The 115,343-nt window shown below is 36.1% G+C and carries 133 protein-coding genes, 1 tRNA gene, 1 pseudogene and 1 riboswitch (2 of these 136 running past the window's edge); of the genes and pseudogenes, 32 read left to right on the top strand and 103 right to left on the bottom strand.

Annotation, left to right across the window (positions count from 1 at the left end; all coding sequences use genetic code 11):
• The 9 genes from SJW71_RS07685 to SJW71_RS07645 all read right to left on the bottom strand — a co-directional run.
• A protein-coding gene (locus SJW71_RS07685) for an S-layer homology domain-containing protein (RefSeq protein ID WP_431811980.1) crosses the window boundary here: on the bottom strand, nt 1-1,554 show its 5' portion. It extends 318 nt beyond the left edge of the window; the window shows 1,554 of its 1,872 coding nt (coding positions 1-1,554); its start codon is at nt 1,552-1,554; the stop codon falls past the left edge of the window.
• Between the two features lie 18 nt (nt 1,555-1,572).
• Nucleotides 1,573-3,021, bottom strand: a complete 1,449-nt coding sequence (locus SJW71_RS07680; RefSeq protein WP_431811979.1) for an S-layer homology domain-containing protein — start codon at nt 3,019-3,021, stop codon at nt 1,573-1,575.
• A gap of 185 nt (nt 3,022-3,206) precedes the next feature.
• Nucleotides 3,207-4,871 (bottom strand): hypothetical protein, encoded by a 1,665-nt coding sequence (locus SJW71_RS07675; protein WP_431811978.1) that lies wholly within the window; start codon nt 4,869-4,871, stop codon nt 3,207-3,209.
• Nucleotides 4,872-5,017: 146 nt separating this feature from the next.
• Nucleotides 5,018-5,191 carry a YjfB family protein gene (locus SJW71_RS07670; protein ID WP_081011007.1) on the bottom strand — a complete coding sequence of 58 codons (174 nt, stop codon included), beginning with the start codon at nt 5,189-5,191 and terminating at the stop codon, nt 5,018-5,020.
• Nucleotides 5,192-5,328: 137 nt separating this feature from the next.
• Nucleotides 5,329-5,910 carry a ribosome biogenesis GTP-binding protein YihA/YsxC gene (gene yihA / locus SJW71_RS07665; RefSeq protein WP_274793959.1) on the bottom strand — a complete coding sequence of 194 codons (582 nt, stop codon included), beginning with the start codon at nt 5,908-5,910 and terminating at the stop codon, nt 5,329-5,331.
• Nucleotides 5,911-5,914: 4 nt separating this feature from the next.
• Entirely contained in the window at nt 5,915-8,239 is a 2,325-nt protein-coding gene (lon, locus tag SJW71_RS07660) for an endopeptidase La (RefSeq protein WP_312506783.1), read from the bottom strand.
• 230 nt (nt 8,240-8,469) lie between these two features.
• Nucleotides 8,470-9,741 carry an ATP-dependent protease ATP-binding subunit ClpX gene (gene clpX / locus SJW71_RS07655; RefSeq protein ID WP_274793960.1) on the bottom strand — a complete coding sequence of 424 codons (1,272 nt, stop codon included), beginning with the start codon at nt 9,739-9,741 and terminating at the stop codon, nt 8,470-8,472.
• A 665-nt stretch (nt 9,742-10,406) separates the two neighbouring features.
• The gene (tig, locus tag SJW71_RS07650; protein ID WP_431811977.1) at nt 10,407-11,696 is read right to left on the bottom strand and encodes a trigger factor; all 1,290 of its coding nucleotides are present in this window, start codon (nt 11,694-11,696) and stop codon (nt 10,407-10,409) included.
• Nucleotides 11,697-11,815: 119 nt separating this feature from the next.
• Complete coding sequence (locus SJW71_RS07645; RefSeq protein ID WP_431811976.1) at nt 11,816-12,799, bottom strand: hypothetical protein; 984 nt, start codon at nt 12,797-12,799, stop codon at nt 11,816-11,818.
• 212 nt (nt 12,800-13,011) lie between these two features.
• On the opposite strand from SJW71_RS07645, the gene SJW71_RS07640 reads away from it, so the two are divergent.
• The 7 genes from SJW71_RS07640 to SJW71_RS07610 all read left to right on the top strand — a co-directional run bounded on the left by SJW71_RS07640 (nt 13,012) and on the right by SJW71_RS07610 (nt 20,289).
• Nucleotides 13,012-13,476 (top strand): hypothetical protein, encoded by a 465-nt coding sequence (locus tag SJW71_RS07640; RefSeq protein WP_274793963.1) that lies wholly within the window; start codon nt 13,012-13,014, stop codon nt 13,474-13,476.
• A gap of 243 nt (nt 13,477-13,719) precedes the next feature.
• Complete coding sequence (locus SJW71_RS07635) at nt 13,720-14,562, top strand: DUF2785 domain-containing protein (protein ID WP_274793964.1); 843 nt, start codon at nt 13,720-13,722, stop codon at nt 14,560-14,562.
• 827 nt (nt 14,563-15,389) lie between these two features.
• Nucleotides 15,390-16,295, top strand: coding sequence for a cytochrome aa3 quinol oxidase subunit II (qoxA, locus tag SJW71_RS07630; protein ID WP_274793965.1), 906 nt, complete (start codon nt 15,390-15,392; stop codon nt 16,293-16,295).
• A gap of 61 nt (nt 16,296-16,356) precedes the next feature.
• On the top strand, nt 16,357-18,300 hold the full coding sequence (qoxB, locus tag SJW71_RS07625; RefSeq protein WP_312506772.1) for a cytochrome aa3 quinol oxidase subunit I: 1,944 nt from the start codon (nt 16,357-16,359) through the stop codon (nt 18,298-18,300).
• Nucleotide 18,301: 1 nt separating this feature from the next.
• Nucleotides 18,302-18,901 (top strand): cytochrome aa3 quinol oxidase subunit III, encoded by a 600-nt coding sequence (qoxC, locus tag SJW71_RS07620; protein ID WP_274793967.1) that lies wholly within the window; start codon nt 18,302-18,304, stop codon nt 18,899-18,901.
• The gene (gene qoxD / locus SJW71_RS07615) at nt 18,901-19,185 is read left to right on the top strand and encodes a cytochrome aa3 quinol oxidase subunit IV (protein ID WP_274793968.1); all 285 of its coding nucleotides are present in this window, start codon (nt 18,901-18,903) and stop codon (nt 19,183-19,185) included. Before qoxC ends, qoxD begins: the two co-directional genes overlap by 1 nt.
• Before the next feature lie 246 nt (nt 19,186-19,431).
• Nucleotides 19,432-20,289 (top strand): DUF6612 family protein, encoded by an 858-nt coding sequence (locus SJW71_RS07610; RefSeq protein WP_274793969.1) that lies wholly within the window; start codon nt 19,432-19,434, stop codon nt 20,287-20,289.
• A gap of 74 nt (nt 20,290-20,363) precedes the next feature.
• Here the strand turns inward: SJW71_RS07610 and SJW71_RS07605 are convergent, their stop codons facing one another.
• The 7 genes from SJW71_RS07605 to SJW71_RS07575 all read right to left on the bottom strand — a co-directional run bounded on the left by SJW71_RS07605 (nt 20,364) and on the right by SJW71_RS07575 (nt 26,217).
• Nucleotides 20,364-20,783: a universal stress protein gene (locus SJW71_RS07605; RefSeq protein WP_322611651.1), complete on the bottom strand. Its 420-nt coding sequence runs from the start codon at nt 20,781-20,783 to the stop codon at nt 20,364-20,366.
• A 47-nt stretch (nt 20,784-20,830) separates the two neighbouring features.
• Nucleotides 20,831-21,907, bottom strand: coding sequence for a PQQ-dependent sugar dehydrogenase (locus SJW71_RS07600; protein ID WP_431811975.1), 1,077 nt, complete (start codon nt 21,905-21,907; stop codon nt 20,831-20,833).
• A gap of 61 nt (nt 21,908-21,968) precedes the next feature.
• Nucleotides 21,969-22,133 carry a hypothetical protein gene (locus tag SJW71_RS07595; RefSeq protein ID WP_274793973.1) on the bottom strand — a complete coding sequence of 55 codons (165 nt, stop codon included), beginning with the start codon at nt 22,131-22,133 and terminating at the stop codon, nt 21,969-21,971.
• 152 nt (nt 22,134-22,285) lie between these two features.
• Nucleotides 22,286-22,702, bottom strand: a complete 417-nt coding sequence (locus tag SJW71_RS07590; protein WP_274793974.1) for a YugN family protein — start codon at nt 22,700-22,702, stop codon at nt 22,286-22,288.
• Nucleotides 22,703-22,851: 149 nt separating this feature from the next.
• Nucleotides 22,852-23,808, bottom strand: a complete 957-nt coding sequence (locus SJW71_RS07585; RefSeq protein ID WP_274793975.1) for an alpha/beta hydrolase — start codon at nt 23,806-23,808, stop codon at nt 22,852-22,854.
• Nucleotides 23,809-23,839: 31 nt separating this feature from the next.
• A complete protein-coding gene (locus SJW71_RS07580; RefSeq protein ID WP_274797360.1) occupies nt 23,840-24,571 on the bottom strand; it encodes an SDR family NAD(P)-dependent oxidoreductase in 732 nt (243 codons plus the stop codon).
• Between the two features lie 20 nt (nt 24,572-24,591).
• The gene (locus SJW71_RS07575) at nt 24,592-26,217 is read right to left on the bottom strand and encodes a flavin-containing monooxygenase (protein ID WP_431811974.1); all 1,626 of its coding nucleotides are present in this window, start codon (nt 26,215-26,217) and stop codon (nt 24,592-24,594) included.
• Nucleotides 26,218-26,361: 144 nt separating this feature from the next.
• Here SJW71_RS07575 and SJW71_RS07570 point away from each other — a divergent pair, with 144 nt between their 5' ends.
• Nucleotides 26,362-27,057 carry a response regulator transcription factor gene (locus SJW71_RS07570; protein WP_274793977.1) on the top strand — a complete coding sequence of 232 codons (696 nt, stop codon included), beginning with the start codon at nt 26,362-26,364 and terminating at the stop codon, nt 27,055-27,057.
• Between the two features lie 195 nt (nt 27,058-27,252).
• On the opposite strand, the gene SJW71_RS07565 is transcribed toward SJW71_RS07570, so the two are convergent.
• From SJW71_RS07565 to SJW71_RS07550, 4 genes are all read right to left on the bottom strand, one after another.
• On the bottom strand, nt 27,253-28,443 hold the full coding sequence (locus SJW71_RS07565; protein WP_274793978.1) for a Ger(x)C family spore germination protein: 1,191 nt from the start codon (nt 28,441-28,443) through the stop codon (nt 27,253-27,255).
• Nucleotides 28,440-29,537, bottom strand: coding sequence for a spore germination protein (locus SJW71_RS07560; protein ID WP_431811973.1), 1,098 nt, complete (start codon nt 29,535-29,537; stop codon nt 28,440-28,442). Before SJW71_RS07560 ends, SJW71_RS07565 begins: the two co-directional genes overlap by 4 nt.
• 21 nt (nt 29,538-29,558) lie before the next feature.
• Entirely contained in the window at nt 29,559-31,088 is a 1,530-nt protein-coding gene (locus SJW71_RS07555; protein ID WP_431812196.1) for a spore germination protein, read from the bottom strand.
• Nucleotides 31,089-31,379: 291 nt separating this feature from the next.
• Nucleotides 31,380-31,892 carry a GNAT family N-acetyltransferase gene (locus tag SJW71_RS07550; protein ID WP_429978684.1) on the bottom strand — a complete coding sequence of 171 codons (513 nt, stop codon included), beginning with the start codon at nt 31,890-31,892 and terminating at the stop codon, nt 31,380-31,382.
• Between the two features lie 93 nt (nt 31,893-31,985).
• Here SJW71_RS07550 and SJW71_RS07545 point away from each other — a divergent pair, with 93 nt between their 5' ends.
• On the top strand, nt 31,986-32,990 hold the full coding sequence (locus SJW71_RS07545; RefSeq protein ID WP_274793981.1) for a nucleoid-associated protein: 1,005 nt from the start codon (nt 31,986-31,988) through the stop codon (nt 32,988-32,990).
• Between the two features lie 32 nt (nt 32,991-33,022).
• On the opposite strand, the gene SJW71_RS07540 is transcribed toward SJW71_RS07545, so the two are convergent.
• Nucleotides 33,023-35,035, bottom strand: a complete 2,013-nt coding sequence (locus SJW71_RS07540) for a helix-turn-helix domain-containing protein (protein ID WP_431811972.1) — start codon at nt 35,033-35,035, stop codon at nt 33,023-33,025.
• 137 nt (nt 35,036-35,172) lie between these two features.
• Between SJW71_RS07540 and SJW71_RS07535 the strand changes: the two genes are divergently transcribed.
• From SJW71_RS07535 to SJW71_RS07515, 5 genes are all read left to right on the top strand, one after another.
• A complete protein-coding gene (locus tag SJW71_RS07535) occupies nt 35,173-36,417 on the top strand; it encodes an MFS transporter (protein ID WP_274793983.1) in 1,245 nt (414 codons plus the stop codon).
• A 13-nt stretch (nt 36,418-36,430) separates the two neighbouring features.
• A complete protein-coding gene (locus SJW71_RS07530) occupies nt 36,431-37,876 on the top strand; it encodes a M20 family metallopeptidase (protein ID WP_431811971.1) in 1,446 nt (481 codons plus the stop codon).
• A gap of 284 nt (nt 37,877-38,160) precedes the next feature.
• Nucleotides 38,161-39,294: a hypothetical protein gene (locus tag SJW71_RS07525; RefSeq protein WP_274793985.1), complete on the top strand. Its 1,134-nt coding sequence runs from the start codon at nt 38,161-38,163 to the stop codon at nt 39,292-39,294.
• Between the two features lie 165 nt (nt 39,295-39,459).
• Nucleotides 39,460-40,944: a serine hydrolase domain-containing protein gene (locus tag SJW71_RS07520; RefSeq protein WP_431811970.1), complete on the top strand. Its 1,485-nt coding sequence runs from the start codon at nt 39,460-39,462 to the stop codon at nt 40,942-40,944.
• Nucleotides 40,945-41,131: 187 nt separating this feature from the next.
• A complete protein-coding gene (locus SJW71_RS07515; protein WP_396631778.1) occupies nt 41,132-41,347 on the top strand; it encodes a YjcZ family sporulation protein in 216 nt (71 codons plus the stop codon).
• 774 nt (nt 41,348-42,121) lie between these two features.
• Here SJW71_RS07515 and SJW71_RS07510 read toward each other — a convergent pair.
• From SJW71_RS07510 to SJW71_RS07490, 5 genes are all read right to left on the bottom strand, one after another.
• A complete protein-coding gene (locus SJW71_RS07510) occupies nt 42,122-44,083 on the bottom strand; it encodes an LTA synthase family protein (RefSeq protein ID WP_313469768.1) in 1,962 nt (653 codons plus the stop codon).
• 575 nt (nt 44,084-44,658) lie between these two features.
• A complete protein-coding gene (locus SJW71_RS07505; protein ID WP_431811969.1) occupies nt 44,659-44,832 on the bottom strand; it encodes a LytTR family DNA-binding domain-containing protein in 174 nt (57 codons plus the stop codon).
• Nucleotides 44,804-44,929, bottom strand: a complete 126-nt coding sequence (locus SJW71_RS07500) for a hypothetical protein (protein WP_431811968.1) — start codon at nt 44,927-44,929, stop codon at nt 44,804-44,806. The genes SJW71_RS07505 and SJW71_RS07500 overlap by 29 nt, the downstream gene beginning before the upstream one ends.
• Before the next feature lie 580 nt (nt 44,930-45,509).
• Entirely contained in the window at nt 45,510-45,791 is a 282-nt protein-coding gene (locus SJW71_RS07495) for a hypothetical protein (protein WP_431811967.1), read from the bottom strand.
• A gap of 108 nt (nt 45,792-45,899) precedes the next feature.
• Nucleotides 45,900-46,049: a hypothetical protein gene (locus SJW71_RS07490; protein ID WP_431811966.1), complete on the bottom strand. Its 150-nt coding sequence runs from the start codon at nt 46,047-46,049 to the stop codon at nt 45,900-45,902.
• Between the two features lie 305 nt (nt 46,050-46,354).
• Here SJW71_RS07490 and SJW71_RS07485 point away from each other — a divergent pair, with 305 nt between their 5' ends.
• Nucleotides 46,355-46,960 (top strand): exosporium glycoprotein BclB-related protein, encoded by a 606-nt coding sequence (locus SJW71_RS07485; protein WP_431811965.1) that lies wholly within the window; start codon nt 46,355-46,357, stop codon nt 46,958-46,960.
• Nucleotide 46,961: 1 nt separating this feature from the next.
• Here the strand turns inward: SJW71_RS07485 and SJW71_RS07480 are convergent, their stop codons facing one another.
• Nucleotides 46,962-47,420 (bottom strand): hypothetical protein, encoded by a 459-nt coding sequence (locus SJW71_RS07480; protein ID WP_431811964.1) that lies wholly within the window; start codon nt 47,418-47,420, stop codon nt 46,962-46,964.
• 339 nt (nt 47,421-47,759) lie between these two features.
• Between SJW71_RS07480 and SJW71_RS07475 the strand changes: the two genes are divergently transcribed.
• From SJW71_RS07475 to SJW71_RS07465, 3 genes are all read left to right on the top strand, one after another.
• Complete coding sequence (locus SJW71_RS07475) at nt 47,760-48,098, top strand: helix-turn-helix domain-containing protein (protein WP_431811963.1); 339 nt, start codon at nt 47,760-47,762, stop codon at nt 48,096-48,098.
• 3 nt (nt 48,099-48,101) lie between these two features.
• Nucleotides 48,102-48,242 carry a hypothetical protein gene (locus SJW71_RS07470; RefSeq protein ID WP_431811962.1) on the top strand — a complete coding sequence of 47 codons (141 nt, stop codon included), beginning with the start codon at nt 48,102-48,104 and terminating at the stop codon, nt 48,240-48,242.
• A gap of 126 nt (nt 48,243-48,368) precedes the next feature.
• Nucleotides 48,369-48,602, top strand: a complete 234-nt coding sequence (locus tag SJW71_RS07465; RefSeq protein ID WP_431811961.1) for a tyrosine-type recombinase/integrase — start codon at nt 48,369-48,371, stop codon at nt 48,600-48,602.
• Between the two features lie 650 nt (nt 48,603-49,252).
• Here the strand turns inward: SJW71_RS07465 and SJW71_RS07460 are convergent.
• Complete coding sequence (locus tag SJW71_RS07460; RefSeq protein ID WP_431811960.1) at nt 49,253-49,864, bottom strand: hypothetical protein; 612 nt, start codon at nt 49,862-49,864, stop codon at nt 49,253-49,255.
• A gap of 159 nt (nt 49,865-50,023) precedes the next feature.
• Entirely contained in the window at nt 50,024-50,638 is a 615-nt protein-coding gene (locus SJW71_RS07455) for a hypothetical protein (RefSeq protein ID WP_431811959.1), read from the bottom strand.
• Nucleotides 50,639-50,908: 270 nt separating this feature from the next.
• Here SJW71_RS07455 and SJW71_RS07450 point away from each other — a divergent pair, with 270 nt between their 5' ends.
• A complete protein-coding gene (locus SJW71_RS07450) occupies nt 50,909-51,961 on the top strand; it encodes an Ig-like domain-containing protein (protein ID WP_431811958.1) in 1,053 nt (350 codons plus the stop codon).
• Between the two features lie 246 nt (nt 51,962-52,207).
• On the opposite strand, the gene SJW71_RS07445 is transcribed toward SJW71_RS07450, so the two are convergent.
• Together SJW71_RS07445 and SJW71_RS07440 are read right to left on the bottom strand one after the other, a co-directional pair.
• Nucleotides 52,208-52,420 (bottom strand): hypothetical protein, encoded by a 213-nt coding sequence (locus SJW71_RS07445; protein ID WP_431811957.1) that lies wholly within the window; start codon nt 52,418-52,420, stop codon nt 52,208-52,210.
• 12 nt (nt 52,421-52,432) lie between these two features.
• Nucleotides 52,433-52,933 carry a sigma-70 family RNA polymerase sigma factor gene (locus SJW71_RS07440; RefSeq protein WP_431811956.1) on the bottom strand — a complete coding sequence of 167 codons (501 nt, stop codon included), beginning with the start codon at nt 52,931-52,933 and terminating at the stop codon, nt 52,433-52,435.
• Between the two features lie 159 nt (nt 52,934-53,092).
• Here SJW71_RS07440 and SJW71_RS07435 point away from each other — a divergent pair, with 159 nt between their 5' ends.
• The 3 genes from SJW71_RS07435 (at nt 53,093) to SJW71_RS07425 (ending at nt 55,151) form a co-directional block, all read left to right on the top strand.
• A complete protein-coding gene (locus tag SJW71_RS07435) occupies nt 53,093-53,695 on the top strand; it encodes a DUF3238 domain-containing protein (protein WP_431811955.1) in 603 nt (200 codons plus the stop codon).
• Nucleotides 53,696-54,570: 875 nt separating this feature from the next.
• A complete protein-coding gene (locus SJW71_RS07430) occupies nt 54,571-54,717 on the top strand; it encodes a hypothetical protein (protein WP_431811954.1) in 147 nt (48 codons plus the stop codon).
• 230 nt (nt 54,718-54,947) lie between these two features.
• Nucleotides 54,948-55,151, top strand: a complete 204-nt coding sequence (locus SJW71_RS07425) for a hypothetical protein (protein WP_431811953.1) — start codon at nt 54,948-54,950, stop codon at nt 55,149-55,151.
• A gap of 242 nt (nt 55,152-55,393) precedes the next feature.
• Here the strand turns inward: SJW71_RS07425 and SJW71_RS07420 are convergent, their stop codons facing one another.
• A complete protein-coding gene (locus tag SJW71_RS07420) occupies nt 55,394-55,702 on the bottom strand; it encodes a sigma factor-like helix-turn-helix DNA-binding protein (protein WP_431811952.1) in 309 nt (102 codons plus the stop codon).
• Between the two features lie 160 nt (nt 55,703-55,862).
• On the opposite strand from SJW71_RS07420, the gene SJW71_RS07415 reads away from it, so the two are divergent.
• Complete coding sequence (locus SJW71_RS07415) at nt 55,863-56,150, top strand: hypothetical protein (RefSeq protein ID WP_431811951.1); 288 nt, start codon at nt 55,863-55,865, stop codon at nt 56,148-56,150.
• Nucleotides 56,151-56,172: 22 nt separating this feature from the next.
• Here the strand turns inward: SJW71_RS07415 and SJW71_RS07410 are convergent, their stop codons facing one another.
• Together SJW71_RS07410 and SJW71_RS07405 are read right to left on the bottom strand one after the other, a co-directional pair.
• Nucleotides 56,173-56,808: a hypothetical protein gene (locus tag SJW71_RS07410; RefSeq protein ID WP_431811950.1), complete on the bottom strand. Its 636-nt coding sequence runs from the start codon at nt 56,806-56,808 to the stop codon at nt 56,173-56,175.
• A 408-nt stretch (nt 56,809-57,216) separates the two neighbouring features.
• Nucleotides 57,217-57,438 (bottom strand): hypothetical protein, encoded by a 222-nt coding sequence (locus tag SJW71_RS07405; RefSeq protein ID WP_431811949.1) that lies wholly within the window; start codon nt 57,436-57,438, stop codon nt 57,217-57,219.
• 165 nt (nt 57,439-57,603) lie between these two features.
• Between SJW71_RS07405 and SJW71_RS07400 the strand changes: the two genes are divergently transcribed.
• Entirely contained in the window at nt 57,604-59,250 is a 1,647-nt protein-coding gene (locus tag SJW71_RS07400) for a hypothetical protein (RefSeq protein WP_431811948.1), read from the top strand.
• Between the two features lie 45 nt (nt 59,251-59,295).
• Here the strand turns inward: SJW71_RS07400 and SJW71_RS07395 are convergent, their stop codons facing one another.
• The 13 genes from SJW71_RS07395 to SJW71_RS07335 form a co-directional block, all read right to left on the bottom strand.
• The gene (locus tag SJW71_RS07395) at nt 59,296-59,967 is read right to left on the bottom strand and encodes a M15 family metallopeptidase (RefSeq protein ID WP_431811947.1); all 672 of its coding nucleotides are present in this window, start codon (nt 59,965-59,967) and stop codon (nt 59,296-59,298) included.
• The gene (locus SJW71_RS07390; RefSeq protein ID WP_431811946.1) at nt 59,967-60,233 is read right to left on the bottom strand and encodes a hypothetical protein; all 267 of its coding nucleotides are present in this window, start codon (nt 60,231-60,233) and stop codon (nt 59,967-59,969) included. The genes SJW71_RS07395 and SJW71_RS07390 overlap by 1 nt, the downstream gene beginning before the upstream one ends.
• The gene (locus SJW71_RS07385) at nt 60,233-60,589 is read right to left on the bottom strand and encodes a hypothetical protein (protein ID WP_431811945.1); all 357 of its coding nucleotides are present in this window, start codon (nt 60,587-60,589) and stop codon (nt 60,233-60,235) included. The genes SJW71_RS07390 and SJW71_RS07385 overlap by 1 nt, the downstream gene beginning before the upstream one ends.
• A 105-nt stretch (nt 60,590-60,694) precedes the next feature.
• Nucleotides 60,695-61,204, bottom strand: a complete 510-nt coding sequence (locus SJW71_RS07380) for a ClbS/DfsB family four-helix bundle protein (RefSeq protein WP_431811944.1) — start codon at nt 61,202-61,204, stop codon at nt 60,695-60,697.
• Nucleotides 61,205-61,285: 81 nt separating this feature from the next.
• Entirely contained in the window at nt 61,286-61,480 is a 195-nt protein-coding gene (locus SJW71_RS07375) for a hypothetical protein (RefSeq protein ID WP_431811943.1), read from the bottom strand.
• Nucleotides 61,481-61,495: 15 nt separating this feature from the next.
• Complete coding sequence (locus SJW71_RS07370; protein ID WP_431811942.1) at nt 61,496-63,322, bottom strand: phage tail protein; 1,827 nt, start codon at nt 63,320-63,322, stop codon at nt 61,496-61,498.
• Nucleotides 63,323-63,373: 51 nt separating this feature from the next.
• Entirely contained in the window at nt 63,374-63,754 is a 381-nt protein-coding gene (locus tag SJW71_RS07365) for a hypothetical protein (RefSeq protein ID WP_431811941.1), read from the bottom strand.
• Nucleotides 63,744-64,313 (bottom strand): hypothetical protein, encoded by a 570-nt coding sequence (locus tag SJW71_RS07360; protein ID WP_431811940.1) that lies wholly within the window; start codon nt 64,311-64,313, stop codon nt 63,744-63,746. Before SJW71_RS07360 ends, SJW71_RS07365 begins: the two co-directional genes overlap by 11 nt.
• Nucleotides 64,313-64,987 (bottom strand): hypothetical protein, encoded by a 675-nt coding sequence (locus SJW71_RS07355; RefSeq protein ID WP_431811939.1) that lies wholly within the window; start codon nt 64,985-64,987, stop codon nt 64,313-64,315. Before SJW71_RS07355 ends, SJW71_RS07360 begins: the two co-directional genes overlap by 1 nt.
• 133 nt (nt 64,988-65,120) lie before the next feature.
• The gene (locus tag SJW71_RS07350) at nt 65,121-65,267 is read right to left on the bottom strand and encodes a hypothetical protein (protein ID WP_431811938.1); all 147 of its coding nucleotides are present in this window, start codon (nt 65,265-65,267) and stop codon (nt 65,121-65,123) included.
• 60 nt (nt 65,268-65,327) lie between these two features.
• Nucleotides 65,328-67,229 carry a hypothetical protein gene (locus SJW71_RS07345; protein ID WP_431811937.1) on the bottom strand — a complete coding sequence of 634 codons (1,902 nt, stop codon included), beginning with the start codon at nt 67,227-67,229 and terminating at the stop codon, nt 65,328-65,330.
• Between the two features lie 11 nt (nt 67,230-67,240).
• Nucleotides 67,241-68,161, bottom strand: a complete 921-nt coding sequence (locus SJW71_RS07340; protein ID WP_431811936.1) for a phage tail domain-containing protein — start codon at nt 68,159-68,161, stop codon at nt 67,241-67,243.
• A 3-nt stretch (nt 68,162-68,164) separates the two neighbouring features.
• The gene (locus SJW71_RS07335) at nt 68,165-70,381 is read right to left on the bottom strand and encodes a hypothetical protein (RefSeq protein ID WP_431811935.1); all 2,217 of its coding nucleotides are present in this window, start codon (nt 70,379-70,381) and stop codon (nt 68,165-68,167) included.
• Between SJW71_RS07335 and SJW71_RS07330 the strand changes: the two genes are divergently transcribed.
• Nucleotides 70,356-70,703, top strand: coding sequence for a hypothetical protein (locus SJW71_RS07330; RefSeq protein ID WP_431811934.1), 348 nt, complete (start codon nt 70,356-70,358; stop codon nt 70,701-70,703). The genes SJW71_RS07335 and SJW71_RS07330 overlap by 26 nt on opposite strands.
• On the opposite strand, the gene SJW71_RS07325 is transcribed toward SJW71_RS07330, so the two are convergent.
• The 18 genes from SJW71_RS07325 to SJW71_RS07240 form a co-directional block, all read right to left on the bottom strand.
• A complete protein-coding gene (locus SJW71_RS07325; RefSeq protein WP_431811933.1) occupies nt 70,700-72,730 on the bottom strand; it encodes a phage tail protein in 2,031 nt (676 codons plus the stop codon). The two genes, SJW71_RS07330 and SJW71_RS07325, sit on opposite strands and share 4 nt — an antisense overlap.
• A 13-nt stretch (nt 72,731-72,743) precedes the next feature.
• Complete coding sequence (locus SJW71_RS07320) at nt 72,744-72,908, bottom strand: hypothetical protein (RefSeq protein ID WP_431811932.1); 165 nt, start codon at nt 72,906-72,908, stop codon at nt 72,744-72,746.
• Nucleotides 72,909-73,021: 113 nt separating this feature from the next.
• Entirely contained in the window at nt 73,022-73,525 is a 504-nt protein-coding gene (locus SJW71_RS07315; protein ID WP_431811931.1) for a tail assembly chaperone, read from the bottom strand.
• 65 nt (nt 73,526-73,590) lie between these two features.
• Nucleotides 73,591-74,367 (bottom strand): phage major tail protein, TP901-1 family, encoded by a 777-nt coding sequence (locus SJW71_RS07310; protein ID WP_431811930.1) that lies wholly within the window; start codon nt 74,365-74,367, stop codon nt 73,591-73,593.
• A gap of 41 nt (nt 74,368-74,408) precedes the next feature.
• Entirely contained in the window at nt 74,409-74,852 is a 444-nt protein-coding gene (locus SJW71_RS07305; protein WP_431811929.1) for a DUF3168 domain-containing protein, read from the bottom strand.
• Nucleotides 74,849-75,265, bottom strand: coding sequence for an HK97-gp10 family putative phage morphogenesis protein (locus SJW71_RS07300; RefSeq protein WP_431811928.1), 417 nt, complete (start codon nt 75,263-75,265; stop codon nt 74,849-74,851). The genes SJW71_RS07305 and SJW71_RS07300 overlap by 4 nt, the downstream gene beginning before the upstream one ends.
• Entirely contained in the window at nt 75,265-75,588 is a 324-nt protein-coding gene (locus SJW71_RS07295; RefSeq protein WP_431811927.1) for a phage head closure protein, read from the bottom strand. Before SJW71_RS07295 ends, SJW71_RS07300 begins: the two co-directional genes overlap by 1 nt.
• The gene (locus tag SJW71_RS07290) at nt 75,575-75,901 is read right to left on the bottom strand and encodes a hypothetical protein (RefSeq protein WP_312507581.1); all 327 of its coding nucleotides are present in this window, start codon (nt 75,899-75,901) and stop codon (nt 75,575-75,577) included. The genes SJW71_RS07295 and SJW71_RS07290 overlap by 14 nt, the downstream gene beginning before the upstream one ends.
• Nucleotides 75,902-75,909: 8 nt before the next feature.
• The gene (locus tag SJW71_RS07285) at nt 75,910-76,068 is read right to left on the bottom strand and encodes a DUF7302 family protein (protein ID WP_312130164.1); all 159 of its coding nucleotides are present in this window, start codon (nt 76,066-76,068) and stop codon (nt 75,910-75,912) included.
• Nucleotides 76,069-76,080: 12 nt separating this feature from the next.
• Nucleotides 76,081-76,836: a P22 coat protein - protein 5 domain protein gene (locus SJW71_RS07280; protein WP_431811926.1), complete on the bottom strand. Its 756-nt coding sequence runs from the start codon at nt 76,834-76,836 to the stop codon at nt 76,081-76,083.
• Nucleotides 76,837-76,906: 70 nt separating this feature from the next.
• A complete protein-coding gene (locus tag SJW71_RS07275) occupies nt 76,907-77,596 on the bottom strand; it encodes an HNH endonuclease (protein ID WP_431811925.1) in 690 nt (229 codons plus the stop codon).
• 341 nt (nt 77,597-77,937) lie between these two features.
• Nucleotides 77,938-78,639, bottom strand: coding sequence for a DUF4355 domain-containing protein (locus SJW71_RS07270; RefSeq protein WP_431811924.1), 702 nt, complete (start codon nt 78,637-78,639; stop codon nt 77,938-77,940).
• Between the two features lie 373 nt (nt 78,640-79,012).
• Nucleotides 79,013-79,618 carry a hypothetical protein gene (locus SJW71_RS07265; RefSeq protein WP_431811923.1) on the bottom strand — a complete coding sequence of 202 codons (606 nt, stop codon included), beginning with the start codon at nt 79,616-79,618 and terminating at the stop codon, nt 79,013-79,015.
• Between the two features lie 2 nt (nt 79,619-79,620).
• Nucleotides 79,621-80,640 carry a phage minor head protein gene (locus SJW71_RS07260; protein ID WP_431811922.1) on the bottom strand — a complete coding sequence of 340 codons (1,020 nt, stop codon included), beginning with the start codon at nt 80,638-80,640 and terminating at the stop codon, nt 79,621-79,623.
• A complete protein-coding gene (locus tag SJW71_RS07255) occupies nt 80,637-82,055 on the bottom strand; it encodes a phage portal protein (protein ID WP_431811921.1) in 1,419 nt (472 codons plus the stop codon). The genes SJW71_RS07260 and SJW71_RS07255 overlap by 4 nt, the downstream gene beginning before the upstream one ends.
• Nucleotides 82,056-82,067: 12 nt before the next feature.
• Nucleotides 82,068-83,333 carry a PBSX family phage terminase large subunit gene (locus tag SJW71_RS07250; protein WP_431811920.1) on the bottom strand — a complete coding sequence of 422 codons (1,266 nt, stop codon included), beginning with the start codon at nt 83,331-83,333 and terminating at the stop codon, nt 82,068-82,070.
• Entirely contained in the window at nt 83,330-84,121 is a 792-nt protein-coding gene (terS, locus tag SJW71_RS07245; protein ID WP_431811919.1) for a phage terminase small subunit, read from the bottom strand. Before terS ends, SJW71_RS07250 begins: the two co-directional genes overlap by 4 nt.
• A 63-nt stretch (nt 84,122-84,184) precedes the next feature.
• A complete protein-coding gene (locus SJW71_RS07240) occupies nt 84,185-84,817 on the bottom strand; it encodes a hypothetical protein (RefSeq protein WP_431811918.1) in 633 nt (210 codons plus the stop codon).
• Nucleotides 84,818-85,430: 613 nt separating this feature from the next.
• Between SJW71_RS07240 and SJW71_RS07235 the strand changes: the two genes are divergently transcribed.
• Nucleotides 85,431-86,102 carry a hypothetical protein gene (locus SJW71_RS07235; protein WP_431811917.1) on the top strand — a complete coding sequence of 224 codons (672 nt, stop codon included), beginning with the start codon at nt 85,431-85,433 and terminating at the stop codon, nt 86,100-86,102.
• Between the two features lie 29 nt (nt 86,103-86,131).
• Here the strand turns inward: SJW71_RS07235 and SJW71_RS07230 are convergent, their stop codons facing one another.
• The 22 genes and pseudogenes from SJW71_RS07230 to SJW71_RS07125 form a co-directional block, all read right to left on the bottom strand.
• Entirely contained in the window at nt 86,132-86,545 is a 414-nt protein-coding gene (locus SJW71_RS07230) for a hypothetical protein (protein ID WP_431811916.1), read from the bottom strand.
• 268 nt (nt 86,546-86,813) lie between these two features.
• Entirely contained in the window at nt 86,814-87,365 is a 552-nt protein-coding gene (locus tag SJW71_RS07225; protein ID WP_340814277.1) for a hypothetical protein, read from the bottom strand.
• Nucleotides 87,366-87,459: 94 nt separating this feature from the next.
• Entirely contained in the window at nt 87,460-87,990 is a 531-nt protein-coding gene (locus tag SJW71_RS07220; protein ID WP_431811915.1) for a hypothetical protein, read from the bottom strand.
• A gap of 224 nt (nt 87,991-88,214) precedes the next feature.
• Nucleotides 88,215-88,469 carry a helix-turn-helix domain-containing protein gene (locus SJW71_RS07215; protein ID WP_431811914.1) on the bottom strand — a complete coding sequence of 85 codons (255 nt, stop codon included), beginning with the start codon at nt 88,467-88,469 and terminating at the stop codon, nt 88,215-88,217.
• Nucleotides 88,454-88,854: pseudogene (locus SJW71_RS07210) on the bottom strand (RusA family crossover junction endodeoxyribonuclease). Before SJW71_RS07210 ends, SJW71_RS07215 begins: the two are co-directional and overlap by 16 nt.
• A gap of 75 nt (nt 88,855-88,929) precedes the next feature.
• Nucleotides 88,930-89,109: a hypothetical protein gene (locus SJW71_RS07205; protein ID WP_431811913.1), complete on the bottom strand. Its 180-nt coding sequence runs from the start codon at nt 89,107-89,109 to the stop codon at nt 88,930-88,932.
• 22 nt (nt 89,110-89,131) lie between these two features.
• Nucleotides 89,132-89,635: a single-stranded DNA-binding protein gene (ssb, locus tag SJW71_RS07200; protein WP_431811912.1), complete on the bottom strand. Its 504-nt coding sequence runs from the start codon at nt 89,633-89,635 to the stop codon at nt 89,132-89,134.
• Nucleotides 89,632-90,030 carry a hypothetical protein gene (locus SJW71_RS07195; protein ID WP_431811911.1) on the bottom strand — a complete coding sequence of 133 codons (399 nt, stop codon included), beginning with the start codon at nt 90,028-90,030 and terminating at the stop codon, nt 89,632-89,634. Before SJW71_RS07195 ends, ssb begins: the two co-directional genes overlap by 4 nt.
• Nucleotides 90,027-90,266 (bottom strand): hypothetical protein, encoded by a 240-nt coding sequence (locus SJW71_RS07190; protein WP_431811910.1) that lies wholly within the window; start codon nt 90,264-90,266, stop codon nt 90,027-90,029. Before SJW71_RS07190 ends, SJW71_RS07195 begins: the two co-directional genes overlap by 4 nt.
• On the bottom strand, nt 90,263-90,451 hold the full coding sequence (locus SJW71_RS07185; RefSeq protein WP_431811909.1) for a hypothetical protein: 189 nt from the start codon (nt 90,449-90,451) through the stop codon (nt 90,263-90,265). The genes SJW71_RS07190 and SJW71_RS07185 overlap by 4 nt, the downstream gene beginning before the upstream one ends.
• Nucleotides 90,444-90,635, bottom strand: coding sequence for a hypothetical protein (locus SJW71_RS07180; RefSeq protein ID WP_431811908.1), 192 nt, complete (start codon nt 90,633-90,635; stop codon nt 90,444-90,446). Before SJW71_RS07180 ends, SJW71_RS07185 begins: the two co-directional genes overlap by 8 nt.
• A gap of 33 nt (nt 90,636-90,668) precedes the next feature.
• A complete protein-coding gene (locus tag SJW71_RS07175) occupies nt 90,669-91,508 on the bottom strand; it encodes a DnaA ATPase domain-containing protein (protein WP_431811907.1) in 840 nt (279 codons plus the stop codon).
• A complete protein-coding gene (locus SJW71_RS07170; RefSeq protein ID WP_431811906.1) occupies nt 91,444-92,355 on the bottom strand; it encodes a DnaD domain protein in 912 nt (303 codons plus the stop codon). The genes SJW71_RS07175 and SJW71_RS07170 overlap by 65 nt, the downstream gene beginning before the upstream one ends.
• 465 nt (nt 92,356-92,820) lie before the next feature.
• A complete protein-coding gene (gene recT, locus SJW71_RS07165; protein WP_431811905.1) occupies nt 92,821-93,624 on the bottom strand; it encodes a recombination protein RecT in 804 nt (267 codons plus the stop codon).
• 2 nt (nt 93,625-93,626) lie between these two features.
• Nucleotides 93,627-94,556, bottom strand: a complete 930-nt coding sequence (locus SJW71_RS07160; protein ID WP_431811904.1) for a YqaJ viral recombinase family protein — start codon at nt 94,554-94,556, stop codon at nt 93,627-93,629.
• A 64-nt stretch (nt 94,557-94,620) separates the two neighbouring features.
• Complete coding sequence (locus SJW71_RS07155) at nt 94,621-94,851, bottom strand: YqaI family protein (protein WP_431811903.1); 231 nt, start codon at nt 94,849-94,851, stop codon at nt 94,621-94,623.
• A gap of 203 nt (nt 94,852-95,054) precedes the next feature.
• The gene (locus SJW71_RS07150) at nt 95,055-95,186 is read right to left on the bottom strand and encodes a hypothetical protein (protein WP_431811902.1); all 132 of its coding nucleotides are present in this window, start codon (nt 95,184-95,186) and stop codon (nt 95,055-95,057) included.
• Nucleotides 95,170-95,415, bottom strand: a complete 246-nt coding sequence (locus SJW71_RS07145; RefSeq protein WP_431811901.1) for a hypothetical protein — start codon at nt 95,413-95,415, stop codon at nt 95,170-95,172. The genes SJW71_RS07150 and SJW71_RS07145 overlap by 17 nt, the downstream gene beginning before the upstream one ends.
• On the bottom strand, nt 95,412-95,897 hold the full coding sequence (locus SJW71_RS07140; RefSeq protein ID WP_431811900.1) for a helix-turn-helix domain-containing protein: 486 nt from the start codon (nt 95,895-95,897) through the stop codon (nt 95,412-95,414). Before SJW71_RS07140 ends, SJW71_RS07145 begins: the two co-directional genes overlap by 4 nt.
• A 212-nt stretch (nt 95,898-96,109) precedes the next feature.
• A complete protein-coding gene (locus tag SJW71_RS07135; protein ID WP_431811899.1) occupies nt 96,110-96,466 on the bottom strand; it encodes a hypothetical protein in 357 nt (118 codons plus the stop codon).
• Nucleotides 96,467-96,484: 18 nt separating this feature from the next.
• Entirely contained in the window at nt 96,485-97,186 is a 702-nt protein-coding gene (locus tag SJW71_RS07130; protein ID WP_431811898.1) for an ORF6N domain-containing protein, read from the bottom strand.
• A 34-nt stretch (nt 97,187-97,220) separates the two neighbouring features.
• Complete coding sequence (locus tag SJW71_RS07125; RefSeq protein ID WP_431811897.1) at nt 97,221-97,469, bottom strand: helix-turn-helix transcriptional regulator; 249 nt, start codon at nt 97,467-97,469, stop codon at nt 97,221-97,223.
• Between the two features lie 160 nt (nt 97,470-97,629).
• On the opposite strand from SJW71_RS07125, the gene SJW71_RS07120 reads away from it, so the two are divergent.
• The 3 genes from SJW71_RS07120 (at nt 97,630) to SJW71_RS07110 (ending at nt 99,802) form a co-directional block, all read left to right on the top strand.
• Nucleotides 97,630-98,028: a helix-turn-helix domain-containing protein gene (locus SJW71_RS07120; RefSeq protein ID WP_431811896.1), complete on the top strand. Its 399-nt coding sequence runs from the start codon at nt 97,630-97,632 to the stop codon at nt 98,026-98,028.
• A gap of 107 nt (nt 98,029-98,135) precedes the next feature.
• Nucleotides 98,136-98,624, top strand: a complete 489-nt coding sequence (locus SJW71_RS07115; protein ID WP_431811895.1) for an ImmA/IrrE family metallo-endopeptidase — start codon at nt 98,136-98,138, stop codon at nt 98,622-98,624.
• Nucleotides 98,625-98,626: 2 nt separating this feature from the next.
• Nucleotides 98,627-99,802 (top strand): tyrosine-type recombinase/integrase, encoded by a 1,176-nt coding sequence (locus SJW71_RS07110; protein ID WP_431811894.1) that lies wholly within the window; start codon nt 98,627-98,629, stop codon nt 99,800-99,802.
• A 94-nt stretch (nt 99,803-99,896) separates the two neighbouring features.
• Here the strand turns inward: SJW71_RS07110 and SJW71_RS07105 are convergent.
• Nucleotides 99,897-99,970: transfer RNA gene (locus tag SJW71_RS07105), tRNA-Arg, on the bottom strand.
• A 220-nt stretch (nt 99,971-100,190) separates the two neighbouring features.
• Between SJW71_RS07105 and SJW71_RS07100 the strand changes: the two genes are divergently transcribed.
• Together SJW71_RS07100 and SJW71_RS07095 are read left to right on the top strand one after the other, a co-directional pair.
• Nucleotides 100,191-100,937: an SDR family NAD(P)-dependent oxidoreductase gene (locus SJW71_RS07100; RefSeq protein ID WP_431811893.1), complete on the top strand. Its 747-nt coding sequence runs from the start codon at nt 100,191-100,193 to the stop codon at nt 100,935-100,937.
• An 89-nt stretch (nt 100,938-101,026) separates the two neighbouring features.
• A complete protein-coding gene (locus SJW71_RS07095) occupies nt 101,027-101,677 on the top strand; it encodes a hypothetical protein (RefSeq protein WP_322606064.1) in 651 nt (216 codons plus the stop codon).
• Here SJW71_RS07095 and SJW71_RS07090 read toward each other — a convergent pair whose 3' ends face one another.
• From SJW71_RS07090 to SJW71_RS07030, 13 genes are all read right to left on the bottom strand, one after another.
• A complete protein-coding gene (locus SJW71_RS07090; RefSeq protein WP_431811892.1) occupies nt 101,678-102,355 on the bottom strand; it encodes a YqjF family protein in 678 nt (225 codons plus the stop codon). It abuts the gene before it with no gap.
• 59 nt (nt 102,356-102,414) lie between these two features.
• Nucleotides 102,415-102,585, bottom strand: a complete 171-nt coding sequence (locus SJW71_RS07085) for a DUF2639 domain-containing protein (protein WP_407134024.1) — start codon at nt 102,583-102,585, stop codon at nt 102,415-102,417.
• A 93-nt stretch (nt 102,586-102,678) separates the two neighbouring features.
• Entirely contained in the window at nt 102,679-104,139 is a 1,461-nt protein-coding gene (locus SJW71_RS07080) for a protein adenylyltransferase SelO (RefSeq protein WP_274794008.1), read from the bottom strand.
• A gap of 133 nt (nt 104,140-104,272) precedes the next feature.
• A complete protein-coding gene (locus SJW71_RS07075) occupies nt 104,273-104,776 on the bottom strand; it encodes a metallophosphoesterase (RefSeq protein WP_274794009.1) in 504 nt (167 codons plus the stop codon).
• 12 nt (nt 104,777-104,788) lie between these two features.
• Nucleotides 104,789-105,382, bottom strand: a complete 594-nt coding sequence (locus SJW71_RS07070; protein WP_274794010.1) for an XTP/dITP diphosphatase — start codon at nt 105,380-105,382, stop codon at nt 104,789-104,791.
• Between the two features lies 1 nt (nt 105,383).
• Nucleotides 105,384-106,133, bottom strand: coding sequence for a ribonuclease PH (gene rph, locus SJW71_RS07065; protein WP_274794011.1), 750 nt, complete (start codon nt 106,131-106,133; stop codon nt 105,384-105,386).
• Nucleotides 106,134-106,265: 132 nt separating this feature from the next.
• Nucleotides 106,266-107,063 carry a glutamate racemase gene (gene racE / locus SJW71_RS07060; RefSeq protein WP_274794012.1) on the bottom strand — a complete coding sequence of 266 codons (798 nt, stop codon included), beginning with the start codon at nt 107,061-107,063 and terminating at the stop codon, nt 106,266-106,268.
• Nucleotides 107,064-107,073: 10 nt separating this feature from the next.
• Nucleotides 107,074-107,526 carry a MarR family winged helix-turn-helix transcriptional regulator gene (locus SJW71_RS07055; RefSeq protein WP_016991542.1) on the bottom strand — a complete coding sequence of 151 codons (453 nt, stop codon included), beginning with the start codon at nt 107,524-107,526 and terminating at the stop codon, nt 107,074-107,076.
• Between the two features lie 74 nt (nt 107,527-107,600).
• On the bottom strand, nt 107,601-107,822 hold the full coding sequence (locus SJW71_RS07050; protein ID WP_004226437.1) for a helix-turn-helix domain-containing protein: 222 nt from the start codon (nt 107,820-107,822) through the stop codon (nt 107,601-107,603).
• A gap of 253 nt (nt 107,823-108,075) precedes the next feature.
• Nucleotides 108,076-108,540 (bottom strand): acyl-CoA thioesterase, encoded by a 465-nt coding sequence (locus SJW71_RS07045; protein WP_431811891.1) that lies wholly within the window; start codon nt 108,538-108,540, stop codon nt 108,076-108,078.
• 260 nt (nt 108,541-108,800) lie between these two features.
• Entirely contained in the window at nt 108,801-109,580 is a 780-nt protein-coding gene (gene sdhB / locus SJW71_RS07040) for a succinate dehydrogenase iron-sulfur subunit (protein ID WP_016991544.1), read from the bottom strand.
• A gap of 5 nt (nt 109,581-109,585) precedes the next feature.
• Entirely contained in the window at nt 109,586-111,340 is a 1,755-nt protein-coding gene (gene sdhA, locus SJW71_RS07035; RefSeq protein WP_274794014.1) for a succinate dehydrogenase flavoprotein subunit, read from the bottom strand.
• A gap of 65 nt (nt 111,341-111,405) precedes the next feature.
• The gene (locus SJW71_RS07030; RefSeq protein WP_274794015.1) at nt 111,406-112,014 is read right to left on the bottom strand and encodes a succinate dehydrogenase cytochrome b558 subunit; all 609 of its coding nucleotides are present in this window, start codon (nt 112,012-112,014) and stop codon (nt 111,406-111,408) included.
• A gap of 272 nt (nt 112,015-112,286) precedes the next feature.
• On the opposite strand from SJW71_RS07030, the gene SJW71_RS07025 reads away from it, so the two are divergent.
• Entirely contained in the window at nt 112,287-112,721 is a 435-nt protein-coding gene (locus tag SJW71_RS07025; RefSeq protein WP_274794016.1) for a YslB family protein, read from the top strand.
• A 90-nt stretch (nt 112,722-112,811) separates the two neighbouring features.
• On the opposite strand, the gene SJW71_RS07020 is transcribed toward SJW71_RS07025, so the two are convergent.
• Entirely contained in the window at nt 112,812-114,038 is a 1,227-nt protein-coding gene (locus tag SJW71_RS07020) for an aspartate kinase (RefSeq protein ID WP_431811890.1), read from the bottom strand.
• Nucleotides 114,039-114,172: 134 nt separating this feature from the next.
• Nucleotides 114,173-114,351: riboswitch (Lysine riboswitch) on the bottom strand.
• A 105-nt stretch (nt 114,352-114,456) separates the two neighbouring features.
• On the bottom strand, nt 114,457-115,343 hold the final stretch of the coding sequence (uvrC, locus tag SJW71_RS07015; RefSeq protein ID WP_312507433.1) for an excinuclease ABC subunit UvrC. It continues 904 nt past the right edge of the window; 887 of the gene's 1,791 nt are visible here — the last part of the coding sequence; its start codon lies off the right edge, out of view; it ends in the stop codon at nt 114,457-114,459.

The raw sequence follows: 115,343 nt of genomic DNA, 5'->3' as shown, positions 1-115,343 counted from the left end.
CATATGATTCATAAGCTGAATGATAGCTCCGACCGGATTAATATTTTCTACCTGAGAAGCAATATCATCATCAATCCCTTGAACACGATAAATTGGTCGTCCATCATCAGAAATCATATACATAATTTCAGTTTTGGCAGGCGTTGTTACTGAGTTATCAAAACGGCGATTTAAGAGCTCTTCAAATAAGTATACTGAGATATCATAGTTTTCAAATTGTAATATTGCATGTTCATATCCTAACGCTGGGTACCTAGGATCAGATCCACCGTAGCGCAAATAAACATTTTGTACGTTCCCTAAAGCATCCGTTACATTTGTTTGCTGACCAATACTAAATAACTTTTCATCAGAGTCAGGATCTAAAGGTACTGGAGCATACACATCAATTAAGTTTTGAGTAAAGAACTCTGGCAATTTTTCATATGGAACATAAGGAGGTGTTACACTACCATTATCATCTGTATTTGTTGGATCATATACTTGGTAATCAATACGTAGTTCTGGCTGTGGTGCATAACGCACTTCTGCATTTAACTTCTCCCCCACTAAACACTTCATAGCAGGGTCTGTATTATTAACTAGCTCAAAAGAAATCGTATCACGGACAGATTTTGTTAGTGATGGTGCGATTACGATAGCAGATACAGTGGAGCCATCAGATTGAACCGTTTTAACCGCTTCACCGGATGTATCCACAATTGTCCCATAGGATGACGTCACTTTGAATGTATACGATTTATCATCCGCAATTGGGTCACCATTACAAGCCTTTAACGATACCGTCACAAGTGTAGAATCCACATCATTTGCGATTAAATCCGGTTTTTCAACTACAATACTTTGCAATGCATTATTTACATATTCTGGTCCAGTAAAGTCATTTGAGTTATCTTTTGGTTCTTCAAAATCAGCACTGTTAGATCCCATGAAACCTGGTGGTAACGTGATGCTATCATTATCACGGCCAGCAGCACTTCGCTTTAATCCTTGTACAGCAAAATTGCCATTTTGAACAGCTCTATATAAAAATGTAGCAACATCCGCACGTGTTAATTTAGTAGATGGATTAAAGCTAGCAAAAGTCTTTTTACCTGTACCACTGGTAGAAAGATCATTCGAATATAAATATTGTACAGCCTGTGGTTCATCTAAATCTAAACCTTTGAATGCAGCGTAGATCTGGGCAAATTGGCCTCGTGTCACCGCTTTTGAACGATTAGCATTCACATGTGTGCCGTTAAATGGTAAATAAAATTCACTGTAGAAATTATAGGCAACACTATCAATATAAGATAACGCATAATTACGATCTAGCTTGGCAAACATTAGCACAAGCTCTCGATCAGTTACTTGTTCATCTGGTAAAAAGTTATTAGCACTGTTCAAGGACATGAGGTCATTGTCCACTGCCCAGGAAATAGCCTTATAATTATTACTATTTGAAGGAACATCTCTTATTGTGGTAGCTGCTTGCGTGACAACAGGTGTTGCCGTCATCAGTAGTAACATGAAGCAAAGCAAAGAGAGCAATGCTTTTTTTACATATGTCATTAATGTTCAGTCCTTTCTTTAGTTAAAGAACAAGATATCATCACGATAGTTTTGTTTTAGATCATCTTCTAAATATTTTAAGAATCGCTCAAGGACAAGAGAAGCCTCTGCACGAGTTAGCGGCTTATTTGGATTAAAACGGCCAGCGGAATCACCAATCATTAACCCAAGTTCATTTGCAATATAGATGCCGTCTCTAGCATAGTTTGGAATTTGATTGTTGTCTGTAAATTTCGTTAGATAGCCAGGATCAGGCGCTCTATTTTCAAGTCCTAAAGCACGCACAAAAATAGTAGCTGCTTGTGCTCTTGTAATGGCATTATCTGGTTTAAAGTAGTCAGCTGAAACGCCTTTTATTATGCCTTTATTTAATGCCGATTCAATATAGCCATAATCTTTAACCGTACGCTTTAAGTCTTTAAACACACTTGTAGTAGGAGTCTTTTTCGATTTCTTTTCTTCAAATACACGTAAGTCTACGGCTTTACCGATTGCCGTAGTAAAATCTATACGTTTCATTGGTGTATTTGGAGAGAAGAAATTACTTGCATCTGAATAGATACCTAGTGAATACATTTTTTCTATCGCTTCTTTAGCAAAATGGTTTGTTAAATCACGGAATTTAGGGATAATAAGACGTTCAATAGTTGGCATGTATTCTGTATCTAAATCAAGCGTCCCTTTTTGTCCTGAAGATAAGTCGTACGTGTACTCAGAAATAACATCTTTTTCACTTACAACTGCATAGCCACCCTCAAAACTACCCAAGCTTCCAAGATTCTCCTCATAATTTAAAACACGAGATTTACTTGTAGATAAGCGGTTTTTTACATGGCTTGTTTTGCCATCACTGTAGGAATAAACAGACTCTGTGATTTGAGTTTCTGTTGCTCCCCAGAAGTTTTCATAGCCCGCATGGCGACTATCGGTTTCAATCGTTACTGTGTTTTGGACAGCGTTTTTCCCTTTTCCTGTTTCAAAAGCATAGGTTTTTCTAGAGATTACATTCCCCGAATAATAATCAGAGGCAGCTCGATTATCTGTCACCGTTCCTTGAGAAAATTGATAATCAACTAACGTATAAGTAATCGCTCCAATTGTAATTTTTTCAGTGTATTTCTTTACCTCACCATTAGACGTTTTTTGACCAAGAACTGCATAGTCAACAACATCAGATTCATAGGCGATATTTCTTGTCAATGTGGCTCCATTATTACCTGTCAACTTCATGTTATAAGTTTCAGTTAATCTGCCTTTAGATTCCTTTTGTGTAATTTTAATATCTTTACTAGTGCCCTTAAAAATAACAGGTGCCCCTGATAGGAAGACAGCTTCTTCATATGTATACTCATTTTTTACTGCACCAGTTGTTTCTAATGAAGCAGCCGATGCATTGAACGAAATAGTAGTTCCCATTAAACAAATAACAAGAACGACTACCATTAGTTTGGCTAAATATTTTTGCATTCGCTTGTCCTTTCTTTCACTGTGCACTGTTATGCATAATGAAGCATGTTTTAATGACTAAAAATCTGCTCGTCTTTCGAACATTTTGCCTATGCGAAGTAGCCTTCTCATCAAATGTGAATACATCGCCCTTTTGCAAATATTATTCGCCTGAGACTAAGCAGATTTTCAGTCTATATTTACTTTTAATCTACTAGAATAAAATGAGCTTTTACAAATCGATCTGATAATACAACTAAACGGTCGGATGCTTGTAGATCGGAAGGCTGTATCACTTTACCTGCTTTAATGATTGTTGCTTGGTCAATATTCATATCCACCATTTCACCAGCCTCATACCAACGGCCATTCTGCCATTGGCTTACACTTTTTACGTTAATTACAGCTGGATACTTCGATTTTACAGACTGTAGTTTCCCAGTCAGCATTAATGGGGCTACTGGTTTAGCATTATCTAAAATATGAAGTGCTTGTACATGGCCATCCTTCACATAGAAGTATCCATAATCACCTTCGGATAAATAAAGCTCAATATCTGGCATGACGCTGTATGTTTTATTGCCATCATCGACCATTGCCTTTGTTGAATTACTAACTGATAAGACAGTATCATCTGTTTTCTTGAAAACATTTGATTCAATTTTCATCGCATCATCAATTTCAATTAAATACCCATCAGCTTGAGATAAGCGTCCATAATATAATTCATGTCCAGCTAAGTTAGGTGACATAAAGCTATCACTTGTCACTTGTACAACCTGCGCATAATGGTCACGTGCAGCACCATCTGCAATGACAAATGCCGTACCATACGCTAAAAGACCAGTTGGTTCAATTAAACGTCCATTACGAATTAAAATAGTTCCATTATGGAAGTACAATGTGCCTGCAGATTTCAGCTTCAATAATTGGTAATCTGTATCTACAGACAACATGGGTTCGTAATATGTTCGTTCATTGTTTTTCAATACTACAATTTTCTCAATGACTTCTTTACCGAATTGTTTAACCGTCGCATAGTATGCTTCACTACCGATATAATTTTTCAGTTGACCTTTTTCGACTTTCGTATTGCCAACATATATTGGTACCTTGGATGTAAAAGACATTGTCGATAGATCATTGGTTATTTGAGAGCCAAATTGCCAGTTAATAAAGGCATGTTGATTTTTCACCGTTAATTTATTGGCATTAGGATTGACTGCTTGTATTTCGCCTTTATATAAGTTTTCAACTAATGTGCCTGTCTCACTAATGGCTACTTTTGTTACGACAGAAGTGTTTTTATTTTTAAAGTTTAGTTTAACTCGATCCCCAACGTATAACGCACTAATATCAGTGGCTGAAGAGCCTTTTTGATAATTAGTCTCTTTGTTAATATAATAAGTCGTTTCTTCACCTACATCTGGCTTCACTATAATAAATAACCCATTTGGATCGATACTCGTTACTACACCAGCTGTTGTTTTACTGCTACTTCCTGATCCTGCGGATGATCCATTCGGTTCTGTTGCTGTTGTAGATGTACCTCGCAGTTCAACAACACTTCTTAGAGAAATTTCAGCTTCAACTTCCATTCCCATCTTAAAGCCCTCGATAGTCGTTGCCGTGTTGTTAATATATAATCGAGTATTTTTATTAATATTAAAAGTCACTGTTCGGCCACGATCATTTTGCAAAGTTACTTTACTAAGTTGTTGTTCTATCGTGCCATCTGGCTTTGTGTATTCTGAAAATGTTACATCCACAAAGGTTCCAGTAACTAATTGGGCAGCTTTAGCCGGTTGGTTAAAGGCTAAACTGACAACCAGAAGTAACATGATCATGATTATGTATGAATATTTCTTCAAAAATCCTGCCTCCTTACTAAATATTAGTAATCATTATATCGTATTATTGGTAGCTTTTCTTATTTAAAAAGTTACAATTTAGACTATTAATCTTTTCAAGCGATAAAAATAGAGGTAGCTTCCTACTTTCAAGCTACCTGCCTGTTTCATACTTGAATATCAATTGTATGTCCAGCTGTCGGATGTGGAGCATCTAACATTTCAACTAACTGCTCTGTGTTTTGTTGTTGCATCTCCATTGCCTGTTTCGTAACAGCTAAAGAAACGTTTTGCATAAGTGTTGCTTGATTCATTGCCATCGATAAAGCTGCAATATCCATCTAGTCCACCTCCTATCTAATTTATCGGACAAATATTTTAATCATCAAGCATTTTCTACAACTTTCTACATTACCTTCTGTAAAAATGAAAAAAACATCTACTGTCCTAACGACTAGACACAATAGATGTTTTTACATTACATTTTATTTTCAATTGTTCTCCAAGCTTCTTCAAAGCCAAGACCCGTTTCTGAAGAGAAGACAATTAGAGTATCGCCTTTTTCCATTTCCAATGTTTCTTTGACAATCTTTTTATGCTTATCCCATTTACCTTTTGGAATTTTATCTGCCTTTGTTGCAATCACAATACAAGGAATATTATAGTGCTTTAGGAAATCATACATCATGCGATCATCAGCCGTTGGAGGATGACGCAAGTCTATAATTTGTACAACTGCTTTTAATTCCTGACGCCCAGTAAAGTAGCGCTCTATCATTTTCCCCCAAGCTTCACGCTCAGACTTTGAAACCTTTGCATAACCATAACCCGGTACATCCACAAAAAACAATTGCTCTTCAATTTTATAAAAGTTAAGGGTTTGTGTTTTACCAGGCTTAGAAGAAATACGTGCTAAAGCTTTACGGCCGATCATTCGATTAATGAAGGAAGACTTTCCTACATTCGAACGACCAGCTAATGCAAATTCTGGCAGTCCATCTTCTGGATATTGGTCTGGCCGTACCGCACTAATGACCATTTCGACGTTATGGACTTTCATTTTTCTAAAAACCTCCGTCCAGTGCATAGGCTAAAACTTCATCAGCCGATGACACTAGTTTAAATGTTAGTTGCTCACGTACACTGTCAGGAATATCCTCTAAATCACGTTCATTATCTTTTGGACATATGATTGTTGTTAAGCCTGCACGATGAGCACTTAATGTTTTTTCTTTTAGACCTCCGATTGGCAATACACGGCCCCGTAATGTAATCTCGCCTGTCATACCAACTTCACGGCGAATTGGGCGATGTAAAATAGCGGAGACAATAGCAGTTGCCATAGTAATACCTGCAGAAGGTCCATCTTTAGGTACAGCGCCTTCAGGTACATGGATGTGAATATCATGTGTATCGAAATATTCCGCATCCACATCAAGATCTTCCATTTTCGTGCGAACATAGGATAATGCTGTTTGAGCAGATTCCTTCATGACTTCCCCAAGCTTACCAGTAAGCTGTAACTTTCCTTTACCAGGTGTCAAGGATACTTCGATTTGTAACGTATCTCCGCCTACAGTTGTATAAGCAAGCCCAGTAGCGACACCGACTTGGTTTTCCTTTTCAGCCTGCCCATAACGGAATCGATGTTTACCGATTAACTCTTGTAGTGATTTTGAGCTAACAGTTACCCGTTTTTTCTCACCAGATACAATGATTTTGGCAATTTTTCTGCAAAGGGTTGCGATTTGTCGTTCTAAACCACGAACACCTGCCTCGCGCGTATAATAGCGTATAATATCGATGACTGCTTCATCTTTAATCACTACTTGCGTTTTTTTCAATCCATGTTCTTTCAATTGCTTAGGGATTAGGTGATTTTTCGTAATTTGAGTTTTTTCAATTTCAGTATAACCTGCAATAGAAATAACTTCCATACGGTCTAATAATGGACCAGGAATACTACTCAAATCATTAGCTGTTGCAATAAATAACACATTCGATAAATCATATGGCTCTTCAATATAATGATCACTAAATGTATTATTTTGCGCAGGATCTAATACTTCTAGCATCGCTGCTGCAGGGTCGCCTCTAAAATCATTAGACATTTTATCAATTTCATCTAATAAAAATACGGGATTAATGGTACCTGCTTTTTTCATTCCTTGAATAATACGACCAGGCATTGCGCCAACATACGTACGTCTATGTCCACGAATTTCAGATTCGTCACGAACGCCGCCTAACGAAATTCGAATAAATTTGCGATCTAAGCTTTCTGCGATGGAACGAGCTAAAGATGTTTTACCTACCCCAGGAGGTCCAGCTAAGCATAAAATAGGTCCTCTCAGCGAATTTTTCAGCTGACGTACGGCTAAATATTCTAGAACACGTTCTTTCACTTTTTCTAACCCATCATGATCACGATTTAAAATATTCTCGGCATGTGTAATATTCATGCGATCTTCTGTTGCTTTTGTCCATGGTAGTGAGATCAGCCAATCAATATAATTGCGAATAACGCCGCTTTCTGCACTAGCGCTTGGCACTTTTTCATAGCGATCTAATTCTTTGAGTACAGCTTCTTTTGTTGAATCTGGCATACCTGCTTCATCGATACGCTTACGCAATTCTGCAACTTCTCCAGTTTTCCCTTCGCGATCGCCCAGCTCAGTTTGAATAGCCTTCATTTGTTCACGTAAATAATATTCCTTTTGCGTACGCTCCATGGACTGCTTTACTTTGGAATTAATCTTCTTTTCCAAATCCAATACTTCTTGTTCATCGTGCAAACGGATAATTAAGTGATCAAGACGTTTTTTAACACTTAGCATTTCCAATACTTCTTGCTTATCCGCAATCTTAAACGGTAAATGAGAAGCGATAATATCTGCTAGACGTCCAGGTTCTTCGATATCCGTTACAGTATTGATTGTTTCAGTTGTGATTTTATTGGAGGATTTTGCATATTTTTCGAAATACGTCAATAATGTACGCATCAATGCTAGCGTTTCTACATCTTTATCTACCGATTCCTCTTTAATGTCAATATCCACAACTGTATACTTGTCTAACGCCCGATAATTTTCCCAGGTAGCACGAGCAACCCCTTCTACTAAAATTCGCAGCGTACCATTTGGTAATTTTAGCATTTGTTTGACATATGCAATTGTACCAACGGAATATAAATCTTGCTCCTCAGGCTGTTCATCGTGCATTTCCTTTTGTGTCACCAATAAAATCATTTGGTCCTCTAACATCGCCTGCTCTAGCGCCGCTACAGAACGATTTCTACCCACATCAATATGTAACACCATCGATGGGTATACTAAAAGTCCACGTAAAGGCAATAATGGTACATTTGTTGTTTTTTGTATTGTCACCATGCGGGCATTCACCTCCGTCAAAATTTTCATGTTCACATCCCGCGCTACTAGTATGTGTTTAAAAAATTGATTCACACTAGTTATTGAAGCGAGCCAAAAATTTCTTCAAGTTACAATTAGCTTTATGTAGAAATGAATAAAAAGCTGACTGTCGATATGTGCGAATATTGCACAATCGAAGTCAGCTAATTACTCTCTATCTCACAACGGTAGACAGCCATATCTATTCGTTATGCTGAAGTTTTTGTATCGCTACCTTCATCGAGTTCAGTGCCATCTTCAAGAAGCAATTTCGGTTTTTCTTTATCCGTAATTGTTTTTGCTGTAATGATACATTTTTTTACGTCCTCACGTGAAGGCAATTCGTACATTACATCAAGCATTGTTGACTCAATAATTGAACGAAGACCACGCGCACCTGTTTTACGCTCAATTGCTTCTTTTGCAATTTCAACAAGAGCACCTTCATCAAATTCAAGTTCAACGCCATCTAGTTCAAGCATTTTTTGATACTGCTTGGCTAGTGCATTTTTTGGCTCCGTTAAAATTTGTACAAGAGCAGCTTCATTTAATTGCTCTAGACTCGCAAGTACAGGTAATCGACCAATGAACTCTGGTATTAGACCAAATTTCAGTAAATCCTCAGGAATCAGCTTTGACATGATAGAACCTTCATCTACGTCTACTTTATTCGGATCTGAACCAAATCCAATTACTTTTTCACCCTGACGGCGTTTAATGATCGTTTCAATACCATCAAATGCACCACCAACGATGAAAAGAATATTAGTTGTATCGATTTGTAAAAACTCTTGATGAGGATGTTTACGTCCTCCTTGTGGCGGAACACTTGCAACCGTTCCTTCTAAAATTTTAAGGAGTGCCTGTTGAACACCTTCGCCAGAAACATCACGTGTAATAGATGGATTCTCCGACTTACGTGCTACTTTATCGATTTCATCAATATAGATAATCCCTTTTTCAGCACGCTCAATATCATAATCTGCTGATTGGATTAACTTTAATAAAATATTTTCAACGTCCTCACCTACATAACCTGCTTCAGTTAGGGAGGTAGCATCCGCAATTGCGAATGGAACATTTAGTATACGTGCTAACGTTTGAGCTAATAAAGTTTTACCGCTACCAGTTGGGCCGATTAACACAATGTTCGATTTTGCTAATTCAACATCATCAATTTTACTATTCGTATTGATGCGTTTATAGTGATTGTAAACTGCGACTGCCAATGCCTTTTTAGCACGTTCTTGTCCAATTACATACTCATCTAGAATCGTTAGGATCTCTTTTGGTTTTGGAATATCTTGAAATTCGATTTCCTCTTCTACACCTAGTTCCTCTACAACGATTTCGGAACAAAGCTCGATACATTCATCACAAATATAAACACCTGGACCTGCAACTAATTTACGTACTTGTTCTTGTGGTTTTCCACAAAATGAGCATTTTAAATTGCCTTTTTCATCATTAAATTTGAACAATATGTTTCACCCCTATTCAAGCAACAATCTTACAAGATTATTGAACCTTTATCAAATAAATTGTCTGCATCATTTACGCCAAGGCATTCATGCATGTATAGATTATAACGCATCATCATGTTCTTTTCTTCATTTGCTTACCAAAGTATCCTCTAGGAACGTGTTTACTTCGTGACTTTACATGATTCTTTCGTATGGCACTTCACTTAGATTACACCAAAACCAACTATCCATCGTTATGAATCTACTACATTCATCTACCTAGGGTTTATTCATTCAAAATTAGTAATTTTATTATATATGACTTTTCTGAATGAAGTTTTTAGCATCGTATCAATTTCGCCTTAAATTGTACAGTGTCTAGGTTTTGAATTCCTTGACTCTGGCCATTGGCTTTATCTTCATTCAGTCGTCGTTTAACATACTAAAAAGCTTCTGTGCATACAGTTTACCATCTATTTAGATGGACATGTTTTGTACTTAACATTTTACATTCCGTACAAAACATCTGTTGAATGAAGATAAAAATTAAAACAATACTATGTATAAGTGAAGTATAAAGTGAAAAAAACTATAAGGGGACCATTTTTTAGAGTTTATGTGATAAAACAAGGCACGGTTTAATGCCGTACCTTGTTTTTTTTAGCTATCTAGTTACACAAATCTTATTCAGTAATTTTAGCGTTTTCTACTAAAAATTCAACTGTTTTTTGGATTTTGATGTCGTTTTCAAGTACTGCAGTACCACCTAAAGCACCTGTAATTTGATCTTTAGTCATATTGAATTGAGCAGCCATTTTTTCTAATTCTGCTTCAATATCTGCTTCAGTTGCTTCAATTTTTTCAGCTTCAGCAATCGCTTCAAGTGTTAAAGATACACGTACACGGCTTTCTGCTTCTTCTTTCATTTGACCACGTAAGTCTTCTTCTGATTGACCAGAGAATTGATAGTAAAGGTCTAAGTTCATGCCTTGCATTTGTAAACGTTGACCAAATTCTTGTAACATACGATCAGTTTCAGAGTTAATCATACCTGCTGGCACTTCGAACTCAGCGTTTTCAGCAGCTTTTTCTACTAGCTCATCACGAAGAGCTGCATCTGATTCTGCTACTTTTTGAGCTGCAGTTTGGTCTTTAATTTTAGCACGTAAAGCTTCTACGCCTTCAACTTCTGGGTCAAGTTCTTTTGCAAATTCATCATTTAACTCAGGAAGAACTTTTGTTTTAACTTCTTTTACTGTTACTTTGAAAGTTGCTTCTTTACCAGCTAATTCTGCAGCATGATATTCTTCTGGGAATGTAACAACCACATCTTTAGATTCGCCAGCTTTCACGCCAACAAGTTGCTCTTCAAAACCAGGAATGAAAGAACCCGAACCGATTTCTAGTGGATAGTCTTCACCTTTACCACCTTCGAAAGCTTCTTCACCTACGAAACCTTCGAAATCGATAACAGCTGTATCACCTTCTACGATTGCTTCGTCTTCTTTAATTTCAAGCTCAGCTTTACGAGCTAATTGGTCTTGAATTTGAGCATCCACTTCTTCATCAGTTACTTCTACAGGAAGTTTAGATACTTCTAGACCTTTGTAGTCACCAAGCTTTGGTTCTGGTTTTACTGTTACTTGTGCAGTAAATGTGAAATCTTGACCATGTACAAAGTTTTCTGTACCAGAAATCTCTGGGTAATCAACTGGCATAATTCCAGCTTCATCAATTGCTTTTGCATAAGAATCAGGAACGATAATTTCTAATGCATCTTGGTATAGTGATTCGATACCAAAGCGTTGTTCAAACATTTTACGAGGCATTTTACCTTTACGGAAACCTGGTACGTTAATTTGTTTTACAACTTTTTTAAATGCTTGATCCATCGCTGCATCTACTTCTACAGCAGGTACTTCGATTGTAAGAGTACCGATATTACCTTCTTGTTTTTCCCATTTTGCTGACATGTATAAATACCTCCAAAATAAATAATCAAGTTTAGATGTTAGACAATTCATTCGTAACTACGATTTTGACAACCATTTTAGTATAACATAGATGTGTATAGTTTCAACTTATTTCATACCTAATGTAGTTCTGTTAGCTTTTCTAACATTTGTAAAAAGTCCATGATTTCATAGTCCATTTCTTGCACATTTCCTAGCATTGTTAAGACAAAATCAATATAACTATAAGCAACATCATCAGCTTGGAATGGATGCCACTCAAACGGATACGTTACAATGGCATGTTTCGCCATTAAATATTGTACCATTTCCAATGTCGTAGGGTCTTGCTCTAACTTCATTTCAATAATATTTTTTATTTCTCCATATTGCGGTAATTGATTAGGCAATACTAGATTGGCTGGATTCACGACTTTTGTTTGTTCAAATTTAGAAACTGTTATGTCTATGGCTACTTCCTGTTCCACTAACAATATTAATGCTAAGCTTTGTACAAAAGGATGAATCGTTGAGCATTCAATAATAGCCTTTAATGCCGTTTTTAATTGTCTTACATTGCTATCCATAAGGCGGTGTAAGCGAATGGATTGTTCATTTGGTGAAAGTGCACTAAATTTCGCAAGCTCATATTCTTGTTCCTCTATTAAATGTTGTGCATTTTCTCTCTTTTCTAGATTTCTAGACACTTCTCTATTCAAACTTTTTAATCGTTCAAATTTTTCAACTTGATCATGCGGCAATACATTTTCTTCAAGTAAAGTCGTTATTAACGTCTCCACTTGATGGTAATCTTTTAACTGCATGCATATGGTAATGTACAATTCCATCACTTCTACATACATTGACGTACCCATCGTAAATAGCTGCTCACATACATTTTTCGCTTTGTCATAGTCCTTTATTTCATATAAAGCAAAGGCATAGGCACTCAGCGCAAATTCATCTCCAGTTTCATATACAAATGCCTTTTCAAAACTCGCCACTGCCTTTTCATATTGATAATTCTCTGCAAACATATGTCCTTCACGTATTAAAGTTTGGACAGCGCCTGGAAAAACAACAATATTGTCATGTTTAATGACATGACGCTTTCGTTTTGTCATTTTTCTCACCTCTTTATTTCTATTTTTTAATTTGGTTATTTACTAAAAAAATCCACAAGTTTCTTATTTTTAACAAAAAATCATTGCTTTTGGATTCATATTTTGTAATAAATTGTATTATAATTAGAATAATCTAAAATTTATTACAATGACAGACATCCCCTTTATTGTCTGTTTGAATAAAACCAAGTTCTTAACAAGGAGTGGAATCCATGCAATTACTAGATACAATTACTGAATTTAATCATTGTATCTCACCTGCATTCGAGGCATTATCGATTAAAGTCATTTCTTTTTCTACCACAAACGGACCGTTTCAAGATAAGCCGATAGAATTTGATTTTTTAACACGTACTAAAATTGATGTCTATACACAAGAAGCAAGTACCTATATTTTACGTATTCAAGGTTATATTCCAGGTTCTATTGCACTTGGTCACCAAAATGAATCACTCTGCATTATTCCTCAAAAAGTAAACATTGAATGTAACTACAAACTATTACATGTTGATAAAAAAGATATGCAGCAAATTTTACAGCATCCAGAACCAAATCGTCATTACAGTGAATGGCTCATTGATGCTATAAAAAACACCCATATTCTTGTCGAGTTACAGACAAATCAGGACTCCCTTATTGAATGGCCAATTGGCATAAAATCAGCTGTCGTCCTCTAACGAGCCAAAGAGACATACTTAAATAGGTATGTCTTTTTTTTGCGCTTAATTTAAGCTTTACCATTTTGTTGCGTTTCTATCATAACAACTTTCTATAGGTTCAGGAAATAATATTGTAAAAAATTCCGTTCAAGAGGGACGTTATGTTGCCGTTCTTTCTTTCCGAAGTTTCAAATTTGTCAATTCGAAATGAAAAGCGGCTATAATAATAGAAGAAAAATTATTATGGGGGCTTTTTCAAACATGACTATTAAAGAAACATTACAGTCTTTTTCTACAATGACACTTTCTGAACGCCAAACTTTTATGTCACAACACAGTGATTGGCTATTACAAGAAATGCTAACTCATATAGGCACAGTCGATGCAGAATTACGGGATCAGTACATATATCGTACATTCATCGATTTACTGAGCGATAATTTAGTAAACCCGCAACAATTACAGATTTTATTTGATACAGCAACTAGTGATGATTTCTTGTACTTACAGATAGGTGAAAAATCAACAGATAGCGTCTTTACTCGTTCATTTTCCGCTCTACTAGTTGCAGGTATTCTTGCAAAGGATGCAGAGTTATTGATTTTAAACAATGATCGTTTGCAAATTTTCTTTAAAAAAATCGGACGCTATTTATTATTAGAACAAGATACTAGAGGTTTCGTCCCAGATAAAGGATGGGCGCACAGCATTGCCCATGGTGCTGATTTAGCCTCAACGACCATTAAACACCCAAAATTCGATTTACAATATGCCCCTTCCATCTTACATGCTTTAAAGCTTGTCACTTGGAAAGACACCGTCTATGTCAATGATGAAGAGGAACGTTTAATTAACATAGTAGATGCATTATTAAATCAAAATTACTCCGAGGAAGCACTAATTGAATTTGTTGAACAAGCTTTTGATAAATTTGAAATGCACCTAATGATGCAAGGCTATAATGAAAGCTTTTTTAGCGGACGTACTTGCACATTAAACTTTATGAAAACATTGTATTTTTTCTTAAAAATGAATAATAAAGCTCCTCAATTACAAAACACAATTTATGGAAAGGTAGCCAAATGGCTGAAGCTTGGAGATTGACTGTCAATTTAAAAATTGCTGATTTACTACACATCCTTCTCCATAACATAAAAATTTTCTAAAACACCAGCAAACTAGGACTGCTCTTAGTTTGCTTTTTTACTTTTCGAGTAGAATATATCAAGTAAATATATGGATATTAAAGAAAGCAAATTATTATATTAACATAATCAATATGATAAGACAGTTATTCCCTTTCCTCTCATTCCTTTGATTGAAAATTCATCCTAATGTTTCCACACACCGTCATTGCGACTACTCCTTTTTTTTAAAAAAGGCAACCCAAAAGTATTGAAAAGACCGATATTACGTTGATTTTATTACAAAACAGCGTCCAAAATGTGAAATGCAATTTTTCATAAAAAAAATTATTTACTTAGTTAAACATGAGGAATGCAGTATTTTCAACGTTTTCACAGTGTTTAATAATTAAAACCTTTAAATACCAATACTAAAATAACGATTTTTGTTCAAAAAATGTTCAAATTCAACACCTCTTTACTATCTTTTTCATAACAAAATTATGTTTTTTCTTAAAAACAGGGCGTATAATCCAATGTGCAAACAACGACACATTGTGACAATCGTCATTAGGCAAGTACGTATTTAAAACGATTGCACAATCATTAGTTTTGCTAACGCTTGCATCAGATCAATCAACACAAGATTTTATGTTTCATATTGAACCATGCCATTGTAAATTCTTATGTTGTTGATTGATACGCCAAGATAAAAGAGGTGACCTCAGTACCAACTATTTGTAAATGTGAGACTGACAAAAAACACATGAATTTTATGAATAGCCGTTCTATAGAAAGGAGTCAAACATGAAGAAAAAATTAAGTTTAATGTTTGTAGCTTTGAGTGCTCTTGCACTTCTTGCTGGATGTGAACCATTAACAGTGTTCAATCCAAAAGGACCAAATGCCGAAACATTATCAAACACAATTATTTTATCCATTATTACAATGGCCTTTATATTACTAGTCGTGTATGTGCTTTTAGCCTTTATGCTAACAAAATACCGTGCATCAAAAGCATCTGCAGATTATGAGCCTCCTCATGAAGAAGGAAGCCATCTTCTAGAAATTACATGGACAGTAATTCCAATTATTATCGTAGCATTCTTAGCTGTTGTGACAGTTAGAACAACTTCTACAGTAGAAGCTCAACCAGCAGGTTATGACGATAAGGAACCATTAGTTATTTATGCATCATCATCAAACTGGAAATGGCACTTTAGTTATCCAGAACAAGGTGTTGAAACAGTTAACTATGTAAACATTCCGGTGGATCGTCCAATCGAGTTCAAACTTTACTCATTTGGTCCAATTACAAGTTTCTGGATTCCTCAATTAGCAGGTCAAAAATATGCCATGAGTGATATGTTAACAACTATTCACCTTGCGGCAGATGAAGTTGGTTCATTTATGGGACGTAACTCTAACTTTAATGGACGTGGCTTTGCCGAAATGGAATTTGAAGCACAATCTATGACACAAGAAGACTTCGATAAATGGGTTGCTGATGTAAAAGCTAAAGAGGCACCATTAACTGAAGAAAAATTTGATGAGCTATTAAAAGCAGAGCACGTTGGTCGTCAAAGCTTCTCATCTACACACTTAGACTTCAGTCCAGCTCCAATGGAACATGGTAAAAACATGGATATGGATAACATGGATCATGGTGATATGTCTGAAGAAGACATGAATAGCGAACATTCAGGTCACTAATTTAACGTTAACTTCGAACGAATATTTACATTAATTTTTATTTCTGAAAGGAGCGCATCCAATGAGTATGGAAGAATTATTCCATCCAATGCAAGAACCGATGATTTTAGCGGCAGCTATTAGTATCGTAGTTGGTGCAGTGGTTATCGTAGCAGGCCTTACTTATTTTAAAAAATGGGGCTTTTTCTACAAAAACTGGCTATCAACTGTTGACCATAAAAAAATCGGGATTATGTATATCGCAGTAGCATTATTAATGCTATTCCGTGGTGGTATTGATGCACTATTAATGCGTGCACAAACAGCCGTTCCAGATAACGGACTTCTTGATGCACAACATTACAACGAGATTTTCACAACACATGGTTTATTAATGATTCTATTTATGGCGATGCCATTTGTTATCGGTTTAATGAACATTGTAATCCCACTACAAATTGGTGCACGTGACGTTGCTTTCCCACGTCTAAATGCTGTTAGCTTTTGGCTATTTGCAGCAGGTGCTGGTTTATTAAACTTATCTTTCATTATCGGTGGTTCACCAGACGCTGGTTGGACAGCCTACTTCCCTCTTGCAAGTACGGATTTTAGTCCTACTGTAGGGAATAACTATTATTCTTTAGCACTTCAATTATCAGGTATTGGTACATTAATGACGGGTGTTAACTTCATCACGACAATTATTAAAATGCGTGCACCTGGTATGACATTAATGAAAATGCCAATGTTTACTTGGTCAATTTTAATTACAAACGTTATTATCGTATTCGCGTTCCCAGTATTAACTGTAGCGCTTGCCCTAATGATGTTTGACCGTCAATTCGGCACAAAATTCTTTGCGATGCAAGACGGTGGTATGGATATGCTCTGGGCCAACCTATTCTGGGTTTGGGGACATCCTGAGGTTTATATCGTTATCCTACCTGCTTTCGGTATCTTCTCAGAAATCATTGCAACATTTGCACGTAAAAACTTATACGGCTACAAATCAATGGTTATGAGTATGGTTGTCATTTCTTTACTATCATTCTTAGTATGGGCCCACCACTTCTATACAATGGGTCATGGCGTAATGGTAAACAGTGTTTTCTCTATTACAACAATGGCAATCGCAGTTCCGACTGGTGTAAAAATATTTAACTGGTTACTCACAATGCGGCACGGGAAAATTCAATTTACAACCCCGATGCTTTATGCATTAGGCTTTATTCCTATCTTCACTATTGGTGGGGTTACAGGGGTTATGTTAGCAATGGCAAGTGCCGACTACCAATATCATAATACGATGTTCTTAGTTGCCCACTTCCACTATGTATTAATTCCAGGTACAGTGTTTGGTGTACTTGCAGGTTACCACTACTGGTGGCCAAAAATGTTCGGTTTCCGTTTAAACGAAAAATTAGGGAAAGCTGGTTTCTGGTTTATTGCTATCAGCTTCAACGTAACGTTCTTCCCATTATTCATTTTAGGTTTAGATGGTTATGCTCGTCGTATGTACACTTATTCAGAGTCTACTGGTTACGGCCCATTGAATATGCTTTCGTTCGTTGGTGCTCTAGGACTTGCAGTTGGCTTTGCATTGATCGTTTATAACATTTACTACAGCTGGAAACACATGCCTCGCAATGAAAAGGCAGATGTTTGGGATGGTCGTACACTTGAATGGGCTACTCATTCTCCAGTACCAGAATACAACTTTGCTGTAGTACCAACAGTTACTCGCTTAGATGAGTTTTGGTTCGCGAAAAAAGAAGGTCGCGATATTACAGCAGGTACAATTGAAAAAATTCACATGCCAAATAATACAGGCACACCATTCTGGATGAGTGGATTCTTCTTCCTTGCAGCATTCTTCGCTGTATTTAATCTATGGATTCCAGCCATCATCAGTATGCTTGGTGTATTTGGTTTCATGATCCATCGTTCATTCGAAAAAGATCATGGTCGTTACATTTCAGTTGAGGAAGTTATGGCAACTGAGAAAAGCTTGAGAGGTGATAAATAATATGAAAATCGATTCTTCACTTCCATTAGAATATAGTACAGAGGAAAACCGCCTAAAAATCTTTGGTTTCTGGGTTTTCCTTGGCGCCGAGATCGTGTTATTTGCCACACTATTTACAGTGTATTTCACACTTCATACACGTACAGGTAGTGGCCCAGATGGCGCTGAAATTTTCGAATTAACTCCAGTTCTGTGGGAAACATTCTTATTATTAACAAGTAGTTTCACAATTGGTCTTGGTGTTCATGCAATGCGTATTGGTCATAAAAAAGCAATGATGACATTCTTCATCATTACCCTTTTACTAGGCCTAGGCTTCTTAGCTATTGAGATTGATGAGTTTGTCACATATGTACACGAAGGCGCAACGATTCAAACGAGCGCATTCTTATCGTCATTAATGACTTTACTTGGAACGCACGGTGCCCACGTAACATTTGGTTTCTTCTGGGGCTTAGCTATTTTAATCCAAGTAGCTAAACGTGGTTTAAATCCACAAACAGCGAACAAAGCGTTTATCTTCTCATTGTACTGGCATTTCCTAGACGTTGTTTGGATTTTCATCTTCAGCTTCGTCTACTTGAAAGGACTGATTAGCTGATGAAGGAATTATTCCCAAAACAACATGTCATGGGCTTCGGCTTCTCATTATTATTGACAATTGTCGCTTTAGCCGTTGTAACCTTTGATATGAGTTATAAAATGGCATTCGCTATTTTACTAGTAACTGCCCTTGCACAAGCAACTGTACAATTAGTTTTATTCATGCACATTGGTGAATCTGAAGATAAGAAAACGTTATATACAACGATTTTATACTCAGTATTCGTAGGTGTTGTAACAATCATTGGTACATTATTCGCTATGATCTGGGGTTATAATTGATCCATTACGCCTTGGCGAAAAAAGAAGCTGTCCCAACTATCGTCCTTATGCGATAAGTTGGTGACAGCTTTTTTGTTTTTCCCTTTATTCATTTATTAATTATAACGTTTACTACTAATATCAGTAGGAAAAATGTTGTTTTTTTAATAAAAATCTAGTACTTTTTTAACAATTTACGAAACTTTTCCTTTTCTAGCGCGTATAGTAGTAGATAGTGTTTTTTACCAAGAATAGGAGATGAAAGAAATGAAGAAAGTTTTTAAAGTATTAGCAGTTGGAACACTAGCATTGACACTTGCGGCTTGTAACTCAAGCGCTACCCCTACGAAAGACACAACGAAAACAAGCAAGCTTACTTTAGAGCAAGTGTATGACAAAGCGGTGGACCGCCAGGCTGACATTAAAAGTGCGAGTGCCAAAATGGACATGACACAGGTGACAAAGGTTGGATCTGGAGAAGAGGCAATGGAGTTTTCTATCGACTCTAATATGGAAATGGACATCATTGTTGACCCACTTGCAATGCATTTATCAGGGTCTATGTCGATGCCAGATATGATGAGTGAAGGTGAAGAAACAACGGACATGCCAATGGAAATGTATATGAAAAAAGATACTGGCCTGTTTATGAAAGATACGACAACTGATAGCTGGATGAAGCTTCCTGATGAAAACTTTGAAGCAATTTTAGATCAAACAGCTGCTTCTGCAGATGCGAAAGAACAACTAGAACAACTAAAAAAATTCATTGGTGATTTTTCATTTGAGCAAACAGATGATGAATATGTTCTTACATTAGAAGCAAAAGGTGATAAATTTAAAGAGCTAATTGATTCTGAAATTAATAAATCGATGCAAGGTATGGGGTTAGAAGAAAACCCACTGGATCAATTAACAATTGAAAAAATCAACTATGTACTTCATATCGATAAAGAGACTTTCGATACAAACAAAATGGATATGAATTTTGATTTAAAAATGGCAGTAGAAGGTGACGAATTAGTAATGAATACAAAATCAGTCGTTACTTATACTGAATTTAATCATCTAAAAACTATCGATATTCCTCAGAGCATTATTGATAACGCTCAAACAAGACAATAAAATAAAGCACCTGCTTGTTTTCGAATACAAGCAGGTGCTTTTTATGCCATCTATTTAACAGTAAGTTCCCTATACTAGCGAACTAGTAAGACATCACATAGAGCATGGCGTACAATCTTTTCGGCAACGGATCCTAGCATCATCTTTTCCATACGGTTTAATCCAGTCGCGCCACAGACGATTAAATCAACATTCGGTAATTGTGTTAAAATACCCTTCGGTGAACCTGTTTCTACTATTGATTCCACCTCGTTGACACCTAATTGTAACGCCTCTTTTTCTAGTTTTTCCATTTTAAGCATATTTTCTTTCTTTAATTCCTCTGCATATTTTAAATCATAAGCAGATACCGCTCCAAACGATTTCGTATCAATTACGTTCACCAATTGCAAAATAGCCTGATGCTGTATTGCTAAATGACTTGCTCTGTCGAATGCTTTGAGTGATTGCTCTGAGAAATCAATTGCGACAGCGATTTTAAGATAGTTAGCCATGTTAGTCCTCCCATTCACTTATCTTCCATGTTTTCACAACTATTATATCACAACGGTGTTCGATAGAGCTTATCGTCACGAGATTGTGGATTTCCACGACCATCCGTATTATTGCTTATAAAATAAAGATATCCTTCCTCCACAAAAACATCCCGAATTCTACCAAATTCAGTAAAAAGCTCATCTTGTTTATTGTTTGTCACATCGAACTGTAACACAGCTGAGCCTCTTAGTGCTGCAACATATAATTGATTATTGACGATGGCCATACCCGATGGTGCCCATGTTTTAGAAGCACCCGATGTATAGAGTGGTGTTATCATACCTTGCTGTTGGTCAATTCCTTCAATGATTGGCCAACCGTAATTTTTTCCTTTTTCAATCAAATTAATTTCATCATTTGCTGAATTGCCATGTTCACTTGCATACATTGTCCCATCCGCTGCCCATGCCATGCCTTGTGGATTTCGATGTCCATAACTATATACATACGATTTTGGAAAAGGATTATCGTTTGGTACGGAGCCATCCAAATTGATACGTAAAATCTTCCCTTCTAGGGCATCCAAATTCTGTGCTAAGGATGGTTGTGTCGCATCTCCAACCGTAGCATACAGCTTACCATCAGGACCTATTTGCAAACGACCACCATGATGATAGGTACCACTTCTAATACGATCAATAATGAGATCCGTCTCTTGCCACTTATTATCGCTCAACGTTAATGTCACAATGCGATTAAACTGTTCCGATCCCTCGACATACGTATAATAGGCATAGGCAACCTGTGCTGTAGAAAAATTAGGTGCTAGTACAAATCCCAACAATCCGGCCTCTGGCGCTGTTGAGAGCTCTTTCTTTAGCATGACCTGTTGCCTATCCACAGCCCCTTCCTCAATCTTCACAATATTTCCCGGCCTTTCAGCTATATAAAAAGCAGTTCCACTTTTTTGAATAGACCATGGTGTTTGCAATTGATCTGCTACTATCTCAGCAGTTGAATTGGTTGTGAGTGTAGAACGCGCGTCTTCTTTATCAGGCTTTTTATGCTCCTTATCTTTGTTTGAAGTACAAGCAACACATAAAACTATTAGTAGCAGGAAAAATGGCATGAGTCGTTTCATTGTTTATCATCCTTTCCTTGATATTCTAGCGATACGTTATGAAAATAGAAAAAGACGTCATCTAGACGCCTCTTTTATTACCTTTTATACTATCAAACATAATTATTTCACCATATGCTTTTGTTTTTTCTAATACTTCAAGATACGCTTCTTTCCGATGGATGAGTCGTTCTTGTTGCAATTTTTGATGGGAATGTTGAAAATCATCAATAGCTACTTTGTCCATAAACTCACCTCTTATAGTAGTATAGAATATCACTATTATAATATTGGAAAATTCTTACGACAATTCTATTTCTATTTTTGATTACAAGTTCCCAATCAGAAAAAGGCTAAAGGACATAAAAATGTTGTTAATAGCTATTCAAATTTATCTAGCTAATGCAGGAAATAAGGCAGCACTTTCTCTTCTACTGCTTGTTCTCCTGCCTGAATCCATCTACTTTTATCATGAATGTGTCCATCTGTATCAAGTGGTGTTTGGAATTGGCTAGCACCAGTTGCGTCTAGTAAAGATCCCTCGTCATAATCTAAGCCAATATTGGCAACATGCTTAATGACAAACGGCTTTTGAAAACGAATTTGGCAATCTTCATTATCAAGTTCTCCAGATGTTACGATGAAGGGGACGCGTAAATATATAGTTTCGCCCGCTTCTTTCCATAATACCGAATCGAAACTGCCTTTATAATACTCCCAATTACCTCCGATTGTAAAACCACGATCGGCAATTTTATCTCGTAAATAACCAAAACCAATCTCTTTCCCAACAATTTTTGAATCAAACTGTAACAATTTGCACTCTCCTCCTTTCACTCAATAAAAGTCTAACCTAAAAGGTGGCATTACAAACTTGCTATGTACTAATTAAAAATTGGTGAATGAACACTATCAAAAAATCTCGAAACCTTGATATATCAAAGCTTCGAGACATTCTAAAATTTTTATAGAGGAACCGAAATATTGCGGTTTAAAACATATTTAGCTGCTTCTACATACTCCGTAACAGCTCTTTGACTTATATCAGCAGTTGGAACAATGCTTTCAAAGCCATGATAGCATCCAGGATATAAGTGGAATTCTACATCTACTCCTGCCTGGCATAACTTTGTGACATATTGTAAAGTCTCATCACGGAATGGATCTAATTGACCAACACATGTATACGTAAACGGTAAACCTGATAGATCTTCTGCTCTAGCTGGAGCGGCATATTGAGACACATTAGCACTGCCGTTTTCTCCATTCAAATACATTTCCCATCCCTTTTGGTTAAGATCATGGTTCCAAATCATATGCCCTGTAATTTCTAATGAGGATGGTGTATTATTACGATCATCTATCATTGGATATAGAGGCATTTGGAAGCTAAGCTTTGGATAGTTACGATCACGAGTAAGTAATGCAAGGGCAGCTGTTAGCCCTCCACCAGCACTTGCGCCTGCAATGCCTAGACGATTAGGATCGATTCCTAGTTCATCTGCATGATCCGCTACCCATTTTAATGCGGAATAACAATCTTCCAGCGGTGCAGGATATGGGTGTTCAGGTGCAAGTCTGTAGTCTACAGATACAACGACACATTTTGCTTCATTGACAAAGCGCTGACATAGTAAATCATCCCCCTCCGGAGCACCTAACACATACCCACCACCATGAATCCATAGCAGCCCTGGGTAAATCTCATTTTGCTCTTTTGGCTTATAAATTCTAACGCGCAGTGAATCATGATGATCAGCAGGCCCCTGAATCATTTTATTCTCAACTGCAATATGTTCATCTATTGGTGCTGGTACGGCAACTGCCGCCATTCCCTCTCGTGTAGCCTGTACATTGTCTAAATCTAAAGGGGGAAATAAAGCTAATGTTTCTTTTAGTTCTGGATTAATTCGATGTTCCATTCTGATCCATCCTCTCTTATTTAGCTATTTTTCAAGAAGTTAATCCGCCATCAATAGTTATGACAGCGCCGTTTACATAGGAAGCTTCTGGTGAAATTAAGAAAGCGATTACATTTGCAACTTCAATAGGGTCCGCTAATCTTCGCAATGGCCCATTTTCTTCTGGGCTTGATGCTAATCCCTTTGTCATGTTTGTCATCACACCACCAGGACAAATTGCATTAACCCGAATACCACTTGGTCCATATTCAATAGCAGCTGTTTTCGTTAGCCCAACAACACCGTGCTTACTAGCTGCATAGCCACCTAAATAGGGTTGTCCTTGTATACCTGCTGCTGATGCGGTATTGACAATAACACCTGACTGTTGTTGCTCCATTTCTTTCAACACATACTTTAAACCTAAAAAAGCCCCTTTAAGATTGACCGAAATTACTCGATCAAACGTCTCTTCATCTAAATCTCCAAGAAGTGCTGGAGGGCTTAAAACACCTGCATTATTAATAAAGGCATCAATCCTGCCAAATGTTTCTTTTGCAGCGTCCACATACTTTTTGACATCTTGGCTTTTTGCCACATCAGCTTGGACAAAAATTGCGTGTTGTTGATGTTTCTTCACTACGCTTAATGTATCTTGACCATTTTTTTCATCAAAATCTACTAATACTAAAGCCTTGTCCTTTTTTGCAAGTAGTTTAGCAGCCTCTCTGCCTATACCACTTCCGGCACCTGTAATAATGACTACTTGTTGCTCCATATTTATATATGCTCCTCTCTCTCAAACTATGATATCGATTTTAATTTCATTAGCTTAAAGCCCTCATAATGGTTTTGAGCAACTTCATTGCACCGTTTTGTATAATAATCAAATCCTCCAAGATAGATTAAAAAACTTCGAGGTTTCCCTTCAATATTAGCTCCTGTATACCAGGAATCACCTTTGACGTATAGTGTTTCATTAGCAATCTCTCTACAATGCTTGCTCCATGCTATTTCTGCTTCCTCAAAGGGTTCCATTATTTCAATGTCGTGTTCACGTAAGTAGTTAATGCATTGTGCAATCCATTCTACATGCTGTTCAATAGCGACTGGCATATTCACAAGTACAGAAGGGCTTTCTGGTCCCGTTATCATAAATAAATTTGGAAAACCAGCTGTTGTAAGTCCGAGGTAGGTTTGAACAGATGCACCATTCTCCCATTTTTCTTTCAGTGTCACGCCACCCCTTCCCCGAATATCAATTTTAAATAACGGCCCCGTCATACCATCATAGCCAGTAGCAAAAATGATGATATCTAAATCGTACTGATCGTCGGATGTCTGAATACCTGTTTCGGTTATTCGTTGAATAGGTGATGCTTTCACATCCACAAGTAAAACATTATCTCTGTTATAGGTTTCAAAATAATCGCTATCTAAAACTTGTCTTTTTGTCCCATACATATATGTAGGACATAATCTTTCAGCTACAATTGGATCTTTGACAGTTTGACGTATTTTGGAGCGAATAAATTCCGCTGCTTGTTCATTGGATTGTTCATTCGTTAACAAATCATGATAAGTCACTGAGAAGGCAAAGCCACCTTGTGCCCAAGCCTCTTCAAAAACCTCTAGCCTTCTATCATCACTATCCTCCATGGCAGACTGCTGATTTTGTGCAAAGGGTGTACCCGAAACAGAATTTCTCATCGCATGCTTTAACGTTTCGAAGTTTTGCTTTGTTTCTTTTATAAAGTCGTTATCATATGGATGATTACGGGCTGGGATCGTGTACTGTGGCGTCCGTTGGAATACGGTTAAATGTGCTGCTTCTTTTGCTATAACAGGTATTGCTTGAATGCCACTTGAGCCTGTCCCAATAATCCCTACTCGTTTTCCCTTAAAGTTAACTTTTTCATGTGGCCAATGCCCAGTATGATACCATTTTCCGTGAAATTGTTGTAACCCTTGAATGTTAGGAATATTAGCAGCAGATAAACAACCTATTCCTGTTATAAAGTACTTTGTTAAAATCCGCTGTCCATCATTTAAATGAATGAGCCATTTATTCTGTTCCTCATCAAAATGTGCTGCATGGACACGTGTGTTGAATTGGATACTTTCTCGTAACTGAAAACGATCTGTCACATAATTTAAATAGCGCAATATTTCTTCTTGTTCTGGGAATCTAGATGTCCATGTCCATTCTTCATATAATTCCTTTGAGAAAGTATAATTGTAATAGATGCTTTCGATATCACACCTAGCACCAGGATAACGATTCCAATACCATACCCCTCCTACACCATCTCCAGCCTCATATACAATGGTAGAAAAACCATTACTCCTTAGCTGATGTAACATATACAAGCCCGCAAACCCTGCACCTAAAACAACTGCGTCCACCTCGTTGACTGTTTGACTCCCCAAATTTTGTGCCCCCTCATCTTCATAATTTACTTAATACGAACTAAGAAAATAATGGATTTTCTTAACTTAAATACTACAACTTACAGAATATATTGAAAATTCCTTATTTTAAGGGTAGTATATACCTAAAAAAGGGGATAAATCATGTCCAATCTTTATACCATTCAAAAACGTTTCGACACGATCCAAAGTTTTGCTAATCATGAAGAGTTGTTGATACACATTTTGCAGGTATATTTAGATTCTTTTCCTCTCAAGGATGCCTATTTATTAAGGTATTCTCCAATAGGCTTTGTAGCTGAAGGCATAATTTTTTTGAATGAATCTGGTGGTAGTCATATCGGTGAAATTCGAGAAGAAATTCGTAGTTTTCCTATTATTTACTCTGCTATCGAAGATAAGAAAGCTAAATTTTGTACAGGTATCGATTATTTAAAGAATATTAGTATTAAATATTCTATTCACTCGCAAAATAATTCGTTTTTAATTGTCCCCATTTTTATAGGTCAATATGTTTTTGGATATATTTGTAGTACACAAATGGAGGAAGGGACTACTATAACGGAAAAGATCTTAGAAGACTTAACGACCTTTGGGAACATTATTGGCCAGCTTTTCATTCAAGCAAGAAACGGTAAAAAAGAAGTCTCACTTAGCAAAAGAGAGCTTGAGGTAATGCGACAGGTAGCAATAGGAGAAAGTACGAAGGAAATTGCAGGTTTTATGAATCTTAGTGAATTAACTATTACTCAATATGTTAAATCTGCTATCAAAAAATTGCATGCTAAAAATCGCTCTCACGCCATTAGCATTCTTTATCAGGAAGGCATCCTTCTATAAAAATAAGGGGAGCTAGTTACTCCCCTTATTTTTATTAACTTTTATATTCAAATTGAGTGTCAGGAACTCTATCAAAATAAATAATTTCTAATGAGAAAAAAATCTTCCTTTTAAAGTGGTTCATGCATATGGTCAATGAGTTCAATCGATCTCCGTTTCCATCATATTCCGACTCAAAAAAGGTGATTAAACAAGTTAATCACCAGACGTGCCGTAATCCTTGATGGATATAGTAACATCACATGTAATTGGAACTTCACTAAAAATTTGATCCCAATCTTTTTTTACTTTTTTCCATACCTTTGGATACTCAATTCTCAATTTATTGCCAAACCCTGCAACATCCGTCTGATATTCTTGTTGCAATTTATCCAATGTTTTCATCACTAAACGTTCAATTTCTTTCTCGATTATTTTCTCTGCTTTTTTCAAAAATTGATTATTAAATGTTTTGTCTGCTAGTACCCAATGCTCTGCTATTCTGCCTTCGGAATTTATTTTGATTGTAAAAGAAATACGATCCCCTTCAACATGCGGGATAATCTTAGTTTTCAAAGACAATATTTCATATACGATAGGGGAATTCGACGCTTCATCAAAACCCTTTACTAAGCCTCCCTTTCCTTCACCCGTAATCCATGCAATACCCTCTAAGTCACTTTCATTTAAAAAACCTTTTAGTTTTTTGGATTTCCCTTCAATGACCGCAGCTCCTGAAAATTTTACTTCCTCATCTTCTACCACCACATTTTGTAATAAGAAGCTAGAATGTGAATACAGTTTCCCTTCTAATTTAGCTATCGTCATAGGAGGCAAAATCTTTGTCGTTCGTTCGTGTCCACGCATCATTTCTACCAATTGAAAGGCTGGAATTTTAGTTGGTTCATTTGTTTCAAGCACCTGCCTTGCTTGCCCCTGAGCAATTAGCAATATTCCGCTTGGTCGTATTTCCAACTCTCTTAGAAAAAAATCCAACGTTTGTTGCAAGTTGATAGTACTTGCAAGGTCCTCTCCAATCACAATCACTTTGGAATGTTCAGCAAAAGCACGTTTATCAATCTTTAACACCATATTCCGTAGTGTAGGCAAAACGGCATCTCCTGTTTCCGAAACGTTTTTGTAGGCTTTCTGATGTATTGGCCCTGTTTTGGTACCCGTAGAAGTTGTCTCTGAAGTGACAAGTTGATTCGTGACCGTAAGCAGCTCTCTATTAGCATATCTAGCCTCTTGTTGCTCTTCTGACGTAACGTCCCCAGTTTCTAAATCCAAGGACGTACCTACAATTAGCCCTAAGTCTTCAATCTCTTTACTACTCCAGCAGCCTGTGAGAAGTAGGGCAACCATCATCACTAGTAAAAGATGCACATATCGAAGAGTTCGCTTCATGATTTATGTCCTCTCAGTTTTGATATAAGGAGTAAGGTTATAGGGATTACGCCAAATAAAATTAATGCAACATTGCCAATTTTATCGCCAAATTTAAACAGTTCATTAATATTCTTTGGCGTCATAGCAATGATATAAATAACAGGCAATAAGCCATATAGGAAAGGGTGTATAGTTTTGTTAAAAAGCTGAGCTAATCCTAAGGCAGCAGCATAATAAGTAATCGTAAAGGTCGCAAATATTTGCATAATCCATATGACAAGTAAAAATGATTCAAAGCGTTCAAAAATTAAGCCAGGAATTTCAAAACTTCTCATTAGTTCAATTGTTGGCCATGTCCTTGTCACTACCCCATCAATAGATAGAGCACCTATCACCATCACGACAGTAATGACATAAAAAAGTAAAGGTACTGTGATGCCAACTAAAACTACCTTAATCGCTTTCGATTTATCTGATGGATACATAAAAGCAACTAGCAACAGCATAATTTCAGGTCCTAAAAAGGCTAATGTAGCTGTTTTTACACCTTTTAACATCGGTACTAATCCTAAACCTAATACGGGTCTAAGATTATCAATCTCAAATATGCCTATGCTTAAAAAAGCAACTAGTAAAAAAATAACAAAGGTTATGGGGAAAATGATTTCGAATAATCGTGCGATTGAATTGATGCCACTACTAATCAAATACAGCCCAACCCATAAGAAAGGTAAAATAATGGCCCATGTTGGCGTTCCTTCCAATAAAAAGAGGGAGGTCACTTCAGCCATTATCCGAACCTCAAATGCAGAAATAGTAAAAAAATAAACAATGACACCGGAGCTAATCAACCAGCCTAGCCATTGGCCAACAATGTCTTGAGTATATTGATAAAAAGTTTTATCTGAATATTGTTGACTAAGCTTGACAATGATAACGCCCGCTATCATTGCGACGATGCCACCTAAAAAAACACTTATCCAAACATCTGGCGTTTTCACCTTCTCTACCGATGCACGAGGTAAGGTAAGAATCCCAGTTGCTAGAATATAGTTAATAATAATAACAACTGCTTGTGACGTTGTTATTTTATCTTTTGAACGATCGGACATGGCAATTATTCTCCCTTCCTCCTAATCCCCTTTGCGAATAGTGTCTTTAGGCTTTAATAATTTTGGTCGACGTTTCATCATCTTTAACGGCATACGTACCATAAAATCCTTCCAATCCCCTGCTCGATAAGGAACGGTTGGGCTAACAAAAGGTACACCAAAACTTTTCAACTTTACTAAATGACTGCACAGGAAAAGGAAAAATAGAATAATTCCATATAACCCAAATAAAGCAGCAGAAAGCATTGCAATAAAGCGTAGCATACGTAACGAAATCCCTGCATTATATTGTGGAATAGCGAAGGATGAAATAGCTGTTAATGCTACGACTATGACCATAATGGGGCTAACAATTCCTGCCTGGACAGCCGCTTCTCCGATGACAAGTCCGCCAACTATTCCCATTGTGGGACCAATCGGCTTAGGTAAGCGAAGTCCAGCTTCTCGTAGGATTTCAATCGCTATTTCCATGATCAGTGCTTCGATTAATGCAGGAAATGGAACACCTTGCCTTGTCGACATCATCGATAAAGCAAGTTTAGTCGGGATTAGCCCCTGATGAAATGACACAAAAGCAATATATATGGATGGTCCAAACAATGTAATACCTGCCGCAAGAAAGCGAAGCAAACGAATAAGTGAGCTAGGTAACCAACGTTCGTAATAATCTTCCGGAGATTGTAAAAGCATATTAAAGGTTACTGGCACAATGAGAGCAAAAGGGGTCCCATCTAATAAAATGGCGACACGTCCTTCCATTAAGGCTGCAAAAACACGATCAGGACGTTCGGTGCTTTGAACTTGCGGAAAAGGACTAAGATAATTGTCCTCAATCAATTGTTCAATATAACCAGATTCAGGTAGATTATCTAGATTTATTTTGCTGATTCGTTTCTTCACCTCTTCAATTAAATCGGGCTCAGCAATTTCATCTATATAGGCTATTACTAGCTCTTTTTTGATACGCGTGCCAACTTCCATTTTAATGATAGCTAAATGCTGATTTTCCCCTTGTTGCCTTAATAAGGAAGTATTCACGCTTAAATTTTCTGTGAAGCCTAATCTTGGTCCGCGCACCAATGCTTCTGAAATAGGCTCATCAAGATTGCGTGTCTTTCCTTGTGCAGTACCAAGGATAAATACACTTGGTATACCATCAATAATTAATGCTGTTGCCCCAGTTAGTACCCCCCCTACAGATTTCATCACGGTTGATTCCTCGAATAGATCGCTCACAGGAAGAACTTCATTTTTTATTAATTGCTGCAATTCATAGCCTTTTATAATCGTAGGATTTTCAGTTAGTCCCTCCATTAATGATTTCAAAATATGCTTATCGATCATTTCTTTATCGCATAATTCTTTTAGAAAGACGATGGCTGCACGAATACCTGTATTCCCAATGTGAAACTCTCTGAATTGTACATCCCAATTATGTTCCAATTCTTTCTTTATTTTTAAAAGATCAACATCATAAACTCCTGTAAATTGGTCAAGCGTTTTTGAAACAGATTCGTACTGCTCCTCACCTTGCACAGTTTGTTCTTTCATATCAATCATTCCATTGTTCTTTTTTACAAATAAAAAACCATTAAACAGTTTGAAAATCAAAAATGGAATTAAAAATGCTAAAAAGGCCTGCATAAAAACTTGCCAATGTGGCATGTAGGAAATCACTTTTTCCCACACAAATCATCACCCTCTTTAGTAGACATCATACATAGTATCTCTACATGTTTTTATCATTATCTAAGCCACCATATTTTAAACTTCTAACCATCAATATTCTGAACAGGAACCTAAAAAAACCAGCCCCCAAAAATTGGAGTGCTGGTAGTGGATTTAGAATACAATACTATATTGAATGAGTTGACTGGTTTCCCCTAAATATTCCGCACTTCCCCTTCTACTTATTTCTCTAAACCCTATTTTCTCTAATATGGCTCTTGCTCGCCAATTTGTTTCGTGTGTTTCTGCTAGCAACTGATCAATCTTATTGTTTTCAGAAGCAAAAGCTAGCATGCATTTTGTCGCAATCGTACCAAACCCTTTTCCCCAATAGGAACTATCTCCAATAGCAAGTCCTAGCTCAGCTGTCTGCTCCTTCATATCCACTAAATCGGCATAACCTATGAGTGTACCATTATACGCTATCCCCATTCGTACAAAATCAGCAGAGTTATTTTCCACATATCGGAGCCACCATTCATAAAGTTCTTCATAACTGCTATTAATATTCCATCCATTGGCTGAACAAAACCTATCATCTTTACTCCATTTTAAAACACTAGGAAAATCCTCTATTGTAATCGCTCTTAATTGAATGCCTTTTGAGTTTATTTTTGACTGATCCACCTTATCCTCCCAACATTTTAGAACATGATAAATGAAATCTATTAAATAGAATATGGTATACTAGCTACTATGAAAAATTAGAAGGTGGAATTTATGCTTGAAGTTAGTGAAAGTAAATTAGCACAATATAGTCTACATTTTTTGAACGAGACACTTATTTTGGGTGAAGAAGCCTTTACTCAGCCCGAGGTCATGTTAGAAGCAGCCTTTACACAGCTTGCATTTAGTAAGATTGATTTGGAGCAACAATTCGAATTTTTCCATGAAACAAATATTGCTCTCAATGAAATTTATACGTACGCCAAGGCCATTTTTGAACAAAACAGTAGCTTTCTAGAACAATCACAAAATATAGCTAGACACTTACATAGTGTGTCACAGCATCCCAATATTAAAAGCGGTGAACTGTTTATTGGCTTATTTGAAAACTGTTTACTATTGAATGAGGAAAAAAAGATTATTGCCATTGTTAAAATTGATGAAAAAGAAATTTTTTTAGATGTTAAAAATGATCAAAATCAAATGATTGTCAACGGCATTGATGGCATTAACGTCAAAAAAATTAATAATATGGCCATTATTGTGGATATGGGGCCAGAACAACCTCCTGCTGTATTTATGAAAACAAAGCGTAAAGAGGATATCATTTATTGGCAAGAACGATTTTTAAAAATTAAAGTTGCAGATGAATATTATCATAAAACAGATTTAGCGCTCACTGAATGTAAAAAATACATTTTAAAGGAAGAAAATTATTCAAACACAGAGAAGCTAGGACTTTTGAATAAAACATTGGATTATTTTAGAAATGAAGAAGAGTTTCAAGTAAACCATTATATTGAAACTGTATTTGAGCAAGCTGATGCTACACAAAAGGATATACTGATCAACTCAGTCAAACCCTATGAAACGGTTATATCAGATAGTGCATTAGAAAAGGCCGAAAAAAAATATAAACGTAAAATTAAGCTCGATGCCAACATTGAAATACAAGTAAATATTCAACATATCGACCAAATAGATGAACTGATTGAAGTAGGATATGATGAAGCAACAAATCGAAAATTTTATAAAATTTATTTCCAGGATGAGATGTAGAAGAGGCATTCCCTTAAAGGGATGCCTCTTTTTTAATGTACCATCCCTTTTAAATAGCAGGCAAGCTGAAGCCTTAATACATCATCTGCATTTTGAAAAGAGATCGTTAACTTTTCTTCGATTTTTCTTAATCGCTGATACAAAGTATTGACATGAATGTGTAATTGTTTAGCAGTCTCCCCTACAGAGCCATTTTGCTTTATATACATAAGCAAGGTTTCTTCTAGTAGGTGATGTTTTGTTTTCTCGTTTCGTAACGGTAGGAACACTTCATTCACGAAACCTAGAAGTTCCTCCTGTGTTTGATGGATAAATAGTCGATTCACACCAATCTCCTGATAATGCATGATACCCCAGCGCTGGCGGGTCATTAAAAACGACAGTGCTTTATCTGCTTCATTATAGCTTTTTGCTATTTGATCCATCCCCGAATACAATGTACCAACTCCAATTTTCAATGAATTGTTTTTAACCTTCTCCCAGCTTCCTTGAAATTGCTGCACGAGGTGTAGTAGCTCATTACCTATACGTTTAAATTGGCAAAGGACCGTTATTTTATGACCAAAACCAAACACTATTGGGGCATGATCCTGAAAATGTTTTTTAATTTCACTAATCAACAGATGTACTTGCATATCCATTGCTTGAATATCTGTGCCCGTAGATAATTGAATTAAAACGACAGCATAATTGGCATTTGACTGAATACCAAGCTCTTCCCCTTTTTTAATGAGTTGCCCAGGGTCCTTAGACGTTAAAAAATCATGAAAAAGATCATGTGTTTTTTTATAAAACGAATCTACTATTGTTTGCTTCCGTATCAGCTCTAGTGCAATAATGGAGCTTGCCTGTTCAATAATTAATTTGTGAATCGATTCTAGCTTTTGTTCATTGATCTCGATAAGCAGTAAACCAAGAATTTGACCAACACCGATGATAGGCTGAATATAGTAATCAACTTGCTCATTCTCTACTTCAAGTGAATAAAATGCTGGCGTTTCTGTTAAATGTACAAAACGGAACAAATCACCCTTTTCAATCCAATGACGTGGACTTGCATAAATTGAATCATCCATTAAATCCATAATAACGAGGCGTAAATTTAACATATGTCTTATTTCATTAACAATGACTTGCATACCTGCATTTTGCAAGGAAAGTTTCATAAAGGTGTGGTGGATTTGATCCCGTTGGAGTAGCAATTCATTTTGAAGTTTTAAATTCTGAAATAGTTTTGAATTCGTAAGTGCAATGGATACTTGATCCGAAAAGCTTTCTAACAGTTGTTTATCTTCTATAGTTAGTAAGGCATTTTCTCCATTTTGATAAATAATAACCACACATAATGTCTGCTCTTCTACAGCAATTGGAACAGCAATAACCGATTGTAAATATTCAAAAGTATAGGCATTTAATAAATGACGTAAATTCTCTTCTGTCACAGAAGAGGAGGCTTTTAAAACGTCTGTATACGAATTTAAAATCATAGATTGGTTATCTTTGAAAGTCTTTCCGATAATCCCTTCGCCAACTTTCATGCGCATATTTTTAATGTCCTCACCAGGTCCCCCCACCCAGGCCTTTGGTACAAGTGCAGCTTCACTTTCATCATACATCCATAAAACTCCAAAGTCTGCAGACGGTATAACCGATAGCGCATTCTCCAAAATCTTCGTCAACAATGTGTGTATATCATTTAGTACTGAAATTTCCCGTATACTTTCCATCATTTTGTCTCGAATAAATTGCTCTTTTTCTAACATTAATTCCAAATAATAAGCATGAAGTAATGTTTCGATTGCTTGGTTTTCCGTAGCTGATAGTGCTCTATGGAGCCGTAAGACCAATTGTCTTTTTTCATGGAATTGAAATTGATACTCATATACGTCTATATTTTTCTTGTCATGTGAAGGCGCCAGTTGTTCTTCCATCCCCTGAGAAATGACAAGAGAGAAACGATCCTCATTGATATTTTTCCATACCTGAAATTGCGAAAGATTGCAAAAGTCAGATAGAAATTGTTGTAGCCTATCTACTATTAGCATCACGATATACCTCACCCTTTATGTATATATATCTATATTTAACGCCTTTATTATATGAAAACATACATTGTTAGAAAAGTCTAAATTTTTTATACTTTGCAATATAACCAAATTTACTATAGCTAGGAGGACAAACGATGACAGCAACAACTAAAGCTCGAAATACAAAATATATTGTTATAGCCATGCTATTTTTAGGATGGTCGTTAGGGAATTTTGATCGTTTCATCATAAACTTTGCCATTCTTGATATTTCAAAGGAATTACAATTAACTGAAGCATTAACTGGCATTGTTTTAAGTAGCTTTTTTGCAGGCTATGCTTTAATGCAAATTCCTGGTGGCTGGTTAGCCGATCGCTTCGGCTATCGAAAAGTGCTCATTTCAACCATTTTAGTGTGGTCAATCTTCACCGTATTAACGGGAGCTGCCTGGTCTTTCCTTTCTATCATTGTCATTCGATTCCTGTTCGGGGTTGGTGAAGGTAGCTATTTCCCTGCTGCTTCAAAAGGTATTGCCAATTGGTTTCCTGTCGATGAGCGCAGTAAAGCAATGTCCATAATGTTAACATCCGGCTCCATTATGGGCGTCGTAGCACCCATTGTAGGAACATATCTCATGCTGGCATTAGGCTGGCGAGATATTTTTTATATCGTAGGGGCCATCGGTATCGTTGTTGCACTTTGTTTCTTCTTCCTAGTGAAGGAAAAAGAAATACCAGCTATCCATCAAGTACAAACACAAACTTCAAAAGCACCATTAAGGGATGTCTTAAAGACACCTATGATATGGAAGTTGTTTATTGCCTACTTTAGTATTTATGCAGTGAACTGGGGCTTAACCTCTTGGATGCCTACGTATTTATCTAAAGTAAGGGGTTTGGAGTTGACTGCTGTCGGTATCTACTCAGCCATTCCTCCGTTTGTAGGAATCTTTGCAATGCTGTGTAGCGGTTATATTCTAGATAAAATGCCACAAGGACGAGATAAACTTGTAGCAGGAATTTTCGCTATTATTGCAGGTATTGGTCTTTTACTCATGGCGAATGCACCGAGCATGCTAGTCTTTACAATATGTCAAAGTATTGTAACCGTCATGCTATCCTTTAATATTATTTTAATTACCTCTGTGCCACTGAAGATTTTACCAGAGGCAGTTGTAGGAACGGCAAATGGCTTTATTAATACCGGTGCACAATTTGCAGGCGTACTAACACCTATGCTTATTGGATTTTTAGTGGAGGCTTTCGGTGGTTCATATAGTCCCGCATTTGCTATGTTAATTGGCTTTACCATTGTGTGTGCTGTGTCATTATTCATGATTCGTCCAACTAAACAAACAGTTGTTATCAATCCCCCTTCCATAAACGAGATCATTGACTAAGGAGTGAAAGATTATGAGTTTAACTGAAAAAATTGCAAACTATATCGATCAAAAAAGTGGGCTGTACAAAAATGTAAGCGATAGCATCTGGGACTATGCTGAAACAAGATTTGATGAAGTACGCTCCGCTGACTTACTATGTAAAACATTAGAGAATGAAGGTTTTCATGTCGAAAGAGGTGTTGCGAACCTTGAAACTGGCTTCATTGGTACCTTCGGAAATGGGAAACCTGTAATTGCCATTCTTGGTGAATATGATGCACTTGCAGGTCTTAGCCAACAGGCAGGGAGTGCGAATTATGAACCGATCATTCCGAATGGTAATGGCCATGGCTGTGGTCATAACCTTTTAGGTGTCGGGGCACTTGCTGGAGCCATCGCTACTAAACAATACTTAGAAGATAACCACTTAACGGGAACTGTCAAATACTTTGGCTGTCCAGCTGAAGAAAGTGGCTATGGCAAATCCTTTTTGGCAAGGGATGGTTATTTTAAAGATGTAGATGTTGCTTTTTCATGGCATCCAGGAACGATTAACACTGTTATGCATGCGAGAGCAAATGCCGTTATTAATGCTACTTTTAAATTTAAAGGACGTAGCTCCCATGCTGCGGCATCCCCTCATTTAGGGAGAAGTGCATTGGATGCCGTAGAGTTAATGAACGTTGGTGTTAACTATTTACGTGAGCATATTGTAGATGAAGCGAGAATTCACTATGCCGTAACAAATACAGGGGGCGTTGCACCAAATGTAGTACAAGCAGAGGCTGAGGTGACTTATTTGATACGAGCACCTAAACCAAATCAAGTCAAGGACTTATATAAGCGTGTCCTTAATTGCGCACAAGGAGCTGCTTTAATGACTGAAACAACTGTAGAAGAGCAAATTGTTGGCTCTTGTCATAATTTAATCCCTAATAAAACATTGGAAAAAGTGATGCATCAGCATATGCAGGATTTGGGTAGTGCAAAATTAACAGAAAATGATATTCATTTTGCCAAGGACATCTATAGCACGCTATCCGAAGAGGAAAAGAAGGTAGCTGCTTTACAAGTAGGAAAAGAAGTAGCACAGATGCTTGTTGACCGACCTATTATTGATTTTCTTGCACCACTTCCAGAAGAACCATTTTTCATGGGTGGCTCAACAGATGTTGCAGATGTTAGCTGGAATGTCCCAACGGCTCAATGCTCGACAGCTACATGGGCATTTGGCACACCATTCCACACATGGCAGGCAGTCGCACAAGGAAAATCATCCTATGCTCATGAGGCGACGATGCTAGCTGGAAAGGCGATTGCTTGTACAGCCATTTCTGCGCTAGAAAATCCTACATTGATCGAAAATGCGAAGGCAGAATTAGTGGAACGTCTCGGTGGTGAAACATATGAAGCTTTGATTCCAAAAGATTTAGTCCCTCCTAAATCAAACCGAGAATCAGCTGCAATATTGGCATAACTTGTACAAAATAAGACTTTCTATCATCAACAATAGAAAGTCTTATTTTTTATCGGTTTATATTTGTTATAGCCTCTCTTTCTAGGCCTATCATATTATTCATTTAGTTGTTGTCCAGGATGGCATAGATACACTGCTAAGGGAAATGTTCGATAAATGACATGAGTTTTTTTTAATTCTTTTTTAAAATAATTAAATTTTTTTCTAAAAAGTTAAAACTTTTTCAATTGGTAAAACGTCTAATAATTGGTAACAGAAGTTAACCTAAAGGAGAATGGATAAACATGAAAAAACCTGTTAAAAAAACATGGCTTTTGGCTTCAGCGCTTACACTAGGAATGGCTGTCTTAACACCGCTTCAGGCTGGTGCGACATCTGTAGAAACAACAAAAAATGTCACAATTCAAATAGAACACCAAATAAAAGGGACCATTAAATATTTTGATGGCTATGGCTTAACTATGAAAGGAACAGATGGAAAAAATTATTTCATTGGCTTACACAAGTTCTCTGATAAGCAAATCGAGCAATTAAAGCTTGTAGAAGGTCAAGAAATTTCTGTTGAGGGCACTATTCTAAAAGATTACTCAGACTTCTTTACCTTTGACGTATTCAAAAAAAGTTTACCTAAAGGGGTAACAAAAGAAGAGATTGTCCAATTAGAAAAGCTTTTTAACGACTTAAAAAAGTTTGAAAAAGAAGAGAATTATGAGGAAATGGATCGAATCTATGAGGCGATGAATGCCATTACAAGACCGTATGAATTAGCAAACTGGCAACCAGAGCCCTTTGAGGAATTTATCAATGAAGCAGCTTTCGCTGAAAAAAATATCGTTATTAAAGCACAAGATAAAGAGCAGCTAAAAACACTTTATTCAGAATGGATAAAATTTGTAAAAGAAGATAATATGGATGCAGCTCAAGAAAAAATAGATAAAATTTATTCGATTCTTGATATTTATTACGCAGAACTATATCCACCACTTACGTTTGAACAATATATGGCAGACTTCGAAGTAGAATTAACAAAAGAGGAACTAGCAGAACTAAAAACGGTCTATGAAGATGCTCAAAAAGCAGACAAAGAGAAAAATGAAGAGCTTTCAACGAAGCTTTGGGAGCAATTTTACGAAATGCTAAACTCACACTTTAAATACGAGCCTATTTCTTTTGAAGAATATATGGCTGATATTGAATTCGACATTAGTCAATCAGATTACACTAAATTAAAACAGCACTACGAAGAAGCCGTGAAACTTGAGCAAAATGGCGAAGAAGAAAAAGCTGGCGAGCAATGGGAGGCCTTCTACAAAATTTTAGATCCTTATTATGAAGCTAATAGAGACATCCTAATCTCAGCATCTAAACTAACAATAAATGGGCAAGTTGTACTTCCAGAACCAGAGCTAACTCAATAAATTTTTAAGGGCTCTCCTATTGATATAGGAGCAGCTCTTTTTGATGTGACGAAATTGTCATGTTATCCCTTAAATAGTCATGTTAATCGATGGTTTGACCATAATTTGCTTGTTATAGTAATCCATGTTGAAACAAACAAATTACATCTTAAGGAGAAAATCTACATGACAATGTTCATAAAAAAATTCGTGATGATGGCTGTAATGTTCGTATTTTTTACTTTCATACCCGAAGTAGTACAGGCAACATCGAGGGATACCATTCATAAAATTGACCAATTTATTGAGGAACAACAAAACATTAGTAAAATCCCAGGTCTTTCAGTCATCATTGTTGATAAGGGCGAAACCGTATATCAAAAGAGCTTTGGCTTTGCTGATACAGAAACAAAAACGCCTGTCACATCTGATACCCTTTTTGAGCTAGGGTCCACATCTAAAGCATTTACAGGGCTTGCTATTTTACAATTAGAAAAGCAAGGTTTGTTAAAACGATCAGATGATGTTCGAAAGTATATCCCGTGGTTAACATTAACCTTTAATGGCGAGGAACAGGTTATTACCATTCAGCAGTTATTGTCACATACCAGCGGAATTCCCTCAAATTCAATTACTCAGATTCCAGAAAGTACGGCTGATAACGCCCTTGAGCTAACGGTCAAAACATTACTGGACCAACAGCTAAATCGTAAACCAGGTAGTTCTTTTGAATATGCAACAATTAATTATGATGTCTTAGGATTAGTAATTGAACAAGTTTCAAAACAGCCATTTGATCGGTATATCCAACAAAAAATTTTACAGCCAATTGGTATGAATGAATCTTTTGTAGGAATTCACCAGGTACATTCTTCAAAAATGGCTTCTGGTTATAAAATAGGTCTGATGAAAGAACAGCCATACATACCACCTGTCTATCGCGGCAATATCCCTGCAGGCTATGTCATCAGTAACGCCAATGATATAGCGAGATGGTTAAAATTACAGTTAGGGAACAGTAGCATCTATTCTATCAGTAACCATGTAATACAAGAATCACATACTCCAGATCAATCAGTGGAGCCTTTTGATACCAATACTTATTATGCAAACGGTTGGGCCATTGTGGAGAAGGATAAAAAGCCATACATTTACCATGCTGGTGAAAACCCAACCTTTACCTCGTACTTCATCATGCAACCTGATGAACAAATAGGCGTAGCTATTTTAGCCAATATGAATACAAGCTTTACGACAGCGATTGGACAAGGTGTCATGGATATATGGGAAGGTAAAACGGTTCAAGGACAACATGTTAGTAGCTATCAAAAACTAGATAAAATTGTAACTATTATAAGTGCCTTCGTCATCGTAATCAGTATAATATTCTGTTATCTATTATTTAAAATTGCACAAAGATTTTATAAAAAACAACGTGAGGTTGCAACATTAAATTATAAGAGAATTTTCCTTATTTCTGTCCATATAGTAATTGTTGCTTTGCTAATGGCAGCTATATTTATAGTCCCAAATATTGTCGGCTTAAATTGGACATTTATAAAAGTTTGGGCACCTACTTCTATCACGGTATTATTGTATAGTACCATTATGGCAAGCTCCCTATATTTATTATTAGGTTTATCACTCACTGTTACTAAAAAGAATATCTAAGAAGATTTATTTTAAAGGAAAGCTTCCATTATGGAGTATGGTCTACATCAGTTCATCTGTGCTACCATTCACCATTGCCATTCTTGATCGGTTTTCTTTTGTCCAATATAGAATCATCGACTAGACGAAAACCCCCTCTCCTTTCAACGTCTTGACATACAATAAATTGAAGAAAGGAGAGGTCTTTATGGGATACTACGGAAATGCAGGCAATTATAATTGTTGTTACGGCGGCTATGGTCATGGCTATGCTGGAAGTTATGGTGGAGGCTATGGTAACGAGTATGGCGGTGGTTATTGCATGGACTATGGTAAGAATAATAGTTCACCATTCGTATTAATTGTTGTACTATTTATTCTGCTCATTATTGTAGGCGCAACATTCGTAGATAAAGAATATTAATTTTTAGCATCTTTCATTACTGGTAAGAAATCTCATATTCTAACGCAAAAGGGTCGCTGTCAGGTGACCCTTTTTATTTATAAAATTTACTTTCAGCCCGTCTCCCCTAGTAGCTTAAAACCATATGTTTATTTCAACAAAATCGTCAGAAAATGAAACGAACTACAACTTTGAAACGTAAATATACTTAAGTAAAGTTAGTAACTATTATTGAAAAAGGGGATGAGTTCCATGATCGAATGGTGGCAAAAAAGGAAAAAGAAAACGAGAAGAAACAGAAAGAGTTATAAAAAGTCCCCTCTAGTAGAATTATTTATTAACGTACTATTTTTGATACCTGAATTGTTTTTATTCCCATTCAGATTAATTTATTGGTTGTTAAGAGGGGTGGGAAGATTTATTGGAGAGGTCATTTAATTTTTTTCTTGAACTTGGATGCTGTGATCTCTTATTTTAATTGTTTTACACAAAAAACACTCAAAAACTTGTATTCATAAGATTTTGAGTGTTTTTTATTTTTCAAGGAGTGAATTTTGAATGGACAGCATCCTACTGTTTTTTTATATAGTAAATAAATGCATCAAATTGCTGTATCACGAGCCATCATAAATACCATATAAACTTATGCAAACAGCTGTTAGAGAGAACACCTTTTTATCTTCTTTCCAAAACAGCCCATACAAAAAGGCAATTCAAGAAAACGGTAAGATATCATAAGTTACTTAAACTTTTGAATATCCACCATATTTTCTTAAACTGCCCATTAAAAATCAATTAATTAGATTCTACAGTCGTGTTCTTAGTGTCTTTAGAGTAATTATACTTTGATGGATCTACAGGTGTATACCCTGTTGGTGTATAGAATCTCAATAAGTCACCATTGACGACTTGATCCGATAATTTTAGTTTATGATCTACTTCGTTTTTCATCGACTTAGCAAAGTCTAATTGACTATCATCTAGAGGCAAACCTGTTTTATTATCATAAAATTTTTCATTAATTGAATAAATCGTAGGACTAACAAAATCTCCATTTCTGAATGGTACGATTTCATCATGCTCTTCTGATAATAAATCAGAACCAAATTGAATGAAATTTTGCGTATCAATTCCTAGTAAATGCAATAACGTTGGAAGAAGATCTATTTGGCCACCATAAGTATGGTTAGTTCCACCTTGCATTCCTGGAACATGGATAAATAATGGTACGCGTTGCAAATTAGCACTTTCATAAGGTGTAATTTCTTTGCCAATCACTTGCTCCATTGCTCTATTATGATTATCTGAAATACCGTAATGGTCACCATAAAGAACAATCATCGAATTATCATATAGGCCCGACTCTTTTAATTGATTGAAGACCTGTTTGATTGCTTCATCTGCATAGCGTGCTGTTTGGAAATAATTATCAACACTTGCATCGCCAGTATTCGCTTTATCAATTGTTACTAAATCTTGACTCATTTTATACGGATAATGGTTACCTACTGTAATTAATTTTGTATAAAAAGGTTGTGGTAACGAACTTAAAAGACTTTGTGATTGTTCAAAGAACGGTTTATCTAACAAACCATATTCAGCCATATCACCTGAAGAACCAGTATTATAATAACTTGCATCAAAGAAATGCTCGTATCCAAAGGACTTATAAATCACATTTCGGTTCCAGAAGCTTCCGTTATTCCCATGGAATACAGCTGATGTATAACCATGATCTTTTAAAATGCTTGGAGCAGCCTGGTACGTATTTTGTGCTTTTGTAATATAAGCAGACCCTTGTGGTAACCCAAATAAAGAATTTTCTAGCATAAATTCAGCATCTGAAGTTTTACCCTGACCTGTTTGATGGAAGAAATTATCAAAATACATTGTATTCTTATCTTTTGTTAATGAGTTTAAAAATGGTGTAACTTCCTCACCGTTTAATTTATAGTTAATAAGAAAGTTTTGGAACGATTCTAAATGTAAATAGATAACGTTCATGCCTTTTGCTGCACCAAAATAGTCTGCATTAGGTTTAGCGTAATTAGATTTTGTATAATTAATTACTTCTGTCGTATCACTACTATCTGCCAAAGCTCTCTGTGAAGAAGCTTTCATAGTTTCTACTGAATCATAAATGGTATAGTTATACATCCCTAAATACTTCACAATATAGTTTCTATCAAAACCTCGTGTTAACAATTGTGGACGACTAGTTTCAGCTAGGCCTAAATTTACAATGGATACTGCTAATGCTAATGCAATAATTGCCGTTGCTTTTTTATACCCTACACGTTCAGTTTCTTTTTGTATTTTTCTTGAGAAACGTAGATAGAACATGACAAGAACATCCACAAAGAACAAGATATCATAAGGCTTAAGTAAAGAAAGAACACTACCACCTAAATCGCCAAAGTTCTGCGTTTGGAAAATTGTTGGTAATGTAATGAAATCACTAAAAAATCGGTAATAAACAATATTGGCATATAAAAGAATAGACATCAAAGTATAAACTATTACTAAAGATGAATATTTTCTTTTTCCTTTAAATAAAAACGAAAATCCTAGAAACAGCATGGCTGATCCTAGTGGGTTTAATAGTAAAAGGAATTGTTGAAGAGCTCCTTCTACACCTAGTTCAAATTGTGTTATTTGAGTGATATATGTTTTAATCCATAACATTAAAACAGCTATAAAATATATTCCTAAAAAGTTGTTGAATAGGTCATCTTTTTTACTTACTAGATTTTTCATTACTACACCTACCTTCTACTTATTAAATTAAAAATCTAGTTGTATATGAACGTAGACTATAAGTATTGTAATGCATTGCATTAGAAAAATGTTACTTCACAATAACTTTTTTTAGTAGCTAATGTATAGTACTCCCCATTTAGAAATCTGTCAAGTTGTTAACTAGCACTAAAGACAATTAGTACAAAAATTTCTAGTTACTGTAAATATCATCATAAAAAATACCCTGCAAATGTTAGCCTGTTGACTATTATTTACCGGGCAATATTAACTATCATATTCTTTTTATCTCCTTTCAGTTCAAGCATGCAATTGTTTCATTGCTGTGCACACTTTTTTTGTAGAAAGTTGAAATTTATTGCATGATCAACTAATTTATTTATCCTAGCCTATGTATATCTATTTACTGGATGCTCATGTATATTTTGATCATTTACTCACTTAAATATGGACAAATTTTTCTGCTAAACTTATTTATAAAAACAAAAAGCCATACAACCATTGTTGCTATATGGCTTTGCTAGAAATCCATGCAGAGAATTTATGTGGCTCTTATTGAGTCTCTACACTATTTCTTATTCGCTATCATTCATTTCTAATTTTTTTTGGACAGCTTTAATCATTCGAGCAGATCCATAGCAAATTTCTCCATTTTTCATTAGAATTTCTTTGTTCTTAAAGTCAACTTCCTGTATATTGTCAATATTCACTACGAAAGAATTATGGCAACGAATGAATGAAGCCTTCATACTCTTTCTCTACATCTTTCAACTTCCCATAAAACTCTACTTGGCGATTGTCCAAATGTAAAACAACTTTATGTAATGGGGAGGATTCAAAAAACATGATATCATCATAATTGACACTAATAATTTTATCTGCAATTCTCTAGCCAACAAAGTTCCTATGAAAATTATTTTCAAAATTCTTCTCTAAATCCTCAATCGTACGAGCCAATTCCGCTTTATAGTGATCATCTATTAATTCATCCATCTGGCTTAAACAACATCCATAAAACTCCGAAAAATACTCAAACCATCTATTAATTAATTGTGAATGTGCTTGCTTAGAGTCCTTAAACCCGTTTGTTTTTCTAAATAAAGTGCCTCAAATGATTTTTCGGTATAAGGTTTCTTTTGCTTGGCTGAAAGCTCAAAGAAGCCTTGGGACATGCGAGACAAATGAAAGGTAACCTTTATTGTTATTTTCTTCATGATAAACATCTGAGACCATTGAAAAAATAAGTGGGAATAGCTCCCCAAATCTTACATTCTGCGTTTCTAGATATATTCTGGTATCTAGTAGTAGTTGGTCTGAATCGTTCATCCACATATAAGCTAGTTATTCTTTCATTATGAAAATGAAAAGAATATGGAAAGATGTCTATTTCACCATGTTCACGAATCGCTCGTTCATTTTTCTTACTCTACAAATTTGAAATCAATTGGAAACTTTGATGATATTTTTTCTTTACTTTTTCAATGTACGATTTGTCTAATGGGTTTTCTTCAGTGAGACGGCCGACTCTGTTTTCCAAAGCTGTATACTCAGAATCTAATATTTTATTTTTTGTAATCAACTGAATATGTGGCACGCCTTCCCAGCCTTTTGAAACAAAATATGGAGTACCTTTCCACAGATCATCAATAAGTAATAGCAATGGTTGTTCTAATGTACTGTCATAGTTATATATACAGGTTTGATACACAACAACACATCCTTACCCTTATGTAATTTTTCTAAAAGGCAATAATCTACTCGAAAAATTAATTTTTTCAACTCTTCTTTAGCATCCAAAACTATTTGGCTCATTATTTTAGCATTCTAGTTTTAATCGTTTCTCTTCCTTAGTTACTGCCTCTGCTGGATTTAGCTCACCTACTTCATCGATGACAACAAAGTAAAGTTCTTTAATGCCTGCTTGCTGTACATTCTTCTTGCCTAATCGCCTTAATTCACGCAGCACACTTTCACCCTTTCTTTAATTTCATCAGCGTCACGGTTCTCTTACGTAGTAAGAGTTGCTTGTATCGGGCATTTTTAGCGTTAAAACGTTGATACAACTACATTTCATATATGCCCACTTCAATACTATGAAGGCATTCAATCAGGCACTGTATCGGGTATGCAAGTGGCTATATAAATTACCGTTCCAACAGTTATGAATCCGATTACTCTGATTAGGTTTAATATTAGTAAACGTGGTTTATAGCCTTTATTACCCTACTCTAAACTACATAATATAAAGACAAAAAAGGAGATAACCATCATATGAATAATTGTAGGTGTAATAATGAATCGTCAACAATTAAATGCGATAAGTTCGGGACATTTACAGCTAATAATGTCAACTGTATAAACACTTCAATTCCTGTTGAGGGTTCAATAATTCCATTCTCATCTGGAATCTCACTCTCTGTAATTGAAGATATACTTGGAGCTATAAGTGGAAGCATGTTAGGATTTGGTTCCGCTTTAAATGCTGTACCTATTATAGGTAATACAATTAATTTAACAAACCTTTTTACCGAAGCTTTCTCAGTTCCACGTGAAGGTAAAATTACAGCAATTTCTGCAACATTTGCCCCAATTGATGGGGCTATTTTGGATGGATCTGTGACAATTCGAGCTCAAATTTTCCTTGCACCTGAAGGTAGTAATATTTTTACTGGCACAAGTGCCAGCGTTGATTTAATTCCACCTATAACGGGTCCTAATCCAAGTGGACAAATAGCTTTTGCTTCAGCTAATATCCCACCGGTACCGGTATCTGCTGGTGACCAATTATTAATGGTATTTTATATTTCATCAGTATCAGGAGTAGTTCTTGTTGACATTATTGTAGGAAATGCAAGTGCAGGAATTAATATTGTTTAACTTAAATATCCCTCTCCTTTAACCAATTATAAAAAGGCACCGGACTTCTTTCCGCTGTTTCTTCTATATATGATGATTTATAAAGCTTCACCTTTAAACGCCCTACAGCCTTGTTAAATGCTCCTACGAAAACAGCTCTTAATGTACTTGCAATAGTTAACGTACCGTTCGCGATATCACGGATAATGTTAACCAAAACATCCTTAGCGTTCACGAAATCACGTACATCGTTCATTTTTGTAGCTAAGATACATTTGTGAAGTTGGTCTTTGAGTTCGTCTCTTAATGGCAGCGAGTGCATGAAATCATAAAGCATCACTTGGTACTCGTTCATGTACTCCTTTTTCTTTTCAGCTTGCCAAGCTAATTCATTGCCAAGATACATAATATTATTTGCTTGTTTAGAACTTAAAAGATTAAAAAATTTAGATGCTTGGTTTTCAGATTGGCTCGCTATCACAGCGCTTCACTTAATCGGAAAATATTTAAGTTTATTAGTATATAGACATAGCTAAATAAGACTTTAGAAAAGCCTGTAACAATACATTTCTTCCGTTCCCCAACGTCAAAATGTTTATACATAGGTAGTCTTTTTTGTAGTTTTTTTTGTAGTTTTTTTTGTAGTTTTTTTTGTAGTTTTTTTTGTAGTTTTTTTTGTAGTTTTTTTTGTAGTTTTTTTTGTAGTCTTTTTTAGCTAATAAAATAGCTTATGTACACTTCACTAAATTATATATTAATTTTCAACAGAAATATTTAATATATTTATTAGTAATTTGGACATGTGAAAGGAAACATTGATATGACAACGTTAGAACGTGCTAAAGAACTTTGTAAAAGTAGAGGAATTACCGTTAAACGCTTAGAGGAAGAACTAGAAATTCCGAATAATACAATCTATCAATGGAAGAGAATTAGACCTAGTTTAGATAAAATTCTAAAAGTGGCAGTTTTCTTTGGTGTATCTATAGACTACTTACTTGGTCGTACAGATCAAAAAATTCTTCCCGAAGATAATGTGCAGACTTTCGCTGCTCACCATGATGGTGATGAATGGACAGAGGAAGAAATAGAAGAGATTGAAGAATTTAAACGCTTTGTAGCTATGAAACGAGAGGCGTGCAAAAATAAGGGGGAATAGCCCATGCACTTATATGATGCTTTATTAATGGAATGTGACAATTTAGATATTGAAGTTTATGAAAAAGATCATATGAAAAATAAAAGCCTTTATGGCGACAATGTAATCTGGATTAACAAATTGTTACCTTCCATCCAGGATTAACAACTGATAAGTTTTACTTTGAAACAAATACTTTAAAAGTTGAAAGAGCATGGGAAAGACGGGACTGGCTTTGGACCTTTGAAAAACGAACAGTCGAAACGTATTATTTCATTCGATGATATTGTTATGAGCAAATTTGAAGCACTTTTTAATGATATGCCAGAACATCCTTATGATTTAGTTTTCTATAGTAGGGTTTCAAAAGTTTCTGTTTTATCTAATGAAAGTGTAAATAAAGCATTAAAAATTATCCTTGATCAACTTGATATTAAACCAATCTCTGTTCATGGTTTAAGGCATACTCACGCAAGTATCTTATTGTATCAAGGTGCAAGTATAAATTCAGTATCTGAAGTTTAGGGCATTCTGATATACAAACTACTCAAGACCATTACTCTCATGTTCTAAAAGAAATGAAAGAAAGAGATGAAAAAATTGCTATAAATATGTTCAAGAAAAACAAGGACAACCATGTGTAATATTTGTGTAATTACTTTTAAATATTTAATCGAATCTAATCGTATACCTCAAAAAGAAAAAACGCCCAAAATCCTTATAATCAAGGCTTTCAAGCGTTCTTATTTCTTCATAAAATCCTCTATTTTTATGTAATAGACGTCCCAGGAGGGATTCGAACCCCCGACCGACGGCTTAGAAGGCTGTGGTAACAGGTTTTTCAGCTTTTATACATTACTATAAAACCTGTATTTATAGCCTTTTATCAATCGATATAGTAAAAACTTATTGAATCTTTCCTTCTATTTATACGTTTTTAGATTTATTTAGGCACCTGTTGGGCACCTGCCTTTAATCCTCCAATGATATATTTAACCAGATACAATATTCAGTTCTTCAATCTGCTTCACATCATTGAAATTGCCTTGTACATTACTCTCATGGCTTGCTTAAATGAATTTGTATTGGAATTGCTGTTCGAATAGTTGCCATGACCTCACCTGTTTTTTGATAATTAAAAGCACCCAAATATGAGTGCTTAATACCATAGATATTTACCTTATTATTTGTTCATACGTTTGCCCTTTTACTGTAATTATCGCTTTTAACGGTTTCCCATCCTTCTCTACTTGTTCCGGTACAGAAGCTAAAAAATGTAGTGTACCAGTTTTAAGAGGTTCAATTGAAGTAATATTTGTAAACGTGAAATCTTCTCCACCTCGATCTTCTATTGTTGAGAAAGTTTTATATTCGTATTTTTCATCATAAATAATTTTCACATCAACAAATTCATCAGATGATTGACCTGTTGTTAGTAAACTTTTTACGGATATACTAGTATCTAAGTACACTTCCCCCTCCTCTTCGTTTTTGTAATATGTATACATAGAACTCGGATTTGGTGGTGAAATTTGTTTACCGAAAACATTGTTATTAATTGTGATTTCTGCATAATCATCAATTACTAACGCGTTACCTTTAGTAATCGTCATCACTTCCTCTACCTCTGGTTCATTTTCTTCTTTATTTTCAGATGACTTAACTTCTTCCTCTAGATTTTTTCCATCCGATTCTTTTGGACTATTATCTGAACTGCTGTTTTTATCACTTTGACCACAAGCTACCAATAAAATAGACACCAATAATAATAAACTTAACTTTTTCATAGAAATCCCTCCTATATACCACTATACCTGGTTAATAGAGGTAATTCTATTACTATTTTCATATTTCTACAGTTTTCTACAACTTTAAATAAAGAAATAACCTCAAACTTACTTTGAACTTTATACATAAGAAAAAGCACCCATTAGGTGCTCTTAAATTTACTTATTTTTATTTTCTTTTAAGTCATCAGGATAAACAATAGTGTCAAATACTTCTCCATTTGATTCATCTTTAAAATTTACTGAGACTTTAAAATCATCAACGTCTGCACCGTTAAATAATTGATAGTACATGCCTGCTAAACCAAGCCCAAAAGATGCAATTGCATCGAAACTACCTTCAAACTTTTCTTTATTTACTGTGAGTGTGAACTCAGAAAAAGATTTGTTATAAGCCACATCATTTATAGAAACAAAATCTTCGCTTGTTTTGAGCTCTTCTACACTTTTTACAATTCCTTCTTTTAATTCCTTCATCATCTCTTTGTGCTCGGATTTAGACATTTTATAAGTTAAAGAACCATCATCATTCTTAATGACTTCCTTAATTCCACTATTTTTTGCCTCAGAAATAATAGAATCTATGTCTTGCCCCTCATATAATGTAGCTGGTATTGTAACTTCAACATTTAAAAGTCCTTTATCAACTTTTAATGGTTCTTCAGATGCTTTATCAGCACCATCTGTTTTCTTACCACTATCATCACTCTGGCTACAAGCTACTAACAAAATACCTAACAGTAATGTAAGTGGTAAAATAAGCAATTTTTTCATTTGTTCAAACTCCCTTCCCCACCAATATACATGGATAATGAAGGAAATTCTATTATTATTTTCATAATTCTACATTTTTCACTCTTTTCAATGAAAAAACACCCTCAAATGAGAGTGCATAATGTATAAGCTAATTTCAAAATTAGTAGCTTTTTTATTATTAAATAAACACGATTTTTATCATGGTAAATAAGCCTCATTTTGGTTAAAGTTGTTTTTGTAGGTTATTTAAAGAAATAGCCTTTCATTATTTTTTAGGAGGATGTATAAATGCTTAGATTTATTAAAAATGGTTTTCTTTATTTCGCATTAATATTGTTAACATTCGTAAGTTTTAATATTGAAAGTGCTTCAGCTGCAGAAGAAGCTGATTATGAGGAAGGAGTAACTAATTTAAATAATACTCCTGAAAATAGCGCTGTTGTTGGAAATATCCTCAAAAAACCTGAGATTGGATGGAAACGGTATGATGATTCTCATGAATCGATAAAATACTTTGGAAATTGGTCCAAGTATAGTGCTAGTGCTTATTATCGAGGATCCAGAAGTATATCAGGTAAAAATACTCTAAATGATACAGTAAGCTTTACTTTTATTGGGAGCAAATTAAGAATAATTTCTTCTGTATATCCTGGTTATTCAAATGAAATTAGTATTAAGATAGATAATGTTGATTATATTTTTTCACAAAGTTTTTCAAACGAATCGAATCAAGTTATAAGCTATCAAAATACCTTGTTGGATTATGGATATCATACCGTAGAAATTAAAAAAATCAAAAACGGTACATATGGTACAGATTTAAACATAGATGCCATTGACGTTGTCGGACATTTATTAGCCCCAGGTGAAGTTCCTAATGTTCAATCCATTACAATAGACAAAAATAGTATAGAACTACTAGAAGGAAGCCAAGATAAATTAACTGCTACCGTTACTCCAGATACAGCAAAAGTAATATGGACATCTAGTGATGAATCAATTGCTACTGTAGATCAGAACGGTAATGTAACTGCAATTCTTGAGGGACAAGCAATTATTACGGCAACAATAGAAAACACAGATATTTCAGCTACTAGTACAGTTATTGTTAAGAAGCCAGATAATTCATTTTCGAATGCTATTTTGAGTATCACTCTCGTAAACGGCATAACTAAAGAGTATGATGTTACAAATACTGTTTTGAACAATTACTTAAACTGGTTTGAAAGTGCACAAGGTACATCAACATTCAAATTTTCTAAAACGATATCACCTTATAAAAAAGTAACTGAATATATTGTGCATGATAAAATTGCTTCATTTGAAGTAAGAGAATATTAAACAAAAAATGACCAGGTACTCCCTTTCTAATAGTGCCTGGTTATTTTTTTAGATACCTCTGTAAAAAAAGACTAGCCTGGCAAATTGCTTGGCTAGTCTTTAATCTTATTATATTATCTTTTGAATTTATTTTTAGTTACTAATACTAAATTAGAATTTCCGTCTAAAAAAGTCCCTTATTAGTTGAATCAATATAATAATAGCAAGTTACTACTTCTCCATCTCAGTTAGGATATAAAAAAGCATTTAGCTAACGTTTTCACCATGATCAATTAAACTTATTAATTTAGAAAAGCTCGGTAAATTCTTAAATTTAATTTTTTCTATTGAAGTTATAATTAACAAATTTAGCTCTTGTTCTAAATCTTCTCTATTACTAATGGACGTTTGATATAATAGTTTCTTGATCTTCGGTTGCATTAGCTCGATTACTTCTAACGGATCTATTTTATTTCCCATAGGCGAAACTCCTTATTTAGTAGTATTTGGTCTAATTTCATCAATAGCTTTATTTTTTGCCTTGTTTACGGCTTGTTGAGATATATTCAGGACTCTGGCAATTTCAGCTTCGGTCATTTCTCTAATAAAGTGAAGGTATAAAATTTGTTTTTGTCTGTCTTTAAGATTAGTTATGGATTCACTAATATCTTGATCTTCAACATAGTTTGCAATATTGTCTGGCTCATGCTCTTTATACTCATCTATATAAAATACATTCTCATTTCTTTCAAACAATTCATCTTCAAATCTTCTATATTTTTTTATGCCTTGATCATACTTTTGTGCAGCAAAATGAAGCGCTTTTGAAAAATATGAAACAATAATTATTTTTGAATAAAATTTTTTAAACTCATTTTCTAAAATATCCAAGACCCTTTTATCAAGATTAATTTTATATTCCTCATACAATTTTTTATTCTGCTCAATAGTTAAAAAATTATTCAGTATTGATTTTAAATATAATTCTCCCAAGATAACCCCCCTAAAAAGAACATACGTTCTTAATATAAAGTGGATTTTCTTAAAGAAATAACAACCTATTTTTTATATTTTTGGGTTGTTTTTTCAATTAAAAAGTAGCCTATCCAATATGTAAGATTCATATTTTACAAAAATATTGGAGGTTATATTATGGCAAAATTAGAATTACGATTACGAACTTTTCTCCCTTTTGATTACGCTCCACATCCACTAAATAGTAATCAACGATTTCATGGCGATGGTAAAGACCGCTTGGGTGGCGAATGGCATTCAAGTAAATATCGAACATCACAAAGTTTTATGATTGACACATCTAAGGCGAATTATATTACTAGTGCAACTTCAAATACTGGTGTAACGATATTAGAAGAATTACAGAATGGTAAATGGGTAAAAATCAAATCAAAACAACAATCTACGGATACAATTAAGTATGCTACTGAAGTTATTGACGACATTTTGTACATTAACTGTAAATGTGCTTCTAACAATCCATTAGTTACTGGATCTCCTGATATTGATTATCAATTTACACTTAAAGTAACTCGTACTGGTAGTGTTCGTATTAAAGGCTATCATGATGGTTTCCCTGGATACGAATTTATGCGTAATATTTATAGCATGAATAAAGGTCCAGAAACAATCTATGTACACAGACCAAAAAGCTTAGATGAAATTAATAAATTATTCCCTCCTATGGACATTGGTTTAGTAGATGTTGGTCGACCATACGATAGCTGGGTTAATAATTAAAAAAGACCGTTTTCACGGTCTTTTTTAAAATCCTAATTTTTCAATTCCTAAAATTTTTTAATAAATAATCAATAATAACAAATATAGTGATATAAATGCTTCCTATTGAAAAAGTTAAATAGAAAGTATCTTTGAAAAGATCGAAATTAAATAAACTATATAGTAATGCAAAAATTAATGTACATATTAAGTGTTTAATATACATAAGAAAAGGATTTTTATTTTTACTGTATTTTTCAAGAAGAATTGATACCACTATAGCTATTAACATAGCTGGTGCTGTAAATGCTGTACCATAAACGCCGTATGATAGGTGATATGTATATTGAATAAATAACGGTATAATAAATATTCCTATAATTAAAGTAATAATAGCTGAAATAATTTTATTTTTTAACATCTTTTCACAACCCTTATTTTTTTCTTAACATCAATGAATAAGACAAAAATCATTCAAAAAATTTAATTAATCATTTCCACTCCTCACTTTACATTAAAACACAACACTACATATTTTGGTAATTTTATTTATCAATTTATTTGTTGTAAAGACATTAAATTGTTTAATTACTTCCTCAAAATAATTAAATACACCAAAATACACCCTCTTATTTGTTTTACCCGAAAATAACCAATTAAAACCAAAAATTTTTATCTAAATTGTACTTGATGGAGAATACTTTCGTTTAGTTATCACCAGGTTGTTTCAGTTAATGTGTTTTGCAATTTCCTTTAAATCAGTTTCATCTCGGTCGGGGTACTCTGGTTCTTTATTTTTAGTAGAATGCTTGATTTTTAGGAAATTAAATGGAATAATTTGTTGACTTAACATACTAGTACTAGTATAATTAGAATATAGAAAGGAGGTGAACAAAGTGGATTATGATAAGGTTCTAGCTTACCTAGTAACTATCGCTACAATCGCAAACTTACTTACAAGCACAGCGAAAAACATTAGCGATATGAAGAGTAAGAAAAAAGAAAAGCGACGCCCCTCTCGCAAAGGAAAACGTCGCAAGTAGCATATGAAGGAGGTTAGCCCCTCCTTCTTATAATCTTATCACATCCTCATCGTTATGAAAAATATCGGATATGTTGCTGCTTTAGCATTAGCCTTGTATATCTTGACTGACATGGTTAACTGGAGTGAACCAAAGTTTTTTGATTACTTCATGATTGTGGCCTATTCACTATGCTTAATATTAGTGATATTAAACATCGTAATGTACTTCAAAAGAAGGAAGGGTTAAAAATGGAGAAAAATTCACAGACTGAAGCAAATAAACGTTGGCAAGAGAAGAATAAAGAACGTGCAAAATACATTAGTGCACGATCAAGAGCACGTAGCTTTATAAAAAACCACGCTTTAGAGGAAGATTTAGACGAGTTTATGGAGTTAATTTTAGAACGCAAACAAATTTTAAATGAAATGAAAACAGACCAAGATGGCATTTAGTCTCTTGGTCTTTAATATAATATTATTTCATTGTTCAAATCGAAAATTTGTAATGTTAATTTAGAAAAGTTCTCAGACACTTTTTTTCTATATGTTATTATCTTCTCTTTAGAGTATATACCCTTTCTGCATTTTCAGAACTTACGTTCTTTATGTAACAATAAAAAAAATAGCCAAATAGGCAAATTAATTTTTTTCAAACTCTATAACTAACATGTATCTTCTAACTATGGATTTTGAGATCAACTTTTTTCCTTAAGTAAATGGTTTATTCCATGATAGATTTTCTTCAACGCTTTTTTACGAACAACATATATCATTTGCTGACTATAATTCATTTCTTGAGCTATCTTAACTATTGTCCATCCTTTTATGTACCTAAAGTTTATAAAGTTAACTTCTTTTTCTGGCATTATACTTAACAAATCACTAATACATATGGCTATCTTCTGATTTTTAGTTAAGTCTCCTACTTTTTCTTTACTAATATAAGGATAAATTTTCAGATATTCTTCAACTAGTTTATCTACTTCGCGAGCGTTTTGTTTCATATTATTTTCCCCTTGCCCTATATTATTGCCCTTTTTTATAAGATTTATTTAAATAACCTATGAGCACCTCCCATAAGAACATGCGTTCTCTTTCAGTTAACATTATTATACTGTATACTTAATATTATTTTCAAATTTTTACATATAAGGGAGAGGTTATGTGAGCCCAGAACAAATTACACAAATCTATTCATTTTTTTTAACTACTCCAATTCTAGTAAGGTTAATTGTTTTTAATTTTATTTTTAAAGAACAAAAACATTTTATGGTTATTTTAATGGATTCAATTGTCTTAATCTCAACAACTATTTGGCTAATATTGATTAGAGATGTAATATTACCTCTACCTTCATTAATTTTAAATGTATCTAGTGTACTTTATATAATTATGATCATTGATATTGCTTTCAATTTTTATCGTTTAAAAAAAGCAAAAGCACTTAACTAATCATTAAGTGCTTTGTTTTTATTTATTTTGGATAAGTGATATATTTAGCAACTGTTGGTGCTGAAGTGTAAGTACCGCCACTAAATGAATTACCATTTTTATCTTTATACGGTTTCTGGACAAACTTGACTACCGTTTGTACTCCACCGATAACAGGTGTATAAGTAGTCGTCATAGTATCACCTACTCGTGGTTTAGGGAATGAGAAACTTGTTGAGGTAGCTTGTGTTGTACCAAAGTATATTGAAAGAACTGAACCTAACGTCGCAGCATACATTCCAATTGCTGTGAGTACTCCTAATTGTAATAGGCTACCTTCTTCATGTTTCTTAACATCTGCTGCTTTATATGTGAATTTTTTTACCTTTTCAGCTTTTAAGAATACGTTTCTATAAATGAAGTCGTACGTTTGGCCATTGTTAGACTTAATATGAACTTTATATTCTCCGAAGTACGGAACTTCAAATGTGAAAGATCCCTTTTTAGTATCTTGTTTATATGTCTTAGAATAAACAATTTGACCATCTCCAGGACGTTGGATATCAATACGACCATTATATCCAATACCACCACTACGACTCCAAGATACTTTTAAACTCTTTTCCCCTGTTTGTGAAACACTTAGATTAAAATCAGTATTTCCTTTATTAATTGCCATAAGTAATTTCCTCCTTGTGCTTGTTTTATTGGTACAACTTAATAATAGGCTTTCTACCGAATCCAAAACTCTGTAAAAAATACATATTTATTCCATTGTTTATCTCTCAAAACTCTATTAAATTAAACAAAAAAATGCCCAGGCTCAAATTAATGAGTACCTGGGCTTTAACATATCTATAAAGTTACCTTCTTCTCTCTTCGTCATCTCCCGAAACAATTTCTAAGCTATTTTCACTTTTTCTATCCGAAAAATTCTTTCTTTTTGGTTGATGCTTTAGTATTGGTTTGGTAGCCATTTTAACCAATCAAATCAAGAACGTTTGTTTGCATATATGATAGAACTTACGTTTTTGTTTTGACAAAGTAAATTTCAGGAAATAAAAAAGGCTACCTAATTAGATAGCCGTTAAAATTTCACACAGAATTTATCACTTATGATATTTTCATTTTCATGGATCATTCTTATCACATTGTAACCTTGTTCACGTAAAAGATTTAGGGCAACTTCGTCTGTTAATGCTTCATGTTCTGCATGAGTTAAATGTAAGCTTGATAAACCTATAATCGATACATTATCAGGCTCACGTTTGAATAAAAAACGTACGGGAACTATCATGTCGTAATTCATAATCTACACCACCTTTATGGGTAATTCTACATAATAATTTTAATTACCTTCTAAGAATTCAAGAAAACCAGAGTGGATATTTTCATGTACATAATAAAGAAATTTATATAAACTGGGAATAAAATCACTTTAAAGTATTTAATAAATCGCTGGAGGTATTCAAATTTGAATTTTAAGAACATATTTGGTTACTCTATTTTAAAGTTTAATCCCGAAGATTATTATCAAGTTGTTCAGAAATTACATAATGCTAACCTTATACTTACTTATACTCTACATGGAAATTCAGAAGATGTTTTTGTTAATAAAGATTTTAATGATTATTTAATATATAAGAATGTATTATATAAATCTGAAGGTATTAAGACTACGGAAAACTCATTCTTTATATTTGATCTAGACACTGATCAAATTAGTGAAACAATCTTTAATAATTTGAAAAAACATTTCTCTAGAAAAGATGATTTTTCAATCAGTTCAACCGAGAACGTTTCATATATAGATGGAGAAAAATTCATTGCTAAATTTCATGATATACACTTATATGAAGAGGATCTTTTTGATTGTGCAATTCAAGTGGATAAAGCTTACTATGAAATTGAGAAAATGTGTCTTACAACAAACGCAAGGTACAATTCTCAAGAAAGGCGATTACTGCTACCATTAAGAATCAAACATAATGGAGTGTACCTATTAAATTATGTTATGGTTACAATTTTTAAAGAAGGAATAATATCTTTACAGATTTGTGTTCAAGATTTTGTTGAAAAGCAATTACAATTATCTGAATCTCCCCCTAGATATAACTCTTTCGATGAAGTTACTTTTTACAAAGATAAAAAACATTATTATTTTGATGATTATTGGGAAGAAGAAACCTTTGAAAATATAAATATCGATGGCATTTTGGCTGAATACAAAAAAAGAATTATTAATTTAGTTAACCTAGATTTAATTTCAAATGATTATTTTGATTCAGTTAGTTGGGGCATTGGTGATTATAGTGCTTTTAAAAATCCATATAATGATTATCAAGCATTTTTCAATAGATATAAAAAGAATATAGGGCAATTTTTATTTAATTCAGATAAAGAGTTAGTTGAAAATTTCAAAGAAAGAGAAGAAGAAATATTAGATTCGAGGATACGGAGTGATAAAGACCTTTCATTTTATTGTAGTACATATAGCTCTGTTTTTTCTCTTCGAAGTGAAAGGATGGCAAAATTAGTAGAAACAACTGTTGAAGAATTAAAATCTTCACCTTACTATACAGACGAATACAAAAGATTTGCTTCAATAAATTTTCTAATTGCAAATTTAAATTTTGTTAAATTTTACGAAATGTCTTTTGTTAAAAAATATTTTCTTAAAGATTTATTAAATCAAATTAGTGAGTCAAAATCCCGAAATATTAAGGATTACAATCGAATGATAAAACAACTAAATACGGTAAAGTTTAATTATGATAAAGAAGTAATTTTCTTTACGGATGGGAGTCCTAAAACTCTTTATGAACGAATTTTAGAGAAATGTAACATAAATGATTTAGAAGATAAAGTAGAAAACTTTTTAAAATTATTTAAGGATGACGTTCAGATTATTAAGGATGAAAAAAAGAATGCTAATGAATTACTACTATTAAGTATAAGTTCAATTTTAACAATTGTATTAGGTTATACTGGTTTATTAAATATTTTCAAAACAATTTTAGGTAAAGAAAATCCTAACTACGTATTTTATTCTATAGTAGTATGGGGAGTTTTAATAGTTATTATTTTCATTCTAAATATTAGAAGATGGATTTTAAAATAATTGTAAAAGACCAAGGCAGCTATTAGCTCCTTGGTCTTTTTTATTTTAGTTATTCCGTTGTGCAATGATGATTTTCAATCCTTCAAAATCGCCACTTGTCATAGTACCTGAATCGAATTTATCAAGCCATGATTTATCAATCTTGCCTTTATCTACAGCCTGTTTAATGTAATCACGGACAGCAGCTTTAGTTATTGAGTTTGTGAATTTCATAATATCATCATCCTTTTCATTTTGAATTGGTTTTTTAGCTTCCTTAATCAATTGAACTTTTACAGCACTACTTGTTGGTACAATCACTTGTCCTTCTAAGTTGTATCCTTTAGGGATTTTCCAATTTGTAGGTATTTCAAAATGAGGAGCATCATACTGCCCTGCTTGCCAATATCCTCCCCATTTTATTCCTAACTTCTCAGCAATAGCGCCTACCTTTGACAAAGTGGAAATATCATATAGATTCCGTGGTGGTGCTACAGCTATATCCCATGCTCTCCGTGATGTATGGTTACTATTGCGTGTCCAGGTTACTACTTGGCCTGGTCTTGTTCGACCTTGCTCATACAAGTAGTTTTGGCGTGCTTGGCTACGGTATGTCTCTGTGATAAAAACAAAATCAATACCTGCCTTGTAGCACTCTTGAAAGAGTAGTCGGCAGGCTGTTTGAGCTGCTGATGTTAATTCGCTTAGATCACGGCATGTAGTTGTTATACTCGTCATTACTGCTCACCTTCTTTTTTAGCCGCCTTTAACAAGTCAAATGTACCTGACGCTGTTAATCCTGCAATAAACCCAGCCATTAACATGACATACATTGGATATTCAGCTAACGGCCATAAAACCAAACCAATAAAAATACCAATCACTACTGATGTGATTGGCATGTATTGTGTATTAAGATTAAATGTCTTTTTAAGCACCTCTGCAACCGCTAAGATAATTGCGACCATGATTGCTGCTAAAGTAAAAATGTTTGTTAAATCCATTATTCATCATCCTTTTCTTTATTTTTATAAGTATGTTTTTCCATGCGGTCCATACGGCCTTCAAGTGATGTTAAACTACGGCTAATTCCTTGCATTGCCGTAGCTTGCTCACCTTGTGCCTCTGTTAACGTTTCTAAATTTTTTAATAGTCGTTCCTCGCGTTTGTTAGAATTCCAAAATACATAAACGACTAAGCAAATACACAAGATTGACCACACGACTTGCGAATTTGCAATATGACTTGCTGCTGTTACTGTGGATACAATATCCATTTGATCACCAGTCCTTTGCTCTTTTTTGTGTAAATAAAAAGCTATGAGATGAATCGAGATCCAGTACAGTGTACCGTTGCCCATCTCGATTGACCTCATAGCGCATAATAAAAGCCCTCCATATTTGTGGAAGGCTAAAGTATATCCATAACTATATGGAACAAAAGAACAACACTTTTTCAAAAATATTTAAAGGTTAATCTTCTTCCATTTACGTATTTTTGTTCTGAAGTTTGTAAATGGAGCAACAGAATTAATATGAACCCATTTCCAAACAGGCCAATTAGCTTGTGTTTTTGCCCATCGTCTTTGATCAACTTCAAATAACTCTTTCTCTGATAGAGAATTTACCCACTCACATAAATTAGTGACAGCCTCATTAAGCATTGATTGTTGCTCTTTCAAGGAGTACTCTCCATATTGTTCATAAAAAGAATTGTACAATCCACCTAGATTATTCCACTTATAACCTTCTGCTGGGGTTTGTACTTCTTCTCCCTGTTGTTCTTTTTGCTCCCAATGAAGCAAAAGATTTATCCACCCAAGTTGATAAGAAAGATTTTCCGATGGGGTTTTATCAACTTCTTCAATCCGTTTGTTTTTCAAAACCTCCGGTATCTCATCAAACTCTTCAATATATTTTTTATACTTTTCGTTAATCGTACTAATCAATTCTTCCTTGTCAGCATACTGTTTCACTCTGTTTCCCTCCCTTATTTTATAAGTTCAGCAAAAGTGAAAGATTTCCTTTTGTTTTAGACAATAAAAATAACGCTAAGCCTAAGCTTGCGTTTCTGTTTGAGTGGCCGATACTGGTAGCACACTAATTATTATGTGTTTATTAATAATAGCCCCACCAATATTCACGAAATTAATCTTCTGATCATTAAGTGTTGCTGTGAATGCTGTTACATCAAACTCCGCATTTGTTAAATTAATAGCTTGTCCGTTGTTTAGTTGTACTTGATAATCCATGAAATCAATCTCCTTTTATGTTAGTTTTACTGAACCTACTGTTCTTCCATTTTCCTTCACAATCAGATAACCGTTCGAATATGAAATACCAATACCTGAAGACTCAGCACGAACCAATCCTGTAACGTTTGTGGAGTACGGAACGTTTAAAGTCCCGTAAATAGTATTGTAACCATTTAAAGTGTGGTTACTCCCATCGAAGTTAATATTCGGTGCCGAGAAGGTCATTTGTGAGCCGTTATAGTAAATTCCGTTTCCAGAACCGAAAATAACTGCTTTACTACTTCCCCAAGATGATCCTAGATACAAGTTGTTTCCAATGGTGACGTCTTGGCTGATGTTAATATAGGCTCCATTGATGTTAACCCCATTGATGGTTCCAGCGTAAATAGTCCCCATGTCACCAGTTATGTCAGATAAGAAGTACACGGCTCCTCGTAATTGGATCTTGGATGCCTGAATCGTGATGGTTGTCGACGTCTGATTAATCAGGGATGCTATTGTATTGCCGTTGTAATCAGTATTACTGACCTTTTGCGTAATCTGGTGTGCCTGTTGAACAATTGAACTCTCAGCTGTTCCAAGTCTTGAATCAACATTTGATACTCTCGTTGATATTTGCCCAACTTCAATAGACAAAGACGATACCTGTGTTTGGGTACTATCCGCCTTTCTCTCAACCCTAGAAACCTCTGCGGTTATGCTGTCAGCTCGAATGTTGAGTTGGGCCACCTCGTTAGTAATACGATTGTTCACACTCAAATTAATGTTGTCAGCTTTAATATCAATAGCAGCTATACTTTGATCTATACGCTCAACTTCTAAGCGTATATGTGAGTCAGTTTGAGTAATGGCTGAACGATACTCTTTAATCGATTCGTTTAAAATTTCCTGTGTTTCTGTTAATTCATCTGATAATGTTTGAGGTAGTGCATTACCAATAACTACGGCCACAGTTTTAAATTCATCCGTTTCTTCATCGATTACTTGAGTGACTTCTAGTATTCGAGTCTGCATTTCATAATCCCAAGGCTCATAGATCAACCAGATACGTTCCCCAAGCTGTTTATCTAACAACTCGATTGAATCCAACTCAATTGATATTTCTGGCTGATCTTTTAACGACTTTCGCGCTTTATCCATCAAATTCTCTGAATCTGAAAATCGTTCATCGCTCATGTCATCAGCATCACGGATACCCCATTTAGCAGCCTGTGGTGACGTGTATCGTACAACTAGATTGTCTTTACCTTTGGCACTGATACGCGTCCTTAGATTGTCTGTATTTACCGACTTAGACAGTTCAACGATATTGTCACCATATTGATAGATGAAATCGTTGTCTGGGCCAAGCATCTTGCTGAAATGAATGTTACTGTTTGACGTGATCTCATATTCACATTCAAATGCTTCGCATATTTGATTCACTAATTTAACAATATTGTCATTCCCAAAAGCTTCTATATAGCCATCTTCGTCAAAATCACTTGTGAAGGTCCAGTTTGAATTACGCAATGCAAAAGTGGCAAACTCATTTAAGGTTTTATGTCCTCCGTTGGTGCCCTCTTGCCTGCGCCAGATGTTATCGAAGAAGATATGTTGAGCCTTTACAGACTTCACATTTCCTCTCGATTTTCGCTGTAGCTGTTTAATCCTAAATTGAAAGCCACCAGCCTCGATAATCCCTTCTTCTGTTATCAAATGAAAGGAATGAGGGTTATCACTTTCGCTTGCTTCTAAGGTCAATTCAAAAACACCATCGATGTTTTTCCTTACTTCTGGCCTACTTCTACAAACCAAAGCTTCTGTTAGAGTACCTTCGTAGTTAGTGATTGATAGCATCGCATCACCTTCTTTCACAATAAAAATAACGCTACTCGGTGTGAGTAGCGCTTAATTGTTAGACTTTCTTTTCGTATTCCAACGGTCACGTAATTCAGGTAAAGCATAAAGAGCAAAATAAAGAATTCCCAACCCAATTACTATATATAGACCTGTTAGGAGGTTGTTAATAGGTATTGGTGGTTTTATTTCACTCAAATCTCTACCCCCAATAATTGCAAGTGAATATACTATTGTTGGTGATATTGCTATTATTGCTATGAAACATAAATAAACAATAAAAAAGATCAAATAAAACATTTGTCCCCTTGTTAAGTTCGACTTTGCAATTAACAATTTTGCGAGACCAATTAAATTATTTGTACTATTTTTATCAGAATTTGAACCATTAGGATCCGGAGGCATAGACATAAGGAAAATACTAGGAATCATAATTTCTCTCCTTTGCTTTCCAATCCAGATAGGCTCCGATAATACCTACTAATGTTGCAGTAATACCAGAAATGAAAGAAAAGGCACTTAAAACACCTACTACAAATAATGCCGTGAACAAGCCAAGGAGAAAGACACTTAAAATCCATATAAATGAATAATACTTATATAAATTAAATATCTTTTGGGTTTTTTGCATTTTTTCCTCCGCCTCCTTTATTCTGATATCTTTTTCATCATGCATTGCACTAAAATTGTAATTACTGGCTAACTTTAATGATTCGCCTATTTCAACAGCTTTGTGAAGATATTCCATAACATCTCCGAAATCTGCCTCTGATCCATTAACAGTATTACTTGATTTCTTTATTTGTATTCCAATTTCCTCTTTTTTATTACTTTCTTTACCAAGATACGGTTTAGGAAAGTTTACTACATTTGAGGATTCTACTATCGAATTACCCATATCTAATAAAACATTTGAAGAGGTCATGTGCGAAATACTTGAGTCACTTGGTTTAAATGATGTAGTTAAGGTTTTCGTACGTGCTTCATTCATTAATCAATCAACTCCTGAATACCCGAAAGCATAAATTTGCTTTTATTTAATTCGACTACCTTTTTTAAGGTTTCAAAATTCAAAGCATCAACGGGTTTATTATTCAAATCTCTTGTAATAAATATTCCGTCACCTTTTTGGACTCCAGCATACATAACGGAACCTCTACTTATTTCAACTATATCATTCATCTTTAATTGGGAACTCAAAATATTTCGGTTAAATCTTATATTTACCTCTTCAACATCCTCAGTATCTAATTTCATATACTTAGTTGCTATTTTATTTATTGCGTTTGCCTGCTCTATAAAATACTGACCTACTAATCCATATCTAATAATTTCTTTATCATTAAATATCTCTTCAGCCAATAAGAACATTTTATTTACAAAAACTTCTAAGTTTGCACCTATTGTAGAACCTGAGTTTTGATAATAACCAAAAAGGTCAATGCGGTTTTTCCCGATATTACATGCGTACAATCCATCAGAACTTTGCATTGTAACCCTCGGAATTTCTAAAGGAGCATCTGGCGGTAAATTTGTAATATTCGGCATCTGATCAAATATATCAACCAATGCCGTATCAACTTTATTAATTAATTTATCTGGTCTGTTTTCAATAGTTTTGAAGAATAGTACAAACTGTAATTGTAGTAATTTTGCGTCTGACATTGTAATACCCCTTATTATCTTTTATTTCTTATAGTATACATCATTATCCAATAAAAGGGTAATATTACCTAATAATATTTTTATTTTATATTCAATCCTTCCAAAACAACCTACATGAGATGGTTGGTTTTTGTTACCATATTTTCATTTCTTCATCTAATCTTTCTTGATCTTCTTTAGTAAAAGTGCCGTTTTTCTTTCTTTTGTGTAAATCAATATTTCCATACACAGCAATTGAAATTAAACTTATTAATCCAATAAACGCTAATATAGTTCCCATAAATTTAACACCTCTTTAAATGTAGTATAATAATCAAACCATTTTTTAACAACAATCATATTATTTAATCATTGTACTTAAAATATTTTCAGCCATTTTCAAATGTCCTAATATATTTGGGTGTGAATTATCAGTACCAACATAAATCGAAGGTAAATAATTATTCATTTTAACTACTTTGATTTTATTATCATTCAACTCCGTAATACTTGATGAAATTAAACTGTTTATAGCATTTGTATCATTATCAAATGTTGTGTCGATTCTCTTTGTTAATTCATTTACATATACTTCAATAGATTCATCATACTCACCATAACCCGAGATATAACATCTCCCGTTTGGAGAATTAAACTGTATAGTATGAGTGTCTTCTGTTTCGCAATCAACTTTCAAACAATAAGCAGCAGCACCAGTTCTTTTATTTCTTTTAATATCACCGTTGAAAATTTCTACCCCATCGCACTTAACTACATAATCACCAGAGTTCACATTATCAACAGTAAATATAACTAGATGTCTTCCTGTAAATGAAAATTCTATAGGCGTACCACCATCTATATATCTAACACCTAGTTTTCCAGAAGTTGCCCCGATTTCATACCCCAATTCATCATTATCTATCCATAACCAAGAGTTAGGTGCATAATCACTTTTTCTATTTCTTGTTTTTAAATATATACATGCTGTTTGTATTTTATTTGCAATATCTTCATTGGTATTAGATATCCCTTTAAAATCAGTAAGATCATTAAACCCTATATTAAGAAGGTTTTTATTATAATGAACATCATTTCGAATAACCGAATGTACCGTTCTAAATAAATTTTCTAATCTCGAACCACTAATACCATTATTCTTTTTATATGAAGGTTTGATTGCATCACAAACTAAGTTGAAGAATAAGTAAGTTTCAAACTGTTCACGCTCTGTTGGTGCATTTAAATCACTAACTGTTCTCGTGAAACTATCACCAAAACATGCAAAGGTTTGGTGTAAGTGATTTCTCATAGCCAACTCTAAATTCGAAAAATCGGTTCCGTCAGCCTTACTATCCAATATATTTTGTAACCCTGTTACATCATTGATTTCATGAGTATGTGCAGCAGGAGGAAATGTTGTAGGTTTCTCTGGTATATCACCCCATTTCACTTCTACATTACCATCACTACTAGGGAATCTATTGTTCACACTAGATACTGCCCCTGTTCCATCAAGACCCTTTCTAGCTAGGCATGTCCAATCCAGTCCTTCTACAGGTGTAACTCCAATATTAGTTCGAAGAGCCTGCCATGTTGAACCGTTGTCTGTTACTACATTATTTCTTACATACTGTTTGTCATTCACCCATTGTTCTGCGGTTCCCCAACCTTCAATTGCATTAGCTGCTAGGTTCGCTCTTGAAGTTGCTTTGTCTGCATTCTCCGTAGCTAGGTTTGCTCTATCTGCTGCATTGTTGGCAAGTGTAGCCTTTTCATTAGCATTGTTAGCTTCCTCATTTGCACTTTGAGTAGCTTGTACGACTTCAATTTTTAACTGCGCTAAGTTTGAAGCTTCTTGATTGGCGTTATTAGCAGCCTCTTGTGCGAGTACAGCTTTTTCGTTGGCGTAATTTGCTTTCTCCTCAGCAAGCAAAGCACTAGCCTTCGCTAATTCTGTGGCAGTTGTAGCTAAAGCTGTCGCTTCTTCTGTTGCTGTTTTAGCTGTCCTAGCCTCTTGTGCCGCTGTTAAAGCTTGCTGGATTGAATCATTAAGCCGTGCCAATAATTCATCAATATTCTCACCAGTTAGTATGTTAATTTGTTGTTGTAAATTATTTATATAGTTTAACATTTCTTGACGTAAATCATCAGTCAGTCCATTTGCTTCACCGATTAAGGCTTCTAATAGCCCGAAATTATAGTTTAAATCGTCTCGGTATCCTTTATCAAAAGATGAACCGATAACACGCATACGTGCCATTGTAGCCCTCCTCACTTGTAATAAAATTTGAATTTAAACGAGATTAAAAATTGTGATGCCCCTGTAATTTGGATTGAATTCCAACCAGGATTTAAGATAAGTACCTTTTTATTTGTATTTCTAAAAATACTGCTACCGTTTTTAGTGAACCGATTTGGTGTTTCGAGCTTTATTACATCATTGGGGCCACTAGAGCTGTTGTATTGCCATTGAGTGCTATTCGTAATATTCCTGATACTTAGGTTATTACTAGCACCTCGAAACTCTATTTCAAAAAGCATGTCTCGCAAGTTAGTTTTTAATGGCACATCACCAGCATTGTAAACTTGAAAAGACGTTTCGTTTTGAAATACATATTTTAATGTTGTTGGATCCGCAGCAACTAATCCTTGGCCTGTTTGCCAAACATCACGATCAAATGTACGTGCATCTAACGTGGTGCCTGCCGATTCAGCATAAGGTAATTGAAAAGTCTCAAATTCAATATCAACCTTTCCAATCAATCCATTCTGTTCAACCTCATTCATATTAGTGCGAATCACTTTGTATAGTTTACCTTTTAATATCTCGATATTGGTTGGTAGTTGTGAATTCTCGCCCCATGTTTGCCCTGGCAATTCAAACTCATAAGTACTCGTCTTATTGGTTGGTCGTCCTTCGTAGATATAGAAAGGCTCCAAGTCGCTAAAAATCGAAAACAATTTGTCGCGTCTTAGAGCAAAATCTAATTCATCTGAAGCTATATACATAACAGACAAGATGATTACCCTTGAACCATGATTCACTGATTCTCGTACTACCCCTGGTCGTCCATCCACATCAACACTAGATGCTTTCTGATCAATTGGTCTAATCAACATGTCTTGTGTGATATAACCCTCTTTGACAAGGGAGAGTGTAGTCCCTGTACTGTATTCAATTAATGTGTCCATTGACTACACCCCTTTACCTATAGTTGTTCTTCTTGAAGAAACCCTGTTACTTTGGTTTCTATCAACATATTCACTAATCACGTCACCATCTAATTCCACAACAAAATCCAGTTTGCTAATTAATGCAGCAATCTGTTTCAAGACTCCTATTTGATCCTGACTAGAAGTTAACTCATAGCTATTTAATAAATGTGAATCCATACCACCATTTAGAGCTGTAGAAAGCCCGATAGATGCTGCTGAAATATCAGTTTGCATTATATCTGTTAGGCTTCTAACAGTGTTTTCTAACATACCTTTCGTGCTTGCCAGTCCTTGGATAATGCCTTGTCCGGAAAATACCCCTGACTTTTCGAGGACCCTTGATGGTGATTTGATTTGCAACGCTTTACGAATCGTTTTGTCGATTGTGTTGGCTATTTCATTGGCTTGTGCCTGTAAAGCTGGCACTTGGCTAGCTAGTCCATTACGTAAACCTTCAATAGCGTTGATTCCAATCTCTTTCATGCTACTGATCATCGGGTTAAATTCATTTTTCGTACCTTCTCGGATTTGTTTGATTTGTTCAACCCATTCGGTTTGGTATTGCTCTAGCTTAGATTTTGTTTCTGTTTGGAGCTTTTCAATTTGATCTGTCATGTCTTTTCGTTGACCTGTTAACTCTAATTGAGCACGTTCTCTAGCGATCTGCGTCTTTTCTTTCCAAAGATTTTCGTACTCATTCAATTCACCAAGACTTAGCTTGTTTAGTGCCGCGATTTCAGCCTGTGCACTCGGACCGATTGCTTGTAGCTCTGCAATCAACCCTTTGTCTACACCCTTCGCTGCGAGCATTTGAAGATCGTTTGCCCAATCACGCATTGCGTCTACTTGGCCACGTAGGTTTTCAATCAATTTAGAACCAAACACATCTGTTTTACGCTCAAATTCATCAAAGATACTTATTGCATTAGCAATTTCTTTTGCTCGAGCATCCTCAGTATCTTGATAAGCTTTTTGGAGCTCCTTGATACCATCAATTTCAGCCTGTTGCACATCTTTAATTTTGCTAATGTATTCCTCGTTTAAGGCCATCAGCCTGTCATGAATCGCTTGCTTTGTCTCAGCAATTTTATCCTCGTAGTAAATGCGTTCCTCACTACCAACCTTGTAAGCTTTAACATACTTTTCGTATGCAGCGAGCTCTTGAGTCAATGACATCAAGTTGTATTTCTTACGACGGTCAACGTAGTCCTTTTCTTTGTTGAATTGCTCTGTCGTTAGCTCAGCCATAGATTTGTTGTACTCGATTTGAGCTTTGATGCGTTCTTCTGTACCTTCTTTGAATAAGCTTGTAGCATACTGCCAGTAAGCAGCTTGTTCCTTAGTTGACCACTTTTCTAAACCTACTTGATGTTCTGCATATTCTTTCAGCTTGTCGTACTGCTCTTTTGCAGACTTGGAACGAATAGCATCAATCTTTTTGGCCTTTTCTTTTTCGATCTTTTCTAGAGCTGACTTTTCATCATCATGCAATCTCAAGGTTTGGCGTTGTTGAGCAGCTGTCAGTTTTTTCTTTTTATCATTAGCTTTAGCATTTATCTCAGCAATCTTATTGTTTGATTTCTTGGTTGCCTCTGCTTTTTTCTTTGCATACTCTGCTTCAACTGTTTTAATTTCCTTTTCGATTTCTTTGGTTTTCGAAGCAAGTATTTTCTTAGCGCTATCCATCATGTTTGTTGTAGCTTGTACTGTTTGTTGGAAGTTCGGGATAGCTGCTTTAGACATTGCCTCAGCAGATTTCTTGATATAGTCCATATTATTATAAATACCTGTTGCAACGCCTGCTGGAATCCACTTTGCAACTTTGGCCATTTCCCTTGAAGGCGAATGAATCCCAAGCTTTTTACGTAACCACGCTGGCAATAGTTCAGCAAGTTCTGCAACTTTTGCTTTTACTTTACCAAACCAGTTGTTAATTCCTTTCACTAAACCAGCTACAATGTATTCACCAATCTTCACTAGACTAATACTTTCTAAAAATGATTTAGCCGCATTCCAACCATTAACAACAGCAGTTTTGACATTCCCCATCGCTGTTGAAACAATATTTTTAAAACCATTCCAAATATTCGTAATTGTAGACTTAATACCATTAAGAATAGACGTAATTGAATTCTTAATTCCATTCCAAATGCTTTTAACGACATTAGCTATGGCATTTAAAACACTTGAAATCACACTCTTAATACCATTCCAAACTGCACGTACAAGACCTGAAATACTTGAAAACAAATTATCTAGGAAGGAAGCTATACCTCTCCAAACACTTGTGAAAACAGTTTTGATACCTGTAAGAATTGTATTAAAGAATGTCTTTATTCCATTCCAAACAGTCTCTATCGATGTTTTCATGCCACTAAAAATATTATTAACAACGGTTCTTATTGTAGCTAAAGTGTTAGTAAAGATGCCTTTAATCGCTGTCCATATGCCTTGTAAAAATGTCTTAGCAGTTGAACCAAATGCCTTTAATGGGCCAAGTAATTTACCTATAAATTAAAGGTTAACAACACCCCAAACTGCTTGTAATGCTCCACCAACAATCAGTTTAATGCCATCCCAGACACCTTGCCAATCACCTTTAAATAAAGCGCTGAACGTTTTAATGATGCCTAAAATAATATTAATCGCGCCTTGGATAACGTTTTTTATAGCCTCCCAAGTTGATACGATTAAGGCTTTAACAACCGGCCAAATAAACTGCATGATAGCTCCAATGGCTGACATAACAGTTGTAACTACTGTACCGATAGCATTCCAAATGGTAGATGCAGTTGACTTTATGCTTTCTTGATTTTCATTCCAAAATGTTGTGATCTGTGTCCAAACCGACATTACTAAATTTTTAACTGCTGTTATGGCAATAGAAATACCAGTTTTAATAGCTGCCCAGGCTGTTTGAACTTGAGACCTAAACTTTTCATTTGTTTGATATAGGCGTACCAAAATTGCGATAAACCCTACAATAGCTAAAACGACTAAACCAACTGGACTTGTGATTAAACCTAATCCTCTTCCAAAGGTTTTAGCAAAGGACAAGACTTTAGCGCCAACTGCTGCCATAGTGCCACTAAAATTAGTAAACAACCCACTCACAGCCTTTAATGCTTTTCCAACTCCGCCCGTTATTGCAGGACCTAAACCTTTGAAGAGCTCTCTAAAAGCAATTATGTTAGGGACAACTGCTAACAAAACGCCACCAATTGAAATAAAACTAGCTAAAAGTACACCAATAACTCGGTTACCTTCCATCCCTCCGTTAATAAACTCTAAGATGTTATTTACGATGTTCATTAGTCCAGCACCAACAGGAGCCATACCAATACCTAAATTCACTAGAAACTTTGCTAGATTTCCAATTAACTGTAGAACACTAGGTGCAGTTTGCTGTACATAAGAGAGGAACGTTTGGAATCCTTGATTTTGAGATAAACTCGCTGACCACTCTTTAAAACGGGCCATCATATTTGCAAGACCTGACATCATGTCGCTAGATGATCCACCAAATGCACTGAAGAAATAAACAATACCAGCAGTTGCATCTCGGAAAATTGCTCGTATCTTCGGCATGTTTGTGTTCACATAATCCATAAAGGATTGGAACTTAGAACTTCCTGATAGACCATTTGACCATTCAGCAAAACGTGCTGTCATTTCTTCGAAGCCTTTAGCCGTTGAGGCTGTTAACGGTGCAAAAGCAGTTAACATCGAGAATACACCTTGAAGGAGATTACCCATCGAACGAGCTACAGTTTTTAACATTGGTGCGCCTGTTGTATTCAAATAGTCTAAGAACTTTTGAATTGGTGGTGTACCAATAGCTTCGTTAAGTTGTGTCATCAAGCTAGATACTGCTTGAGCACTGGATACAAACAATGGTCTTAACTTTGTAAGTAATGTATTTGTAGCCTGCATTGCACTTGTAAAAGCATTTAACACTGGTTTTTCTGTTTCTTTTACAAGAGACTGATATGTTGTTTTCATGTTGTCAAAAGAAGCCTTAGCATTCTTTTGAGCTGCATTTAACTGTGCATTTTCATCAAATAACTTTTTTATTGTTGGTATCGCTACTGCTGCAAATGCTCCTGCTGCTACACCAGCACTTGTGAACGCCCCAGCTAAAGCAAAAGTAGAACCAGCTAATGTACCGATCATTGGACCAAGATTAGCAATAGCTACTCCGATATTAGCTATTAGTGGCGCAATCATTGGTAGAACGGCAATCAATGAGCCAGATAACGTGTGTTGCATTAATTCACCAAAGGCACGAATATCTGTTGCAATACGTTGTATTTTTCTTTGGAAGTTCTCTATTCGTGCCTCTATTTTGACGACAACCCGATCTCGAGTAAGTGCTGCTATACGTGCTCGAATTTCAGCCATACGTCGATTGAATTGGCTAACATCTGCGCCAATGTCTACACGTACATCATTTGCCGAAGTGCGAATCGTCTCACGAACTTGCCTCATACGGGCCATAAACTCTGTGATTCTAGCTCCTATTCTAGCTGTAAAGTTTCCGTTCATAGCGTTCTCCCTTCTATGGCTTCCAATTTTTCAATGCCGCCATTGCTTTTGCATGCTGACGTTTCTTAAGCTCTGGGTTAGGTCCTTTATGATGCAAGGACTTTCTTACTTTCTCCGCATCAAATAGGTCACTCTTTGGATTAATACGCTGCTTATTTGTTGCAACCCGATTAAACATAGCTGCGTCTGCAAGTGTTTGATAATAATCAATACGTGCTTCATTAGCGCCCTCTAAGAACGCTTGGAACTCACTAGGACGCCACGAAAGAATTAACTCTGGATCATAAACCTTTAGATATCTTGCTGCATCTCGATAGATTTGTCGGATTTCACTAACTCGATCTGTTTGTTCCCTAATAATTCGGCTCTCGCTGATTTCATCATTTCGATTCCAGCTGCTGCCTGTTCTTTTTCTTCCTCGGATGCTACTGATTCGAATAGCTCTAAGTTCTCCCAGAATGTCTTTACAGCTTTTTTGAAAAAACCCGATTCATCAATTTCTCGGAAAGCTTCTTGGAATAATGGTTCTACATCGCCATCCTCTTCAATTCGCTTTTCTAGGGCTGCTTCAATTTCTGCTTTACTAGGCTGTTTTGATAAATGAGCTAACCCACACATCCAAAATGCACGTAAAGCATCTAAATCAAATTGCAATAAGCCTTGATAAATCTGATTAAATCCACCTGGACGGTTACCATGTGCATCTAAATCATTGAATTCTTTATCCGCCTTATTTTTAAATGCAAAAGTAAACTTCGCTGTAAGAGTGTTTTCACCAATTAATAGTTGAGCCATTTATAATCATCCTTTTCTGTTTGTTTTCAATAAAAAAGAGAGCTAATAAGCTCTCTCTCATTCGTTTATAGAGTTACTGTGACTGCTGTTGTTGCTGTAAATCCACCATCTACTGTTGTTGCTGTAATTGTAGCTGACCCTTCTGCTACACCTGTTACAACACCTTGTGCATTCACGATAGCGATTGCTTCGTCACTTGATGTATACGTCACTGATTTATTTGTGGCATTCACTGGCACTACATTAGCTATAATACTTTCTGTCCTGCCTTCAGAGACTGTCAACGTTGTTGGATTTAATGACAATCCTGTAACTGCTACTGGAGTTGGTGTTTCTTCACCGTTGAACTCACCAGTTTTTTCACCAGGGTTTTCATATGCGTAATCACCAAAGTTCAACACATCATCAGGTAAAGGATTCATTTCACCCTTCTTAGATGTATTCAGTACTTGTAAAGTTGCTGAAATCTCTAAAAAATTATCTGTTGGAGCAGATTTTTCAAGTGATTCTACGTATGTGTAAGCAAACAATGAATTGTGTTTACCGTTTTTATTTAAGTGTTTTTCAACTTCCCATACCTTTAATTGAGTACCTTTTTGAATGGCCTCTAATACTGCAGTTTGTCCTGGATCATCTGTACTTCCATAAAAAGTTACATCCAGTGACTCAGATAACTGACCTGGACCTAAGATACGGCCGAATTTCGTTTGTTCATCCGTTAACTCACGCTCATAAGAATGTGTATGTTCGGTTTGATCTCCAATTAAAAAACCCTCTGCGCCTAATGCGTTGTCAGTGGGTTGTACTAACAATAAGCTGTCTTTACCGTTTAAACGTGCCATTTAGCTTTTCCCTCCTAAAATAAAAACAGCCCATAGGACTGTTAAATGTTTTGTATTATATATTGCATTGTTAAAATGCCATGCTTTACACCCGGCATATTATCATCTATCACCCTTGAATCACGTCTTTCGGCCCTTAAGACTGACGCATTCGGAATAATGTAGTTACGAGTCATTAGGGCACTCTGACATGCAGATAACATCTCATAAGTTATACGCTTTCCACTATAATCATCATTATCCTTCCACCACGTATGAATGGTGAACGTGATGATTTCGATATTACTTGTTTTTGTGTCATTCGGTGATGAATACGGCTCTGATATTGTCACATAAGGATAAGGCGTATTTTCGTCTACTGCATCATAAACACCTAAGTCCCATTCATCTTTTCTAGTAATGGCCGTTAGTGCTTCACAAGCAGTTAGCTTTTGAAAAATAGCTTTCTGTAATTCAAAGTAAGGCAAGGCATAATAATTCGTCATAAGCCTAATCGCCTCATTTCTGTTTCAAAATAATCCCTTCCAGCGTCAACAGCAGGACCCCAAAATGGTTGAGCTCTCATACCATCAGTCGTTACATAACGTCCTAGCTTTGTGCTGAAATATGTCCATGGTGTTCTCCGGCCATTTCCATTCTCAGCATAAATTCCGGTTCCCCATTCCACGTACACAGCATAATGGACCCCTACAGAAACAACAGCATTATATTTGCCAAGCATTTTCATTTCAATTGAGTCTCGCAAGCTACCATCATCAACAGGAGCTAGAGCCTTGGCCTGCGTTTGTATAAGCCGTGCTGTCTCATAAACAATATCTGATATCTTATTCAATAAACCTTCTTCAAATCTACGTGCTGCCCTTAGTAACTCGCGTCCTCCGAATGTAATCCTAGCCATTATTCAGTCACCAACTTTAATGCCACACGCATAATTTCGTGTTGACCACCTTGGTCCTCAGCACGACCTGCGAATGCGTAAATTTCACCTTCATAGCGAAGTCGCATGCTAGAAGATAAATCAGTTCTGTAAGGATAATACATATACCTTTGCAACGGATTACCAAGTTGTTGAGCGTAATACTGCTCTTTTGATGTTGGCGTATCAACAAATGCCTCCATAGTATCTACTGGAGACCATTCTGTTTTAAATCCACCAGCACCATCGGATACCTTACGTTTCTGAACTACTTCAACCTCATGAGGAAATTCATCGTAATGCATGGAATCTCACTCTCTTATATGGCCTTAGATAAGTCCAAATGGCTTTTGGGAACTCAGTGTCGTAACTATACGAGACAGTCCCCATTGTACGCCCTGCTAGACCTGTTGTTTGAGTATTAAACTGAATGGCTTTAGCAATGAACAACCTAACACCCTGTGGCATTCCTGACGGTTCCCACTTACCATTGCAATGGTCTTTTGCTACATCAAATAAAATAGGAGCCATTGCACGATAAAATCCATCATACTTAGCTCCTGTAACATTATTCATTTGCTTTAGCTGATCAATTTCTTCTTGTGTTGGTTCCCACATAAGATCACCTACTTCTCTGCTTCATTGTCTGATTCAGACTTCTTAGTAGGAGCACGTTTAGATTTTGGTGCTTCTACCTCTTCAAATTCATCAGTACGTAAAAGACGGGCACCGTGTTCATCAGTGACCGCCCATGTGATATCTGTTTTTAGGTTTTTAACTAACACTTTGAACCCCTCCTATTCTGGACGTTTAGCTGATAACACTGCTAAAGCTTCTGGACGTGTCACTTTGGCACCGTATAAATGTAGACCTTTAACTGCATCCGCAAAACGTTTTTCCATGCGGTAACCTTCCACTTGAGCTGCTTGTTCAGCATAAGTCCAAGCCATATTATGTCCCGCAATAATTTTAGAGTTTGCAATTACTCCAGTATCTGCGGCTACAGAAGGAGCATTGTTAGATTTCATTAATAAAAAGCCCGCAGCACGGCCAACCACACCATTAATTAAACGATCATCAGCCGGTAGTGCGCCAGAACCTACAAAGCGATCATCTTTCAGTAAGAGACCCTCAAACCAAGGAGGTAGAACAGCAAAACGCCCATCTGTTGGAATATTTGATTCATCAAGTTTAGTTGAAAGGTCTACTAGGTACTCATAAGCATTTTCTTTTGTCACTTCAATAGGTGCTGCATCTGTACCAATTACATTCGTAGCATGTACATAATGAGAGGCGATAAATTGATCAGCTACATTTGATAATGCATAAGCAGCTTCACGCATTGCAGCATCCATCAGTTTTGGATTCTGTTGAATTTTATCTAAGTCATCAATTTGGAAGTTGAAGAATTTAGATTGGTCGATTACTAGGTTACGTGTGTTATCTGAAAGTTCTTCTGGATCAGTCATATCAGTATTTCGAGTGTAATCACCTACTGATACAGCACCAATACCATTGATTTTTACAGTGTCACCATAAGCCTTGATTTCCATTATGTTATCGTAAAGGCTCTTTATCCTCTACTTCTTACACTTTTCCATTGTGTAAGTTCAGACTATATCTTCATTTATGACGTTTTCCTCCTCGAGGGAGAGGTTTATAAAAACCAGTTCGTTGAAGCCTTTTTCTTAGGCCCGATTCACTCATATTGAAATGCATTGCCACATCTGACATTGTCATAGTCTTTAACATTTCAGCAGCAAGCGCCTCATCACATTCTTTTCGAGATTGGCGAGAATGATAAGCTATGTGGTCCACATTTACCTTTAATTCAAGGTTACTTATATCGTTATTCTGCTTATTCTCGTCTTTGTGATGTACATGTTCATGTGATTCGAGGTATCTACCTAGGTGTTCCTCCATGACCCATCTGTGCTCTCTGATGTACCCTCTAGCATCGGCTTTTGGGTGGTCTGGCTTGTGAATCATAATGTACCCATTCCACGTAGTAATAAATCCTTTATGGTAGAAGTTCGTTTGGTATCCGGCCTCTGTAAGTCTCGCTCGTAGCACTTCTACACTTACTTGAAGTGTTTCGGCTACTTTCTGTTGCGACTTACCCTTATTTAACAGGTCTTTAGCTTTTTCTACATCGATGTGTATCGTCTTACTGTTACGATCAATACCGAACTTTTTCATATGATTTAGCACAAGCTTTTTGCTAATACCGAAATAATCGGCTGTAGCTTGCAAAGAGCCACATTGGTCATAGACTTGCTTCAACTTCACTGCATCTTTATAAGGTTTCATCATAAATGCCCCGCTTTCGTGGAAGGATTATTGACTTGCTTATAGAAATAGTATCGCCTTTTTTTAGCAATCTACAAGTTAAGTCTCACTTCTAGTCGTTGCACCTTTCCCGTTCATTTCTGAACAGGCTTGGCTCAGGATTCCCCAATGGTTAGGAGGGGTTCCCTGAGTTAACGGAGTTTAACGAAGGCAAAATTATAGGCTACCTTCATAATCACGATTGATTACACCTGTTTGTCCAAACACTAAAGATTTTTGTAAGTTGTGTAGTAGTCGAGCTGACCAGATTGTTGGAATAAAGTTTGTAATTGCCATATTGTAATATCCTCCTTACCGATAATCGGTTATAGTAATTTGTTTTTAACGATTTCATCCCAGTTGGCATTGATTTCATCAGGCGTCATTTTCAACACTGCCTCTTTCGTCAATGTAGTAGGATGACCACCTTTCGGTGGTGGTGGCGTTCCACCATCTTTGAAGCGCTTATCTACTTCTGCTTGTACAGCAGCATTAAACTCTGCTTCAAGAATATCTAAGTTTGCTGTAGTTTTTTCTGCATCATCACCTACAAAGAACTCTACTAATTTTGCTGGTAAGCTCTTTTCTGTTGCAGTAGACAATGCTTGGTTAAATAACTTTTCACGTGCAGCTTCTTTTTGAGACTGCTCAAATTGCGCTTTTAGCTCACGTAACTGTTTTGCTTCCTCCGATTCAGGTGGATAGCGTTTAGCAATCTCATCTTCTAATTTCTTTGGAAGTGTTTTAGTTTCATAGGTTTTAATAGCATCCGTTACTCGAGTATCAGCAAATGATTGAAGCCATTTCTTACCCTCATCATTGTCGTTTAGAAATGATTGAACCGATTCAAGTGTCAACGTAGCCCCTTGACCGTTTCCTCCTGGTGCTGGCACCGGTATAGGTTCAGGCGTTGGCTCTGGGTTAGGATTTCCTTCTCCTGCAAGCATTTGAATATCTAATGGCATTAAAGTTATAAAATTGAATGTATTGTATTTCATGTTTTCCTCCTTGCCCAATTTAGTTGCCATGTAAAGCCCCTAAACTGTTCAAAAATTTATTTTCTCTCGTTCTTTATAGCGTCTGCGAGAAAAAGACAAAATAAATTTTATTAATTAGAATATAATTTCCTTTTTAGAACATAATAAAATCAAACTAAATAAGGCGGTGAAAAGATGCAAATATGTATAAATATAAAGCTCACTCTTAGTGAAGTTTTAATATTATTATTGCTTTTCCAAATCCTTTTTATTAAGTAAAAAGGGCTTGTGACAACACTAAAAAGTGTTTTCACTTGGTGGAAAAATGAATAAATACATAATGCATCTTTTCTTTTGAAAAAAATCAAAATAAAAAGCCACCTATTCAGTGACTAAATAAAATTTTATTATTCTGTTCAAAATATTACTTCTCTTTTTCTCTATACAATTCACAATACTTATCAAATTCTTCATCTGTTAAAGAATTAAGAGCCGAAATCTCGGTTATACCTTTAGGGCCGTGACTGTTTAACTCCTTTAGTAAACCAATATCAATGTTACGTTTAGCTAATTTAGCAATTTCAGTTTTCCATTGGTTAAATTCAATATTTGAAGCTTGAATAGTTGCTGTTTCTGAGCATTCGTTTATCATTTCAACTATGCTCTTTTCTTCCTCACCTGGCATTTTAAATTGGTATCCATCGCTAGAAGTAACCCGAAAAAACTTTGTTGCTTTTTCTACAATTTCGCATAATGCTAAGTCTGTTTCTTGCGGACTATTTGCAGAGAATACAATTCGTAAATCTAGATAAGAAAAGTCGTGATAATTTATTTCCGATTTGTTACTTTCTATTCCAATCATACTAACATGCTTTGAATCTGAAAAATCAGGCTTAGTTTCAGGCTCTTTAATAGTTAGTGCTTTGCGTGATGAGAGGACATCATTCAACTCTGCAATTTCGTCTACATCTCCTTCAAACGTTTCATATATTTCAACTGCACCAACTTTACTTGATCGTGAATATTCCATATCTACACCTCTACACTAAATTTTCCCTTCCACTCTTCATAACTCATAAATGGCACCGTTACACTCGGCGGTTTAACCTGTTGATACGCTTTGTTAAAAGCTTGTCTGTAAGTTAGCCCTTGATCAGACATATAAGCATCAATTCGAGCAGCCAATTGCTTTTGGTACGTATCGTCCATGTAATCTCTACCCCTACGGTACTCTGGTAACTTGCCATTCACCATATAAATCGTATGGCAACGGCACTGTATATCCATGGAAGCAACACCCCATAGCCTTGGTGCTTTTGATTTCCACTTGCCATAATGGAAGTAGCCATCTTTATCAGCTTTCTGACCATCTAGCTTTCTATGAGACTTGCGAACTCTCGTATCAAGTGATGACATCCATACCTTTGTTAACCTTGCTGTTATCCTCGCCTGTTCCTCAATGGCTAGGTCTACTTGTGATCTAACTCGGCCACCCTCTGTCCGAGCAACTAAAATAGCTTTCTTCCTTGTCCATCCCATAGCATTCTCAATCCTGATAGCCATGTCTGTGTAACTTTCACCAGCTTGTAAACTCTGTGCTATCTCAATGTTCAAACGCCTAATAATGTCGTTCCTGTGAGCCTCAAAGACTTTGGGTAACGTCAAAAACTCAACTGGATTAGTTAACGCTGCTTGAATCACCTCAACAGATGGTATTTTAAAGCCCATTTCCTCACCTGTAGACTGTTGTAAGAGATAAGCCAACAATAAGTATCTTTCGATGTAAAGACGTTCCTCTGACTCTTGTATGAGCTTAATAATCTCTTTGTAATCAGCGTTCAACTGTTTAGCAATTAACTTCATCTCCTGGTTAAAGCGATTGTATTTGTTAACATCTGTCCAAGTAGCTTGACCGTTCTTACCGAACTTCTTATGCATCTCAAGCATTTGAAATAGTATCGTCTTTAAGCGTCTAGCAAAAACAACCTCAATATCCCTCTCGGCTTTAGCTTCTAAATCATCTATGATACGATTGATTTCTTGTTGATTCATAACTCATCAACTTCTTTCGGATTTTCGCTATCCTCGTTTAAAGGTTCAAGCTCGTTTCCATACAATTGTGCATCATTCTGTATCTCTTCAAGTTCATACTCCACATCATCAACAATTGATAACTTAGAAAGTCGTGTACGCTCTGACACTAACCCTTTTAATGCTTGTGAAGCTTGAGCCTCGGACAGTAAATCAACAGGAATGTTTCGCTTGTATTCATACCAAACTTTCAAGTAATCGTCATTAGAGCAAATGCCTTTTTTGGCCCATGCACTACACAAGACTTTGAATTGGTAACGTAAAGCTGTCGTAAACTTTCTCTCCATCGTTTTGCATTTGTTCTCAAGTGCCATAAGTTTATACTTCATAGCCACTCCACTTGCATTACCTGCAAACGATTCATCACTGAAGTTCACACTCTTAGCTAATCGCATGATGTTCTCTTCTAAGCGATTAAGATGGTTCTCAATCATTTGATCATTAACATCTTTGGTTAGATATTTAATGTCGTCATCTTCACCCATCAATTCAAAGATGCCAGTTCGAGCAACCTTCTTGGCGTCTTCGTCATCCATACCCATACCTTTAAGCACTAAGTAGGCTAAACGAAACTGTTCGATTTCGTTTGATGCATCAGACAGTGTTCTGTCATAAGCATCGATGAGGTTATATACCTTGTCTGCATCACCCTGTAGCTCTTCGTTATTTGGAACACCGAATAAAGGGCAATAATCGAATAAGTGCTTCCTTTCGTCTTTCAAAACAAAAGGTGAATCAATATCAGCACGAGTGTAGAGTCTTTCAGTTGTTGCATCGTAAAACACCAGCTGCTCAATCTCTATTTTTTCACCCTCAGCATCTAGTTCAGCGCTTTTGAAATATCTAAAGGAATACTTAGGTTCACTGACGTCTGCTGTTTCGGAAAGAATGATAGTTTCCCAAGGATCAATTGTTGTAACTCGTTCATTTCCATCGATATCAATATAAAGCAGTCGTGCTGAATAACCACAAATAGCTGTTTTCTTGCCTGACTCACTATCAAGATCATCAACAGAATTACGCAAATTAAAAAGCTCAATCGCCTCAGATAATTTATCAAGGCCTTGAGCTTGTTTGTCTACTACGTATGAAATTGGATTACCGAACATATAGCCAACCTTGGTATCTACTATTTCAGCGTCTAAAGGATTATTAAGTGTATTGTTCACCTTATCGTCAACACGAACAACATGGTCATTACCTTGAGCGTAATCAGTCGGTTTACGTGTTAAAATCGGGACTGCTGAAATTTCAGCTTTATACCGGTTGTATTTTAGTAGTCGCTTGTTTCGTTCAGCCTTTGTCTCATCTACTAGCTTATTAAGTAATAGAGGTGTAACACCTTTCTCATCGATATAAGCAATATATTCGTTCACTGGACCACCTCCTTATCTTGAATTGACACCTTTCACACTTGCTACTTCATAGTCATCTAGTCCATACCACATTGCTGAAAATGTATGTGGGTCGATATTAAATTCATCTTCAATAATTTCATCTGTTTTAGGATCTTTCTTGAAAGTTAGCTCCTTCAACTCTCGAATTGTATTTACACAAGCATCTGAACAAATAATTCGCTTGAAACGTTTCATCTTCTTTGTATTCTCAACTCGCGTGAGCTTCTTACAAGCAAACATACGAAATCCTCGTTGCTTGTAGTAAGCAATTGTTTTCGGCTCCGCATTATCAGCTTTAATAATTGATTTCTTGAGTCCTTCTTCCTCAAGTTCATCGGCAGTTTTATCGTCGGTCATGCCTCGTTTGTAATACTCCCAGTAGATGTATAGCCACTTATTCTCATGATCTACAACCATGCGTAATAAAGCATTGTAGGAATCAACAAATCCAAAGTCCATGCCGTTCTTTCGTATTGGTTTTCTAATATTGGCTATTTCAGCCATTACTTCGTCATGAGGCTTTGTCTCAAACTGTGGCAGCACTAATACTCCATTGACTCCGAAACGCCCTTTACGCGCAATTCTATAAAGATCAGGATCATATAACTCCATCTCATCTAGTTGTTCGATATAGCTTGCTGGCAAAAATAAATTATCATCAGCAGTTGAGTGATGATAATATGTGTTATTGACTATGATGGTCCTTAGCTTGTAAAGTTCCTCGTCATCTAAGACAAAATAGTCTTCCAACTCGTTCTTAAAGAAATGTTTATACACCCAATTCCCTTTTGATACTGGATTGGTAGAAAGGATAATAAACAGGTCCAGTGTCGGATGTCGTAAGCGCCCTAGTAACTCTTTAAAACCTGCATATTTAATCTCACTACATTCCTCTAACCAAATGAGAGAAATGTTGTTGATGGACTTTAGCTTTTCAGGTTTATCCATTCCTCGAAAGATTATCTTAGAGCCATTTGGAAACTTCACAGTCATAGGTGATGAACTCGTCTTTATCTTGCCTGACAGCCCTAAGTCCTCAATAATCTCTGTAAATAAAGAAAACGTACTGTCTCTATGTGTATCATAAACTTCACGAACGACAAGTGCTGTACGTTTTTCTTCAAGTAATTTTAAAAGTATTTTAAGTGCTACATGATAGGATTTCGAAGAACCGTACCCTCCGACTAAAAGTTGAGTTTTGCAACTCCAGTCGAAAAGGAAATCGTCAAATCGAGGATTAATTTCTTTTTCCATCAATCCTCACCCTTTCGTTTGATGACAATCTCAATAGGTCCATCATCTTTATTATCAAGTTTTTCAATTTCTGCTTTCGTCTTATCGATGTTTAGCTGCATCTGCTCAAGCTTCAAGCGACGCTCATCATCCTGATCAGCCATCTCTACGAACTGACGAATAGAAGAACGCAACTCCCCAATTGCTCTCGATTGAGCAGTGAGTAGTTGCGCCTGTCGTTCCCATGCGAATTGGAATTCATATTCTTCTTCAGTTACCGCCTTTTCTACTCCTCCACCATCCTCTTTAGAACGGGGATAGTATTCGTATTTTGCTTTTTTGAGCTCCTTTATGATTTCGTCTTTCGATTCAACATGCATAATCCGTTGAGCTCTTATGATTGCAGCATACTGAATCTGTATCTGATCCCAGATTAAATCGGCTGGAGAACGTTCATTCATAGCTTCCATGATTTCGAGTGTTTCTTCTGGTAAGAACTTTGAGAAAAAGCCGTGCTTCTCTGCTATTGAGTTGCGTTTCGGAAACTTAGGTGTCGGATTAGGATTACCTCTATTCCCCTTAGCATTGTCATTGCCTTTCGGGGCTCCCACTTTTTTTTCTTTGGTTGCAACCTTCTTAGTTTTGGTTGCATCCTTTTCAATTGCATCCCTAGTCCATGGATGGCCGTTTTTAGAATCCCGGCTCTTTTGGCTCTTAATAGTCCCTAAAGGAACATCATATTTTTCAGCAAGTTTAGCTAAAGTAACCTTAGTGGTTTCCCACTCTAATTTAATTTCATTCCAATTAGCCATATCTCATAAACACCACCTCCATATTCAACCCCAAACTAAAAAAGCATAAACAAATGTCTATGCTTAAATATTTGTTCTATAATTTTTTATTATGTCTCTTACCTTAGCTTCGATGAATGCATTACTTTTTATATCTAATAATCCAATCACGTCTTTTACATCAATATAAGGATTATTCTTTAGAATGTTATATATATCTTTTTCTAATTTATGAGTAATATAAGATCCTGTATAAACGTTTGTATTTTTTCCCATAATCATTGCATTTTCTAACATCTTTTCATTCAATTCTTTTTTAAATTCCTCAATTGTATCTTTTTTAATTTTCTCACCATATTCTACCAATTGATCATAAGTATAACTTTCACTTCTTGTTTCGGTATTTGTATCAACAGTTTGACTCACGCTTGTAGCTGCATCTTCTATTTCTACTTTCCTATTCGCCAATAACATAGTAATGTTCCCCATTTGAGTTGATAAATCTTGTCTCATCGACTCTGAAGTTGATTTACTGTCAGAATCTTGTTTTAATGATAGGAAAATTGCAATTACTGCTAAAGCTATTGATGTTGAATTTGCAATGATAGAGATTTGAGGGTCCCATTTCTTATAAAAATTAGCTATCAACAATACCATTAAAAATAATAGTAGTGCTGTTAACCATATCCAATCTCGATTCGTCCAATTTTTAAACATAAAAAAACCTCCCACTCAATCATACTTTGAGAGGCAACAAATTGGAACAATTTTCTACAAATTCCACTCTCAAAACCACACCAAACTCTGCCCTCTCAACTCATAGCGTTTTGGCTGTTTGATGCAGTTTTCAAAGCATAAGAAAAAGCCTCCACCCTAAGATGAAAGCTTTGATATTGTGGTAAATTGTCGAGAGCTCACTTGCGACTCGTGGTAGAGCGACACCACGTTATTTTGTAACGAATTGTGTTCTAATTTTATAGTGCATTTCCGTGCACTTTGTTGATGTAATAAGTTTGACTGAAATTATGGAAAGTGGACGAAGTTCACATAACCACTCCTTCAGTTTTATTTGCCTGTTCCCTATATCTCTTAAAAAATATGGGCCGGCCATGTATGTCTTGCTCCGAACAAGTTTGTTCAGCGCTGGTCGGTCGTCGGTCTGTCTATCCCTAATATTTAGGTTTTTATAAATACCAAGGGAGGGAAACCTTACCGCGCCGACCTACCTCCGATTTTACATTATTATTTTTATCACACCTAATGTTGAAAGTATGGCAAATTTGGAAAAAACATTTTTTATGTTATAAAATAACAATGAAGGGAGTTATTTATGACAAAAAAAGAATTGAGTTTTATAGATAAAATTATGTTTACAGTTACCCTTTCTTTATCAGTGACTGCATTTATACTTTTTTGGACATTGGTTACACTAGGAATTTATGTAGGTAAATATGGAAATTCAATAAGTAAAGTAAGCTTAGTTATCGCTATTTTTTTAATTCCTCCTATTCTCACCTATCTTTTGCATAGATATTATTTAATGTATTTTTTTAGGCGACAATATATTTCAAAATTATCTCTTTTAAAATTAAAAAACTTTTTCGGTAATTTAAGCTTAGTTTTATTAGCTGTTCTCTCTGCAGTTAAAAATCATATTCCTTCGAAAATGCTTGAGGAATATAGTGATCCACCTCCGAATTTTTTTAAAGAACCTATCGAATACATAGAACATGTTTCTATTTTATTATTACAACCGGTAAACTCAACCTATTTAATACCTATAATTTTCGCAATTATATCTTTCCTTTTTAGTTTTCTTGAAACATCCAATTTCGCATCTTATAAAATTTACACTCCAAAAGAAAAAAAACAAAAAATGTTTACAAAAAAAGAAATTACTAAAAAAGAAATTATTCACCTACAAAACATTACAATGGAAATAAAAAGCAATTTAGAAAAGATGCATACGGAAATAAATAATTTTAAGAGAATACATTATTGAAGGCACTCATAGGAGTGCCTTTCTAAATCTTACCCAATCATAGAACTTATGATATTTTTACGAATTAATTGGATATTAGTATGGCTCAAATTCATATGTCTTCCAATCCATCTCATTGACTTACCTTCTAATAACCAAAATAATATTTCAGCATCACGGCTATTAACAACTTTATCCACTCTTTGTTGAACTTCTAATAGCTTCTTCTCATACTCAGCAATGCGTTTTATGTTTTTAGACCGTCTAATAGCCTCCTGCATAATTGGATCACCTACACCACCTGCTGCTTTTGGTAGTGTAGCTTCGATTCCATACTGTGCTGTTTTTGCCCCTATAACCATTTCTGCTCGCATTTCTTTGATGGCGTTAACCATCCAGTGGTAGTCTGTAATCATTGAATCTAAAGTATCTGGTGTAATAGTTAGTGTTCTTTCTTTTAACATAGGTTTGCCCTCCTAAGTTGTGTTATAATGACTTATCTGATTAGCCTAGAAGGGCATAAACCAATTCGAGCTGTAGCGTGTGATGACGCTGCGGCTTTTTTGATGTATAAGGAACTGTAATTTGCACAAATTATTATCGAGTGTATCGCACGCACTTGCTGTGGCGTTGGTTGACCGTCACGGCCTCCAAATTACTTAGGGCCACTACCAGTTGTGTGACCCTTTTTTAGTTTCTTTCCTCAAAACGTTCAATACCCTTTAAGCTATTCTACTTAAAATTATGCATATCTACTTTACTAGAATCGTTCATATTAGGATAAATGTTAGTTTTCTTCCTATCATCATTTTTTTCGATATACTTTTCTAAATAATAGTCAAGTATTTCCAATTCTTTTATCTTCCTAAGTAATAGTACTTGTCTTATAAGTATCCACGCACCAATAAAAAAAACCACAACAACGGAGAAATATACAACGTTAACAATATTTATTATCTTTTCATCAGGTGAATTTTTTATAAGGTATGTCGCTAATCCTACTTCAATTGGCGAACTTCCATCTTTTGTTGAAGAAAAGTAATAAGATGTATCGAATATAAAACTCCCATAAAATGCAATACTAGAAACTAAAATTGCAACCGCAGAGAAAACTATTGCTCCAATCTCTACTAGATTTGGGCTATTCGCTTGAAAAGCTTTTAAGCTTTTAACTTCTAATTGCAAAGCTTCGTAGTACTCTAATCCTCGAATCTCTTTGCTAATTTTAATTTTTAATTTCCGTTTCAGCCTAAAAATATTGCTAATTAATATGTTATTATCCAAAAAAACCCCTCCTAAGTATAATTTACTAAATTAATAAAAGAGGTACACTATTTTTGTACATTCTGATCTAAAATAATGAAGGGATTACTTTCGATCACCCAACTATATTTCCATAAGCGATTTCGCACAATATTCCACACTCGCCCATGACTTCATCTTCAATGCGTCCACGACCTGGCTCTAATTCGTCTAAATAAATGCCTTTAATACAAGTAGCACCTATTTCTCTTTCTAGTGCAGCCATTTCTTTAAAACGTTCTGGAAAGTGCTTACGAATTATATTCCAGTAGCCCATACCGCCTTTAACGCATCCAACGCAATTGTTATTACGGAATCCTAACTCATACATTAAAGGCCTTTTAATGCCCAATCGTTCTAGCAAGCCGTGTACTTCATCTTTCGTCAGCATGGCATCAATTAGAGGAAATACATGTTCATGCTCTGGCGTTGTTTGTAATAGCCGTTCTGCTCGATGCTTTTCTTCGCTGTCATAGCCCCATACATAGAGCAATAGATCATCATCTTGCGTCTGTTCCCAACATTGCCTTACTTTGCGCTTTAATTCACTTGTACAAGGCGCTCCAGATGGACCATTGATATACCTGCGTTTACGTATAGTATCCATAGCGCTATGTGTTTTTTCATTTTTTATTATTGTAAATTTACGTCCAATTGCTCACAATCTCTCAAAAATCTATAAGTGTCTGGGTGTTGTTCTTTCACATCAATGAAATAAATTTCATCAATTTGATCTTTCAACAAATAAATTGATATAAAGCTACTTACACCACCACTAAACCAAGCAATAGTTTTAATTTTTGCTTCCCTCCTTGCTCTGCACAATATCTTTCAACTAACCACTTTCTTCTTCCCTAACAACCCACCAGCCCTTGGCCCAATCCTTCCAGCCATTTCAAGATCCATTGCAATCAAAGCCACACTCACCTTACTTGTATTAAGCCTGTCAGCTATTTTGTTGATTGGATATCCTTCATTCCAAAGCGTAATAAACGTTTCTATTTGGTGTTGTGTAAAATCAAATTTAACGATTTCATGATTCTCTCCAGTGAATAAAATGTATCGACTCTCTACTTTCCTTGCCATTCAATCGTCACCTCTGCCCTCGGATTATCCGAATACAATTTACGAGCAACCAACTCTGTCACTTGGCTATCGTCATGCCATAAAACCTTGCTTAAACCATCTTTAATGCCCTTCACCAGATTGTCGATGTCTGAGGTCTTAAAACTCCATCTACAGCTTGCTGATGCTTTTTCTTGCTGAATGATTTGGGTATCTTGCGATAAACATCGATACATAGCTTTATATTCTCTGTAATTAAAGTTTCTGGTGCATGTTCTGCAGCTACTAATCTTACAAATGATTTATAGTCCTTGGATTCTTTCGGATCGAATGTGCCATTTCTTGTTACACGCGGTCTTTGTTGTGCCTGCACAACTCCTGGTATTTCAAATGTGAGTACGTTCATGTTTGCCCTCCTGTCAGCACTTTTAGAAGTCTGCTGATAAAACAATCTAATGCAGTTCTATCAGCAGCGTGTTCGTTATATACTTACTCGCTCATTATCTGTATTAAATTCCAATAGTATTTGATAAGGTCGTGGATCAGCAGAAATGTAATTCATTCTACTTGCTACCATCCAACCTCTCTCCGTATCATCCGTAACCAAACGTTCTAATTCTCTTGATGTCCTAGCCTTGGTGATTTTTCTTAATGTTGGCATGTGTATCACCTCGATTAATTATTTAGAATGGAAGATCATCCTCTGAAACCTCAATTGGCCCCTTACTATTAGCAAAAGGATCTTCATCGACCCTCGTATAACTCGGCTGATTATTACCGCCATATTGCCCCTGTGAACTACCTTGATACTGTCCACCTGTATTTGTACTAGATTCGTAGTTTGAAGTGTTCTGCGAGCCTCCTGTGCTGTTTTTAGAGTCAAGAAACTGCACGCTATCAGCTACCACGTTCGTAAAATAGATTCTTTGCCCGTCTCTCTCATACGAACCTGATTGTAGCCTTCCATCAATCCCAACCAGTGACCCTTTCTTTAGAAAGTTAGCAGCGTTCTCCGCCTGTTTTCTCCAAGCTTGTATCTGGATAAAATCTGCTTCTCTTTCACCACTTTGATTAGAAAACGATCTGTTAACTGCTAATGTAAATTGAGCCTTTGCAATGCCTTGTGGTGTGTAAGAAAGGTCAATATCTTTTGTAAGTCGGCCAACTAAAACGACTCGGTTGATCATGCTGTCTCCTCCTGGATAAACTTTTGTAATCGTTCTAGTGACATCTTATTTACTATTTCGTGAGCTTTTTTAAGAGCTTCTTTTGTGTCACTTTGACGTTGTACCGACATTTCGAAATCTTTTTTTGTGAGCCACAAACGGTAATGCGTACCCCAACCACTAGCCTTCACTTCATGTGTTCGTTGATTAATACGCTCTGCTAAGTGTTTCTTTTCTTGCATGTTATCTTTGTATTTTCCGATTAAATCTAGTCGCATTGCATAGGCACTAGTTTTATTAATTTCGATGATTTCATGTTCATCAATTGAGCGCTTGTCTTGTCGTAAAAACATTTCTACAGGCTCAATCCATACTCGCTGACCAATTTCGAGTTTTGGCTTTTTAGTTTTGGTCATGCCGAAACCTCCCTCTTGTCCCAAACCTCAATTATTTGAAACCCTTCTTTTTTCAGTGATTTAAAATCTGGATGTGCAACTGGTACCGTAGCCCATATTCGCTGATCATTTTCTTTTTTAAACATCGTTGCAAAAGTCTTATATTTGTTGTACTCAGCAGCTTTTTGTGTCTTGACCTTTGGAGCCTGTTTACGAGCGCTAGGAATATCGATTGGAATACCGTTACGTCGTCTCATGCAGCCATCGCCCCTTCCATTCTAGAAATAAGATAATCCGTAGCCTCGTCAGCATCTTTCAGTCCTTTTAATGCTCGTAGTTGCTCCAATCTCTCATAAGCCATGGTTTCGTTGTACTTCCCTCCAAAGCGCTGGTACTGCCCTAAATACAGGATGATTTGTTCAATTAGGAATTGTTCATTCATGAGCTATACCCTCCAATGCTTGGCGAGCTACGATATAACAATTATCTAGATGCTTTGATATACCATCATGCTTAGCTAGTTCAAAAATTTCTCTCAACGCTTCACGAAGCTTTATATTTTCTTCTTCCGCACGTTTTAGCTCAATGAACCTTTCCATTTTAAGTTGCATATAAACTTCTCCCACTCTTTTCACCCTCCATCAAGGGACTGTTGCCCCTCACTTATTTTCAAATACCTTACGTAATCGGTAGTTCACTTTCATGTCCTTTGGAATCGTTACCGTGAAATCCTGTGCCATTTCAAACAGCCTGCTTGTTAACGCCTCGTCGATGTAAAGCATGTCATCTAGTGACAATTCGCTTGATATAAGCAACGGTTTATTGTTTAGGTAGCGATAATTGACCACTTCAAAGATGGATTCAGCCTGCCATGGTTTTACATCAACCTTTCCACCAATCGGCTTGAACAGATCATCGATAAACAACACATCAATTTCCTTCATGCGGTCCATGATTTCGTTTTTACGCTCAAAGTTATTAGCTGCAAGATTGTTCATCCCGTCTTTATAAGGGAAATAGAGAACTGGCACTTGCCTTGTATGAATCAAGTAATTTGAGATAGCCGTTAGCAAATGTGTTTTGCCGCAACCAGGTTGTCCGATTAGCATGATGCTGTTCTGTCTGAAACCTTTAATCTCGTCAAAAGCCCTGAAATACTGATTCGCCTTACTTTTCATTTCAACTACTTTCGGATGTACACCCTCGGTCGAGAAGTTTTTAAAACTCATTTTCTGAAATTCTTCTGTAATGGCACTAGATTTAATTAAGTGATTGAGTTGACGTATTTTAGCGCATTCGCATTTTTGCCATTCTTCAGTGTCGTACTGCAAAATAACTTCTGCGCCACTTTGTAATAGAGTTGTTTCGCCAGCTTTCTTACGTACCATATAACCACCTTCGTCCTTACATTTAGGACAGTTGTAATTAGGTTCCTCAACTACTGTAGTCTCCGAACACAATTGGCTTCGTGCGCGTAGTTCCTCCAGTACTGCTGCCATTCGGTCGCCCATTCTTTCCATCAATCTTCACCTGCCAATCTGCGTATGAATTAATTCCTTTTTCAAGTGCCCAGTTTCGTAAAATACCCTCTACATATTCGATGCTTGATTTTCCAAGGTCGGCAGTAAGCTTAATTGCCTCAATAATCAATAAGTGATCTGGATAAAATTCAAGCAGCTTGTCCATTTTTTTATGGTCTGTAAAGTTACTCATACGAATTAATGAATCAAAGGTAGTTTTTATTTCAAGAAAAGGATTATTAGTTGAAGAAGGAGAAGAGACCGACGAGCGACTGTCTTCTCTCTTTTCTTTTTCTTTTTTATTTTCTTTTTTATTTTCTTTTTCTTTTTGTCCACGTATCGTTGACGTATCGTAAGAACCCACATCATTACTGCATTCTTCGTTTTCTGACGTAACGTTATACGTATCGTAGTACGACTCGTAGACGATACGTACAGAATCATTCGAGATTCCTTCGCCTACCCATCGAATTAATGAAGTATCTTTCACTTCTCTTAACTCTGATTTCACACAATCAAGAATCGGTTTGCCCCCACGATTCAAGTTGTATTTCCCCCAATTTTTAATAGCAATTTCACGAGTTTCCTCATTGTATTTAATAATCTTGTGGTGGTCTCTAAAGCGTTGTAGCAAGGCACCAGCACTTTCCATTGAGTAGCCCATGTCAAAAGCTATTTGTTTTTTAGTAATCTGATAGATACCAATTTGAGTCGTACTTTCATTTGTCAGCAAATACAGGAAAAAGTACTTATCCTCTGCTGTCATTTCCTCAACCACACGAGGATCGTTCCAAAAAGTTGTGTAGACGTATCTGTATTTAGCCATTTGCCCTCGCCTCTCCTTATGTCGAAATATTCAAACTTTTAATCTAAAAACATTAGCCAAAAATTGATCTCAAATCAGTTAAATAATTATGGTACAATAATCCAGTAAGGAGGTTTTTATACAGTTATGGAAATATTATTTGGAATTATACCTATTCTTTTTTTATTAGTTTTCTATCTTGTACCAATAGTATTTATAGTCTGGTTCGTGTTTAAAATCATTAATATCCAAAAAGAACAAACTGAAATTCTATTAAGAATTGCTGACAAGTTAGAAAAGTAATGTAGTATGGAGAGCTTCTATAAAAAGCTCTCTAACTTCTCACAAACTGCAAAACTACCACTAACCTTGAGCACCCTGTATTTCGGGTATCTATTCATGTAATCCAGTCCCAAACGTCTGATTTCATCGTTATCCCTCGCCTGCTCAAATATCCAAGCAGGCAGAAGGACTTTGTGAGGTACGTTATTCATTCACTACTTCCACTTCAATTTCAGGTGCATTAACGAAAAATTCTGTTTCCGGTGTGATGTCTTTCATTTCACGTTTAGGAGCTGTCCCCTCGTCATAAGCTACTTGTTGCTGCATCTCCACGCTAATCGGCAGGTACTTCCACATGTGTCGTACAACGGTCTTTTTCGCCATTTCCTCGTAGTCTGTAGCCCACGGTGAATACGATGAATTAGCAGCCTTCGAACGACCTTTACGCTTCTCAATTTCGGCTTTTGACATGAACTCAAATTGATAACCCCCATCCTTAAAATGAGCGACCGCATAGGCACCTACAAAATTGCCCTTATCTACGTCCATACAAGGCTTGTGCTTTAACTTAGGGTCTAACCCTAGCTCGTACTCAAACTCGTCCTTTTCGTAAACGGCATGAGCGTAAATTGACTGGATATGACCACTTCGTCTTGCAAGGTCAATCATCCCTTTGTAGCCGATAATAAATTGAACTTCTGTAATGCCCTTTTTGTTATTTTTGAATGGTAGTAAGTAGCAGTGGCCCATTAAACCAGGCTCTAATCCTAATTGAGCAGCTTGCATAACAGCACCTAGTAAACTAGAAACATCCGCATCTTTAAGTGCTGGTGTTGTTCGAATAGTCGTCATTGCCAAGCGCATTAAACGGTCAACATCCATGTGCTTTGGTAAGGCCTGCGCCATTGCTGGAGCCATTTGTTTAAGGTAATCATCAATTGTTTTTGGTTTCTGTTGTGCAGCTGGTGCCTGTTGCATTTGAGCTTTTAAATCTGTTGTAGTTGCCATTGTTAATTAGCCTCCTTAATTGATAAGCGTCTTGATAACGACTCTTTGATATATTTTTCATAAATTGCTGGCTGTTCTTCCTTTAATCGCTTGCTATCCAAACGACTTGAAGCGATAGTTTTATACGTCACTTTAAAGCGATTGGAATGTCCTTCGGCAGCCTCTCCAAGAGTCATTTTGAGTTGATTTTCATACTCATTACGTTGTTTTTCTAGTTGTTTTTGTTCAGCTTTTATTGACTCAATAGCTTCAATTAATGTGTTAGATTGCTCGTCCAACATAATGGCTGAACCATCATCCTGTGGATACATCTTGGCTAGTAGTTCTGATGCCGATGAACTTCCGTCAATAGCTGGTGGGACATCCGCTAGTACGTGATTCTCCCAAAATGATTTCTCGTGTTGAATCATCAGCTCGATAAATTCATCATCCCTAGCGACTTCTTTCCAAACGAACTTGTTACCACCGATTAATACAGCGATATAAGCTTTTTCATAGCCAGTGACTGCTAGGTAATGTTGCAACTGACAAAGGTATGCTGCAGGCACATCCTCACCATTCCAGCTGTCTTTCAAGTACTCGCTCGCTGTTTTACATTCTAAAAATGCTTTCTCTCCAACTACATCCCTGTCTAGATTCGCAGTCATGAAATAATGATATGGGTGACGTAGCATTCTATTGATCTTTCGAATTTTCTTACCAGTTCGTCTTGCGAACTCTCTAGCTACTACATCTTCAAGAACGTTGCCCCAGTATGCAGCCTCACTATCTGATTCCTCAACCCATTCAGATGTTTTTTCTATATATAGTTGAAACGCTGATTTGTATCTGTTGAAACCTAATATTGCTGATGCATCCGAACCGCCAATACCACTCTTACGGAGTTGTAGCCATTCAATGCGATCCATTTCTAAAGTAGAAACTGCTTCCATTCCCTTGCCCTCCTATGCTAAAATCTTATTAATAAATGTTTTTTAAGCCACTCTGCAAAGTGGTTTATTTTTTTGTGTAAAATTTCGCATTGTAGTTATCCTCTAAATACGTATGGATGTTGTCTAAATGAACGATATCTCCATTCGGAAACTCCATATAGTCATCATTAAAAACTATTAAACTACCATAAAAATCACGAAACTCTCGCTCGATATACCGAAATGTAGGTACGCTATTTACAGCTTCAATCGTTCCTAACACCATTGGATTTTCAACTTCCATAAGTTGTCGCATGTACTCACCTTCTTTCTTATGTATTTGATGGCATCCCATCAAGCAACTCACAGTGGCAAAGCTAAACCGTAGGGAGACGGTGCTGTAAGCTGCTTGACGAGAGCGAGATAACTCTCGCAAACGTCGACTTTTGTGATATAATAGATTTGTATATTCCATAGTTCTTGCTGTTTAATCCCCCAAAGATTAAGCAGCTTTTTTTATTACCAACATGTGATGATAATTGGCACTCCGATAATAAGCATTGTGATAACTGCACCAATACAAAACTTCCTGTGTGATTCTGGTACATCGTCATCTGGTAAGTAAAAATAGTTATCAAGCCATTTCCACACCCTTCTTCACCACCTGAACTAATATTCCTCGCTTTTTTAAAACTTCTGCTGTTATCCATAACCGTTTGCGCTCATGTAGTGTTTCTAGTTGTTTCAACGAATTATGTAGGTCCTTGTCACGTTGCATTGCTATGTTGATTTGACCTTTTTGTACATGTATCTTGATTTCTGCCATTAAATCATCTATGCATGCTTGTTGCCGTTTAATTTCATCATCTATTTCAATCATTTAATGAATCCTGCTTTCTGTAAGTACTTATAATGGTCCATCCATACACCTGTATAACTGATACCTAAATGTTCAGTCGTCACTGCTATGAAGTTTGCCAGTGCTGTAGCAGCCTCGACTGCCTCCTCAATCATGTCCATAATGTTTTTTCGCTCATAATGCTCAATGGCATCGCTTGGTTTGGCTAAGCTGGTACTTGTTATGGAATCCAAAGCTTCTTGTAATTCTTCTATTGTCTTCTCTCGAACACTACATCTGTGCAAATCTACATTTGGACCGTTTAACCATATTGGCCCTGTACCTGTATATTGATGTTGAACAGTAAGTGCAAACTTTGGATCATCAAATTTTTCAACGATGCTTTTACTTATATCTGCAGGGACCTTACTGCGACCGTTCTCGTATTTCGAAATAGCTTCCCTCCCTACTCCAAAATCAAAACCGAATTTTAACTGTGTTTCTTCGCCCCTAATCTCTTTCATTACCTCGCCGACCAAATTTCCAGTAACAGTCATATTTCCATTCCTTTCTGTTAAATAAAGTCACATTTCATTGAAAAGTTAACTTGTAAGAGACCGCACTTTGTATAAATTGTCTGTATAATAAAGGTTAAGAGGTAGATTTGCCCCTACCTCTTAGATTTCTACTAGATTGGTAGTTTGATTTATCTTGAGGCCATTTGCCCTGGCCTCTCCTATGCTCTTAATAATCTGAGGCTTTCTTCTTCACTCACATAAATACCTAATCGCGAGTTCATATACATCACATTTTTTTCTCGCCATTCAAAAACTTTATCTCTTGGATAACGAGCTTTTAGTGCATGACATTTAGGAAAACCGTCCATGCGAATAATTTTTTCTACAGTTGGTAATTCACATTGGAATATTTGAGCTACATGCTCTTTTTTTAAGTTTGATGGTAGAGAGTTTTCGAATTTTGATTTTTCTATTTCTCGTCCATCTTCTACTCCTTGTTTGTAAGCCTGATTAAACATTTCTGCCAACTCCGCATTAATCAGAGCTTCTCGTAATTCCTCAATTGTTAGGTTCATTATGATGACCTCCTAAAGTTACGATACTTTTCTTGGAACCCAAGAACGTATATAGTTGATTACTGTTTGCAATTCCTGTCGACGAACATCTTTATAACTGGCAACAGCAAAACGATCTTTAATTTCACGATGTAATTCACGGAAAAGTTTAGGTCTAATAGTTGCATCATCTTCAATTTCATATACTTTGATTGCAACTTCTTTTTGAACTGCACGTTGTTCACCAGAAGTTAATGTGATTTGTTCTTCTACTTTTTCATTAATTAAGGAAAGTTCTTTACGAATTTCATGTTGCTCAATTTTTATTGCTTGAGTATCTTCCACAAGATTTGCTGTAGTACGCAAAACTGTAACTAATGCTTGATCTTTGGAAAGTGGAACTACGGTTTCTTTAACTGTGTAGTATTCGTCTACCAATGTTTCATACGCATCCCAGGCAGCATCTGTATTAAGTGATTTAGCGTGAAGCCATGCTCCTTTTTCTGTCCATAGATATAATTTATTGATATTTGGTGCGACACCTAAATTTTCGAAGTTGCGTTTGAAAGATCTTAATTCTCCCCCTTGAAGTAAAACGAAATGTTTACCTTCTGTATAACGACTTTTGTTGTTATTGAAATTTTGTTGAATTAACTTATCTTCAACACCATAACTTTCTGATAACTGATTTGTTGTTAATAAACGACGGTTGTCATGAACTATAATTTGTAATGGATTCATATGGATGAAACCTCCTATTTCAATAATTTTTGTTTCATATCGCTACATCAATGCATTTATCGCAATCCTTTTGTAACATTACGTTACATTTATCATCAAAAAAAAGTACCCAATCGAAATCTAGTGCTTTCGCTATCGATTTAGCAACATGTACTGAGGGTCTACGGTTGCCTTGTTCAATCATTGTATAGTAAGCTCGTTCAATTCCAGACGCTTTCGCAACATCATCATGAGTCATTTTTTTATCTAAGCGTTTTGCCTTTAACCAAGTTCGGTTTTTCATTTCCTCACCGCCTTTCGTGTTGCTTATATATTTAATATAGTATCATTACGTTACATTGTCAATATATTTTGTATCATTTCGTTACATTATTATTTTTTATTGGATTAGTAACAAATTGTTACATATAATTATGTTATGTTTAAAAAAGCGAGGTGAAATTATGCTAGGCGTACGACTGAAATATCTACGAAAATCTAATAACAAAACTCAACAAGATATAGCAGACATACTAGGCATTACAAGACCAGCTTATACTGCTTACGAACAAGGTAAGAGGAATCCTGATTATGAAATTTTAGAAAAAATTGCGGATTACTATAATGTCTCTATAGACTACCTATTAGGAAGAACGGATAATAAAGAAGCTTTACATACACAAGCTGGTATCTCGGACGATGATTATAACAATTTAAGTGCATACCAAAAAGAAGTTATCGATTTCTTTTTAACTAGAGAGAATTTATTTTTCAAAAACCAACCTGAAAATATTCTTGATGCTTTAGAACAATTCGAAGTTTATTACGAGGTGTGGAAGAAGCAACAAGAGAGCAAAAAGTAATTTTACATTTTTATGTATGCCTTCCAGATATTTAAAAAATTCGCCTTTTCATTGGTGGATTTTTTTGTTAACATAAATAGAACATATGTTTGCAAAAGAGGGATGTTATGACTTTCGTTTATACTCATTTAGAAGATTACATAAAAGATCTATTCACCAGCATTAACGTGACTAGTCCAAAGCAATTAGATCCTAGGATAATAGGTCCTAAACTTGGTTTTAAGGTCATTTACTTACCTTTCGATTCAGTAAGCTATGACAACATCATTTACATAGACTCACGTTTATCCAAGCAGGAACAATGGCAAGAATTTTGCCATGAGTTGGGCCATGTGATCTCACATTCTGGCAACCAAACAAAAACACACCCTTTGTTTAGAGAGTACCAGGAATGGAAAGCAAATAATTTTGCTCTACAAGCATGTGTACCAACATTCATGCTAAATAAAATCAAACTACCTTTAAATGAAGAAAAGGCTATTCATAAAATTTGTTTACTATTTAATGTTGAGTACGATTTCGCACAAAAAAGGCTTAATCATTATCTTAACAATCATTTTTTTAGCGATTGTACTCTTCTTGAAAGGAGCTGTTAGCAGTGGGATATGTACAAAAAATCAGTAAGAATAAATTCAAACTTATCGCAGACTTAGGTTATCGAGGTAATCGCCGTATTCGTAAAACTAAAAATGTAGAAGCCAAAAGCGAAAAAGAAGCGATGCGCCAACTAATACTGTTTGAAGAAGAAATGAAGCAAAATAAGGATGTTTATTTCAGTGATATTGAATCTATAACATTAAATCATCTTTATCCACGATGGAAAGATAATTATGCTAAACAACATTATAGTGCACGATCATTTCACGATAACTGTACGCATTTAGAAAAACGCATCCTCCCTATTTTCGGTGATATCAAATTAAAGGATATTAAAAAAGTGGATGTAGTATTTTTTGTAGGTGATTTACAGAAGAAAAAACGAAGATTAGACGGTAAAGAAAGCGAATTAGCCCCTTCCACTATTCATAATATTTACAAGGCGTTCGCTAGTATTATGAATGTAGCAGTTGAGTGGAATTTAATCGAAGAGAGCCCTTGTAAAAATATAAAGCTACCAAAACTCAAATATGAAGAAGGTAAGGCCTACAGCGAGGAACAAGTTAAATTATTGTTTGAGCGATTAAATAATAGAGAGACTGCTGAAAAACGGTTGTTAGTTGAACTAGCCGTGGTAAGTGCTGCTCGACAAGGTGAACTAGTTGCCATTGAAGAAAAACATTTAAACGTCCAAAACAATACCTTATTAATAGAACAAGCTTTAGTTAATTTAACTGGAGATGGAATTATCGTAAAAGAAACAAAAGGTAAAAGAAAACGAGTAGTTACTATTCCTTCAAATATCATGAATGATTTAGTAACGCTTGCTGCAGTGAAAAAATATCAACTAGAAGAGGCTGGCGATGAACGAGTATGGGAAGGACATACTTTTCTTTTTTCAAATGAGTTTGGTAAACCTTATCGACCAGATTCAATAAGTCAGTGGTGGGATCGTTTTATGAAAAAGAATCCCGATTTACCTAGAATTCGTTTTCACGATTTAAGACACACTTCTGCTACACTCTTAATCCATGCAGGTGAACATCCAAAAGTCATTCAATCTAGATTAGGTCATTCTAATATCACAACTACCATGAATACTTATGGACATCTTTTACAAGAAACGGATCAGCGAGCCAGTTCCCACTTTGATAAACTTTTTGAAGAAAAAGATTGATTTGGGCACCTATTGGGCACCAATTAGTGAATTATACATTCTTGCATAAAAATAAAAAGCCTTACAACCGTTGTGGCTGTAAGGCTTTTATTGACGTCCCAGGAGGGATTCGAACCCCCGACCGACGGCTTAGAAGGCCGTTGCTCTATCCAGCTGAGCTACTGAGACATGATGTCGTTTCTTATGTATTCCATAGGAAGGACAATATTTATTATATGTACTTTATAGCATAATGTCAACATTAATTTTACTATGTAGGCAAGGTTTGCCTCATATTTTTTATCATATGCTGTGATAGTATCAATTATACCATCTCTTCACCTTCTAAAGGGACGAATATAAAAAATTTTGCTACACTATTGGCGATAAAAACTTGGAGGTATGTTTGATGTTTAAGGATTCAGTTGTTATTGTCACAGGTGGTGCACAGGGGATTGGGAAAGGTATTGTTCATGCCTATGCACGACAGGGAGCAAAAGTAGTGATTGCCGATTTAAATGAAGGGCTTGGTCAACAATTAGAACAGGATCTGCTTGCTCAAGGCTACTCTGTATTATTTGTTCACACGGATGTGACGAAGGAAGAGGAGATCGTTCATTTAATGCAACGAGCTGTTGAGCAATACGGGACGATTCATATTTTAATTAATAACGCTGGAAAGTTTCAGCATAAATCTCCTTATGATGTGACGTTTGAGGAGTGGAGTGATCTTTTGCATACGAATTTAACGAGTACCTTTTTTTGTGCAAGAGAGGCAGCAAAGGTGATGAGACACAATGCGAAGGGTGGTGCGATTGTTTCATTGGCTTCGATGCGAGCGGAAATGTCTGAGCCTGATACAGAAGCCTATACGGCTACAAAAGGTGGGATTGTGGCATTAACCCATGCTTTAGCCCGATCTTTAGGGCCTGATCAGATTACTGTGAATTGTATTTCGCCTGGTTGGATTGAAACTGGCGATTATGCAGCTCTTCGTCCAATAGATCATGCGCAGCATTTGTCGGGAAGGGTTGGTGTACCAGAAGATATCGCACAGGCTTGTCTCTATTTAACTAATCCGCAGAATAATTTTGTGACAGGCATTAATATTACCGTTGATGGTGGTATGACCAAAAAGATGATTTACGAAGAGTAATCATAATCTCCTTTACTTTCTTGTTCTTCATACTTAGAGATTGTGCGGAGTATGCTACTGTAGGAGAAAAAACAAGAAGGAGTGAAGCCTTGTACCCCTATTCAAATGGTTTTACTTTAAGCCAGCTGTACCAAGGTCCCTATGGTCAATATACGGCACCGATTCGACACATTTTAAATTCCAATGATTATCGTCGTTGTATCAGTAAAAACGAAGCAGATTTTATGGCCATGAATCGCTTACTCTGGATGGAGCATGTGAATTGGACACGGATGACGATCATCAGCATTGTCTTTAATTTACCTGATTTACCTTTTGTGCAGCAGCGTTTGCTACGAAATGCAACCGATTTAGGTAATTGTCTACGGCCCTTTTACGGTGACTCTGTAGCAGATCGCTATGCGGCCTTAATTAAGGAGCATTTACTTATTGCTGCACAATTAGTAACAGCAGCTGCTAAAGGCGATGCTTCAACAGCGGAAGTGAAAGAAAAAGAATGGTATCGCAATGCAGATGATATTTCCATATTTTTGCATACAATCAATCCTTATTTAAGTAGAGAAGCTGTACAAAAAATGTTTTATACGCATTTAGCTTTAACGAAAAATGAAGCGGTGACGATGATACAAAAAGATTATCAAGCAGATGTAGAGGTTTTTGATGAAATTGAAGCAGAGGCACTTGCGATGTCTGATATGATTGCCAGCGCCATTGTGATGCAATTTTGTTACCTCTTTTAATTACGTAAGCTTTTTATGTTCCATTACTGGTGGGAAAACTCTAGCCACCTTGTTCTTGGCATAATGGGCAATAGGCTCCATATGTTGAAAAGTTTTTTTCATAAAGGAAGCGAGTGAATTGCTTTGAATGGTTACTCTGGCTCGTTGCAACTCCCAAGGTGAGTGGTGGATATCAATACGAAGCAGTTTATTGTTGTATTTTGACCATGAATGATAACGTTCTACGATCCAGTGATCAAAATTCGTGGCTGTATGATCCCCCAATGTAAAAGTAACTTTTAATCTTTCATCACATGCCTTGTAATGGCTTGTATAAGAAAAGTGATGATCAATTTGTTTGCCTACTAATTGTGAATAACGATATGGTAAGCTCCCGATTGCCGTTACCTTTGATAGTAAATAATTAGTCACATCTAGATGAAAAAAATAGATTCCTTTCCTACCGTTATACTTGACATATGTTCGGACATTCAACTGTAAATAGTTATTCATGCCAGGGATGGGCGGTAGAAAGCGAAGTCGATGTCGATGAACTTTAAAAAGGACAGCACTAAGCCAAGCATTCTCTTCAAAGAGATCGAGCTGTAACTCATTCGGTATATATTTTTGTAGTTTTTGGGGAGATATAGGCCAATGTAAGAATAATACATCTTGCCATGTTTGTGTCATCATCCACATAATAAAACTCCTTTCTAACGACTAGTTTTTCCTAGAAAGGAGTTATTCAAACAAACGAACTATTTATCTTGCTCAGCAGATTCTATTTCAACATAACGATAATATAAATTACGTAATTCAGATTCTTTATACAAACCTAAATGACTTTTGTATTGGGGATGTACCATTATCCCATGTGCTCGTAATTTTTTGACAAACCAACCTTTTGAATATTGATGCACCGAACCCATTCTCCTTTATCTTTATTCATACATAGGGTATGCACTTGAATTCTTGAGGGTGCCTTTGTGCAATAAAAAAAGAGAGGCGGTATCCTCTCTTTTTTAAGTGCCACAAAAAGTGCGATATGGTTGACTACACGATTCAGGCAGTGAAGCATAGTTCTGTTGCTCTTTTGTATGGGCGTAGGGCTGCGCAAGGACTTTTAATAAGTTGTTCATCACACTATAATCCCCTCGTTCTACTGCCGCTTCTAATGCCTCTTCTACTCTGTGATTGCGTGGAATAACAGCAGGATTATGCTGTTGCATTACTTGTTGTGACATTTCTTTCGTCTGCTGCTGCCTCTCTAATCGCGCTTGCCATTTTTGATACCATTCTTTAAAAGCTGATGCAGTAAATAACTCAGATTCATTTACCTGGTCAAATGTTAACGCGATAAATGTATTTGTATAGTCTGCTTTGTATTGTTGCATGAGCTGCAAAAGTTCTTCAATTAATGCTGCATCCTCTTGTTCTTCAGTAAATAATCCTAGCTTAGCACGCATCCCCTTCATCCAATTTTGAGTATACAGCTGGGGATATTGTTGCAGAACATCCTGTGCCAGTTGAATAGCTTCCTCCTGATCTTCATGAATTAAAGGGAGTAACGCTTCAGCCAAGCGTGTGACATTCCAGCCACCTATATTTGGCTGGTTGCCATAAGCATAACGACCTTGATGATCAATTGAGCTAAATACTGTCGCTGGATCATAGGTGTCCATAAACGCACAAGGGCCATAATCAATCGTTTCACCACTAATCGTCATATTATCTGTATTCATCACACCATGGATAAAGCCAACTAATTGCCACTTAGCTATAAGAGACGCTTGTTTTTTGATTACTTCCTGTAGTAAATAAAGATAACGATTTTGGTCTCCTAAATCTGCTTGGAAATGTCGCTCTAATGCATAATCAGCTAAGAGCTGAAGCTCCTCATCCGTCCCCCAGTTTGCGGCAAATTGAAAGGTTCCTACACGCAAATGGCTACTGGCAATTCGTGTGACAATCGCACCTGGCAATTCAGTTTCACGCATAATCGTTTCACCGGTAGTCACGACTGCTAAACAGCGGGAAGTAGGAATTCCTAACGCGTACATCGCCTCACTTATAATATACTCCCTTAACATTGGACCCAATGCAGCTCTTCCATCACCACCACGAGAATAAGGTGTTCTACCGGAACCTTTTAATGCGATATCATAGCGTTCATTATGGGGGGTTATTTGTTCACCATATAGCAGCGCCCGACCGTCACCTAGCATATTAAAATGACCGAATTGATGTCCTGCATAAGCCTGCGCAATTGGTTCGCCACCTTCTGGGATTTTACTACCAGCCAAAATGGCTACTGCCTCCTCATCTTGTAAAGCTTCAATGTCTAGGCCAAGTGATGTTGCTACTGCTTCATTAAGCAACACCAGTTTTGGTGAACGTACAGGATTTAATGAAATGTCGGAATAAAAAATACTTGGTAGTCGAACATAACTATTATCAAAATGCCAGCCAATTGTCTTTTTCATGATGTCTCCTTTGGTTCCTTTTGAGTTTATTTTTTCTATTTCATCATCTTTCATTCATAGACAATTTTACCACTATTCATAGTCAATATAAAAATCCGCAATAACTTCGGAAGTCTTGCGGATTCATTTCCTCTTATTTTCTTTGAAATGTATGACTAGCTATACATTGGTGATCGTCAGTCCAGAATGCCACTTTAAAAGTAGAAGCCTCTATTTCCACAATAGCAAAGCTTTTCTCTTTGCGACCACGTGGTTTTAATAAGCTTCCAGGATTTAAAAATAAAATATCATCTATCATTTCAGCACCGAGGATATGGGAATGACCAAAGCACACAATTTGTGCATCTAGCTCTTTAGCCCGATAGGATAATGAAAGAATGGAATTTTTCACATTGAACAAATGACCATGGGTGATAAAAATCCTTACGTCATTATTCATGAAAATTTCTTCTTCTGGATAAGCCTTCTCATGATCACAGTTCCCACGTACTTTTATCATTCCCGCTAATGACTCATGCGCGAAAGGAAGTTCACTATCTCCACAATGAATCACAGTGTCTATTTCTGGATAAAAACCCTTTACTCTTTCAATGACTTGGCTGTCACCATGTGTATCACTCATAACAAGTATTTTCATGGATATCACCTCTTATTTTATAAGATTCGGTAATTGCTCCTTTAACTTGCGAATGGCATTGCCACGATGAGAAATTGCTCCTTTTTCTTCTGGAGAAAGTTCTGCCATCATACGGTTTAAGCTTGGTACGAAAAAGATAGGATCATAACCAAACCCGTTCGTTCCACGTTTTTCATGTGCAATGACACCTTCACATGTACCAAAGACCGTTGTTGTTGCAAATTCGGGACCTGCTATAGCAATGCAGCAGCAAAAACGTGCTGTACGTTTATCATCTTCGACCCCTTGTAAATTTTCTAATAGTTTAATCATGTTTGCTTCATCATCATGATCGCCAGCATAGCGAGCAGAATACACGCCTGGTTCACCATTTAAAGCATCTACTGCTAAACCACTATCATCAGCAATCACAATCGTACCAAGCTCTTTTGCTAAGGCTTCTGCTTTTAAGATTGCATTTTCTTCAAACGTTGTCCCTGTTTCTTCTATTTCCATTTCTGGTGCCACTTCAAACATTGTTACTACTTCATAACCAAGTGGTCCAAATAATGCTTCGAAATCCTTTGCTTTTCCTTTATTTTTCGTTGCGATTACTACTTGTTTCATATTATTGATTCCCTCCAACCTTGTTTGCTAGTTCACCAAGTGTTGTTTTTTGGAGCTCTACTAATTGCTGAATGCCCTTTTCACCTAACGCTAACAATTCATTCAGTTCTTCACGGGAAAAGGTTGCTTCTTCGCCAGTTCCCTGTAATTCAACAAATCGCCCTGCACCTGTCATCACAATGTTCATATCAACAGCAGCAGCTACATCTTCAACATAATTTAAATCTAAAATGGCACCCTGCTCTTCTACGATACCTACACTAGTTGCTGCTAAAAAGTCTGTTACTGGGAATTTCTCGAATGGCTTTTCTTCAGCAAATTTAGCAATAGCTTGTGTCATGGCAACAAATGCACCTGTAATGGATGCTGTACGAGTGCCTCCATCTGCTTGAATGACATCACAGTCAATCCATACTGTACGTTCTCCCAATGCTTCTAAATCCACTACAGCACGCAATGAACGCCCAATTAAGCGCTGAATTTCCATCGTACGTCCATTGACTTTCCCACGAGAAGATTCACGAGGTGTACGTTGAGCTGTTGCACGAGGGAGCATTGAATACTCAGCAGTAATCCATCCTTTTCCTTGCCCACGTAAAAAGCCAGGTACTTTGTCTTCAATTGTAGCTGTGCAAATTACTTTTGTGTTTCCCACTTGAATCAATACGGAGCCTTCTGGATGTAAAAGATACTCACTATCCATTTTTATCGGTCGTAGCCCGTCTGCATTTCTTCCATCGAATCTTGTCATATATTTCGTTCCTCCTAAAAGCTTTCGCGCACTCATCTTATCATAATTTGTTTCATCAAAAAAGTACTCGTCGGCTTATGTATGATGCTGAAAACGGCAAAAATCAGCCTAGCCAGTTGCTAAGCTGATTTTTTATTTTAATGTCATACGTTTTATGTCAAGAGTACCTTGCCCTAGCCAATTCTCAGCAATCGAACGGAAAATTGGAACAGAACCGGTTGCAAAAAATTTATGAGCAGGCACCGTATTTGCGTTTGCTAAAGTGCCGTTATACGCTAACATTTCTTGAACATCCTTTGCTGTTTCTTCCGCAGAAGAGAGTACATTAACATCTTCTCCGACAACAGCTTCAATTTGTTTTTGTAGGATAGGATAATGTGTACATCCTAAAATAACCGTATCGAATTGTTGATTTTTCAACGGCTTTAAGCCTTCCGCTATCAGTTGATTAGCAAAGTCACCTTTGTATTCGCCACTTTCTACAAGTGGTACGAATGTTGGACAAGCTAGTGGAATAATATGAGTTGACGTATTAAGTGACAATAAGGCTTCTTCATACGCCCCACTTTTTATTGTTCCTTCTGTTGCAAGCACAACGACTTCATGTCGCTTCGTTTTCTTTACAGCTGCACGTGCGCCAGCATTTATAACACCTAGTACCGGAAAAGGCATATTTCTTTGTAAACTTTCGAGTGCTACTGCAGTCGCTGTATTACAAGCAATAACAAGCATCTTAATATTCATTTTTTCAAGTGCTTTTGCCATTTGCCATGTAAAATTCCGTACTTCCTGACGACTTCTTGGACCATACGGACATCTTGCTGTATCGCCAATATAATAGATCGTTTCATTTGGCAATCGCTTCATAATTTCTTTTGCTACGGTTAAACCGCCTACTCCTGAGTCAATAACGCCTATCGGGGCATTCATACTTTCCGCCTCAATCCTGTTTCATGTGTACATGTAGTTTTTCTAAATAGCTTGATAATTGCGCGACTTCTTGTTCATTAAAACCAACAAGCATCTCTTGCAAATATTGCTGTCTTTTTTCAATAACTTCTTGAATAATACGTTCGCCTTTTTCGAGAAGATGAACGACAACGACACGGCGATCATTTTCATCACGCACACGCTTGACTAATTCATTTTTCTCCATACGGTCCACTAAATCGGTTGTCGTACTAAAAGCTAAATATAAACGGTTTGATAATTCGCCAATTGTAATATCACCAAGCTCTTCTAACCACTGTAATGCAACAAATTGTGGCGGCGTGATCGCATAATCGGAAACAATCTCTCTTCCCTTTTGCTTCACGATGGCCGCTATATAGCGTAATTCCTTTTCAACCGTTGCAACGGTTTCAGGTGAGTGCTTTGTTACTTCATCCGACATATAACTATTTCACTCCTAAAAATACGTTGAATAGTTCTATTTTGTCGTTTTTTTCACGAAATAGCAAGTGTCCATTAGTCTAATTTAAATTCTTCCAAGCGTAACAGCTCAATTAACGCCTGAGATCGATTCGTTACACCTAGCTTTTGAATTGTATTGGAAATGTGATTCCGCACTGTTTTTTCACTAATACCAAGCTGCTCTGCAATATCTCTCGTTGTTTTTTCAGCTAATAAAAGCGCAAATATTTCACGTTCTCGGTTTGTTAAAAGAGAACGATGATGAGAGCCATTCATTCAGTTACACCCTCCTCCCCCGCACGTATTGTAACTTATGTTAAGGGGCTTGAAGCGGTGACGGCTATTTGCATGATTATTACATGTTTTCTTTAAAAATTTCGGAAATTGCTTCGACACATACGTTCGTTTTCTGTTTATTGGGTCCATATCTCACCACAATTAAGCGTCGAGATGATTGCCAATGTAGTTTGGTTAGCGGTTTACTCGCAAACAGCTATCACGAAATTGAACAAGATGACTACACTCCTTTTTACTGAGAAATAATTGCTACACTAATTAAATGAGCTCTCTCCTCCTCTGAAATCGGCACACTCTTGCCTGTTCGAGGATCCATTTGCACAATTGTTCCGCGACCTGTAAAGCATATTTCATTCTTCTGATTTTTTGCTAGATAATGAATGTCCATTGAAGAATTCCCGACATTCGCTATCTTTGTGTAAATTCGTAGAACATCATCAAAGAAAACTTGTTTTACATAATCACATTGTAAATCAGCTACTATCGGTATAGCTTTTACACCTTCATCCACTGCTGAAGGCATTAAAATACCTAAATGACGAAAATAATCAATTCTTGCTTGCTCAAAATATGTAAAGCTAACGGTATTGTTCATATGCCCGTACATATCCGTTTCCGAAAAACGTACACGTACCTCACTATAAAAGGAAAAATCCTTTTGCCACTCTTGTAAATTTTCAATATATTTTGCCTTCATGTTACACATCCCCTTTTCATTGTTTGCCACTCCTATTTTAAGTCGAGTAATGCATTTGCACTTTTATTAATCATGGCAAATAGTAAATGAATCAATATTCATTATAAAAGAAATTGCTTTATTAGCATAGAAAAATTCACTATTTACCTATTTTTATTGCAAATATTGCTACCCATTACATCATTAGATTGGTTTCTATAAATATAAAAAACTCCCTCACACAAAAGTGTAAGGGAGTTTGAAAGCCCGCTTATCCGATATTAGTCTACGTAGTGATCAGAACCGAAGAAGTTACGGAACATTTGCACTGTAGTTGCACGGTTAAGTGAAGCGATAGATGTTGTTAAAGGAATACCTTTTGGACATGCAGCAACACAGTTTTGAGAGTTACCACAGTTTGCAAGGCCGCCATCACCCATAATAGCATTTAAACGTTCATCTTTAATCATTGCACCTGTTGGGTGAGTATTGAAAAGACGTACTTGTGATAATGGAGCTGGTCCGATGAATGAAGCTTTTTCAGACACGTTTGGACATGCTTCCATACATACACCACAAGTCATACATTTAGATAATTCATAAGCCCATTGACGTTTACCTTCTGGCATACGTGGACCTTCACCTAAATCATAAGTACCATCGATTGGTACCCATGCTTTAACTTTTTTAAGTGCATTGAACATACGTTCACGGTCAACTTGTAAGTCACGAATAACAGGGAATGTTTTCATTGGCTCAAGTTTAATTGGCTCTGTCAATTGGTCAACAAGCGTTGAACATGATTGACGTGGACGTCCATTAATTACCATTGAACATGCACCACAAACTTCTTCTAAACAGTTCATATCCCAAGTTACTGGCGTTGTGCTTTCACCATTTTCAGTAACAGGGTTTTTTTGAATTTCCATTAAAATTGAAATTACGTTCATACCATGACGGTAAGGTACTTGGAATTTTTGCCAGTAGCTATTGCCGCCTTGTGTATCTTGACGTAAGATTTCCACTTTAACCATTCTTCCAGTATTAGCTGCGATTTGCATAACTTTTAGTCTCCTTTCGCAGAGTAGTCACGTTTACGTGGTGGGATTAAAGAAACGTCGACTTCTTGGTACGTGATAATTGGGTTACCAGTAGTTGGGTCAAACTTCGCCATTGTTGTCTTTAAGAAGTTCTCATCATCACGGTTAGGGAAATCAGGTTTATAGTGTGCTCCACGTGATTCATTACGTAATAATGCACCTTTTGTCATTACTTTCGCAAGAACTATCATATTCTTAAGTTGACGTGTGAAGTGTGCACCTTGGTTACTCCATTTTTGCGTATCGTTAATGTTGATATTATTCCAACGCTCAGTTAGCTCATCAAGTTTTTTCAGTGTTTCTTCAAGCTGATCATTGTAACGTACTACAGTCATTGTAGCAGTCATCATTTCACCAAGCTCTTTGTGAAGTAAGTAAGCGTTTTCTGTGCCATCCATTTTCATGATAGCTTCCCATTTAGCTTGTTCTTCTTTTACGCGAGCATCATAAAGGTCTTGTGGAAGATCTTCAGCATGCTTTTTAAGATGTTTTACATAATCTACTGCGTTTGGTCCTGCAACCATACCACCGTAGATAGCAGATAGTAATGAGTTTGCGCCAAGACGGTTTGCACCGTGTTGTGAGTAATCACATTCACCTGCTGCAAATAGACCAGGAATTTCAGTCATTTGGTTATAGTCAACCCATAATCCACCCATTGAATAGTGAACAGCTGGGAAGATTTTCATTGGTAATTTACGTGGGTCATCCCCTACGAATTTTTCGTAGATTTCGATGATACCACCAAGTTTAACGTCCAATTCATGTGGATCTTTATGAGAAAGATCTAGATATACCATGTTTTCGCCGTTGATACCAAGTTTTTGGTTTACACAAACGTCGAAAATTTCACGTGTTGCAATATCACGTGGTACTAAGTTACCATAAGCTGGGTATTTTTCTTCTAAGAAGTACCAAGGTTTACCGTCTTTATAAGTCCAAATACGACCACCTTCACCACGAGCAGATTCTGACATTAGACGGTTTTTGTCATCTCCAGGAATCGCTGTTGGGTGAATTTGAATGAACTCACCATTCGCATAAGAAGCACCTTGTTGGTATACGATAGAAGCAGCAGAACCTGTATTAATAACAGAGTTTGTTGTTTTACCGAAGATAATACCAGGGCCACCAGTCGCCATAATAACAGCGTCTGCACGGAATGATTTAATTTCTTCTGTGCGCATATCTTGCGCTACGATACCACGGCAAACGCCGTCTTCGTCGATAATAACACCAAGGAATTCCCAGTGCTCATATTTATTTACTAAACCAGCTACTTCGTGTGAACGAACTTGCTCGTCAAGTGCGTATAGTAATTGTTGTCCAGTTGTAGCACCAGAGAAAGCTGTACGGTGGTGTAGTGTACCACCAAAACGACGGAAGTCTAAAAGTCCTTCTGGTGTACGGTTGAACATAACACCCATACGGTCCATTAAGTGAATAATGCCAGGTGCTGCATCACACATACCTTTAACTGGTGGTTGGTTCGCTAAGAAGTCCCCACCATATACTGTATCATCAAAGTGGATCCATGGAGAATCCCCTTCACCTTTTGTATTTACCGCACCATTAATTCCGCCTTGCGCACAAACAGAGTGTGAGCGTTTTACAGGAACTAATGAGAATAAATCAACTTCAGTACCAACTTCAGCTGCTTTAATCGTTGCCATCAGACCGGCAAGACCACCGCCGACAACAATTATTTTGCTTTTCGCCATGATTATTTCTCACTCCTCTTAAAAAATTGCAATGATTGCATGTGTCTATCCTAGCTTCTATGGAATTAAACGAAAGCTAAAATAGCAGCCACACCAACTACACTTAGAATTACGAAAATAATGTTTGTTACGTAAGTAGCAATCTTTTGAGACTGAGGAGATTGTGTAATACCCCAGCTTACTAGGAATGCCCATAAACCGTTAGATAAGTGGAAAGTTGCTGATAAAATACCAACAATGTAGAATCCAAGCATGAATGGATTATTCACGATATTTGCCATCATGTCGTAATCAACGTGTGTGCCAAGTGCTTTTTGAATACGAGTTTGGAAAATATGCCATGCAATGAAAATCACTAGGAATACACCAGTGAAACGTTGTAAAGAGAACATCCAGTTACGGTACGTGCTGAAACGTCCTGTGTTTGGTGTAGCAGTGAATGCAATGTAAACACCATAGAATGCGTGGAACATTAATGGAATATAGATGACAATCCATTCAACTAGGATAAGGAATGGAATCTTTTCCATTACTGCGGTAGCATCGTTGTAACTTTCTGCCCCGCCTGTTGCTGTAAAGTTAATGAACAGGTGCATCGTTAAAAACAGACCTACTGGAATGATCCCAAGTAGAGAATGTAAGCGACGCCATAAAAACTCTCGATCTTTCGACAAGACTGTTACCCCCCTTAGTACTTAAAATAGCACAACAAAAGAAGTCATCATTTTGTAAATGATACTTCATTGACTGTGTATTTCATCATGGTACAATATTATGACATGTTTATTGTACTCTCAAGAGCTACGAGCGTCAAGGCAACTCGGAGTTTTTCATAGAGCTTATTAAAGAACTAATATAGTACATGATGCGTCGTTTTTTCTCGAAAAATCTATCATTACTTTATTACCGCCAAATTTTAAGAATATTCTAAGAAAGAAGGATAACAATGTTAAACACTCCATCTCCTACAATCTCATCATTTGGTTATGAGATCATTCGCGATCATATTCTATCTTCTATACTTGGTAAACATGAAGATGATGTCCTTTATTGGGCAGGTAAAGAGCTTGCACGTAAGTTTCCATGTAAAAGTCAAGACGAACTTATCGCATTTTTCGCAGATGCCTGTTGGGGTACATTAGCGTTATTAAAAGAATCAAAGGATGGTCGCATTTTCGAATTGACTAATGACCCAGAAATATTACAAATCAAACAACGTAGCTTTAGACTTGAGGCGGGATTTATAGCTGAACAAATTCAATTAGCTAAAGGCTATCTTACAGAATGCTATGAAGAAAAACGAGAAAAGCAACACCATGTCATGTTTACAGTCAAATGGGATGTTAAGGAACGTATTATGAATACCATCCCTACAGAGTAATGAAAAGGATTGCCTCCCTTATATGGGATGACAATCCTTTTTTCTTCCTATCATTTCGAACAATTACATAAAATGCTGTTTCTTCTATTATTATATATAAAGTGCTTGCTCTAAATTAAATTCATCATGTAATGCATTTGCTGCACGGATCATACCATCCTGTGGTACGACAACTGATACTTTTATTTCAGATGTGCTAACCATTTTTACGGGAATGTTTTCATGGCGTAATCGATCAAACATACGGGCAGCAACACCAGGATTAGACGCCATACCTGAACCAATAATGGAAACTTTCGCTAACCCTATTTCGAAGTCAGCAAAGCTAAAGCCAAGTGATACTTTGCTATCTTCTAGAACCCGCAATGCTTCCGCAAATTCCTCTTTTAAAATGGAAAAAGATACAGTCGGCTTTAATCCATCAATAATCGCTTGAACAATAATATCTACATTGATCCGATTTTCTGCTAGGATGGTAAACATATCGGCTAATGAACCTTCGCTATAGGCATCATACCCAACTGTTAACCGAATAATATCTGCTTCAAAAGCTACACCGCGAACTACTAAATTTTTCTCCATTTCCACTTCCTCCTTCAATAAAGTACCTACCGACTCTACTGAACTAGAGCGGATGATAACTGGTAATTGAAACTTCTTCGCTAACTCTACTGCCCGTGGATGTATAACATGTGAACCTAAATTGGATAGTTCCAACATTTCATCGTAAGAAATTTCCTGTAGCTTTTGGGCATTTGTAACATAGCGTGGATCGGCTGTATAAACACCATCCACATTGCTATATATATCAACTCTCTCTGCCTCTAAACCTATGGCAAGAGCTACAGCTGTTGTTTCCGCTCCACCCTTTCCAAGAGTTGTTATATTATAATCGTCGTCAACACCCTGTTCTCCAGCAATGACTACAATTTGGCCTTGTTCAAAATGTTCTTCAATACGATGGACATCTATATTGTCTATACGTGCATGTCGATACATACGATCCGTATGAATACCTGCCTGCCATCCAGTTAATGACACTGCCTTATAGCCTGCTTCTTGTAATGCAATAGCAAATAAAGAGCTAGATAATTGAGTACATGTGGACATCACTGCAGCTAATTCTCGCTTTGACACATCGTCAGTGAAACGCTTCACCATCATCTTTACGTCTTTTGCAGTTTGTCCCATTGCCGCTACTACCACTACTACATCAAACCCTTTATCCTTCTCAGCAATAGCTTTTCGAGCCATTTCTTGGATGTGGCCCGTTGATGCTAATGTAGCTCCTCCAAACTTCATCACAATTCTAGCCATTTTTTTGTTCCCCTTTCCAGTCTGCGTATTTCACTTAACTTCGAAGTGTAAAAACAGTCTCTAGAAAACTAAAAAAGCAACTTCCACATAACGTGAAAGCTGCTTATAACATGTACAATAATCGTAACTTGCGCATGTGTGATAGCTCTCCGAAACGTTTAGAATCGACAGTCTTACATTTCTTAAATGCAAAACCAGTACAACAAAGGAAACAACAATGCTGTACTTCGGCAAGCTCCCCTTTCACACAATGTCTCTGGACTTGTTCATCCTCCATTGTGCTATTCTTGAATCTTGCACCTCTATCATCACCTTAAAAGTGAAGTATTAAATTTATTAGCCCTGGCGTCCACTAACTAGCCGTCCAAAGGGCTGTTTAACATTGAACAACAATGTTATTTACAACCTTAGCACATGTCTATTCCTTTGACAACGATTCTTGCTGAAAATAGGAGTAAATTTGGCTTGCTAACTTAGCAGGCATCCCAGCCTCCTGTAAAGCTAGTTCGCTCGCCTCTCGAATTTTTTTGACTGACCCAAAATGTTTAAGCAACTGTTGCTTACGTTTAGGTCCTATCCCTTCGATTTGATCAAGGACAGATTGAATAGCATGCTTCTCATGCTGTTGACGCAAGAACGTAATAGCAAAGCGATGGACTTCATCTTGAATTCGTTGTAACAAATAAAAACCATCACTTGTACGCTTTAAGGCGATCACTTCTGGCGGATCACCAAACAATAGCTGCGATGTATTATGCTTGTCATCCTTTGCTAAACCCGCAATTGGTATAACAAGCCCTAGTTCATCTTCTAATACTTCACGAGCTACTTCCATTTGCCCTTTTCCTCCATCAATGAGGACTAAATCTGGTAATGGTAAACCCTCTTTTAAAACCCTCGTATAACGACGACGGATGACCTCCTGCATAGCGCCATAATCATCATGCTTGGCTGCTGAACGCGTTTTGTACTTACGATATTCCTTTCTTGCAGGCTTTCCATCAATGAAAACAACCATAGCAGAGACGGCATCCGTGCCATGCATATGACTATTATCAAAAGCTTCGATTCGTAATGGCGTCGTTATACCCATTGCCTCACCAAGAACCTCACAAGCACCAATTGTACGTTCTTCTTGTCGTTCAATCAGCTGGAATTTAGCTGCCACAGCTATTTCAGCATTTTTGGTTGCTAAATCTACCAATTCCTTTTTCTGTCCTCGTTTTGGTGTGAGTACTTTGATCTCTAATAATTCCGTTAAAATGGCTGCATCAATGGCTTGTGGAATAAAAACTTCTTTTGGCT

It is taken from the genome of Lysinibacillus sp. FW12 (genome assembly GCF_050817245.1).
GTDB lineage: Bacteria > Bacillota > Bacilli > Bacillales_A > Planococcaceae > Lysinibacillus > Lysinibacillus irui.
This window is presented reverse-complemented; position numbering and strand designations above follow the sequence as displayed.

Bases quoted from the DNA above. Each gene is read 5' to 3' on its own strand.
- SJW71_RS07680 (WP_431811979.1), bottom strand. From the start codon at position 3,021: ATGCAAAAATATTTAGCCAAACTAATGGTAGTCGTTCTTGTTATTTGT.
- SJW71_RS07670 (WP_081011007.1), bottom strand. From the start codon at position 5,191: ATGGATATTGCAGCTTTATCGATGGCAATGAATCAAGCAACACTTATG.
- yihA (WP_274793959.1), bottom strand. From the start codon at position 5,910: ATGAAAGTCCATAACGTCGAAATGGTCATTAGTGCGGTACGGCCAGAC.
- lon (WP_312506783.1), bottom strand. From the start codon at position 8,239: ATGGTGACAATACAAAAAACAACAAATGTACCATTATTGCCTTTACGT.
- tig (WP_431811977.1), bottom strand. From the start codon at position 11,696: ATGTCAGCAAAATGGGAAAAACAAGAAGGTAATATCGGTACTCTTACA.
- SJW71_RS07645 (WP_431811976.1), bottom strand. From the start codon at position 12,799: ATGACAAAACGAAAGCGTCATGTCATTAAACATGACAATATTGTTGTT.
- SJW71_RS07640 (WP_274793963.1), top strand. From the start codon at position 13,012: ATGCAATTACTAGATACAATTACTGAATTTAATCATTGTATCTCACCT.
- SJW71_RS07635 (WP_274793964.1), top strand. From the start codon at position 13,720: ATGACTATTAAAGAAACATTACAGTCTTTTTCTACAATGACACTTTCT.
- qoxA (WP_274793965.1), top strand. From the start codon at position 15,390: ATGAAGAAAAAATTAAGTTTAATGTTTGTAGCTTTGAGTGCTCTTGCA.
- qoxB (WP_312506772.1), top strand. From the start codon at position 16,357: ATGAGTATGGAAGAATTATTCCATCCAATGCAAGAACCGATGATTTTA.
- qoxC (WP_274793967.1), top strand. From the start codon at position 18,302: ATGAAAATCGATTCTTCACTTCCATTAGAATATAGTACAGAGGAAAAC.
- qoxD (WP_274793968.1), top strand. From the start codon at position 18,901: ATGAAGGAATTATTCCCAAAACAACATGTCATGGGCTTCGGCTTCTCA.
- SJW71_RS07610 (WP_274793969.1), top strand. From the start codon at position 19,432: ATGAAGAAAGTTTTTAAAGTATTAGCAGTTGGAACACTAGCATTGACA.
- SJW71_RS07605 (WP_322611651.1), bottom strand. From the start codon at position 20,783: ATGGCTAACTATCTTAAAATCGCTGTCGCAATTGATTTCTCAGAGCAA.
- SJW71_RS07600 (WP_431811975.1), bottom strand. From the start codon at position 21,907: ATGAAACGACTCATGCCATTTTTCCTGCTACTAATAGTTTTATGTGTT.
- SJW71_RS07595 (WP_274793973.1), bottom strand. From the start codon at position 22,133: ATGGACAAAGTAGCTATTGATGATTTTCAACATTCCCATCAAAAATTG.
- SJW71_RS07585 (WP_274793975.1), bottom strand. From the start codon at position 23,808: ATGGAACATCGAATTAATCCAGAACTAAAAGAAACATTAGCTTTATTT.
- SJW71_RS07570 (WP_274793977.1), top strand. From the start codon at position 26,362: ATGTCCAATCTTTATACCATTCAAAAACGTTTCGACACGATCCAAAGT.
- SJW71_RS07565 (WP_274793978.1), bottom strand. From the start codon at position 28,443: ATGAAGCGAACTCTTCGATATGTGCATCTTTTACTAGTGATGATGGTT.
- SJW71_RS07560 (WP_431811973.1), bottom strand. From the start codon at position 29,537: ATGTCCGATCGTTCAAAAGATAAAATAACAACGTCACAAGCAGTTGTT.
- SJW71_RS07555 (WP_431812196.1), bottom strand. From the start codon at position 31,088: ATGAAAGAACAAACTGTGCAAGGTGAGGAGCAGTACGAATCTGTTTCA.
- SJW71_RS07545 (WP_274793981.1), top strand. From the start codon at position 31,986: ATGCTTGAAGTTAGTGAAAGTAAATTAGCACAATATAGTCTACATTTT.
- SJW71_RS07540 (WP_431811972.1), bottom strand. From the start codon at position 35,035: ATGCTAATAGTAGATAGGCTACAACAATTTCTATCTGACTTTTGCAAT.
- SJW71_RS07535 (WP_274793983.1), top strand. From the start codon at position 35,173: ATGACAGCAACAACTAAAGCTCGAAATACAAAATATATTGTTATAGCC.
- SJW71_RS07530 (WP_431811971.1), top strand. From the start codon at position 36,431: ATGAGTTTAACTGAAAAAATTGCAAACTATATCGATCAAAAAAGTGGG.
- SJW71_RS07525 (WP_274793985.1), top strand. From the start codon at position 38,161: ATGAAAAAACCTGTTAAAAAAACATGGCTTTTGGCTTCAGCGCTTACA.
- SJW71_RS07520 (WP_431811970.1), top strand. From the start codon at position 39,460: ATGACAATGTTCATAAAAAAATTCGTGATGATGGCTGTAATGTTCGTA.
- SJW71_RS07515 (WP_396631778.1), top strand. From the start codon at position 41,132: ATGGGATACTACGGAAATGCAGGCAATTATAATTGTTGTTACGGCGGC.
- SJW71_RS07510 (WP_313469768.1), bottom strand. From the start codon at position 44,083: ATGAAAAATCTAGTAAGTAAAAAAGATGACCTATTCAACAACTTTTTA.
- SJW71_RS07505 (WP_431811969.1), bottom strand. From the start codon at position 44,832: ATGAAGGCTTCATTCATTCGTTGCCATAATTCTTTCGTAGTGAATATT.
- SJW71_RS07500 (WP_431811968.1), bottom strand. From the start codon at position 44,929: ATGTTTTTTGAATCCTCCCCATTACATAAAGTTGTTTTACATTTGGAC.
- SJW71_RS07485 (WP_431811965.1), top strand. From the start codon at position 46,355: ATGAATAATTGTAGGTGTAATAATGAATCGTCAACAATTAAATGCGAT.
- SJW71_RS07475 (WP_431811963.1), top strand. From the start codon at position 47,760: ATGACAACGTTAGAACGTGCTAAAGAACTTTGTAAAAGTAGAGGAATT.
- SJW71_RS07470 (WP_431811962.1), top strand. From the start codon at position 48,102: ATGCACTTATATGATGCTTTATTAATGGAATGTGACAATTTAGATATT.
- SJW71_RS07465 (WP_431811961.1), top strand. From the start codon at position 48,369: ATGAGCAAATTTGAAGCACTTTTTAATGATATGCCAGAACATCCTTAT.
- SJW71_RS07460 (WP_431811960.1), bottom strand. From the start codon at position 49,864: ATGAAAAAGTTAAGTTTATTATTATTGGTGTCTATTTTATTGGTAGCT.
- SJW71_RS07455 (WP_431811959.1), bottom strand. From the start codon at position 50,638: ATGAAAAAATTGCTTATTTTACCACTTACATTACTGTTAGGTATTTTG.
- SJW71_RS07450 (WP_431811958.1), top strand. From the start codon at position 50,909: ATGCTTAGATTTATTAAAAATGGTTTTCTTTATTTCGCATTAATATTG.
- SJW71_RS07445 (WP_431811957.1), bottom strand. From the start codon at position 52,420: ATGGGAAATAAAATAGATCCGTTAGAAGTAATCGAGCTAATGCAACCG.
- SJW71_RS07435 (WP_431811955.1), top strand. From the start codon at position 53,093: ATGGCAAAATTAGAATTACGATTACGAACTTTTCTCCCTTTTGATTAC.
- SJW71_RS07425 (WP_431811953.1), top strand. From the start codon at position 54,948: ATGGAGAAAAATTCACAGACTGAAGCAAATAAACGTTGGCAAGAGAAG.
- SJW71_RS07420 (WP_431811952.1), bottom strand. From the start codon at position 55,702: ATGAAACAAAACGCTCGCGAAGTAGATAAACTAGTTGAAGAATATCTG.
- SJW71_RS07410 (WP_431811950.1), bottom strand. From the start codon at position 56,808: ATGGCAATTAATAAAGGAAATACTGATTTTAATCTAAGTGTTTCACAA.
- SJW71_RS07405 (WP_431811949.1), bottom strand. From the start codon at position 57,438: ATGAATTACGACATGATAGTTCCCGTACGTTTTTTATTCAAACGTGAG.
- SJW71_RS07395 (WP_431811947.1), bottom strand. From the start codon at position 59,967: ATGACGAGTATAACAACTACATGCCGTGATCTAAGCGAATTAACATCA.
- SJW71_RS07390 (WP_431811946.1), bottom strand. From the start codon at position 60,233: ATGGATTTAACAAACATTTTTACTTTAGCAGCAATCATGGTCGCAATT.
- SJW71_RS07385 (WP_431811945.1), bottom strand. From the start codon at position 60,589: ATGGGCAACGGTACACTGTACTGGATCTCGATTCATCTCATAGCTTTT.
- SJW71_RS07375 (WP_431811943.1), bottom strand. From the start codon at position 61,480: ATGGATTATCAAGTACAACTAAACAACGGACAAGCTATTAATTTAACA.
- SJW71_RS07370 (WP_431811942.1), bottom strand. From the start codon at position 63,322: ATGCTATCAATCACTAACTACGAAGGTACTCTAACAGAAGCTTTGGTT.
- SJW71_RS07365 (WP_431811941.1), bottom strand. From the start codon at position 63,754: ATGATTCCTAGTATTTTCCTTATGTCTATGCCTCCGGATCCTAATGGT.
- SJW71_RS07360 (WP_431811940.1), bottom strand. From the start codon at position 64,313: ATGAATGAAGCACGTACGAAAACCTTAACTACATCATTTAAACCAAGT.
- SJW71_RS07355 (WP_431811939.1), bottom strand. From the start codon at position 64,987: ATGTCAGACGCAAAATTACTACAATTACAGTTTGTACTATTCTTCAAA.
- SJW71_RS07350 (WP_431811938.1), bottom strand. From the start codon at position 65,267: ATGGGAACTATATTAGCGTTTATTGGATTAATAAGTTTAATTTCAATT.
- SJW71_RS07345 (WP_431811937.1), bottom strand. From the start codon at position 67,229: ATGGCACGTATGCGTGTTATCGGTTCATCTTTTGATAAAGGATACCGA.
- SJW71_RS07340 (WP_431811936.1), bottom strand. From the start codon at position 68,161: ATGGACACATTAATTGAATACAGTACAGGGACTACACTCTCCCTTGTC.
- SJW71_RS07330 (WP_431811934.1), top strand. From the start codon at position 70,356: ATGGCATTTAAAACACTTGAAATCACACTCTTAATACCATTCCAAACT.
- SJW71_RS07325 (WP_431811933.1), bottom strand. From the start codon at position 72,730: ATGAACGGAAACTTTACAGCTAGAATAGGAGCTAGAATCACAGAGTTT.
- SJW71_RS07320 (WP_431811932.1), bottom strand. From the start codon at position 72,908: ATGTTTAATCGGGTTGCAACAAATAAGCAGCGTATTAATCCAAAGAGT.
- SJW71_RS07315 (WP_431811931.1), bottom strand. From the start codon at position 73,525: ATGGCTCAACTATTAATTGGTGAAAACACTCTTACAGCGAAGTTTACT.
- SJW71_RS07310 (WP_431811930.1), bottom strand. From the start codon at position 74,367: ATGGCACGTTTAAACGGTAAAGACAGCTTATTGTTAGTACAACCCACT.
- SJW71_RS07305 (WP_431811929.1), bottom strand. From the start codon at position 74,852: ATGACGAATTATTATGCCTTGCCTTACTTTGAATTACAGAAAGCTATT.
- SJW71_RS07300 (WP_431811928.1), bottom strand. From the start codon at position 75,265: ATGGCTAGGATTACATTCGGAGGACGCGAGTTACTAAGGGCAGCACGT.
- SJW71_RS07295 (WP_431811927.1), bottom strand. From the start codon at position 75,588: ATGCATTACGATGAATTTCCTCATGAGGTTGAAGTAGTTCAGAAACGT.
- SJW71_RS07290 (WP_312507581.1), bottom strand. From the start codon at position 75,901: ATGTGGGAACCAACACAAGAAGAAATTGATCAGCTAAAGCAAATGAAT.
- SJW71_RS07280 (WP_431811926.1), bottom strand. From the start codon at position 76,836: ATGGAAATCAAGGCTTATGGTGACACTGTAAAAATCAATGGTATTGGT.
- SJW71_RS07275 (WP_431811925.1), bottom strand. From the start codon at position 77,596: ATGATGAAACCTTATAAAGATGCAGTGAAGTTGAAGCAAGTCTATGAC.
- SJW71_RS07270 (WP_431811924.1), bottom strand. From the start codon at position 78,639: ATGGCAACTAAATTGGGCAAGGAGGAAAACATGAAATACAATACATTC.
- SJW71_RS07265 (WP_431811923.1), bottom strand. From the start codon at position 79,618: ATGGAATATTCACGATCAAGTAAAGTTGGTGCAGTTGAAATATATGAA.
- SJW71_RS07260 (WP_431811922.1), bottom strand. From the start codon at position 80,640: ATGAATCAACAAGAAATCAATCGTATCATAGATGATTTAGAAGCTAAA.
- terS (WP_431811919.1), bottom strand. From the start codon at position 84,121: ATGGCTAATTGGAATGAAATTAAATTAGAGTGGGAAACCACTAAGGTT.
- SJW71_RS07240 (WP_431811918.1), bottom strand. From the start codon at position 84,817: ATGTTTAAAAATTGGACGAATCGAGATTGGATATGGTTAACAGCACTA.
- SJW71_RS07235 (WP_431811917.1), top strand. From the start codon at position 85,431: ATGACAAAAAAAGAATTGAGTTTTATAGATAAAATTATGTTTACAGTT.
- SJW71_RS07230 (WP_431811916.1), bottom strand. From the start codon at position 86,545: ATGTTAAAAGAAAGAACACTAACTATTACACCAGATACTTTAGATTCA.
- SJW71_RS07220 (WP_431811915.1), bottom strand. From the start codon at position 87,990: ATGGATACTATACGTAAACGCAGGTATATCAATGGTCCATCTGGAGCG.
- SJW71_RS07215 (WP_431811914.1), bottom strand. From the start codon at position 88,469: ATGGCAAGGAAAGTAGAGAGTCGATACATTTTATTCACTGGAGAGAAT.
- SJW71_RS07205 (WP_431811913.1), bottom strand. From the start codon at position 89,109: ATGCCAACATTAAGAAAAATCACCAAGGCTAGGACATCAAGAGAATTA.
- ssb (WP_431811912.1), bottom strand. From the start codon at position 89,635: ATGATCAACCGAGTCGTTTTAGTTGGCCGACTTACAAAAGATATTGAC.
- SJW71_RS07195 (WP_431811911.1), bottom strand. From the start codon at position 90,030: ATGACCAAAACTAAAAAGCCAAAACTCGAAATTGGTCAGCGAGTATGG.
- SJW71_RS07190 (WP_431811910.1), bottom strand. From the start codon at position 90,266: ATGAGACGACGTAACGGTATTCCAATCGATATTCCTAGCGCTCGTAAA.
- SJW71_RS07185 (WP_431811909.1), bottom strand. From the start codon at position 90,451: ATGAATGAACAATTCCTAATTGAACAAATCATCCTGTATTTAGGGCAG.
- SJW71_RS07175 (WP_431811907.1), bottom strand. From the start codon at position 91,508: ATGGCAGCAGTACTGGAGGAACTACGCGCACGAAGCCAATTGTGTTCG.
- SJW71_RS07170 (WP_431811906.1), bottom strand. From the start codon at position 92,355: ATGGCTAAATACAGATACGTCTACACAACTTTTTGGAACGATCCTCGT.
- recT (WP_431811905.1), bottom strand. From the start codon at position 93,624: ATGGCAACTACAACAGATTTAAAAGCTCAAATGCAACAGGCACCAGCT.
- SJW71_RS07160 (WP_431811904.1), bottom strand. From the start codon at position 94,556: ATGGAAGCAGTTTCTACTTTAGAAATGGATCGCATTGAATGGCTACAA.
- SJW71_RS07155 (WP_431811903.1), bottom strand. From the start codon at position 94,851: ATGCGACAACTTATGGAAGTTGAAAATCCAATGGTGTTAGGAACGATT.
- SJW71_RS07145 (WP_431811901.1), bottom strand. From the start codon at position 95,415: ATGATTGAAATAGATGATGAAATTAAACGGCAACAAGCATGCATAGAT.
- SJW71_RS07140 (WP_431811900.1), bottom strand. From the start codon at position 95,897: ATGAAAGAGATTAGGGGCGAAGAAACACAGTTAAAATTCGGTTTTGAT.
- SJW71_RS07135 (WP_431811899.1), bottom strand. From the start codon at position 96,466: ATGAACCTAACAATTGAGGAATTACGAGAAGCTCTGATTAATGCGGAG.
- SJW71_RS07130 (WP_431811898.1), bottom strand. From the start codon at position 97,186: ATGAATCCATTACAAATTATAGTTCATGACAACCGTCGTTTATTAACA.
- SJW71_RS07125 (WP_431811897.1), bottom strand. From the start codon at position 97,469: ATGAAAAACCGAACTTGGTTAAAGGCAAAACGCTTAGATAAAAAAATG.
- SJW71_RS07120 (WP_431811896.1), top strand. From the start codon at position 97,630: ATGCTAGGCGTACGACTGAAATATCTACGAAAATCTAATAACAAAACT.
- SJW71_RS07115 (WP_431811895.1), top strand. From the start codon at position 98,136: ATGACTTTCGTTTATACTCATTTAGAAGATTACATAAAAGATCTATTC.
- SJW71_RS07100 (WP_431811893.1), top strand. From the start codon at position 100,191: ATGTTTAAGGATTCAGTTGTTATTGTCACAGGTGGTGCACAGGGGATT.
- SJW71_RS07090 (WP_431811892.1), bottom strand. From the start codon at position 102,355: ATGTGGATGATGACACAAACATGGCAAGATGTATTATTCTTACATTGG.
- SJW71_RS07085 (WP_407134024.1), bottom strand. From the start codon at position 102,585: ATGGGTTCGGTGCATCAATATTCAAAAGGTTGGTTTGTCAAAAAATTA.
- SJW71_RS07080 (WP_274794008.1), bottom strand. From the start codon at position 104,139: ATGAAAAAGACAATTGGCTGGCATTTTGATAATAGTTATGTTCGACTA.
- SJW71_RS07075 (WP_274794009.1), bottom strand. From the start codon at position 104,776: ATGAAAATACTTGTTATGAGTGATACACATGGTGACAGCCAAGTCATT.
- SJW71_RS07070 (WP_274794010.1), bottom strand. From the start codon at position 105,382: ATGAAACAAGTAGTAATCGCAACGAAAAATAAAGGAAAAGCAAAGGAT.
- rph (WP_274794011.1), bottom strand. From the start codon at position 106,133: ATGACAAGATTCGATGGAAGAAATGCAGACGGGCTACGACCGATAAAA.
- racE (WP_274794012.1), bottom strand. From the start codon at position 107,063: ATGAATGCCCCGATAGGCGTTATTGACTCAGGAGTAGGCGGTTTAACC.
- SJW71_RS07055 (WP_016991542.1), bottom strand. From the start codon at position 107,526: ATGTCGGATGAAGTAACAAAGCACTCACCTGAAACCGTTGCAACGGTT.
- SJW71_RS07050 (WP_004226437.1), bottom strand. From the start codon at position 107,822: ATGAATGGCTCTCATCATCGTTCTCTTTTAACAAACCGAGAACGTGAA.
- SJW71_RS07045 (WP_431811891.1), bottom strand. From the start codon at position 108,540: ATGAAGGCAAAATATATTGAAAATTTACAAGAGTGGCAAAAGGATTTT.
- sdhB (WP_016991544.1), bottom strand. From the start codon at position 109,580: ATGCAAATCGCAGCTAATACTGGAAGAATGGTTAAAGTGGAAATCTTA.
- sdhA (WP_274794014.1), bottom strand. From the start codon at position 111,340: ATGGCGAAAAGCAAAATAATTGTTGTCGGCGGTGGTCTTGCCGGTCTG.
- SJW71_RS07025 (WP_274794016.1), top strand. From the start codon at position 112,287: ATGTTAAACACTCCATCTCCTACAATCTCATCATTTGGTTATGAGATC.
- SJW71_RS07020 (WP_431811890.1), bottom strand. From the start codon at position 114,038: ATGGCTAGAATTGTGATGAAGTTTGGAGGAGCTACATTAGCATCAACG.